At 60.8% G+C, this 83,809-nt stretch carries 97 protein-coding genes, 4 tRNA genes and 1 pseudogene; 68 read left to right on the top strand and 34 right to left on the bottom strand.

Features of this window, described 5'->3' with window-relative positions:
- Window positions 1-271 precede the first annotated feature (271 nt).
- Window positions 272-347, bottom strand: a tRNA-Val gene (locus NDI72_RS19505).
- A gap of 185 nt (window positions 348-532) precedes the next feature.
- Between NDI72_RS19505 and NDI72_RS19500 the strand changes: the two genes are divergently transcribed.
- The 4 genes from NDI72_RS19500 (at window position 533) to NDI72_RS19485 (ending at window position 4,016) form a co-directional block, all read left to right on the top strand.
- Window positions 533-609 (top strand) — tRNA-Asp (locus tag NDI72_RS19500).
- A gap of 20 nt (window positions 610-629) precedes the next feature.
- Window positions 630-1,046, top strand: coding sequence for a hypothetical protein (locus NDI72_RS19495; protein WP_283801506.1), 417 nt, complete (start codon window positions 630-632; stop codon window positions 1,044-1,046).
- A 231-nt stretch (window positions 1,047-1,277) separates the two neighbouring features.
- Window positions 1,278-2,660: a GGDEF domain-containing protein gene (locus NDI72_RS19490; protein WP_283801505.1), complete on the top strand. Its 1,383-nt coding sequence runs from the start codon at window positions 1,278-1,280 to the stop codon at window positions 2,658-2,660.
- 129 nt (window positions 2,661-2,789) lie between these two features.
- Window positions 2,790-4,016: a hypothetical protein gene (locus NDI72_RS19485; protein WP_283801503.1), complete on the top strand. Its 1,227-nt coding sequence runs from the start codon at window positions 2,790-2,792 to the stop codon at window positions 4,014-4,016.
- Window positions 4,017-4,342: 326 nt separating this feature from the next.
- Here NDI72_RS19485 and NDI72_RS19480 read toward each other — a convergent pair whose 3' ends face one another.
- Window positions 4,343-4,582 carry a PA2433 domain-containing protein gene (locus tag NDI72_RS19480; RefSeq protein WP_113154941.1) on the bottom strand — a complete coding sequence of 80 codons (240 nt, stop codon included), beginning with the start codon at window positions 4,580-4,582 and terminating at the stop codon, window positions 4,343-4,345.
- A 92-nt stretch (window positions 4,583-4,674) separates the two neighbouring features.
- Between NDI72_RS19480 and NDI72_RS19475 the strand changes: the two genes are divergently transcribed.
- A complete protein-coding gene (locus tag NDI72_RS19475) occupies window positions 4,675-4,878 on the top strand; it encodes a hypothetical protein (RefSeq protein WP_283801501.1) in 204 nt (67 codons plus the stop codon).
- Between the two features lie 20 nt (window positions 4,879-4,898).
- On the opposite strand, the gene NDI72_RS19470 is transcribed toward NDI72_RS19475, so the two are convergent.
- The 6 genes from NDI72_RS19470 to NDI72_RS19445 all read right to left on the bottom strand — a co-directional run bounded on the left by NDI72_RS19470 (window position 4,899) and on the right by NDI72_RS19445 (window position 11,347).
- Window positions 4,899-5,783: a DMT family transporter gene (locus tag NDI72_RS19470; RefSeq protein ID WP_206993517.1), complete on the bottom strand. Its 885-nt coding sequence runs from the start codon at window positions 5,781-5,783 to the stop codon at window positions 4,899-4,901.
- Window positions 5,780-7,336, bottom strand: coding sequence for a VOC family protein (locus tag NDI72_RS19465; protein ID WP_283801500.1), 1,557 nt, complete (start codon window positions 7,334-7,336; stop codon window positions 5,780-5,782). Before NDI72_RS19465 ends, NDI72_RS19470 begins: the two co-directional genes overlap by 4 nt.
- Before the next feature lie 168 nt (window positions 7,337-7,504).
- Window positions 7,505-9,265: a pilus assembly protein TadG-related protein gene (locus NDI72_RS19460; protein WP_283801499.1), complete on the bottom strand. Its 1,761-nt coding sequence runs from the start codon at window positions 9,263-9,265 to the stop codon at window positions 7,505-7,507.
- 1 nt (window position 9,266) lies between these two features.
- Window positions 9,267-9,695 (bottom strand): TadE/TadG family type IV pilus assembly protein, encoded by a 429-nt coding sequence (locus NDI72_RS19455; RefSeq protein ID WP_283801497.1) that lies wholly within the window; start codon window positions 9,693-9,695, stop codon window positions 9,267-9,269.
- A gap of 163 nt (window positions 9,696-9,858) precedes the next feature.
- The gene (locus NDI72_RS19450) at window positions 9,859-10,095 is read right to left on the bottom strand and encodes a hypothetical protein (RefSeq protein WP_283801496.1); all 237 of its coding nucleotides are present in this window, start codon (window positions 10,093-10,095) and stop codon (window positions 9,859-9,861) included.
- Window positions 10,096-10,138: 43 nt separating this feature from the next.
- Entirely contained in the window at window positions 10,139-11,347 is a 1,209-nt protein-coding gene (locus tag NDI72_RS19445; RefSeq protein WP_283801495.1) for a winged helix-turn-helix domain-containing protein, read from the bottom strand.
- 384 nt (window positions 11,348-11,731) lie between these two features.
- Between NDI72_RS19445 and NDI72_RS19440 the strand changes: the two genes are divergently transcribed.
- The 21 genes and pseudogenes from NDI72_RS19440 to NDI72_RS19340 all read left to right on the top strand — a co-directional run.
- A complete protein-coding gene (locus NDI72_RS19440) occupies window positions 11,732-12,097 on the top strand; it encodes an NADH-quinone oxidoreductase subunit A (protein ID WP_113154949.1) in 366 nt (121 codons plus the stop codon).
- The gene (locus tag NDI72_RS19435) at window positions 12,088-12,663 is read left to right on the top strand and encodes a NuoB/complex I 20 kDa subunit family protein (RefSeq protein ID WP_113154950.1); all 576 of its coding nucleotides are present in this window, start codon (window positions 12,088-12,090) and stop codon (window positions 12,661-12,663) included. Before NDI72_RS19440 ends, NDI72_RS19435 begins: the two co-directional genes overlap by 10 nt.
- 8 nt (window positions 12,664-12,671) lie before the next feature.
- A complete protein-coding gene (locus tag NDI72_RS19430; protein ID WP_113154951.1) occupies window positions 12,672-13,274 on the top strand; it encodes an NADH-quinone oxidoreductase subunit C in 603 nt (200 codons plus the stop codon).
- A gap of 17 nt (window positions 13,275-13,291) precedes the next feature.
- Window positions 13,292-14,482: an NADH-quinone oxidoreductase subunit D gene (locus NDI72_RS19425; protein ID WP_113154952.1), complete on the top strand. Its 1,191-nt coding sequence runs from the start codon at window positions 13,292-13,294 to the stop codon at window positions 14,480-14,482.
- Entirely contained in the window at window positions 14,483-15,580 is a 1,098-nt protein-coding gene (locus tag NDI72_RS19420; RefSeq protein WP_283801494.1) for an NADH-quinone oxidoreductase subunit E, read from the top strand. It abuts the gene before it with no gap.
- 11 nt (window positions 15,581-15,591) lie between these two features.
- Window positions 15,592-16,896 carry an NADH-quinone oxidoreductase subunit NuoF gene (gene nuoF / locus NDI72_RS19415; protein WP_113156261.1) on the top strand — a complete coding sequence of 435 codons (1,305 nt, stop codon included), beginning with the start codon at window positions 15,592-15,594 and terminating at the stop codon, window positions 16,894-16,896.
- Between the two features lie 49 nt (window positions 16,897-16,945).
- The gene (gene nuoG / locus NDI72_RS19410) at window positions 16,946-19,027 is read left to right on the top strand and encodes an NADH-quinone oxidoreductase subunit NuoG (RefSeq protein ID WP_283801493.1); all 2,082 of its coding nucleotides are present in this window, start codon (window positions 16,946-16,948) and stop codon (window positions 19,025-19,027) included.
- A 6-nt stretch (window positions 19,028-19,033) separates the two neighbouring features.
- Window positions 19,034-20,077, top strand: coding sequence for an NADH-quinone oxidoreductase subunit NuoH (gene nuoH / locus NDI72_RS19405; RefSeq protein ID WP_206549086.1), 1,044 nt, complete (start codon window positions 19,034-19,036; stop codon window positions 20,075-20,077).
- Window positions 20,078-20,120: 43 nt separating this feature from the next.
- Complete coding sequence (gene nuoI / locus NDI72_RS19400; protein ID WP_113154956.1) at window positions 20,121-20,612, top strand: NADH-quinone oxidoreductase subunit NuoI; 492 nt, start codon at window positions 20,121-20,123, stop codon at window positions 20,610-20,612.
- Window positions 20,613-20,835: 223 nt separating this feature from the next.
- A complete protein-coding gene (locus NDI72_RS19395) occupies window positions 20,836-21,456 on the top strand; it encodes an NADH-quinone oxidoreductase subunit J (RefSeq protein ID WP_113154957.1) in 621 nt (206 codons plus the stop codon).
- A gap of 5 nt (window positions 21,457-21,461) precedes the next feature.
- Entirely contained in the window at window positions 21,462-21,770 is a 309-nt protein-coding gene (nuoK, locus tag NDI72_RS19390; RefSeq protein WP_025030250.1) for an NADH-quinone oxidoreductase subunit NuoK, read from the top strand.
- A 10-nt stretch (window positions 21,771-21,780) separates the two neighbouring features.
- A complete protein-coding gene (gene nuoL / locus NDI72_RS19385; protein ID WP_206554529.1) occupies window positions 21,781-23,766 on the top strand; it encodes an NADH-quinone oxidoreductase subunit L in 1,986 nt (661 codons plus the stop codon).
- A gap of 3 nt (window positions 23,767-23,769) precedes the next feature.
- Complete coding sequence (locus tag NDI72_RS19380; protein ID WP_206545488.1) at window positions 23,770-25,284, top strand: NADH-quinone oxidoreductase subunit M; 1,515 nt, start codon at window positions 23,770-23,772, stop codon at window positions 25,282-25,284.
- Window positions 25,285-25,299: 15 nt separating this feature from the next.
- Window positions 25,300-26,736, top strand: coding sequence for an NADH-quinone oxidoreductase subunit NuoN (gene nuoN, locus NDI72_RS19375; RefSeq protein WP_113154960.1), 1,437 nt, complete (start codon window positions 25,300-25,302; stop codon window positions 26,734-26,736).
- Between the two features lie 3 nt (window positions 26,737-26,739).
- A complete protein-coding gene (locus tag NDI72_RS19370) occupies window positions 26,740-27,564 on the top strand; it encodes a biotin--[acetyl-CoA-carboxylase] ligase (protein ID WP_113154961.1) in 825 nt (274 codons plus the stop codon).
- Window positions 27,565-27,577: 13 nt separating this feature from the next.
- The gene (locus tag NDI72_RS19365) at window positions 27,578-29,281 is read left to right on the top strand and encodes a ribonuclease J (RefSeq protein WP_113154962.1); all 1,704 of its coding nucleotides are present in this window, start codon (window positions 27,578-27,580) and stop codon (window positions 29,279-29,281) included.
- 59 nt (window positions 29,282-29,340) lie between these two features.
- Complete coding sequence (mce, locus tag NDI72_RS19360) at window positions 29,341-29,745, top strand: methylmalonyl-CoA epimerase (protein ID WP_206545486.1); 405 nt, start codon at window positions 29,341-29,343, stop codon at window positions 29,743-29,745.
- Window positions 29,746-29,754: 9 nt separating this feature from the next.
- Entirely contained in the window at window positions 29,755-30,024 is a 270-nt protein-coding gene (locus NDI72_RS19355) for a DUF1467 family protein (protein WP_113154964.1), read from the top strand.
- A 571-nt stretch (window positions 30,025-30,595) separates the two neighbouring features.
- A complete protein-coding gene (gene proS, locus NDI72_RS19350; protein WP_206545484.1) occupies window positions 30,596-31,930 on the top strand; it encodes a proline--tRNA ligase in 1,335 nt (444 codons plus the stop codon).
- Between the two features lie 71 nt (window positions 31,931-32,001).
- Window positions 32,002-33,315, top strand: a complete 1,314-nt coding sequence (locus NDI72_RS19345; RefSeq protein ID WP_206549089.1) for a lipoprotein-releasing ABC transporter permease subunit — start codon at window positions 32,002-32,004, stop codon at window positions 33,313-33,315.
- Window positions 33,315-33,983 (top strand): annotated as a pseudogene (locus tag NDI72_RS19340) (ABC transporter ATP-binding protein); the annotation flags it as partial. The gene NDI72_RS19345 and the pseudogene NDI72_RS19340, both read left to right, overlap by 1 nt.
- A gap of 771 nt (window positions 33,984-34,754) precedes the next feature.
- On the opposite strand, the gene ggt reads toward NDI72_RS19340, so the two are convergent.
- Together ggt and lipB are read right to left on the bottom strand one after the other, a co-directional pair.
- Window positions 34,755-36,548 carry a gamma-glutamyltransferase gene (gene ggt / locus NDI72_RS19330; RefSeq protein WP_283801488.1) on the bottom strand — a complete coding sequence of 598 codons (1,794 nt, stop codon included), beginning with the start codon at window positions 36,546-36,548 and terminating at the stop codon, window positions 34,755-34,757.
- 227 nt (window positions 36,549-36,775) lie between these two features.
- On the bottom strand, window positions 36,776-37,498 hold the full coding sequence (lipB, locus tag NDI72_RS19325) for a lipoyl(octanoyl) transferase LipB (protein ID WP_113154969.1): 723 nt from the start codon (window positions 37,496-37,498) through the stop codon (window positions 36,776-36,778).
- A gap of 185 nt (window positions 37,499-37,683) precedes the next feature.
- Between lipB and NDI72_RS19320 the strand changes: the two genes are divergently transcribed.
- Window positions 37,684-37,768, top strand: a tRNA-Leu gene (locus NDI72_RS19320).
- A 55-nt stretch (window positions 37,769-37,823) separates the two neighbouring features.
- Here NDI72_RS19320 and NDI72_RS19315 read toward each other — a convergent pair.
- The 14 genes from NDI72_RS19315 to NDI72_RS19250 form a co-directional block, all read right to left on the bottom strand.
- Entirely contained in the window at window positions 37,824-38,891 is a 1,068-nt protein-coding gene (locus tag NDI72_RS19315; protein WP_283801486.1) for a tyrosine-type recombinase/integrase, read from the bottom strand.
- Window positions 38,892-38,899: 8 nt separating this feature from the next.
- Window positions 38,900-39,151 (bottom strand): hypothetical protein, encoded by a 252-nt coding sequence (locus NDI72_RS19310; RefSeq protein WP_283801484.1) that lies wholly within the window; start codon window positions 39,149-39,151, stop codon window positions 38,900-38,902.
- Window positions 39,148-39,702: a hypothetical protein gene (locus NDI72_RS19305; RefSeq protein WP_283801483.1), complete on the bottom strand. Its 555-nt coding sequence runs from the start codon at window positions 39,700-39,702 to the stop codon at window positions 39,148-39,150. Before NDI72_RS19305 ends, NDI72_RS19310 begins: the two co-directional genes overlap by 4 nt.
- 1 nt (window position 39,703) lies before the next feature.
- Window positions 39,704-40,069, bottom strand: a complete 366-nt coding sequence (locus NDI72_RS19300) for an HNH endonuclease (protein ID WP_283801481.1) — start codon at window positions 40,067-40,069, stop codon at window positions 39,704-39,706.
- Between the two features lie 11 nt (window positions 40,070-40,080).
- Entirely contained in the window at window positions 40,081-40,269 is a 189-nt protein-coding gene (locus tag NDI72_RS19295) for a hypothetical protein (protein ID WP_206549095.1), read from the bottom strand.
- A complete protein-coding gene (locus tag NDI72_RS19290) occupies window positions 40,266-40,991 on the bottom strand; it encodes a hypothetical protein (protein WP_283801479.1) in 726 nt (241 codons plus the stop codon). Before NDI72_RS19290 ends, NDI72_RS19295 begins: the two co-directional genes overlap by 4 nt.
- Complete coding sequence (locus NDI72_RS19285; RefSeq protein ID WP_283801477.1) at window positions 40,988-41,815, bottom strand: hypothetical protein; 828 nt, start codon at window positions 41,813-41,815, stop codon at window positions 40,988-40,990. The genes NDI72_RS19290 and NDI72_RS19285 overlap by 4 nt, the downstream gene beginning before the upstream one ends.
- Window positions 41,808-42,725, bottom strand: coding sequence for a recombinase RecT (locus NDI72_RS19280; RefSeq protein WP_283801476.1), 918 nt, complete (start codon window positions 42,723-42,725; stop codon window positions 41,808-41,810). Before NDI72_RS19280 ends, NDI72_RS19285 begins: the two co-directional genes overlap by 8 nt.
- A gap of 2 nt (window positions 42,726-42,727) precedes the next feature.
- Complete coding sequence (locus NDI72_RS19275) at window positions 42,728-43,735, bottom strand: hypothetical protein (RefSeq protein WP_283801475.1); 1,008 nt, start codon at window positions 43,733-43,735, stop codon at window positions 42,728-42,730.
- 113 nt (window positions 43,736-43,848) lie between these two features.
- A complete protein-coding gene (locus NDI72_RS19270; protein WP_283801473.1) occupies window positions 43,849-44,163 on the bottom strand; it encodes a hypothetical protein in 315 nt (104 codons plus the stop codon).
- The gene (locus NDI72_RS19265; RefSeq protein ID WP_283801471.1) at window positions 44,160-44,384 is read right to left on the bottom strand and encodes a hypothetical protein; all 225 of its coding nucleotides are present in this window, start codon (window positions 44,382-44,384) and stop codon (window positions 44,160-44,162) included. Before NDI72_RS19265 ends, NDI72_RS19270 begins: the two co-directional genes overlap by 4 nt.
- Window positions 44,381-44,563, bottom strand: a complete 183-nt coding sequence (locus NDI72_RS19260; protein WP_283801470.1) for a hypothetical protein — start codon at window positions 44,561-44,563, stop codon at window positions 44,381-44,383. The genes NDI72_RS19265 and NDI72_RS19260 overlap by 4 nt, the downstream gene beginning before the upstream one ends.
- Entirely contained in the window at window positions 44,563-44,913 is a 351-nt protein-coding gene (locus NDI72_RS19255; RefSeq protein WP_283801468.1) for a hypothetical protein, read from the bottom strand. Before NDI72_RS19255 ends, NDI72_RS19260 begins: the two co-directional genes overlap by 1 nt.
- Window positions 44,914-44,945: 32 nt before the next feature.
- Window positions 44,946-45,260, bottom strand: coding sequence for a hypothetical protein (locus tag NDI72_RS19250; protein WP_283801467.1), 315 nt, complete (start codon window positions 45,258-45,260; stop codon window positions 44,946-44,948).
- Window positions 45,261-45,465: 205 nt separating this feature from the next.
- On the opposite strand from NDI72_RS19250, the gene NDI72_RS19245 reads away from it, so the two are divergent.
- Complete coding sequence (locus tag NDI72_RS19245) at window positions 45,466-45,792, top strand: helix-turn-helix domain-containing protein (protein ID WP_206549001.1); 327 nt, start codon at window positions 45,466-45,468, stop codon at window positions 45,790-45,792.
- 163 nt (window positions 45,793-45,955) lie between these two features.
- On the opposite strand, the gene NDI72_RS19240 is transcribed toward NDI72_RS19245, so the two are convergent.
- The 5 genes from NDI72_RS19240 to NDI72_RS19220 form a co-directional block, all read right to left on the bottom strand.
- Window positions 45,956-46,483 (bottom strand): hypothetical protein, encoded by a 528-nt coding sequence (locus NDI72_RS19240; protein WP_283801466.1) that lies wholly within the window; start codon window positions 46,481-46,483, stop codon window positions 45,956-45,958.
- Window positions 46,484-46,640: 157 nt separating this feature from the next.
- Window positions 46,641-46,925, bottom strand: a complete 285-nt coding sequence (locus NDI72_RS19235) for a hypothetical protein (protein ID WP_283801465.1) — start codon at window positions 46,923-46,925, stop codon at window positions 46,641-46,643.
- Entirely contained in the window at window positions 46,918-47,112 is a 195-nt protein-coding gene (locus NDI72_RS19230; protein ID WP_283801464.1) for a hypothetical protein, read from the bottom strand. The genes NDI72_RS19235 and NDI72_RS19230 overlap by 8 nt, the downstream gene beginning before the upstream one ends.
- A 5-nt stretch (window positions 47,113-47,117) precedes the next feature.
- Window positions 47,118-47,606, bottom strand: coding sequence for a hypothetical protein (locus tag NDI72_RS19225; RefSeq protein ID WP_283801463.1), 489 nt, complete (start codon window positions 47,604-47,606; stop codon window positions 47,118-47,120).
- Between the two features lie 31 nt (window positions 47,607-47,637).
- Window positions 47,638-48,294 carry a helix-turn-helix domain-containing protein gene (locus NDI72_RS19220; protein ID WP_283801462.1) on the bottom strand — a complete coding sequence of 219 codons (657 nt, stop codon included), beginning with the start codon at window positions 48,292-48,294 and terminating at the stop codon, window positions 47,638-47,640.
- Window positions 48,295-48,377: 83 nt separating this feature from the next.
- Between NDI72_RS19220 and NDI72_RS19215 the strand changes: the two genes are divergently transcribed.
- The gene (locus NDI72_RS19215; RefSeq protein ID WP_206993646.1) at window positions 48,378-48,599 is read left to right on the top strand and encodes a hypothetical protein; all 222 of its coding nucleotides are present in this window, start codon (window positions 48,378-48,380) and stop codon (window positions 48,597-48,599) included.
- Window positions 48,600-48,687: 88 nt separating this feature from the next.
- Here NDI72_RS19215 and NDI72_RS19210 read toward each other — a convergent pair whose 3' ends face one another.
- Window positions 48,688-49,332, bottom strand: a complete 645-nt coding sequence (locus NDI72_RS19210; RefSeq protein ID WP_283801461.1) for a hypothetical protein — start codon at window positions 49,330-49,332, stop codon at window positions 48,688-48,690.
- 62 nt (window positions 49,333-49,394) lie between these two features.
- Between NDI72_RS19210 and NDI72_RS19205 the strand changes: the two genes are divergently transcribed.
- From NDI72_RS19205 to NDI72_RS19140, 14 genes are all read left to right on the top strand, one after another.
- Window positions 49,395-50,210: a GcrA family cell cycle regulator gene (locus tag NDI72_RS19205; RefSeq protein WP_283801460.1), complete on the top strand. Its 816-nt coding sequence runs from the start codon at window positions 49,395-49,397 to the stop codon at window positions 50,208-50,210.
- Window positions 50,207-50,398 carry a hypothetical protein gene (locus NDI72_RS19200; RefSeq protein ID WP_283801458.1) on the top strand — a complete coding sequence of 64 codons (192 nt, stop codon included), beginning with the start codon at window positions 50,207-50,209 and terminating at the stop codon, window positions 50,396-50,398. Before NDI72_RS19205 ends, NDI72_RS19200 begins: the two co-directional genes overlap by 4 nt.
- A gap of 357 nt (window positions 50,399-50,755) precedes the next feature.
- Window positions 50,756-51,175: a hypothetical protein gene (locus NDI72_RS19195; protein WP_283801456.1), complete on the top strand. Its 420-nt coding sequence runs from the start codon at window positions 50,756-50,758 to the stop codon at window positions 51,173-51,175.
- Window positions 51,172-51,717: a hypothetical protein gene (locus NDI72_RS19190; RefSeq protein WP_283801454.1), complete on the top strand. Its 546-nt coding sequence runs from the start codon at window positions 51,172-51,174 to the stop codon at window positions 51,715-51,717. The genes NDI72_RS19195 and NDI72_RS19190 overlap by 4 nt, the downstream gene beginning before the upstream one ends.
- Window positions 51,718-51,769: 52 nt before the next feature.
- Complete coding sequence (locus NDI72_RS19185) at window positions 51,770-52,894, top strand: DNA cytosine methyltransferase (protein ID WP_283801453.1); 1,125 nt, start codon at window positions 51,770-51,772, stop codon at window positions 52,892-52,894.
- 88 nt (window positions 52,895-52,982) lie between these two features.
- A complete protein-coding gene (locus NDI72_RS19180) occupies window positions 52,983-53,555 on the top strand; it encodes an MT-A70 family methyltransferase (RefSeq protein WP_283801507.1) in 573 nt (190 codons plus the stop codon).
- Complete coding sequence (locus NDI72_RS19175) at window positions 53,555-54,157, top strand: RuvC family protein (RefSeq protein WP_283801452.1); 603 nt, start codon at window positions 53,555-53,557, stop codon at window positions 54,155-54,157. The genes NDI72_RS19180 and NDI72_RS19175 overlap by 1 nt, the downstream gene beginning before the upstream one ends.
- Window positions 54,154-55,620, top strand: a complete 1,467-nt coding sequence (locus tag NDI72_RS19170) for a DnaB-like helicase C-terminal domain-containing protein (RefSeq protein WP_283801451.1) — start codon at window positions 54,154-54,156, stop codon at window positions 55,618-55,620. Before NDI72_RS19175 ends, NDI72_RS19170 begins: the two co-directional genes overlap by 4 nt.
- Window positions 55,617-55,928: a hypothetical protein gene (locus NDI72_RS19165; RefSeq protein ID WP_206993635.1), complete on the top strand. Its 312-nt coding sequence runs from the start codon at window positions 55,617-55,619 to the stop codon at window positions 55,926-55,928. The genes NDI72_RS19170 and NDI72_RS19165 overlap by 4 nt, the downstream gene beginning before the upstream one ends.
- Complete coding sequence (locus NDI72_RS19160; RefSeq protein ID WP_283801450.1) at window positions 55,925-56,386, top strand: hypothetical protein; 462 nt, start codon at window positions 55,925-55,927, stop codon at window positions 56,384-56,386. Before NDI72_RS19165 ends, NDI72_RS19160 begins: the two co-directional genes overlap by 4 nt.
- Window positions 56,383-57,099 carry a hypothetical protein gene (locus NDI72_RS19155; RefSeq protein WP_283801449.1) on the top strand — a complete coding sequence of 239 codons (717 nt, stop codon included), beginning with the start codon at window positions 56,383-56,385 and terminating at the stop codon, window positions 57,097-57,099. Before NDI72_RS19160 ends, NDI72_RS19155 begins: the two co-directional genes overlap by 4 nt.
- Before the next feature lie 68 nt (window positions 57,100-57,167).
- Window positions 57,168-57,683: a DUF305 domain-containing protein gene (locus tag NDI72_RS19150; protein ID WP_283801448.1), complete on the top strand. Its 516-nt coding sequence runs from the start codon at window positions 57,168-57,170 to the stop codon at window positions 57,681-57,683.
- Window positions 57,674-57,748: transfer RNA gene (locus NDI72_RS19145), tRNA-Met, on the top strand. Before NDI72_RS19150 ends, NDI72_RS19145 begins: the two co-directional genes overlap by 10 nt.
- Window positions 57,749-57,822: 74 nt before the next feature.
- The gene (locus tag NDI72_RS19140; RefSeq protein WP_283801447.1) at window positions 57,823-58,053 is read left to right on the top strand and encodes a hypothetical protein; all 231 of its coding nucleotides are present in this window, start codon (window positions 57,823-57,825) and stop codon (window positions 58,051-58,053) included.
- Between the two features lie 27 nt (window positions 58,054-58,080).
- Here the strand turns inward: NDI72_RS19140 and NDI72_RS19135 are convergent, their stop codons facing one another.
- Entirely contained in the window at window positions 58,081-58,296 is a 216-nt protein-coding gene (locus NDI72_RS19135; protein ID WP_206549359.1) for a hypothetical protein, read from the bottom strand.
- 171 nt (window positions 58,297-58,467) lie between these two features.
- Here NDI72_RS19135 and NDI72_RS19130 point away from each other — a divergent pair, with 171 nt between their 5' ends.
- Complete coding sequence (locus NDI72_RS19130) at window positions 58,468-58,680, top strand: hypothetical protein (protein WP_283801445.1); 213 nt, start codon at window positions 58,468-58,470, stop codon at window positions 58,678-58,680.
- 20 nt (window positions 58,681-58,700) lie between these two features.
- Here the strand turns inward: NDI72_RS19130 and NDI72_RS19125 are convergent, their stop codons facing one another.
- A complete protein-coding gene (locus NDI72_RS19125; protein WP_283801444.1) occupies window positions 58,701-59,108 on the bottom strand; it encodes a hypothetical protein in 408 nt (135 codons plus the stop codon).
- A gap of 9 nt (window positions 59,109-59,117) precedes the next feature.
- On the opposite strand from NDI72_RS19125, the gene NDI72_RS19120 reads away from it, so the two are divergent.
- The 23 genes from NDI72_RS19120 to NDI72_RS19010 all read left to right on the top strand — a co-directional run bounded on the left by NDI72_RS19120 (window position 59,118) and on the right by NDI72_RS19010 (window position 81,088).
- A complete protein-coding gene (locus NDI72_RS19120; protein WP_283801442.1) occupies window positions 59,118-59,675 on the top strand; it encodes a terminase small subunit in 558 nt (185 codons plus the stop codon).
- Entirely contained in the window at window positions 59,623-61,224 is a 1,602-nt protein-coding gene (terL, locus tag NDI72_RS19115; RefSeq protein ID WP_283801440.1) for a phage terminase large subunit, read from the top strand. Before NDI72_RS19120 ends, terL begins: the two co-directional genes overlap by 53 nt.
- A complete protein-coding gene (locus NDI72_RS19110; protein ID WP_283801439.1) occupies window positions 61,224-62,762 on the top strand; it encodes a DUF4055 domain-containing protein in 1,539 nt (512 codons plus the stop codon). The genes terL and NDI72_RS19110 overlap by 1 nt, the downstream gene beginning before the upstream one ends.
- A gap of 92 nt (window positions 62,763-62,854) precedes the next feature.
- A complete protein-coding gene (locus tag NDI72_RS19105) occupies window positions 62,855-63,604 on the top strand; it encodes a DUF6651 domain-containing protein (RefSeq protein ID WP_283801437.1) in 750 nt (249 codons plus the stop codon).
- Window positions 63,605-63,722: 118 nt separating this feature from the next.
- Window positions 63,723-64,691, top strand: coding sequence for a major capsid protein (locus tag NDI72_RS19100; RefSeq protein ID WP_283801436.1), 969 nt, complete (start codon window positions 63,723-63,725; stop codon window positions 64,689-64,691).
- A gap of 58 nt (window positions 64,692-64,749) precedes the next feature.
- Complete coding sequence (locus NDI72_RS19095; RefSeq protein WP_283801434.1) at window positions 64,750-65,181, top strand: hypothetical protein; 432 nt, start codon at window positions 64,750-64,752, stop codon at window positions 65,179-65,181.
- 20 nt (window positions 65,182-65,201) lie between these two features.
- Window positions 65,202-65,720: a DnaT-like ssDNA-binding protein gene (locus tag NDI72_RS19090; protein WP_283801432.1), complete on the top strand. Its 519-nt coding sequence runs from the start codon at window positions 65,202-65,204 to the stop codon at window positions 65,718-65,720.
- Between the two features lies 1 nt (window position 65,721).
- Window positions 65,722-66,114 (top strand): hypothetical protein, encoded by a 393-nt coding sequence (locus NDI72_RS19085; protein ID WP_283801430.1) that lies wholly within the window; start codon window positions 65,722-65,724, stop codon window positions 66,112-66,114.
- A 441-nt stretch (window positions 66,115-66,555) separates the two neighbouring features.
- Complete coding sequence (locus tag NDI72_RS19080; protein WP_283801429.1) at window positions 66,556-67,614, top strand: structural protein; 1,059 nt, start codon at window positions 66,556-66,558, stop codon at window positions 67,612-67,614.
- Entirely contained in the window at window positions 67,614-68,069 is a 456-nt protein-coding gene (locus tag NDI72_RS19075) for an HK97 gp10 family phage protein (RefSeq protein ID WP_283801428.1), read from the top strand. Before NDI72_RS19080 ends, NDI72_RS19075 begins: the two co-directional genes overlap by 1 nt.
- Window positions 68,070-68,259: 190 nt before the next feature.
- A complete protein-coding gene (locus NDI72_RS19070) occupies window positions 68,260-68,682 on the top strand; it encodes a DUF4128 domain-containing protein (RefSeq protein WP_283801427.1) in 423 nt (140 codons plus the stop codon).
- A gap of 49 nt (window positions 68,683-68,731) precedes the next feature.
- Window positions 68,732-69,229 carry a hypothetical protein gene (locus NDI72_RS19065; RefSeq protein WP_283801425.1) on the top strand — a complete coding sequence of 166 codons (498 nt, stop codon included), beginning with the start codon at window positions 68,732-68,734 and terminating at the stop codon, window positions 69,227-69,229.
- A gap of 10 nt (window positions 69,230-69,239) precedes the next feature.
- Window positions 69,240-69,656, top strand: coding sequence for a hypothetical protein (locus tag NDI72_RS19060; RefSeq protein WP_283801424.1), 417 nt, complete (start codon window positions 69,240-69,242; stop codon window positions 69,654-69,656).
- Between the two features lie 53 nt (window positions 69,657-69,709).
- Complete coding sequence (locus tag NDI72_RS19055; protein ID WP_283801423.1) at window positions 69,710-69,982, top strand: phage tail assembly chaperone; 273 nt, start codon at window positions 69,710-69,712, stop codon at window positions 69,980-69,982.
- 12 nt (window positions 69,983-69,994) lie between these two features.
- Complete coding sequence (locus NDI72_RS22005; RefSeq protein ID WP_349632278.1) at window positions 69,995-72,106, top strand: phage tail tape measure protein; 2,112 nt, start codon at window positions 69,995-69,997, stop codon at window positions 72,104-72,106.
- Window positions 72,106-72,813 (top strand): hypothetical protein, encoded by a 708-nt coding sequence (locus tag NDI72_RS19045; protein WP_283801422.1) that lies wholly within the window; start codon window positions 72,106-72,108, stop codon window positions 72,811-72,813. The genes NDI72_RS22005 and NDI72_RS19045 overlap by 1 nt, the downstream gene beginning before the upstream one ends.
- A gap of 3 nt (window positions 72,814-72,816) precedes the next feature.
- Window positions 72,817-73,395 carry a transcriptional regulator gene (locus NDI72_RS19040; RefSeq protein ID WP_283801421.1) on the top strand — a complete coding sequence of 193 codons (579 nt, stop codon included), beginning with the start codon at window positions 72,817-72,819 and terminating at the stop codon, window positions 73,393-73,395.
- The gene (locus tag NDI72_RS19035; protein WP_283801419.1) at window positions 73,392-73,811 is read left to right on the top strand and encodes a DUF6950 family protein; all 420 of its coding nucleotides are present in this window, start codon (window positions 73,392-73,394) and stop codon (window positions 73,809-73,811) included. Before NDI72_RS19040 ends, NDI72_RS19035 begins: the two co-directional genes overlap by 4 nt.
- A gap of 1 nt (window position 73,812) precedes the next feature.
- On the top strand, window positions 73,813-75,981 hold the full coding sequence (locus NDI72_RS19030) for a hypothetical protein (protein WP_283801418.1): 2,169 nt from the start codon (window positions 73,813-73,815) through the stop codon (window positions 75,979-75,981).
- Window positions 75,982-76,567: 586 nt separating this feature from the next.
- Window positions 76,568-78,382: a hypothetical protein gene (locus tag NDI72_RS19025; RefSeq protein WP_283801417.1), complete on the top strand. Its 1,815-nt coding sequence runs from the start codon at window positions 76,568-76,570 to the stop codon at window positions 78,380-78,382.
- A 1,164-nt stretch (window positions 78,383-79,546) separates the two neighbouring features.
- Window positions 79,547-80,341 carry a glycoside hydrolase family 108 protein gene (locus NDI72_RS19020; protein WP_283801415.1) on the top strand — a complete coding sequence of 265 codons (795 nt, stop codon included), beginning with the start codon at window positions 79,547-79,549 and terminating at the stop codon, window positions 80,339-80,341.
- Window positions 80,338-80,607: a hypothetical protein gene (locus NDI72_RS19015; protein ID WP_283801414.1), complete on the top strand. Its 270-nt coding sequence runs from the start codon at window positions 80,338-80,340 to the stop codon at window positions 80,605-80,607. Before NDI72_RS19020 ends, NDI72_RS19015 begins: the two co-directional genes overlap by 4 nt.
- Before the next feature lie 172 nt (window positions 80,608-80,779).
- Window positions 80,780-81,088 carry a hypothetical protein gene (locus NDI72_RS19010; protein WP_206549056.1) on the top strand — a complete coding sequence of 103 codons (309 nt, stop codon included), beginning with the start codon at window positions 80,780-80,782 and terminating at the stop codon, window positions 81,086-81,088.
- 137 nt (window positions 81,089-81,225) lie between these two features.
- Here NDI72_RS19010 and NDI72_RS19005 read toward each other — a convergent pair whose 3' ends face one another.
- Complete coding sequence (locus tag NDI72_RS19005; protein ID WP_283801413.1) at window positions 81,226-82,476, bottom strand: outer membrane protein; 1,251 nt, start codon at window positions 82,474-82,476, stop codon at window positions 81,226-81,228.
- 464 nt (window positions 82,477-82,940) lie between these two features.
- On the opposite strand from NDI72_RS19005, the gene NDI72_RS19000 reads away from it, so the two are divergent.
- A complete protein-coding gene (locus NDI72_RS19000) occupies window positions 82,941-83,120 on the top strand; it encodes a hypothetical protein (protein ID WP_283801412.1) in 180 nt (59 codons plus the stop codon).
- Window positions 83,121-83,158: 38 nt separating this feature from the next.
- Here NDI72_RS19000 and NDI72_RS18995 read toward each other — a convergent pair.
- On the bottom strand, window positions 83,159-83,809 hold a 651-nt coding region (locus NDI72_RS18995), incomplete at its 5' end, for an SOS response-associated peptidase (RefSeq protein WP_283801411.1).

The following is an 83,809-nucleotide window of genomic DNA, read 5'->3' as shown; positions in this document are numbered from 1 at the left end:
CTTAGCAAAGCTGCAGAACTGTCCGAAAAAGTGGGACCACTTCAGTGCGACGATCTGGGCCGAGAGGGGTGCGCAGCTCTGATTTGCCACCATTGAAGGGGCGAAGCTCTTTGGGGACGATCAGTCGAGCAAAATATCGCCCGTCACGATTCAGAAGATGCCTTACTTTACCCGCCATCCGTCGCACCCATTTTGTAACGAAGTTTGTAACATCGTTATGGACGGAAACCCTTTTGGGTCAAGGCTTTGTAGGGATTTCAAGGGGTTGGAATGGTGGGCGATGAGAGACTCGAACTCCCGACATCTTCGGTGTAAACGAAGCGCTCTACCAACTGAGCTAATCGCCCATTCCAAGCCGCTTCCTTTAGGTGCTTCGCGATCGGATCGCAAGTGGAAAAGAGCTTTTTCAGAGCGAATTCGAATAAGATCAAGAAAGTTTCACAAAGTGGGTTTGGGGCGCTTGACACTCCCGCAAGAACCCCCTAATTCAGCGCTCATCGACGCGTTGCTGCCACGGCAGAGCGCCTCAAGCGCGGGTGTAGCTCAGATGGTTAGAGTGCCGGCCTGTCACGCCGGAGGTCGCGGGTTCGAGCCCCGTCACTCGCGCCACTTCTCCTCTCCCTGGAGAAGTGGCGGCCGCGCTAAAGAGTGAAATACACTCTCTGCCAAATGGCTTCTTCTTCCTGATTTCAAAGCAGATTATCGCACCGCTCTCAATTGAGCCGGTTATCGGTTTTTGGTCCAATCGCTTGCTCTGCGTACGAATCGCCATGTGCGATTCGCAGCCACGCACGGGCGGGCCGCTTTTCTCTGATTTTTCTGATCTGACGCCGATTCACTCCCGGGTCGGCCACGCGAGCCGGCAATCCGTGATTCCATGTCGTCCTGTCAGGGCAGGGGCGTCAGCGGATCGTCGCCGTGTGGATTCTGTCAACACTCGGCGGAATGTCGCGCTGTTCGGCGGTCTGCACCAGATAAATGAAGGTAAGGACCGCGATCGTCGCCGGCGACAGAAGCAGGGCGGCGCGAAACAAAAAGGCTATTAGTTGGCTCGGTCTCATAATCCGCCAGCCTATGCCTCTAAATTTAATGGAATCTGCATAAGCCGATTAACCATAACCTCCACAGATCGCCACAGTCAGTTCGTTAGCCGACCTCTTAACCGGAGGGTGAGTTTTGGCCGATACTCTGATCTTCGATTGTAGATGGAGTTCGTATCTGTGCTGATTGGGCGGGAAGCCAGTGGGGCGCAAGCGGCAGTCCCGGGGTTCGGGCAAGTGCCGGCAGCGCTGTTGATCGGCGCGGTGGTCTTGTGCGCCTGTCTTGTCGGCATCTATACGCGCCCCGTCGATTTTCTGGCGACCGTCTGGCCCGCGAATGCGATCATGCTGGGAATGCTGTTGCGCTTTCCGGCGACCGCGAAGCCGTTTGGCTGGGGCATGGCGACGCTGGGCTTCCTCGCGGCAGACCTTCTGACCGGCTCGACCCTGTTCAAGACGCTGATTCTCACGGCCGCCAATCTTGTCGGTGTTGGCGGCGCTTATTTTCTGCTGCGGCGCTATTCGCGTGACACGATCCGCCTGAAAACGCCGGAATCGATTCCTCTGATGGTCGCGGCCATCGGATTCGGGGCTTTCCTTGCGGGCCTGGTGGGCGCGGTTGCCAATCCGGTTCTGTTCGGCGGCTCCTCGCTTGGCGGCTGGTCCTTCTGGTTCGTCACGGAATTCGCCAATTACGTGGCCATTCTCCCGGTCATGCTGACCGCCCGCCGGGTGTCGCTTCCCAAAAGCGCATCGCGCATGGATCTGCTGCGCCTGACGCTTCCGGCGCTGGCGCTCGTCGCATCCTGCGCGGTCAGCGTGCAGATCGGCGGGCCGGGCGCCATCGCGTTCCCGGTTCCGGCTCTGCTTTGGAGCGCCATTGTCTATCCGCGCTTCCTCACCGTGCTTCTGACTTCGATCTTCAGCTTCTGGAGCCTGTTGGCGCTGTCGGCCGGCTATTTCCCCAATGTGGTGGATGTGACGACCGAGAGCGGACTGATTTCCATGCGGCTCGGCGTCAGCCTGATTGCGCTTGCGCCGATGATGCTGGCGAGCGCCATGGCGAAGCAGAAGCGGCTTATCGGCGAGCTCTCGCATCTTGCGACCCACGACACGCTGTCCGGCGTTTTCAACCGCGGGGCGTTTCAGGAAGAAGCGGCGACAGCCATCCGCTCGCTCAACCGCTTCTCCCAGCCCTTTGCGGCCCTGATGATCGACATCGACCACTTCAAGGCGATCAATGACAGATACGGGCACGCGGCCGGGGATCAGGTGATCGCCATCGCGGCTGCCCGCATCAATGCCTGCCTGCGCCGCAATGACATTGTCGGCCGGGTGGGCGGCGAGGAATTCGCGGTTCTTCTTTCCAAATGCCGTCGCAGCGAGGCGCTGGAGGTGGCCGAGCGAATTCGCAGCGTCTTCGCCCAGACCATGACCCTCAACGACGACACGATCTCCCTGACCGTCACTCTGAGCGTCGGGCTTGCCGCGAGCGAAGGCGCATCCGTGGATCTGGATACCCTTCTGGAGAAGGCCGACGGCGCGCTCTACCGGGCGAAGGATCTGGGGCGCAACCGCATCGAGGTTCATCAGCTGCATCGCGACGAGGATGCTGCCTGAGAAATGCGCAGGCTCGGCTGTCTGGCGACCGGATGTTCGAGTTTGTTTTGATTCCCACATAAATCGTTATTTCTGCGGTTACTGAACGCCGGCTAACCTCCGGGCGAAGATTCTGTCGAGGAGATTGCCATGCTGTCCCGTTTAGCCATCACTCTGGCCTGCGCTTCCGCGCTCATGGCCGCGCCTGTCATGCTGTCCGGCTCCAACCTGTCGCCATCGGCCTTCTCGGTCGATGCGCTCGCCAAGGGCGGCGGTAATGGCGGTGGCAACGGTGGCGGAAACGGCGGCGGCAATGGTGGTGGAAACGGCGGCGGGCATGGCGGCGGGCATGGCGGCGGCAGCGGCAAGAGCCAGGCCGGCAAATCCCATGGCGGCGGCAATGGCGCGGCGCGCTCCGGCGTCCGGCGCGGATCGGAACGCGCAAACCAGAACGCGCGCGGTCAGGGCAACAAAGGCATTGGCGGCTTCATCGACAATGTCGTCGGTGCTGCGCGCAACGCTCTTGGCGGCAAACGAGAAGCGCCAGGCAAGGCGCAGCGCGCGGCGCGGCCTGCTTCCAAGCAGAAAACCCGCACGGCGCGCGCCTACCGCCCCGCTCAGGTTCTGCCGGCAAGCGCACCGGTGCCGCAGGCGCGGCCGGAACGTCCGCGCAACTTCAACGCCAAGCTCGCGGGGCTGAATTCGCTGAACCGCAACTATCATGCCTATCTGAACGCCAGTGACCCGCGCATGACGGCGATCCGGGCCTATGTTCTTGCATCGGCGGAGGCCGAGATGCTCGGGGCCGATATCGAGGAACTGGAAGCCAGGGCTGCCGCAGCCGCTGAGGCCGTTCAGGCGATGACCGCCGGGATCGAAGCCCATGACGGGTTCGATTATCAGGGTCTCGGCACCGAAGACCTCGAGGCGCGTCTTGATGCACTCGATGCCGTCGATGCAGAAGCGCTTTCCGAGGAGGACGCCGCACTGCTCGAGGCCGAGCGCGCAGCACTTGAGGATGCGCTTGCCAGCGACGCCTATGCTTCGCTCGTGGAGGTGGAAGGCGATCTCGATGAAGCGCAGGCCAGGGCCGACGCCTATGAAGGCGAGACCGACGATCAGGCGCTCACCGAAGCGCTTCTGGCGGCGGCCAATCCCAACCGTGTCGAAGAGTATGGCGCTGACGCCTATGTCGACGACGAAATGCTGAGCTGGGCGAAAGACCTGCTCGGCGTTGGCGAGGCGGAAGGCAAGATCGACGAGGTGCGCGAAAGCCTTGAGGCTGAAGGGCAGGAACAGCCGGACGGTGAACAGGCTGAAGGCGAGCAGGCGGATGCTGAAGGAGAGGGCGAGGAAGAGGTGATTGCAGCCCAATAGCTGACGCCATTCTCTTTCCGGGCTTGAAAGGCTCAGGCTGCCTCCCCATATCAGCGTGGTCGGCAGCCGGGCCGGCGCGGGACGTCCTGCAAGATATGTGGTGAGGTTCCCCGACCGGTTGCTGTATTCGACCCGGAAGACCGTGTGGTGACCATGAAGGTACCGGCACCCTCGAAAGTCACGGGAACGAAGGAAGCGGGCTCAGGCCCGCTTTTTTGTTGTCTGGAAGCAGGCCCGCGCCCTGTGTTGCATCGTTCGGTGCGCCGGGCCGGCTTTTCAGCCGGCGCACAATCACGTTGTCACTTACATTAGAGGCGTCACATGCATCAGAGGCCGAGAATGCGTTTCGCTTCTCCGAGGCTCTGCATGGAAGCCGCGTGGTCACCGGCCTCGTGCTGGACCTGACCCTGTGCGCGCAGTTCTTCCACACGCGCCCTGTCGCCGTCCGACAGCGATGCGACCTGCATCGCCTCATCGATTTCCGACATCAGGATCGGGCATGAGTTTGCGAGCGCGCTGGCCGGCATGAAAAGGGCGAGCGCGGCAATGAGTGCAAGGCGTTTCATGATCTCCTCCACTTGGGCCACACGGTGTTTGTGTTGATAGCCTGCCGTGTGGCGGGAAGCCGGTATCATACACGCTTGAGCGCTTCGCTCCAATGCTGGCCCTATCGATTGCGCCAGGCGGATGGAGAAAGTCCCGTGGCTTTTTTGAAGGCGCGGCTGAAGGCGGTCTGCTCGATGACCAGCAGTTCGAACGGCTTCTTGAAGAGAGCGAGGCAGCGCTCGCACCCTTCAGGCAGGCGGATGGTTCTGTGGTGTTCGACATGCCGGCGCTCATCCTGCGCGCCACGGCGATCTGACAGAAGCCCCGCCGGCGCGCCTATTTGCGCGCCATACGGGTTTCGCGAAGAACGATATAGACGCCGCTGGCAATGATGATGGCCGCGCCCACATAGGTCCAGCCGTCGGGCAGTTCGCCCCAGACCAGCCAGCCCAGCAGGCTTGCCCAAAGAAGCGCGGTGTAATCGAAGGGCGCGACGATGGCGGCAGGGGCGAGGCGGAACGCATGGCCGATCAGCGTTATGCCAATGGAGCCGAACACCGCCATGCCGAGGAAAAGCGGCAGGTGATCAAGCGCAAGCGGCTGCCACTCCATCGCCACAACGGGCGTGGCGTAGATGAGCGGAAACAGCGCCACATAGAACATCATCGTCCAGACATTCTCCTCGCGTCCGACCCAGCGCGCGCTGATCATGAACAGCGCGTAGCAGAAGGCCGTCCCGACGATGAACAGCGAGGCTGGCTGGAAGGCTTCCGCCCCCGGTCGCACAATCACCAGAACACCGGCAAAGCCGACGCACACGGCCAGCCAGCGCCGCCAGCCCACATGCTCACGCAGAAGCGGCACCGAGAGCGCGGTGATGAAGATCGGCGCGGCAAAGACCAGCGATGTGGCTTCGGCCAGCGGCAGCGTGGCGAGACCGCGAAAGAAAGCGTAGCTTCCAAGCACCATCACGAAGCCACGGGCCGCGTGGACGGCCAGATGCCGCGTGCGGATCGCCGGCAGGCCCTGCGTGGCGATGATGAAGGCGGCGATCATTGGCACGGCCAGAATGTTGCGCCAGAACACGATGTGCAGCGGGCCGTAATGGGCGGTAAGCCATTTCGCCATGGCGTCGTTGAACACAAGGCAAAGCACGCCAAGGCAAATGGTGGCAATGGCCGGTCCGGGGCTGTTTCGGGCGTCTGCGGTCTCAACGGTCATGGGGTATGGGTCTCCAGCCAGGACTGCACGACCGGGTCGTCTGCCTCGGTCAGGAAGTGGCCTGCCGCCACCGTTTCCACGGTCACCGTCGCGCCGGCGGTGCTGAGCGTGTCGCACAGGGCCTGCGGCTGCCGGGTCAGGCGGTCTTCCGCACCGACGACCATCAACACCTCAACGCCCGTAAGATCGGCCTCTGGTGATTCCTCCAGCACATCCATCGGACGGATAAGCACCGCTTTGCGCACCCAGCCCGGGTGAAGCCGCATGAAGGCGGCCAGAAAATTCGCTCCGTTGGAATAGCCCATATGCACCGTGTTGGAGGCTTTGACCCCATAGGCGGCGGCAGCGCCTTCGCAGAAGGCTTCAAAGGCTTCCGCCTCGGAGCGAATGTCGGCCTGATCGAAGCGCATCTGCGGCAGGCGGCGGAACCAGCGCGCTGCACCTTCCTCGGTGGCCCTACCGCGCACCCCCAGAAGCGTGGCGTGCGGGGCCGTGCGTGCGGCAAGCGGCATCAGGCTGGTCTCCGTGCCGCCGGACCCATGCAGAAGCACGATGTGCCCGCCATCGGGCGTTTCTGGCGTGTGGAAACGGTGCACGAATGGAAGCTCACGATAGATCACGCGCGGTTCGCCGGGCATCGCGAATTGCGGCAGCACCACGCGGAAGGCATCTTCATCCCCGGCCGGGGCCTGCGGAATGAAAAGCGTGCTTCCCAGCGTCTCCTGCGGCTCATCCACGCCCATTCCCGGCGCATCGGTTGCCATCTCGACGAGAACGCCGCCTGGCTCGCGGGCATAAAGCGAGGTGAAATATTTGCGATCATGGATCGTGGTGGGTGTCGCATTGCTGCGCCTGAGGCTCGCCTCGGTCGCTTCCAGCGCCTGTTCGGAAGTTGCGCGAAGGGCGATGTGGTCGACCGTGCCAGCGCCCGGCGCGCTTGACCAGAAACCCTGCACATTGCGCAGATCAAGCGCGTCGCCCGTGTCGGAGACAAGGCGTTCGATGGCACCGTCGCTCATTCCTGGGCGATAGCCGAAATGCGTGGTGAAGAAGGCGCGCGTCAGATCCTGCTCCTCGGTGAAGAGCGTCGCGCTGCGCAGATTGCCGACTGCATGTTCCGGCGGAATGCCGTCAGCCGCCCAGGGGGCTGCATGGCGCAGTCCGGCAACGCCCACGAGTTTGATGATGATCCCGTCTGGATCCTTCAGCCGCAGCACGGGTTCGCCCAGCTCGTTGCGCGGTCCCTCCGGCCTGAGGCCGGCGGCGAGCGCGCGCGTCAGCCAGAAGCCGATGCTCTCCGGTTGAATGGCGAGTGCGAACTCACCGATCTGGCCATAGCCTGCGCGGCCCGGCGCACCGTCTTCCCAGACAAGAAAGGTAACGAGCGAGCCCGGCGTGCCGGCCGCGTCGCCATAGAACAGGTGCAACTGCTCGGCATCCTCGAAACCCGCCGTCTGCTTGACCAGCCGCAGCCACAGAAAACCGGCATAGAAATCCACATTGGCCTGCACCTTGCGGGTTATCAGCGTGATGTGATGGATGCCGCTGCTCATGGTCTGTTCTTTCTGCGAAACTGCACTCGATTGTCTGGAAGGTGGCACCGGCGCCCGTCGGCGTCCAGATGGCATTGGTGCGGCACTTCCGCAAGCCAGCGTGAAGCTCAATAAAAAAAGCCCCGCAACGCTGGTTGCGGGGCAGTTTTGGACGGTCTGCTTGGGTAATTACTGAACTAGGACCGGCCGTTCGCAGCTGACACCGGTGACCCGAACATCGGCTTCGCCGATCTTCACGCCGGCAAGCGCCAGCACATTGTAGAGAAGTTCGTCGATGGGGGCTGTCAGGCCCGCCAGAAGCGTTTTCACGGTTCCCTGCACCAGAGGGCCGTTCAGGAGCGTGCCGCCCAGCAGCGAGCCGCCCAGAACCTTTGCCTCCAACTGAAGGTTTTCGAGCAGCGAGCCGGTCACCGAGCCCAGAAGGTTGCGCGTGGACACACTCTTCACACGCGCCTGATGAATGTCGGAATCGGAAAACCGAAGCCGCGACGGGCGCAGGTTCTGTCCCTCGATATGGGCCATGCCTTCGAGCGAGATGGAGAGCAGCCCGTCGACATCGATCATCTTGGCCGGGGTCACGCGCGCTTCCTCCGAGAATGTCGACAGAACGCTGTCGTCCACCTCGCCGAGCGCCACTTCCAGAACGCCGGGCATGGCGTCGATGGTGACGCTGCCGCTGTTGGGCGAGGAGGGGCTGCACTGAATGTCGGCAAGCCGCGCCTCGGCATGGGCGACTTCCACATAGAGCGGCACGCGAAGCTTGGTGCGCAGGACGATCAGGTTGATGTCGAGTTCAAACGAGACCTTCAGCCGGGTCTGCGCCGTTCTTACGGCGGTTCCGATCGGGCCGAGCGCGTGGCTTGGCGTACCCACCGGCGGTTCGCCGATCGCCAGGCTGACGGAAAGATTCGTCAGTGGCGGCAGGCTGAGCCCCGTGTCGACGGCAATCTGGTTTTCGCCATTGGCGAGTGCCGCTGCCGCCGTGATGATCTCCAGAACGCCGATCTTCATGTCCCATGGCGCGTCTGTCGCCAGTGTCAGGGCATTCTTGGCGTCGAGATTGAGGATGCGGTCCAGCCGGATCGTTTCGGCGTTTTTGGACGTGGCTGTCTCAAGCGTCTTGAGCACGGTCTGCACCGTGGGCGGAACGCCGCTTGTCAGCCGGATCGTGGACAGAAGTTGCGGCAGCGTCAGATCCGTTGCCAGGATCTCGTCATAGGTGAGGGCGGTCAGGTCCAGCCTTGTCGCCAGTGTCTGTATGAAGGCGAGCACATCGACATCCGCGTCGAGCAGCGCCTCATAGTCCATCGCCTTGAGTGAGATCGTTGTGCCCAGAAGGCCGCCAAGAAGGCTGTTGAGAATGCCTCCGTTCAGGCTGGCGAGGCGGGAGCCGACCGAAAAGCCGGCCAGTTTCTCCGACGAGGCCGTTCCAACGGCGAAGAGCTCGGGCGCATCGGTGAAGAGAGACCCGAAATAGATGTTGCCTTCCTTCCGGATCGTCACCTTGGCGGCGTCCGGCGAGGTCTCCATCTCCACAAAGCGCAGATTTGCGGCGATTGACGGGTCGGGATAGTAGCGACCACGTACAAGCCTGGCGACGCCGCGCTTTTGCTGGTCGATATACTCTTTTTCCGTCAGATATCGCTCATCAAGCAGGAGGCCGTCTTCGGTCTCGACTGCAATGTTGTGGTTGTTGAGCGCGAAGAACTTCGCCACCGCTTCTTCCGCGTTGACGATGTCTGCCGCCGCCACGATGGAGGCAAGGTCCGCCGCCTTTTGCAGCTTGCGGTCCTGAAGCGTGAGATTGCCATAATCGACTGCAAGCGCCAGGCAGCCGATCATGATCGGCAGGAAGAGCGCGAACAGCGTCGCGACATTGGCCCTGGTGTCTCTCACAAAGCGGCGGGCGAGGGGAAGCAGCGCCCGCATCTCAGAGGCCTCCGAGCCGGATGGTCGAGAAACCGACAATCTCCTTGTCCGGCATCGCATATGAATAGAGCGACCAGATCGGCAGATCGCTGGCGTCGTATTTGACGGTTACCGTAAACTGGTTTGGATTACCGGCATCGTCAGCGACATCGATGTTGAACTTCTCGGCATTGATGAACGGGTGGTCCATCATCGACTGCTCAATGAAGTCGCGTGCGATTGTCTGCCGCTCGGTCTGGGAAAGACCGGCAACCGCCGCTCGCGCCGCGTCGGCGCTCACCTGTTGCACGGAGTGCGATGCGCTCAGATAGATCCCATAGGCGATCATCGAGAAGACCGTCAGGAAAAACACAGGTGCGATGATCGCGAATTCGAGAGCTGCCTTGCCGTCCGATCGGTCCAGAAATTTTCTGATAATTCTTTTTGTCATTCCAATACTCCCAAGCCCGGCATCAGGATTCAGGAGCAAAATTAAACAAAGAATAAAGCGAGCTATAAACTTGTAGTATAGGTCTATGCAATCTGGGGTTTAATTTTAAATTGAAAGCAACCCTAGATAAATATATTTCAACAATCTACAGGACAACTCAAGGTTATGCAAGTAATGATTGCGGGAGAATGCTCTGCGCCTCGATGCCCGGTTTTGCGCGGGTTTGTGCAGGGCGCATGTATCTGTCGGCTTCATCCAAAGATTGAAAAAAGACACCAATTTCCGGATTTGAACAAATGTCGCGTAAAGAGCGGCTTTTTGCTTCTCTCGCGTATAAAGCGTTGTGAAAAGGGCCAAAAAAAGAGCGTGGATTTGACAGTAAGATAGCCGGAGGTTGCATTTTCTGTTTCCTGAAACCGTTCCGGCTAAGCAAATTCCGTGGCTCAGGCCGCCTTTTTGTACGCGATGAGAGCAGAGGCAAGATCACCTCGCTCCATGATGGAAACGCTCTCCAGTTCCAGCCAGTTGGCGAACCGCTGTAGTTCACAAGACAAGGCCTCCGCCGTTTCTGCCGGCGCATGCGGTTCGGCATGGGCCGCCTGGACCAGAAGCGTGCGTCTGGCGCGGTCGGCCTTCAGGTCGACGCGGGCGACGATACGGTCGCCCATGAGAAACGGCAGCACGTAATATCCATGCACGCGCTTGTGGGCCGGCGTGTAGATCTCGATGCGGTAGCGGAAGCCGAAGATGCGTTCGGCGCGGTCGCGCTCCCAGACCACGGGATCGAAGGGCGAGAGCAGGGCGGGCCTGTCGACGCGACGCGGAAGCTTTGCGTCCCGGTGCAGATAGGCCGTGTTGCGCCAGCCCGTAATCTCGACCGGCAGCAGCGCGCCGGCCTCCACCAGTTCTGCAACGCGGGCCTGCGAGTCGGCCGGTTTCAGGCGAAAATAGTCGCGCAGGTCCGGTTCGGTGGCGACACCCAGTGCACGTGCGGCAATCTCCACCAGCGCGCGCTGCGCATCGTCTTCGCGTGGTGTGGGCGTGTCGAGCACGCTCTGCGGCAGCACGCGCCCGGGCAGATCGTAGAGCCTCTCGAAGCTCGGGCGGCGTGAATGCGTGGTGATGCGGCCGCACCAGAACAGCCATTCCAGCGCCTTCTTGGTCTTGCTCCAGCCCCACCAGCCGCCATCGCCCCGGTCGCCGCCGAAAGCCGAGGCGGCAATCGGGCCTTCGTCTGCGACGCGCTCATATACATGCTCAATGAAGGCGTTTTCTTCACGGGCGAACCGCACGAGCCCCTTGTAGACACCCTGGCCGCGCGCCGCCCGCTCCATGCGCCAGCGCATCAGGGGCTGTGTCTCCACAGGGAGGAGCGAAGCTTCATGCGCCCAGTATTCAAAGAGCATGCGCGGCTTTCTGGACTGGGCGCGCTCCAGAAGTTCGACGGGGTAGGGGCCGAGTCGCGCATAAAGCGGCATCAGATGGGCGCGCGCGACGACATTCACCGAGTCGATCTGCAGAAGGCCGGTTCGTGCAAGCGTGCGCCTTAGATGCTGCCTCTCCACACCGTTTGCCGGCGCAGCAGTGGAAAACCCCTGGGCTCCGAGGGCAATTCGCCGCACCTCGGCGGGCGTGAGTCGCTGCTTTCTCATGGGCTTTGCCGAATTCGCGTGTCCAATATACACAAGACGTAGCGTTTCGTTTCCGGCCGCGCCACCCGACAGGCTTCGCAGCCGCAACCTCTCCTGACAGGACGATGACAGGGCGGAGGTAACTCTTTACACACCGATTTTATGCGTTAAGTCCGCTCATGAAACGCGGCGAAACCGTGTGGGGCAGGCGAAAAACGGCGGAAATGCTTTAGACAATGCCGCATTCTCGCCAATGTTTGACTTGCTTCGCCAAGCGCCCTGCGCTAACCCTCGCCGCGTTGCAACATGAGCCTAGCCTTGCTGCCTCGGCTAGCGGCGCACAAACCCCGGTTACGGGCCTTTGATACGCAGCCTCGCCCGCGGCGGGCAACGGAAAGTCGGACCATGAATGAGCTTCTGAGTTCATACCTACCTATCGTTATTTTCATCGGCGTCGCCCTCGTCGTCGCAATTGCGCTTGTGGTTGCCCCGTTCCTGGTGGCCTACCGCAACCCGGATCCGGAGAAGCTGTCGGCCTATGAGTGCGGCTTCAACGCATTCGACGACGCGCGCATGAAATTCGACGTGCGCTTCTATCTGGTGGCGATTCTGTTCATCATCTTCGATCTGGAAGTCGCGTTCCTCTTCCCGTGGGCGGTGGCGTTCGGCGAAATCGGCTGGCTTGGCTTCTGGTCTATGATGGTGTTCCTCGGTGTTCTGACCATCGGCTTCATCTACGAATGGAAGAAGGGAGCGCTGGAATGGGATTGAACAACGGCACGCTCGTGGCGCCCCAGCCCAAGGGGCTGATCGACCCCCGCACCGGTAATCCGGTCGGCGCGGACGATCCGTTTTACACGGGCCTCAACAACGAGCTTTCCGACAAGGGCTTCATCGTCACGTCGTCGGAAGCGCTGATCACCTGGGCGCGCACCGGCTCGCTCATGTGGATGACCTTCGGTCTGGCCTGCTGCGCCGTCGAGATGATGCACATCTCCATGCCGCGCTACGATGCAGAGCGTTTCGGCATCGCGCCGCGCGCTTCACCGCGCCAGTCCGACGTGATGATCGTCGCCGGCACGCTGACCAACAAGATGGCGCCTGCGCTCCGCAAGGTCTACGACCAGATGCCGGAGCCGCGTTACGTCATCTCCATGGGCTCGTGCGCCAATGGCGGCGGCTACTATCACTATTCCTATTCGGTGGTGCGCGGCTGCGATCGCGTCGTGCCTGTCGATATCTATGTGCCCGGCTGCCCGCCCACGGCGGAAGCGCTGCTTTACGGCATTCTTCTTCTCCAGAAGAAGATCCGTCGCACCGGCACGATCGAACGTTAGAGGCGAGCATGAGCGAAGCGCTGAAGGACCTGGCGGCATACGTCACGGAAAAGCTCGACGCCCAGATTCAGGATGCGGTCGTCGCCTATGGCGAGCTGACCTTCCTGGTCGAGCCGGGTGACATCGTCGATGTGCTCAACTTTCTGAAGAACGACGTGCAGTGCCAGTTCTTCGCCTTTGTCGACATTGCAGGCGCGGATTATCCGGCGCGCGAGAAGCGGTTCGAGGTGGTCTACCATCTCCTGTCGCCGCGCCAGAACCAGCGCGTTCGCGTCAAGGTGTCGACGGATGAGGACACGCCGGTGCCGTCGGTCGTGGAAGTGTTTCCCGCCGCCGACTGGTATGAGCGTGAAACCTACGACATGTACGGCGTTCTGTTTACCGGCCATCCGGACCTGCGCCGCCTTCTGACCGATTACGGTTTCGAAGGGCATCCGCTCCGCAAGGACTTCCCGCTGACCGGCTTTGTCGAGGTCCGCTATGATGACGAGCTGAAGCGCGTCGTCTACGAGCCCGTCAATCTGAGGCAGGAATTCCGCAATTTCGATTTCCTCTCGCCGTGGGAAGGGACGGATTACGTCCTGCCCGGTGATGAGAAGGCGAAAGACTAGAGGTTGGGCAGCGCCAGATGACTGAGCACTCCGTCCGCAATTTCAACATCAACTTCGGCCCGCAGCATCCGGCGGCCCACGGCGTTCTGCGTCTGGTGCTGGAACTCGACGGCGAGGTGGTGGAACGAGTCGATCCGCATATCGGTCTGCTGCACCGCGGCACCGAAAAGCTGATGGAGCACAAGACCTATCTGCAGGCCGTGCCCTATCTGGACCGTCTCGATTACGTCGCGCCGATGAACCAGGAGCATGCCTATGCCCTGGCGATCGAGCGTCTGCTCGACATTCAGGTGCCGATCCGCGGACAGCTTATCCGCGTTCTCTATTCCGAGATCGGCCGTATTCTGAACCATCTCCTGAACGTCACCACACAGGCGATGGACGTGGGCGCGCTCACCCCGCCGCTGTGGGGCTTCGAGGAACGCGAAAAGCTGATGGTGTTCTATGAGCGGGCCTGTGGCGCGCGCATGCACGCAGCCTATTTCCGTCCCGGCGGCGTTCATCAGGACATTCCCGACCAGCTGGTCGAGGACATCGGCAAGTGGATCGATCCGTTCCACAAGACGCTGGACGATCTCGACAGCCTTCTGACCGGCAACCGCATCTTCAAGCAGCGTAACGTCGACATCGGCGTCGTGACGCTGGAAGAAGCATGGGCCTGGGGCTTCTCGGGCGTTATGGTGCGTGGTTCGGGCGCTGCATGGGATCTGCGCAAGAGCCAGCCCTATGAGTGCTATCCGGAGATGGAATTCGACATTCCGATCGGCAAGAACGGCGACTGCTACGACCGCTATCTCATCCGTATGGAAGAGATGCGCCAGTCGGCGAAGATCATGCGCCAGTGCGTTGATCGTCTTCTTGGCAAGGAGCGTGTCGGCCCGGTTTCCAACACCGACGGCAAGGTCGTCCCGCCCAAGCGTGGCGAGATGAAGCGGTCGATGGAAGCGCTGATCCATCACTTCAAGCTCTACACCGAAGGCTACCACGTCCCCGCGGGCGAGGTTTACGCGGCTGTGGAAGCGCCCAAGGGCGAGTTCGGCGTCTATCTGGTCTCCGACGGCTCCAACAAGCCCTATCGCTGCAAGCTGCGCGCACCGGGCTTTGCTCATCTCCAGGCCATGGATTTCCTGTGCCGCGGCCATCTTCTGGCCGACGTCGCCGCCGTTCTTGGCTCCCTCGACATCGTGTTTGGTGAGGTAGACAGATAAATGTCAGTCCGCCGTCTCGCAGACGAAGCCGTCCAGCCCGAAAGCTTCGCATTCTCCTCCGCCATGAGCGGGGAGGTGAAGCGCTGGCTGGGCAAATACCCGCAGGACCGCAAGCAGTCGGCGGTGATCCCGCTGCTCATGCTGGCGCAGGAGCAGGAAGGCTGGGTCACGCGCGCAGCCATCGAGCATGTCGCAGAAATGCTGGACATGCCGCTGATCCGTGTTCTGGAAGTGGCGACCTTCTACACCCAGTTCCAGCTCGCGCCCGTTGGCACGCGCGCCCACATTCAGGTCTGCGGCACCACGCCGTGCATGCTGCGTGGTTCGGGCGAGCTCATCGAGCTGTGCAAGAAGAAGATCAATCCCGAGCCGTTCCACCTCAATGAGGAAGGCACGCTGTCGTGGGAAGAAGTCGAGTGCCAGGGCGCATGCGTCAACGCACCGATGGTCATGATCTTCAAGGACACCTATGAGGATCTGACGCCGCAGCGTCTCGAAGAGATCATCGATGCATTCGAGGCAGGCAAGGGCGACACGATCGAACCCGGTCCGCAGATCGACCGCATCTTCTCCGGTGCGGCTGGCGGTCTGACCGCGCTGACCGACGAGAAGGCCGTCACCGGCAAGGCGAAGGCTTCCTCTTCCAGGGCAGCCGCCACCGGGACGAAGGTTCCGCCGTCTCAGGCAGCCAAGCCCGACACGTATGCAACCGTGACCGATCCGGCCATCAAATCGCCGTCGCCGGTCAAGGCCGACAATGGTGCGACCTCTGCAACCGCCAAGAGCGCGCCGCAGAAGGCCGCGAAGCCGAGCCTTGAAGACAAGAACCGCCCCGAAGGCATTGAGCGTCCGGCTGAAACGGACGATCTGAAGCTGATTTCCGGCGTCGGTCCGAAGATCGAAGGCATTCTGCACGAGATCGGCATTTTCACCTTTGCGCAGGTCGCCAAGTGGAAGAAGGCCGAGCGCGAGTGGGTTGACGGATATCTGAGTTTCCATGGCCGCATTGAGCGCGACGACTGGGTCAAGCAGGCCAAGGCGCTCGCCAAGGGCGGCGAAGCCGAATACATCAAGGTCTTCGGCAAGAAGCCGAGGTGAGGGACGAAGCCATGCTCGCTGACAAGGACCGCATCTTTACCAATATCTACGGCCAGTTCGACCGTTCGCTGAAGGGCGCGCAGTCGCGCGGCCTCTGGGACAACACGAAGGGACTGGTCGACAAGGGCCGCGACTGGATCATCAACGAGATGAAGGCTTCGGGCCTGCGCGGGCGCGGTGGCGCCGGCTTCCCGACCGGTCTCAAATGGTCGTTCATGCCGAAAGAGCCGGGCGACCGTCCGCATTACCTCGTCGTCAATGCCGACGAGTCGGAGCCGGGCACCTGTAAAGACCGCGACATCATGCGCCACGATCCGCACACGCTGATCGAGGGCTGCCTGATCGCTGGCTTCGCCATGGGCGCGCACACCGCATACATCTATGTGCGTGGCGAATTCGTGCGTGAGCGCGAGGCGCTCGAGCGCGCCATCGCCGAGTGCTACGACGCGGGCCTTCTGGGCAAGAACAACAAGTGCGGCTGGGACATGGACGTCTTCGTTCATCACGGCGCCGGCGCTTATATCTGCGGTGAGGAAACCGCGCTGCTCGAAAGCCTTGAAGGCAAGAAGGGCCAGCCGCGTCTCAAGCCGCCATTCCCGGCCAATGTCGGTCTCTATGGCTGCCCGACCACCGTGAACAACGTCGAATCCATCGCCGTTGCGCCGACCATTCTGCGCCGCGGCGCGTCCTGGTTCTCCTCCTTCGGGCGTGAGAACAACAAGGGCACGAAGCTCTTCTGCATCTCCGGTCACGTGAACACGCCGTGCACGGTGGAAGAAGAGATGTCGATCCCGTTCCGCGAGCTGATCGAACGCCATTGCGGCGGCATTCGCGGCGGCTGGGACAATCTCCTCGCAGTCATTCCGGGCGGTTCTTCGGTGCCGCTGGTGCCGGCGCACGAGATCATTGACACGCCGATGGACTTCGACAGCCTGCGCGAGCTGAAGTCGGGTCTGGGCACCGCCGCCGTGATCGTCATGGACAAGTCCACTGACATCGTGAAGGCGATTGCGCGGCTCTCCTACTTCTACAAGCACGAGAGCTGCGGCCAGTGCACGCCGTGCCGTGAAGGCACCGGCTGGATGTGGCGTGTGATGGAGCGTCTGGTCGTCGGCCAGGCCCAGAAACACGAAATCGACATGCTGCTCGACGTGACGAAGCAGGTGGAAGGACACACGATCTGCGCCCTTGGCGATGCGGCTGCATGGCCGATCCAGGGTCTCGTGCGTCATTTCCGCCCGGAAATCGAGCGGCGTATCGACGAATTCACCCGCAATGGTCATCAGGTGCAGCCGGCACTGGTGGCAGCGGAATAAGAGTGAAGATTTTGCTCCGGAAGGGGCGAGAGGCAAGCGGACAGCGACCATGGCAAAATTGAAAGTCGACGGCACGGAGATCGAGGTTCCCGATCACTACACGCTGCTGCAGGCCGCCGAAGAGGCGGGCGCGGAGGTGCCGCGTTTCTGTTTTCATGAGCGTCTGTCGATCGCCGGCAACTGCCGTATGTGTCTGGTGGAAGTGAAGGGCGGACCGCCCAAGCCGGCCGCATCCTGCGCCATGGGCGTGCGCGATCTGCGTCCCGGCCCGAATGGCGAGCCGCCGGAAGTGTTCACCAACACGCCGATGGTCAAGAAGGCCCGCGAAGGCGTGATGGAGTTCCTGCTCATCAACCATCCGCTCGATTGCCCGATCTGTGACCAGGGCGGCGAGTGCGATCTGCAGGACCAGGCGATGGCCTTCGGCGTGGATTCTTCGCGCTACAAGGAAAACAAGCGCGCCGTCGAAGACAAATATATCGGACCGCTCGTGAAGACGATCATGACGCGCTGCATTCACTGCACGCGCTGCGTCCGCTTCACCACCGAAGTGGCCGGCATTTCCGAGCTTGGCCTGATCGGCCGCGGCGAGGATGCCGAGATCACCACCTATCTCGAGCACGCGATGACGTCCGAGCTGCAGGGCAACGTGATCGACCTTTGCCCGGTCGGCGCGCTGACCTCCAAGCCCTACGCCTTCCAGGCGCGTCCGTGGGAGCTGAACAAGACCCAGTCCATCGACGTGATGGATGCGGTCGGCTCGGCCATCCGCGTCGACACGCGTGGCCGTGAAGTCATGCGCGTCATGCCGCGCATCAATGAGGCGGTGAACGAGGAGTGGATCTCCGACAAGTCGCGCTTCATCTGGGACGGCCTGCGCACGCAGCGCCTCGACCGCCCCTATGTGCGCAAGGACAACCGTCTGCAGCCGGCCTCCTGGGGCGAGGCGTTCGACGCCATCGCCAGGGCCGTTTCCGCAACGACGTCCGACAGGATCGGCGCGATTGCCGGCGATCTGGCAGCCGTAGAGGAAATGTACGCGCTCAAGGCGCTGATGCAGTCGCTCGGTTCCCCGAACTACGATTGCCGTCAGGATGGCGCAGCACTCGATCCGGCGCTTGGCCGTGCAGGCTATGTGTTCAACCCGACCATCGAAGGCATCGAGGATGCTGACGCGCTTCTGATCATTGGCGCAAATCCGCGCTTCGAGGCTTCGGTTCTCAATGCCCGTATCCGCAAGCGCTGGCGCATGGGCGATTTCCCGGTCGGCGTGATCGGCGAGATGGGCGACCTGCGTTACGATTACGACATGCTCGGCACTGGAGCGGACACGCTGCAGGAGCTGGTGGACGGCAAGGGCAAGTTCGCTTCCGTTCTGAAGAAGGCAAAGCGGCCGATGATCGTGGTCGGGCAGGGGGCTCTGGCCCGCACCGACGGCACAGCCATTCTCGGTCTCGCAGCCAAGCTCGCCGGTTCCGTCAATGCCGTGTCCGACGAGTGGAACGGTTTTGCCGTTCTGCACACGGCGGCAGCCCGCGTCGGCGGTCTCGACCTCGGCTTCGTGCCGGGGCAGGGCGGCAAGGACGCGAATGGCATGATGGGCGCGCTGGACGTGCTCTTCCTGCTTGGCGCAGACGAAATCGACATGAACGCTATCGGCGACGCCTTCACCGTTTACATCGGCACCCATGGTGACGCCGGCGCACACCGCGCCGATGTCATCCTGCCGGCAGCCACCTATACGGAGAAGTCCGGCACCTATGTGAACACCGAGGGCCGGGTGCAGATGGGCAACCGCGCCGGTTTCGCACCGGGCGAGGCAAAGGAAGACTGGGCCATTCTTCGGGCGCTGTCCGATGTGCTTGGCCACAGGCTTCCGTTCGACTCGCTGGCTGCCCTGCGCGCCGCGCTTTATGCCGAATTCCCGCATTTCGCAGCCATCGACACGGTCGCTCCGGCCGATCCGGCTGCTATCGAGAAGCTCGCCAGGCTTGGCGGGCGTCTCACCAAGGCTCCCTTCACCTCGCCGGTGAAGGACTTCTATCTGACCAATCCGATTGCCCGCGCGTCGGCCGTCATGGCCGAATGTTCGGCGCTGGCGCGTGGCGAACTGAAACAGGCGGCCGAGTAGAGACGAATGGATACCTTCTTTTCAACCTACGTCCTTCCGGGGCTTCTGATCCTTCTGCAGTCGGTGGCGATGATCGTCATCCTGCTGGTTTTCGTCGCCTATATCCTCTACGCCGACCGTAAGATCTGGGCGGCCGTTCAGCGTCGTCGCGGTCCGAACGTGGTCGGTCCGTGGGGCCTGTTCCAGGCGTTCGCCGACCTCTTCAAGTTCGTCTTCAAGGAGCCGGTCATTCCGTCCGGCGCCAACAAGGGCGTCTTCCTGCTCGCGCCGATGGTGGCTTCCGTGCTCGCCATCTCGGCCTGGGCGGTGATCCCGGTCGCGGAAGGCTGGGCCATTGCCGACGTCAACATCGGCATTCTCTATGTCTTCGCCATCGCCTCGCTCGAGGTTTACGGCGTGATCATGGGCGGCTGGGCCTCGAACTCGAAATATCCGTTCCTCGGCGCGCTGCGCTCGGCGGCGCAGATGGTCTCCTACGAAGTCTCCATCGGCTTCGTGATGGTCACGGTTCTGCTCACGGTCGGCTCGCTCAACCTGACGGACATCGTCCTGTCGCAGGGCACCGGTCTTGGCACCATGGTCGGCCTGCCGAACTCGTTCCTCGACTGGAACTGGCTCGTGCTGTTCCCGATGTTCATCGTGTTCTTCATCTCCGCTCTTGCCGAGACGAACCGTCCGCCCTTCGATCTGGTCGAAGCGGAATCGGAGCTCGTGGCCGGTCACATGATCGAGTATTCCTCGACGCCGTTCCTGCTCTTCTTCCTCGGCGAGTATGTGGCCATCGTCCTGATGTGCGCGCTCACCACCATCCTGTTCCTGGGTGGCTGGCTGCCGCCGTTCGACTTCGCTCCCTTCACCTGGGTGCCGGGCGTCATCTGGTTCGTCCTCAAGGTCTGCCTCGTGTTCTTCATGTTCTCGCTGGTGAAGGCCTTTGTCCCGCGCTACCGCTACGACCAGCTCATGCGTCTTGGCTGGAAAGTGTTCCTGCCGCTGTCGCTGTTCATGGTTGTCGCAACTGCGGCCTTCCTGAAATTCACGGGGATGGCATGATCATGGCCATCACCCATTCTGAAACGCGTTTCGGAGAAAAACGATGACTGCGCTTGCTCAGGCCGCGAAATCGCTGCTTCTCAAAGAGTTCGTCGGGGCTGTCATCCTGTCCATGCGCCAGTTCTTCGCGCCCAAATACACGTTGAACTACCCGCATGAAAAAGGTCCGGTGAGCCCGCGCTTCCGCGGCGAACATGCGCTGCGCCGCTATCCCAATGGCGAAGAGCGCTGCATCGCGTGCAAGCTGTGCGAGGCCATCTGCCCGGCTCAGGCCATCACCATCGAGGCCGGTCCGCGCCGCAATGACGGCACCCGCCGCACGGTGCGCTACGACATCGACATGGTGAAGTGCATCTATTGCGGCTTCTGTCAGGAGGCCTGCCCGGTCGACGCCATCGTCGAGGGGCCGAACTTCGAATTCGCGACGGAAACGCGCGAAGAGCTTTACTACGACAAGGACAAGCTGCTCGCCAATGGCGACCGGTGGGAGCGAGAGCTGGCGCGCAACATCGCGCTGGACGCACCATACCGGTGACGGTTTGACCCGTGGACGGGGGCAGGGCGCCCGTCTACAGCTGCCCCGCTCGAGGCGATCCGCATTCGGATCGGGGCATCGAGACTAATTCGCAGGCGGCAGCCGGCTTCACGCAAGCCGGCTTGCAGTCTAGGAACACGCTAATTTGACGCTCGGCCTGGCCGGGCGGATCGCAGAAGCCGGGCGTTATGCTTCGGCAGGCTAGCTAGGTACCGAGGGAACCATGCTGACAGGACTTGAGGCGATTTTCTTTTATCTGTTCGCCTTCCTAACCGTGGCGGCGGCCTTTATGGTCATTTCCGCGCGCAATCCCGTGCATTCGGTGCTCTATCTGATCGTCGCGTTCTTCAACTCGGCCGGTCTCTTCCTTCTTACGGGCGCTGAGTTTCTGGCCTTCATCATGCTGGTCGTCTATGTCGGCGCGGTTGCCGTGCTGTTCCTGTTCGTCGTCATGATGCTGGATGTGGACTTCGCGGAGCTGAAGCGCGGTGCGCTGCAATATGCTCCGGTCGGCGCGCTGGTGGGCATCATCCTGGCTGCGGAGCTGATCGTCGTTCTCGGCGGTTATGCATTCGCGCCGGAGATCGCAGGCGAGGTCGCCCAGCCGACGCCGCCGATCGATGTGCGCCACAACACGGCAGCGCTCGGCGATATCCTCTACACGGATTACATCCACTACTTCCAGATCGCCGGCATGGTGCTGCTGGTCGCCATGATCGGCGCCATCGTGCTCACGCTGCGCCACAAGGAAAACGTCAAGCGGCAGGACATCACTGCCCAGGTGGCGCGCACCCCTGAGACGGCGATCGAGATCAAGAAAGTCGAAACGGGCGAGGGAATCTGATCATGCTGGAAATCGGCATTGCACACTATCTGACCGTCTCGGCGATCCTGTTCACGCTCGGCGTGTTCGGCATCTTCCTCAACCGGAAGAACGTCATCATCATCCTGATGTCGGTCGAGCTCATCCTGCTTGCGGTCAACCTGAACTTCGTCGCCTTCTCCTCGGTTCTTGGAGATCTGGTCGGCCAGGTTTTCGCGCTTTTCGTTCTCACCGTCGCGGCGGCGGAAGCCGCGATCGGCCTTGCCATTCTCGTCGTCTTCTTCCGCAACCGCGGCACCATTGCCGTCGAAGACATCAACATGATGAAGGGCTGAGCATACGGCCATGTATCAAGCGATCGTATTTCTCCCGCTTATCGGCTTTCTGATCGCCGGGCTGTTCGGCCGCTCCATCGGCGCGAAGGCTTCCGAGCTGATCACAAGCGGCCTGATGGTAATCACCGCGCTTCTGTCCTGGGTGGCCTTCTTCTCGGTGGCTCTGGGCAGCGGCGAGGCGTTCACCGTCCCGCTTCTCTCCTTCATCACCTCGGGCAATCTGGATGTGTCCTGGGCGATCCGCGTGGACACGCTCACCGCCGTCATGCTCATCGTGGTCAACACGGTGTCGGCGCTGGTGCACATCTACTCGATCGGCTACATGCATCACGACCCGCATCGGCCGCGCTTCTTCGCCTATCTGTCGCTGTTCACCTTCGCCATGCTCATGCTGGTGACCTCCGACAATCTGGTGCAGATGTTCTTCGGCTGGGAAGGCGTTGGTCTTGCCTCGTATCTGCTGATCGGTTTCTGGTTCAAGAAGCCCTCGGCCAATGCCGCCGCCATGAAGGCCTTCGTCGTCAACCGCGTTGGTGACTTCGGCTTCCTGCTCGGCATCTTCGGCATCTACATGCTGTTCGGCTCGGTCAATTTCAGCACCATCTTCGCCAACGCCGCGACCTATCTGCCGGCTGAAGGCGCAGAAGCGGGCGAACCTGTCCTGACCTTCCTCGGCTACGCGCTCGACAAGGGCGGGGCGCTGACGGCCGTGTGTCTTCTTCTGTTCATGGGCGCCATGGGCAAGTCGGCGCAGGTGCCGCTGCACACCTGGCTGCCGGACGCCATGGAAGGCCCGACCCCGGTTTCCGCACTCATTCACGCCGCCACCATGGTCACCGCCGGTGTCTTCATGGTTGCGCGCCTGTCGCCGGTCTTCGAACTGTCGCACACCGCGCTCACGGTGGTCACCTTCGTCGGCGCGTTCACGGCCTTCTTCGCCGCGACCGTCGGTCTGGTGCAGAACGACATCAAGCGCGTGATCGCCTATTCGACCTGTTCGCAGCTCGGCTACATGTTCGTGGCGCTCGGCACGGGCTTCTATAGCGCGGCCATCTTCCACCTGTTCACGCACGCCTTCTTCAAGGCTCTGCTGTTCCTTGGTTCCGGTTCGGTCATCCACGCCGTTTCCGACGAGCAGGACATGCGCAAGATGGGCGGCCTTCGCAAGCTGATCCCGCAGACCTACTGGATGATGATCATCGGCACGATCGCGCTGACCGGCGTAGGCATCCCGATGACGGTCATCGGCACGGCAGGCTTCTTCTCCAAGGACGCCATCATCGAAGGTGCGTTCGCGGGCCAGAACTACTTCGCCATGTTCGCCTTCGTCATGCTCACCATCGCAGCCGTGTTCACCAGCTTCTATTCCTGGCGTCTGATCTTCATGACCTTCCATGGCAAGCCGCGGGCTTCCGCCGATGTCATGAGCCATGTTCATGAATCGCCGCTGGTCATGCTGGTGCCGCTGTTCATCCTCGCCGTTGGCGCACTGTTCGCAGGCGTTGCCTTCAAGGGCTTCTTCATCGGCGATGCCTATGACCAGTTCTGGAAGGGCGCCCTGTTCACGCTGCCGGGCAACCACATGCTGGAAGAGTTCCACCATGTTCCGGTCTGGGTGAAGCTTGCTCCGTTCGTCGCCATGCTTCTCGGCCTCTACGTCGCCTGGGTCTACTACATCCGTTCGCCCGAGCGTCCGAAGCGGCTCGCCAAGCAGTTCAGCGGTCTCTACGCATTCCTGCTGAACAAGTGGTACTTCGACGAGCTCTATGACTTCCTGTTCGTTCGCCCGGCGATGCGCCTTGGCCGCTTCCTCTGGAAGAAGGGCGACGGCGCCGTCATCGACGGCCTCGGCCCGGACGGAATTTCGGCCCGGGTGGTCGATGTGACCAACCGGATCGTCAAGCTGCAGAGCGGCTATCTCTATCACTACGCCTTCGCCATGCTCATCGGCGTTGCGGCCCTCGTTACCTGGATGATGCTCGGAGGCACGTTCTAAGCCATGACCGACTGGCCAATTCTTTCCACGGTCACCTTCCTGCCGCTGGTGGGTGCGCTTTTGATCCTCCTTATCCGGGAGGATGGCGCAGGTGCGCGCCGGAACATTCGCAATGTTGCGCTTTTGACGACGGTCTTCACCTTCGTCCTGTCGCTCTTCATCTGGGCTGGCTTCGATCCGTCGACGCCCAGCTTCCAGATGGTCGAGAAGCGCGAGTGGATCGGTTCCGGCATTGCCTATCACATGGGTGTCGACGGCATCTCGATGCTGTTCGTCATCCTCACGACCTTCCTCATGCCGCTGTGTATCCTGGCGAGCTGGAATTCGGTCGAGCACCGCGTCAAGGAATACATGATCGCGTTCCTGATCCTGGAAACGCTCATGATCGGCGTGTTTTGCGCCCTCGACATCGTGCTCTTCTACGTCTTCTTCGAGGCGGGCCTCATTCCGATGTTCATCATCATCGGCGTGTGGGGCGGCAAGCGTCGCGTCTATGCCAGCTTCAAGTTCTTCCTCTACACGCTTCTGGGATCGGTTCTGATGCTGATCGCCATGATGGCGATGTACTGGGAAGCCGGCACGACCGACATTCCGACGCTGCTCACGCACGTCTTCCCGTCGGGGATGCAGTATTGGCTATGGTTCGCCTTCTTCGCATCCTTCGCGGTGAAGATGCCGATGTGGCCGGTCCACACCTGGTTGCCCGACGCGCACGTTGAAGCGCCGACGGCGGGCTCGGTCATTCTGGCGGGTATTCTCCTGAAAATGGGCGGCTACGGCTTCCTGCGTTTCTCGCTGCCCATGTTCCCGGTCGCCTCCATCGATCTTGCGCCTCTGGTGTTCGCGCTGTCCGTCATCGCCATCGTCTACACGTCGCTGGTGGCGCTGATGCAGGAGGACATCAAGAAGCTGATCGCCTACTCGTCAGTCGCCCATATGGGCTTCGTCACCATGGGTATCTTCGCCATGAACGAGCAGGGCGTGCAGGGCGCGATCTTCCAGATGCTCTCGCATGGTCTGGTCTCGGGCGCGCTCTTCCTGTGTGTCGGCGTCATTTATGACCGCATGCACACCCGCGAGATCGCGGCCTATGGCGGCCTCGTGAACAACATGCCCAAATACGCCACGGTGTTCATGATCTTCACCATGGCCAATGTGGGCCTGCCGGGCACCAGCGGGTTTGTCGGCGAGTTCCTGACGCTTCTGTCGGTGTTCAAGGTCAACACCTGGGTGGCTTTCTTCGCCACGACCGGCGTGATCCTGTCGGCAGCCTATGCACTTTGGCTCTATCGCCGCGTGGTCTTCGGCTCGCTCACCAAGGAAAGCCTGAAGGGCATGCTCGACCTCTCCGCGCGTGAGAAGCTCATCCTCTACCCGCTTGTGGTTCTGGTGATCTTCTTCGGTGTCTACCCGGCACCGCTCCTCGATGCGACGGCGGTTTCGGTCGAAGCGCTTGTGAATAATGTCTCCCTGTCGGCCGACATGGCACGGGAAGCGGCAGCAGCTGCCGCGCAGTAAACGGAACGAAAGCGAATGACGCCTGATCTGACGATAAGCCTGATCCTTGCAACGCCGGAGCTGATTCTGGCGGTGGGCGCTATGGCGCTCCTGATGGTCGGTGTCTTTTCCGGCCCCCGTGCCAACTCCACCGTGACCGGTCTTGCGGTCGCGCTTCTGGTCGCCGTGATCGCGCTGATGGTCGTGTTCCCGGCCGATGGTCGCGCCTTTGGCGGGGCCTTCGTGAGCGATGGCTTTGCCCGCTTCATGAAGATCCTGACGCTGGTCGGCTCGGTCGTGACGCTGGTCATGTCGGTCGGTTTCGCCAAGGCCGAGAAGTTCGACAAGTTCGAGTTCCCGGTTCTCATCATGCTGGCCACGCTCGGCATGATGCTGATGATCTCGGCCAATGACATGATCGCGCTCTACATGGGCCTCGAGCTTCAGTCGCTCGCGCTCTATGTGGTCGCCGCCATCAACCGCGACAGCGCCCGTTCCACCGAGGCCGGCCTCAAGTACTTCGTGCTTGGCGCGCTTTCCTCGGGCATGATGCTGTACGGTATCTCGCTGGTCTACGGCTTCACCGGCAACACCGGCTTTGACGTCATCGCGGCAACGCTGACGGGTGCGGAGCGCGAGCTTGGCCTCGTCTTCGGTCTGGTGTTCGTGCTTGCCGGTCTCGCCTTCAAAATTTCGGCCGTGCCGTTCCACATGTGGACGCCGGACGTCTATGAAGGGGCGCCGACGCCGGTCACCGCCTTCTTCGCGGCTGCGCCCAAGATGGCCGCCATGGCGCTTCTGGTGCGCGTCACCATGAGCGCGTTCGAGCCGATTGCCAGCGACTGGCAGCAGATCATCATCTTCGTGTCGATCGCTTCCATGGTTCTGGGCGCGTTCGCCGCCATCGGTCAGCGCAACATCAAGCGTCTGATGGCCTATTCGTCCATCGGTCACGTCGGTTACGCGCTGGTCGGCCTCGCCGCCAATTCGGAAGCAGGCGTTGCCGGTGTTGCGATCTACATGCTGATCTATCTGGCCATGACGCTCGGCACCTTTGCCGTCATCCTGGCGATGCGCCGCAACGACGCCAATGTCGAGCAGATCGATGATCTGGCAGGTCTGTCGACCACCAATCCGATGATGGCGACGGTCATGACCATCCTCATGTTCTCGCTGGCCGGCATTCCGCCGCTCGCGGGCTTCTGGGGCAAGTGGTTCGTGTTCCTTCCCGCCATTCAGGCCGGGCTCTATCCGCTCGCCGTGATCGGTCTCGTCGCTTCCGTGGTCAGCGCGTTCTACTATCTGCGCGTCATCAAGATCATGTGGTTCGACGAGAGCTCGGGTGCGTTCCAGCCGATGGCAGGCGAGCTGCGCTTCGTCATGCTCCTGTCGGGCGCATTCGTCCTGCTCTATGCCGTGATCGCTGGCCCCGTCGGCCGCATTGCCGAGGCTGCCGCAAAGACCTTCTTCTAGGTCATGGCCTTTCGTCTGGCGCCTTCGGCTGCAGCAGCCGGCTATCGGCTGGAGGCCCATGAGAGCGTCAGCTCCACCAATGCGCTGGCGCTCGAACATGCGCGCGCCGGCGATGGAGGCGACCTCTGGGTCGTCTCATCCCGTCAGGAGAGCGGGCGAGGGCGTCGCGGCCGCGAATGGTCCACACCGCCCGGCAATCTTGCAGCAACGCTCCTGACGGTCGGCCATTTCGAGCCGGCCACCGCCGCCACGCTTGGTTTCGTGGCAGGCCTTGCACTTTCAGACGCACTTTTCGCTGTCGTTCCCGAACAGCGCATTGCGGTCGCTGCCGATGGCGGCGATCTTCCGGGCGGGCGCTTTGCGCTCAAATGGCCAAACGATGTTCTGGCCGAAGGGGCGAAGCTCTCGGGCATCCTGCTCGAATCGTCCATCCTCCCGGATGGACGCTTCGCCATCGCCGTGGGCATTGGCGTCAACGTCGTCGCCCACCCGGAAAACACACCCTATCCGGCGACCTCGCTCAAAGCGCTTGGTTTCAAAGGGGATGCGGGCGATCTCTTCCTTGCGCTTTCCGACGCCTGGGTCGATAACGTTCGTCTTTGGAATGCCGGGCGCGGGCTTGAAGCCATTCGCAAGCGCTGGCTCACCCGGGCCGCCGGGCTTGGCGCGCAGGTGTCCATCCGTGTCGATGGACGTGTGGCGCGCGGTACATTCGAAACCATCGACGAAGCCTGTCGCTTCGTCATCCGCGAGGCGGACGGTTCATTATTGAGAATTGCAGCGGGCGACGTGCATTTCGGCGCGGTCGCCTCGGCACAGGCAGATTAAGAGAAAGGGACCCATGGCGCGTTCCAGCAAGAAAGAGACGACCGTGAGCGAAGATCTGAAGAAGGCCGAACTGGTCTTCTGTCCGCTCGGCGGCGTCGGCGAGATCGGCATGAATTTCGGCCTTTACGGCTTTGGCCCGGCCGCCAAGCGCGAATGGATCATTGTCGATTGCGGCGTGACCTTCCCGGGACCGGAGCTTCCGGGCGTCGATCTCGTTCTCCCCGATATCAGCTTCATCGAAGGCGAAATCGACCGTCTGCGCGGCATGATCATCACCCATGCCCATGAAGACCATTACGGCGCGATCCTTGATCTGTGGCCGCGCCTGAAGACCGATGTGTGGATGACGCCGTTCGCCGCGGGCCTTCTGGAGGCCAAGCGCCAGTCGGAATCCTGGGCGCCCGACGTGCCGGTGAAGATTTTCAAGGCCGGTGAAAAGTTCGAGGTCGGACCGTTCGCCATCGAGGCGATTGCGGTCGCGCACTCCATTCCCGAGCCGGTTTCGCTGGTGATCACCACGCCGCTTGGCACGCTCGTTCACACGGGCGACTGGAAGATCGATCCCGCACCCGCCATCGGCCCCAAGACGGACGAGGCGCGCTTCCGGGCGGTCGGCGACGAAGGCGTTCTGGCGCTGATGTGCGATTCCACCAACGCCATGCGTGAGGGCGAATCCCCCACCGAGCAGGCGGTGGGCGAGGGGCTGAAGGAAGTCATCGAAGCGGCTGCCGGCCGTGTCGTCGTCACCACCTTCTCCTCGAATGTGGGGCGCATCCGCTCCATCGCCGAGGCCGCGCGCGACGCCGGTCGCCAGCTTCTGGTGCTTGGCCGCTCCATGAAGCGCGTCATCGATGTGGCAACCGATCTGGGCTATCTCGACGGCCTGCCGGAATATCTGGACGAGGATGAGTTCCAGCACGTGCCGCGCGACAAGGTCGTGGTCCTGTGCACCGGCAGCCAGGGCGAAAACCGCGCAGCACTCGCCAAGCTCGCCCGGGACGAGATGCGCAATGTCGCGCTCGCAGCCGGCGATACGGTCGTTTATTCCTCGCGCCTCATTCCCGGCAACGAAAAGGCGGTTCTGGAAACCAAGAACCGTCTCATCGAGATGGGCATCAAGATCATCGAGGATGATGACGCGCTGGTGCATGTTTCCGGCCATCCGCGCCGCAGCGAACTGAAGCGCATGTATTCGTGGGTCCGCCCGCAGATCCTCGTGCCCGTTCACGGCGAAGCCGCGCATCTCGTGGCGCAGGGCTCGCTCGGCTCCATGGAGGGCATCCCCGAGGTCGCTCAGGTGCGCAATGGCGACATCGTGCGGCTTGCGCCCGGACCCGCCGAGATCATCGGCGAAGCCCGGCATGGCCGCTTCTTCAAGGATGGCCGCCTTCTCGGTGACGAGGAGGAGATGGGCATTCGTGATCGCCGCAAGCTCTCCTATGCGGGCCATGTGGCCATCAACATCGTGCTCGATGACCGGCTCAATCTGGATGGCGATCCGGACATTGTCGCCATCGGCGTGGCCGAGCGTGACGCAAAAGGCGAAACGCTTGAGGACATCATGCTGGACGCCGCCATTGGCGCCGTGCGCAGCATTCCGCGCAACCGCCGCAAGGATCTCGACATGGTGTCGGAATCCGCGCGCCGCGCGGTACGCAACGCCGCAAACGCCGCATGGGGCAAAAAGCCCATGGTGACGGTGTTCGTCACGCAGTAACTTAAGGGACAAGGGGCAGGGCGACTGCCCCTTTTGCCCGGATGGAAAGAACGAAGCCGATGCTCGGAAAGCTCAATCACGTCGCAATCGCCGTGCCCGATCTTGCCAGGGCAACCGCGCTTTACCGTGATACGCTTGGGGCGCGGGTCTCTGCCCCGCAGGCGTTGCCCGGGCACGGCGTCACCGTGGTTTTTGTCGAGCTGGACAACACCAAGGTCGAGCTTCTGGAGCCGCTGGGCGCAGATTCCCCGATTGCCGCTTTCCTGGCCAGAAACCCGGATGGCGGCATGCATCACCTCTGCTACGAGGTGGAAGATATCATCGTCGCGCGCGACCGCCTGAAGGCGGATGGTGCGCGCATTCTCGGCGACGGCGAACCGAAGACCGGCGCCCATGGCAAGCCGGTGCTCTTCCTGCACCCGAAGGATTTCGCCGGCACGCTCGTCGAGCTCGAACAGGTTTGAGGTTTTCAGATGGGCTGGGTTTCTCTTCTCGCCGTATTCTTCATCGTCTGGTGGACGGTCCTCTTCATCGCGCTGCCGTTCGGCCTGCGCACGCAGGATGAGGATGGCGAGGTTACGCTCGGCACCACGGCCAGCGCGCCGCGCGGGCCGCACATGCTGCGCGCCCTGATCCGCACCACCATCATCGCGATTGTCATCTGCGGCGTGCTGGTCTTCGTCACGCGCGGGCTTGGCTATTCGTTCGACGACATTCCGCGCCTCGTCCCCACCTTCGACTGATCGCGTACAGGTCCGGTCGTTTCTCTGCCAGACCAGCAGGCTCTTCCGGTTTGCCCGGAGGAGGGGTTCCGCACGGCCTGATGCGCCATCATTGCCGCGCCTGAAACGCTGCCGAGAACGGTAGGGCACGCGTATCGATTTTTCGGGAACATGTCGGGAAACGGGCCTTTACGCAGAGAGACCCCCCAAAAAAAAAGCAAGGCCAAAGGCCTTGCAAACTCAACGCGTCCGATCCTTTTGCCGTATCATCGTCGGCGGCTGCGTGTAACCGCGCCTGGACCGCATCCTCCCAAGACTTTGACCGCGTAATGAGGTTGAATTTGCGCTTCAACCTCTTGTTATGGGAGCGCACCATAGAGCAAGTTGAGACGAAATGTCACGAGGAAAATTGCGTTTGAAATGCATTGTTATCATTTCGCTGTCTTGAACATGTGAGCCTGCGACCCCAACGCGTGAGCGGTTGTGTCGGCGGCTTTTCAATTCATTATGAAATCGTTAAGACAGCGGCCTTGAGCCACTTCTCTCTTTGATTCCGAACAGGCTCCCCAGAGCCGCCTGAATGGATGCGTTTATGCGACTGTCGCGCTACTTCCTGCCTATCTTGAAAGAAACCCCTCGCGAGGCCGAGATCGTCTCGCACCGTCTGATGCTGCGTGCCGGCATGATCCGCCAGCAGGGTGCTGGCAGTTTTTCCTGGTTGCCGCTGGGCAAGCGCGTCCTCGACAAGGTGAACCAGATCATCCGTGAGGAGCAGAACCGCGCCGGTGCGCAGGAAATCCTCATGCCGACCATCCAGTCGGCCGATCTGTGGATGGAAAGCGGTCGCTACGACGATTACGGCAAGGAGATGCTGCGCATCACCGACCGGCATGAGCGCAAGATGCTCTATGGCCCCACCAATGAAGAGATGGTGACGGACATTTTCCGGTCCTATGTGAAGTCCTACAAGGATCTGCCCCTCAACCTCTACCACATCCAGTGGAAGTTCCGCGACGAGGTGCGTCCGCGCTTCGGCGTCATGCGCTCGCGCGAGTTCCTGATGAAGGACGCCTATTCCTTCGATCTGGATTACGAGGGGGCGAGGGCCGCCTATAACCGCATGTTCGTTGCCTATCTGCGCACATTCGGGCGCATGGGCCTGCAGGCGATCCCGATGCGCGCCGACACCGGCCCCATCGGCGGTGATCTGAGCCACGAATTCATCATTCTCGCCTCCACCGGCGAGAGCGAGGTGTTCTGCCGCAAGGAGTTCCTTGAGCTTCAGGTGCCCGGCGCGGATGTCGACTTCGCAAACGATGCCGAAATCGCCGACATCGTCACCACCTGGACGACGCCTTATGCAGCCACCGACGAGATGCATGACGAGGCCGCCTGGGACGCGATTGCCGAGGACGAGAAAGTTTCTGCCCGTGGTATCGAGGTTGGCCATATTTTCCACTTCGGGACCAAGTATTCCGAGCCCATGAACGCGACCGTCACCGGTCCGGATGGCAAGGAGCACTGCGTTTCCATGGGGTCCTACGGCATTGGCCCGAGCCGCCTTCTTGCGGCGATCATCGAGGCGAGCCACGACGAGAACGGCATCATCTGGCCGGAGAGCGTCGCGCCGTTCGATGTCGGCCTGATCAACATGAAGGCGGGCGACGAGGCCTGCGACCGCGTCTGCGAGGAGCTCTATGAAAAGCTCCAGGCGGCCGGCAAGGACGTGCTCTACGACGATACGGACCAGCGCGCCGGCGGCAAGTTCGCCACCGCCGATCTGATCGGTCTGCCCTGGCAGGTGATCGTCGGACCGCGCGGCGTCGCCAGTGGCGAGGTGGAAATCAAGAACCGCGCCACCGGTGAGCGTGAATCGCTCACGCTCGAGGCCGTGGTGAACCGCCTGAGCCAGCAGGGCGCTGCATGACGCAGCAGCGCAATTCCGGTCCGGGCGCGCAGCCGCGCGCCCGCCAGCGTAAATGCCTTTGAGGTCAAGACATGAGTGAAGCCGCCACCAGCGAGGCAGCCGCACAGAGCGCGCCGGCGAAGCCGAAGGGGGCAGGACCGTTCTCCCGCTTCGAGCGCATGATTGCCTGGCGCTATCTGCGTTCGCGCCGCAAGGAGACCGTGATCTCGGTGATCGCGTCCATCTCCTTTGTCGGCATCATGCTGGGGGTGGCCACGCTGATCGTGGTCATGGCCGTCATGAACGGCTTCCGCGCCGAACTCCTGACCCGCATTCTGGGTGTCAACGGTCATCTGATCGTGCAGCCCGTCGACATGCCCATGACGGATTATGAGGCTGTCGCAAAGCGCATCGAGGGCGTGGAGGGCGTTCAGATCGCCCTGCCCATGGTGCAGGGGCAGGTGCTCGTTTCAGGCCGCAGCGGCGCTGGAACCGGCGCCGTGGTGCGCGGTGTGCGCGCAGACGACCTGTCGCGGCTCGATCTGGTGTCGAGCAATATCAAGGACGGCTCTCTGGTGGGCTTCGCCACGGGCGAAGGGCTCGCCATGGGCTCGCGCATGGCGGAAAATCTGGGCCTGACGGTGGGTGATTCCGTCACCCTTGTCGCGCCCGAGGGCGATGTCACACCCTTTGGCACGACCCCGCGCGTCAAGACCTATCCGATTGCCGCCACCTTCGAGGTGGGCATGTCGGAATATGACGCCTCGATCATCTATATGCCGCTGCAGGAAGCGCAGCTCTATTTCAACGCCGAGGGGCTGGTGCAGTCCATCGAACTGTTCGTCGACGATCCCGACGCGGTTGCGACCATGCGCCCGCAGGTGGAGGAGGCCGCCCAGCGGCCCGTACTCCTGTCCGACTGGCGGCAGCGCAACAGCACCTTCTTCTCCGCGCTCGAAGTGGAGCGGAACGTCATGTTCATGATCCTGACCATGATCGTTCTCGTGGCGGCGCTGAACATCATTTCCGGCCTCGTCATGCTGGTGAAGGACAAGGGGCACGACATTGCCATCCTGCGCACCATGGGCGCGACCAGCGGTTCGGTCATGCGCATCTTCCTGATGACAGGTGCGGCCATCGGCGTGGCCGGCACTGCTGCGGGTGTGGTTCTGGGCGTCGTCATCTGCTGGAACGTGGAATCGATCCGCCAGTTCTTCTCCTGGCTCTCCGGCACCACGATCTTCGATCCGGAACTCTATTTCCTGAGCCAGTTGCCGGCAAAGATGGAAGCCGGCGAGACGGTTTCCGTCATCGTCATGGCGCTCGCCCTGTCTTTCGTGGCAACGCTCTTCCCGGCCTGGCGCGCCTCGCGGCTCGATCCGGTCGAAGCACTGAGGTATGACTGATGGCCGCGCCTATTCTCGAACTCAAGGGCATTGAGCGCAGTTATAGCGAGGGTGAGGGCCGTCTCACCATTCTCAAGGATGCGGGCTTCACCCTGCGGCCGGGCGAGATGGTGGCGCTTGTCGCTCCCTCCGGTGCCGGCAAGTCCACGCTCCTTCATCTGGCGGGCCTTCTGGAAGCGCCGGATGCGGGCGAGGTGATCGTCGCCGGCCAGGCCTGCGGCCGTCTTTCCGACGATGCGCGCACCGCCATCCGCCGCAACGAGATCGGCTTTGTCTACCAGTTTCATCATCTCCTGCCGGAATTCACCGCCGAGGAGAATGTGATGATCCCGCAGATGGTGGCGGGCATGGACCCGGCCGAGGCCAAAACGCGCGCCAGCCAGTTGCTCGACTATCTGCGCGTCGGCCATCGCGGCAGCCACCGTCCGGCCGAGCTTTCGGGCGGTGAGCAGCAGCGCGTCGCCATTGCGCGCGCCGTCGCCAATGCGCCGCGCGTGCTTCTGGCGGATGAGCCGACCGGCAATCTGGATCCCAAGACGGCTGGCTATGTGTTCGATGCGCTTGAGGCGCTTGTGCGCCAGTCGGGACTGGCCGCGCTGATTGCCACCCACAATCACGAACTCGCCGCCCGCATGGACCGCGTGGTCACGCTGGAGGGCGGCAAGGTCACCGCCTGGAAGCGNGGGACTGGCCGCGCTGATTGCCACCCACAATCACGAACTCGCCGCCCGCATGGACCGCGTGGTCACGCTGGAGGGCGGCAAGGTCACCGCCTGGAAGCGCTAGAGCAATTCCAGGAAAAGTGGGAACCGGTTTTCCGTCCGGAATTGCGTAACACAATGAGTTGGGGGATTTTCGCGATTCAACGAAAAGCGGAAATGCTCCAGACGATCGATCTGAAAATGGATGCGCCGCGATCTCACGGCGTTTCCCGAAATGACGAACAGGCTACAAACCGCGCTGCCCGTGCAGTGCGGTTTTCTTTTGCCCTTGAAGCGCCCAGGACCGCCCCTAAACGCCGCGCCTTCTCGCGGGCGCACCAGGTGCTACCCGGCTAAGCGATTAACGCCACGTCAACCTTAACATCCGGGCGCTCCGTGTGAGCTGTTCTGCACGCTTGACGATGGAACATAAATAGAACATAAAGGGATTATAAAGTGATCAGGAGAGATAAATGACCGATCTTTTTCAGGATGTCGTCTCGCTCGTTGCAGTCAGCTCCTTCATCATGATGGCCGCCGTCTTCATCGGCGCGATCTGATATCCCTTTGCGGATGCGCGCTGAGCGCACCGCCGTGTTCGCCGATTCCTGCCATCGTGGCAGTTGCGTTCGGCCCAAATGAAAAGAGGCGGGAAGGCCCGCCTCTCTGATACGCTTCCCGTCAGAAAATGCCTCATGGCTTCCCGGCGGTGACGCGCCTTTCCCGGAACCTCCGGGCTCAATCGCCCATCGCAACGCCTTCGCGGCGCGGGTCGGCTCCGCCTTCCAGCCCCTGTGGCGTGATGGTGATGCCGTGCAGGCCCGAGTTCAGGTCGCCGATGGATGTCTTGAAGCCAAGCGCATCGAGGTCAGCCTTGAATTCCTCGGCTGGCGTTCCCGCTTCGAGCGTATAGGTGCCGAACCGGTTCGTCAGGTGCGGCAGGTCGATTGCCTGTTGCATGTTCATCTTCCAGTCCACCAGCGCGATGATCGTGTTGGTCACATAGGGAATGATGTTGCTGCCGCCGGGCGAGCCCAGCGCATAAAGCGGCTTGCCGTCCTGAAGCACGATGGTCGGCGACATGGACGAGCGCGGCCGCTTGCCGGGCTGCACACGGTTGGCCACGGCCTCGCCATCGGCTTCCGGCCTGAACGAGAAATCGGTGAGCTGGTTGTTGAGAATGAAGCCGGCCGCCATCTGGCGCGAGCCGAAGGCGCTCTCCACCGAGGTCGTCATGGAAGCGATATTGCCATCCTTGTCCACGATCACGAAATGCGAGGTCGAGGGCTGTTCGAAGCTCATCCCGTCAATGCGCAGCTCCGCCTTGTCCCATGGCGGGTCGCCGGCCTTCACGTCATCTGCGCCTAGCGCCGTCGGGCGGCGCAGCAGGGCGGCGCGGTCTTTTAGATAATTTGGATCGAGCAGGCCCTTCGGCATCTTCACGAAGTCGCTGTCCGCCATGTAGCGGCCGCGGTCGGCGAAGGCGAGGCGCGTTGCATCGCCGATGATGCGCCAGGTCTCCGGATCGTCCGGGCCGAGCGTTTCCAGATCGAACTCCGAAACCATGCCGAGTATCTGCCCGACGGTCAGCGCGCCGGAGGAGGGCGGTCCCATGCCGCAGACGTCGAGCCCGCGATAGGGGGCGCACACGGCCTCGCGCTCCTTCACCGCATAGGCGGCCAGATCCTCGAGCGAGAGCAGGCCGGGATTGCCGTCATGCGCCTTCACCGCAGCGATGATCTTTTCGGCGATTTTGCCCTTGTAGAAGCCGTCCGCGCCCTCCTTGCCGATGGTCTTCAGCGTCTCCGCATAGTCCGGGTTCTTGAGAACCGAGCCGACAGCCAGCGCATTGCCGTCCTTGTCATAGAAATAAGCGCGGGCAGTCGCCTGCGTGTCGAGCCGGCCCTTGTCACCCTCGATCAGCGTGTGAAGCCTTGGCGAGACGGTGAAACCCTCTGAAGCAAGCCGGATTGCCGGCTGGAGCAGCGCATCCCATTCGAGCTTGCCCGCGCGGGTGTGGATGGTTTCCATCAGGCGCACCACGCCCGGCGCTCCAACCGAGCGTCCACCCACCACGGCGTCAAAGAAGGGAAGCGGCTCGCCCTTGTCGTCCAGAAAGAGCTCCGGGGTTGCGGCCGCAGGCGCGGTTTCGCGCCCGTCAAAGGTCGTCACCTTTCCGCTGGCCGCATCGTACCAGACCAGAAACGCACCGCCGCCAATGCCGGAGGATTGCGGTTCCACGAGGCCGAGCACGGTCTGCACCGCCACCAGCGCGTCAGCGGCAGTGCCGCCTTTGCGCAGCGCGTCGAGACCCGCCTGCGCGGCCAGTGGATTGGCCGCCGCGACCATCTGTTCCTTCGCGTGAACGGTTTTCTTTTCGCTAAGCCCGCTGGCTATCTCAGGGGCCTGGGCGTCGGCCGCCTGTTTGGTTGTCTGCTGGGCCATCGCGCTGCCGGCGGCAAGTCCGGCGGTGAGCCCGGCGGTGAGCGATGACAAAAGGGCAACGGCCCCGAAGGTATGTGATAATCGCATCTTGGCGCTCCTCCATGAGAGCGCCATGGGCCCGGCCAACCGGAGCCCCGAGTAGAAAACGCTCTCGATCCCTCAACGGCCGTTTGCGCGGGCGCACAAGCCCGGCAGACGAACCAGTTGCTTTGACCGGTGAACGCTAGAGCATTTTCCCGCGCGGTGGAAATGGCCCAGATTGCAAAACACGCAGACCAAACGCATCCCGACCAAGGCGCGCGCGCTGCAAGTGCTCAGTCGGTGGATTTCTCGGCCGGACCGAACACGTCCTCGAAAGCGGCTTTCAGCGCCAGGTCCACATCGTCCATGGTCACCGGCAGGCCGAGGTCGACCAGGCTGGTGACGCCATAGCCGCTGATGCCGCAGGGCACGATGCCGCCGAAATGCGCCAGTTCCGGCTCAACGTTGATCGAGATGCCGTGAAAGCTCACCCAGCGCCTCAGGCGGATGCCTATGGCGGCGATCTTGTCTTCTGCGGGCAGGCCGCCGGGCAGGGGCGGCTTGTCGGGGCGCGCGACCCACACGCCAACCCGGTCCTCGCGCCGCTCGCCGGTCACGTTGAAGCGCGTCAGCGCGCCGATGATCCAGGCTTCCAGCGCGGCGATGAAGGCGCGGATGTCTTCGCGGCGCGTCTTCAGATCAAGCATCACATAGACCACACGCTGGCCGGGGCCATGATAGGTGTATTCGCCGCCGCGCCCGGTCTTGTAGACGGGGAAGCGATGGGCCTCGAGCAGGTCTTCGCTGTTGGCACTGGTGCCGGCGGTGTAGAGCGGCGGGTGCTCGACCAGCCAGACAAGCTCTCTGGCCTTGCCGTCACGAATCAGCCCGGCGCGCTCTTCCATGAAGGAAACGGCGGTTTCGTAGTCGGTGAGACCCGGTTCGATTCGCCATTCCACCGGCGGGGCATCCTCGCGCGGCAGGAATACGGTGTCGATCTGGCCGCGTTCGCTCATTTTCTCATCCCATCAGGTACTGAAATCACCTGTTTCATATGGCGATAATGGGCGCTCGGGTCCAGTCTCGGCTTGAAGATGTGCATGAGCATCTTTTTTTGCGTCTTTTTCGAGAAGTCGCTTGTCTCCCGAAAACCGATTTGCTACATGCCCGTTGCCGGTGACGAACCGGCCTCCAGCTACGTGCGGTCGTGGCGGAATTGGTAGACGCGCAGCGTTGAGGTCGCTGTGGGGCAACCCGTGGAAGTTCGAGTCTTCTCGACCGCACCAAGCTCTCTCCCAAAGAGTATGGTTTTCAATGACTTGGATGCGAAAGTGTCCCACGTCAGACCCATGCGTGGGACACGTTAATCCTCTCGATCGCTGATTTGGCCAGCTTCCAACGCTCCACGCGCCGGGTGTAAACCTCACTCGTTTTCGCTTCCGAATGGCCCAAGATGGCCATGATCTCATACTGGCTGCAGCCCAGCTCAGCGAGGAGTTCTGCAAGACCCTTGCGGACGCCGTGAGCGGAGAGATGAGCCAGTCCAGCATCCTTGCACCAGCGCTTGAACATCGCCGACATGCTGTCCCCGCTGGCAAAGGGCTTTCCACCCCGACCAAGCACGTACGTTGTGCCCTGCACCTTCATTGTGCGCGTGGCATCTTTCAATGGCGCAAGCAGGGGAATCGACACCTCGGTCGAGCCTTTCTTGAGAGGCGTCCAGCGTAGCGCTTCAATGCCTTCGATCCGGCACTCATGCTCGCGGCCCAGCACTGTCAGGTCTTCAATACGGCAACCGGTCCAGAGCAGGACGGACAGCGCCACATGTGCCTTGGAGCCGGGGAGGTGCACTTTCAGGAAGTTTCGAACGTCAGCCGCCTTCCAAGGTTTCGCACCATCACCCTTACGGTAGATCGGCTTAATGCCGCGCGCTGGGTTCTGTTGCAGGTATCTGCGTTCAATCGCCCAATCGAACATCACCGCCACTGCTTCGATGAATGCATCTGCCTGGGCCGGTGTTGCGCCCATGCCGTCCTGCATCTCGATAAGCTTCTCGTGGGGAATGAGCATCTTCCGGTCAGGATGCTTGAGGAGGCGGGATAGAAGATTGCGTTTCTTCTTCAAGGTCTTCGGGCTGGTTGTTCCAGCTTTGACGCGCTGCTCGAGGTATTCGAAGTACGAGTTGACGAGCCATGCGATTGACCTGGGCTTGGCATAGTCCGACGCGGCCTTGAGCGGTTCGGGCTTCTCGCCACGGCGCGCCGCAAGGTACTGACGCTGAAAGTCAGGGTCATCCGGGCCGCAATAGATGCGAATGCGCCGGGATTTCTCTCCCTCCGGTCTGACGCGATAGCGCGAATTTCCGGAGGGCAGAGGCTCGATCAGCAAACCTGGGTAATGCACCTTCATGGGCGACTTCACCAATCCTCAAGGCCGCCGTCTTTGTCTGATTGCCCGGCGGCCATTGCGTTTTCAACGCTGCCATCGTTCTTGGTCGACTGGTGTTCATCAACGCCACCGCAGTGGATTTCGACCTTTCCACCTGTAACGCACACCCTGTCCACGCTCAGGCCGCTCTCCTGCATGGCGCTGAGTGCGGCCTTGATCGCGTTGGCGCTGGCTCTGATGCGGGTCGTGCGCTTCTGGGGCTCGGGGTGATGGGCGTTCACTGCTCGCCTCCAAATTCCCTGATCGCGGTTCGACCAGCTTCGGTGATGCAGTAGCCCGCGCCGGCAAAAACGTTCCTGTCGTTTGGAAGGGCGTGGAACTCAGCCAGACCAAGCGAGACGAGGCAGTCCATGGCGCGACGAGCGGCAGTAACGTCCGCCATATCGGCGCGGTCTGCCAGATATGCAGAAGAGGCGCACAGCTTCCCATCTGGTGCGGTGTACTCGCGCATAGCCCAAAGTGCGACGGCTTGCTCCGGCGACAAGTTCATGATCCGCTCCCCCTCCATCGCGAGGACTTGGAACATCTCCAAAAAGAGGTCCCTCAATCTCGCGCCTCGCCACCCCCTCGTGGTGCGTCGGTCGTAAAGGGCGCTGCCGTTAGGGTCGATGGTGCGATGGACTACGATCTCCACCGGAAGGGTGAGCCTTTTGAACCATACGCCGCAAAGCCGGCGAAGCTCATCCGTTTGGCTGGCACCTTCAATTGGCGCGCCAAACTCGTTCAATTCACCGATCGCCCATTCAAGAGCGGCAATCTGTTCGCAGCTCATCTCATCCTCGCGTCTTCTGGAACCCGCGCCCGGCGATCTTCGTTTTCGACCTTGGCCACGTTCCGTTGTGCTTTCTGCGGATGCGGTCAGCCTTGGCGCGGTCGCCGGCCTCCTCGGCCGTTTTTGCCTTGTGCTCTTGGACAAGGGCAGGCATCAGATTGCTTTCCCGATGCTCGCCACCCATGGAAAGCGGTTTGACGTGCTCGACCTCCCACGGCTCACCCGGGGCGATCTTCCGGCCTGAGATATGGCAACGGCCCTTGGCGCGGATGAAAACGCGATCCTTGACGTACTGGGGCACCCTTGCGTCAGGGCTGGAGCCGATCCACTCGGGCAGGCTTCTGCCGCCGAGCGGGTTGTCGATCATGGGGACTGCCATCACCGCGCCCTCCGTTGATGCTCCGCGATCTCCGCTTCAACCAGACGCGCCAGTTCAAGGCACATCACGTCGAGGCGAAGCTCATCGGTGCGCAGGTCGAGCGTCTTTCTTGCAATTGCCCGAGCGCCACGGCTGCCCTTCGGAAATGAGCGCGCAACCTCGGCAAGGGTGTCGGCTGAGATGGTCATTCCGCTTCTCCCATTGCATCAATGTTCTGACGGATGACGTTGAAGGTGAGGGCTGCCACCCAGGGATTGGCATGAATGTGATGCGGCTTCCCTCGGTAGGTTTCCGTCACGCTTTCTCCGCCCCATGGGAAGCTCTCGTAGTGGGTGACCTTGCCGTCATCGCCGTAACGGGGGCGTGGCTTGGCATTGAGGCTGTCCCAGAGCACTTGAAAGCCGTTCGTGTGGAACGGATGTAGGCAGCCGATGCATCGCCCATCGGGGTTCTTTTCGCCGCAGCCGCCGCACGGATGCGAGCCAGCCCCTTCTTCCTTTGCATCCGCCTCGCTGATCTCCTGCAGCCGCTGTACGCGAACGTCTGTGACGATCAGGGTTAGGCGGGATAAACCACGAGGCATGTGGATCGAGGGGAGGTACCCTCGTTTCCAAGCCCAGACAGCGCTAGGGTCAACTGTTCCATCAGCAACGTAACCGACGCCGTTTCCCGTATCGGCTAGGCTCTCACGCACCCAAAGGCGGACTCCCGGCATATACCGAAGCGGTACTTTGAAATCGGCATCCGGGGTCACGTATCCAAAGACCGCAGTCAACGCCGGCGCATAGACCCCGACAAGGCCCATGTCTGCCGGAGGCTGTGGCTTCAAGATCCGCCGGGTCTGCGTCTTCCTGCCCTCAAGCAGTGCGCGGATCATTGGGCCGCTGAAAAGGATGGGACGATCAGTCATGCCGCCAGATCCTTCTCCTCGCACCCGACGACGCCGGCAATCGTCGCCCGGCAGTCATCAAGCTCGATCTCATTCCGGCAGCAGGCGCGGGCGTAATTGGTGATCGACTTCGCTTTGGCCCGCACATCGTCGCTCAGGCCTTCGACAAAGAGTCCCTTGGACTGATTGACGACGACAACCTCATCCTCACCGATGGCGCCGATGATCGCTTTGGCGAACGCCTTGAGCCAATCCGGATCGACGGAAGCCGGCTCGCCTTCGCTCTCTCCCATGTCATGCGAGCCGGCCTCGTCCGCCGTGGCGGGGGAGTTCTCGGCAGCGGAGCGATCTGATTTTGTGGCGACGAGCGCCCCGCTGCCGTCACCGGTGGGGCTTTCTGCCGGTGAACTGTGTTCTGGAATGTGGTCGTAGCGCTTTCGCAGCGCGTCGGGATCGATGCCCGTCACCTCGGACAAGGCTGCCATGGCCTTCTCGAAGAACGGGCGAAATTCGCCTTCATCCATCGATGCGAATGAGATCGAGCCGGGACGTATGAACCATTGCCCTTTGATGGTCTTGGAAATGTCCGTCACGCCGAGCGCCAGTTTGACCGCGTCTGACGCTTCGTTGGCGCTTTCCCAAGGCGTTCTGGCGTTCTCCACCACGTCGCGCAGCACCACCCAATATTTCTTGAGAAGGGGCAGGCTCCGTTTTTGGTTGAGCGTCACAGTGAGCTTGTCGCCGTTGCGATAGGTGTCCAGCACCTCGGCAACATACGGATCCGCTGGCGACAGCCTTCCGCGCTCAACCACGAATTCAAGGGTGGGGTGGTCCTGCTTAGCCATTGTTGCCCCCGATCTGGGAGAGGTGGCGTTCCTTGATCTTCACTGCGATCTGCAGGTTGACGTCGTCGCCGTCGAATTGCGCTTCGGCGTCCATCTCGGACCAGACTTCTTCGACGGTCGCCTCATCCATCGCGCCGGCCAGGTTTGTCTCGAGCTCATCGAAGAAGGCGGCAGCGTCAAATTCACCGTCGGCCATGACCGCGTCGATATCCTCGCCGGTTTCGCGTACGATCTGGCGGTCATCAACGACTTCGCCGGTCTCGGCGTCGATGGCTTCCTGACGCTCGATCTTCTGCGTCGGCGGGGCCGGAGGCGCTGGAGGCTTCGGAGCCTGCGGGCGCTCCTGTGGCGTGTCCTGCACTTCCTCGGCGATGCCAAGGCCGCGCAGCACGTCAGCAAAGGCGTCGCGCAGCGCAAAGGTACGGGCGCGCATTGCGAGCATCCGCTTCGGGTATTGCTGCCACGGCCCTTGCTTGCCCCAGAGGTTGGCCTTCTTGGCATCGGCGACCGAGAATGTGGCCTTGGTCGGATCGGCCTCGCCCTTTCGTTTGACTTCGCAGGACGCGGCCATGTTCTCGCCGTCGCCGGTTAGCTTCTCTTTGATCCATTCGAGTTTGCCAGAACCGCGAACGAGACCGATTGCACCGTCACCCCATATCGTCGGGCGGCCGTTGACCACGGCGATTGACTGCAGAGAGGCCATCGGCGTCATGCCGACTTCCATGCCATGCATGATTGCGACCATGGCCTTTTCTGGTGTCTCGAGCCCCTTCGGAGCCATGCCGGCCTTGCAGACGGCGAGCGCAATCCGCCAAGCACCATCAAAGTCCTGCGGGACGATGGCTTTTACAGCGCCTCCTGATTGCAGTGAGGGCAGGCGCTCGGGGTCGTGCTGAACGATTGCGTTCATGGTCAAACAGCCTTCTCGATTTCAACGATCTTCATGCCTGGCAAGTCAAAGCCAGACTTGGCGGCGCGGTTCGCCAGCGACTGCAGCAAGTCGGTGATCTCCGACCGGTCCCGAACCGCTTGATAGAACGCGTCCTGATCAACGATCTCGCCACGCTTCTCGACGCGGATGGACACACGCGCACCTGTTCGACCTGCACTGGCCTTGGGTGCTTCCGCAGCCTTCTCGGCGTCCTGTGCGGCTTTGAGCGCGATTGCTTTCGCTTCCTCGTTCTGGGCCTTCATTGCCTCTTGGCGCTTCCTCTCGGCCTCTTCGCGGGCCTTTCGGGCTTCTTCGTCGCGCTTGCGCTTCTCAGCGATCAGGAATGGCTCGACATGGCGCTTCGCCTTGGTGGCCCATTCCTTTGCCTCTGCCTCAACCGGCTTGAACTCGCCGTCGATCTCACGGCATTTGGCGAGGTGCGGGGCCTTGACGGTTTCGCGCAGCGAGTTGATGCGTTTGGCAAGGTCTGAGCATCGCTTCGCCCAGATGCCGCACCGGTCTGCGTCAGCCTGTGTCTCGACTGGCTTGCGCATGAAGTCGGTCAACTGCTCGACTTCACCAGCGAGCTCGAGCTTCAGGGCTTCGAATGGATCAGACGCGCCGCTGTTGTCACCGATAGCCGGTGCCGGCGGCTCATCATCGAAGCCTTCGCCTGCGTCCGCTTTGACGTAGGCCTCGTAGCTGATGGGGTTGCGGCAGGACCAAAGGAACAGATCGACCAGGTCCTCGACCTGCCGACCGTTGCGGAACCCAACAACAACGCCATTCTCGTCCGGATAAATCCCGACAGGCTCCCAAGGGCCATTCTTGCGGCGGGTGCGGTAGTATCCGAGCTGATACTCGCCGGGGTGGATCGGCAGTTCTTCCGTTCCAATTTTGGACGGATCGGCGAGGGCGCTTTGCCACCAGCCCCAGCGTTCGATGATTGCGACCTGGGCGATTTCGCCCGCGTTCATGACGGTATCCATGGGGATTTCCTATGCTGGCGTTTCAATGAACCCGACGAGCAGGGCGCTGATGACGATCAGAGCCAGAGCGCGGGCCGTGGGGTGTTCGGGGAATGGGAGGAGGGCGAGAAAGGTCACGGGGCGGCCTCGTCTGACTGGGGACCGGCGCCGGCCAGAAATATGAGGTCGAGGACCAACTCCCCCGCTGGTATCAGGCGATAGATCCAAGAGCGACTTTCGCCTTTGACCGGTCTGTTGAATTCAACCAGCCCACGGCGCTGCAAAGCTCGCGCTGACGCGTAGAACATGTGGTAGTCGTTGCCTTGCCAGGTATCATTCTTGATGGCGTCCAAGGCGCGAACCTGCGCGTGGCTAAGCTGCATCGCAAAGGCTGTGCTGGTGGTGAAGCTCTGAAAGGCTTGCTGCCAATTTGTCGACAATTCGCTCATGCTACGTTCCTCCGGTTCCGCGCGTGTCTCCGGTTCAGCATGTTGAGGTGTCTGGTGAAGCGCAGGTCCGCCACCTCGTCAGAGACGATCTCGTCAAGCTGTCCATCGGTCAGGAAGTTCTCGGCCCCAACCTTGCGGACGCGGCGCGCGATGGCCTTTTCGAGGCGCGCGTATCCAAGATCCTGCATGAACTCGATCTTTCTTTCGCGGGTGGCTTTCATGCTGCGCTCCCCTTCGGTTCGGTCAGATCCAGATACTCACGCACCAGCTCGCGGCGATGATCGTGGTCCGGGTCAAATTTAAGGGCCTGTTCGATCTCGCGGAGCCGCTGGTCGACATTGACGAGCTCATCGCCAAGGGACGCGGCTGCGCGGGTGATGTGGAGGGCTTCGGCGTCCATCAGAGCTTGCACCCGTCCTGAACGCCGTAGCCGTCGTGGCTAAGCTGCTTGTCAGCCGGTTCGGGATCGGCATGGAACTCGGACACCGCGAACTCGGGGCGCAGGTAGTCGACCAGACCGGCGAGAACGGCGAATTCCGTCTCTGTGATCGATGACCAGAACCGGCCACCACCATGCACTGCGGTGTTGATGGCCTCGGCCGCATTGCCAAGCGCATGACGCTTGCCGCTGCTGTCCCTGGCAAAGCCTTCCATGGCCCGGTTCATGTCCACTCGGCGGACTGGCGCGCCATTGGTGAAGTTCGACAGCGCGCGTCCTAAGTCTGCGCCTGTAAGCTCTCGGGTGCTCATGATCTCGTGCTCCATGTTCCCGGGGGAGTGGGTTAGTCCGCGAAAGGGAAGGTCACGCGATAGAAGAACTTGCCGTTGCCGCGATCCTCGAACTGGTAGTGAGAGCGGAAGTGGTTGCTCATCGAGGGGTTGGCGCGGTTTTCGTCACGCCACTGGCTGGCCGGCAGATCGCACTTGTAGGCATTTTCCCGGCAGACACGCTCGACGTGATCGGCAGGCATGTCGCTCGTCACGTCATACTCGTAGTAGCTATCGCCATAGGCCCGCTTCTGGCCGGAGTGCGTGTTGGTGAAGGTCACGCCGTCAATGGTCTTGGTCTGGCGATCTATGTGTGCGGTCACGTCCATCGTTCTCTTCCTCTCCATCGTGTCCGGCAGATCGGCGCGGGGTGCGCTTCTTCGTGCTGCAGTATCGTTAAGGTACATATCGTACCCAATAGCGTCAAGCTAAAAAGATACAAATCGTACCCGATTTTTTGACAGGGGAGGAATCGCGCCGTACAAATGGGCGTGTCTCGCGATGGCGCGAGCGACAGAATTTCAGGAAAAATCAATGAACGACGAGACGGAACTCACACCGGCGGGGCGATGGTATCGAAACCGGGATGAATGGATCAGGCACGTTCTGGGGCGGGATTACCTGACCGCCGATTGCCAGCGGGTCGGCATCTTCATCGCCATGCACATGAACCGGCGGGACAACCACACGAAGCACCAGCAGACGACAATCGCGAAGGATTTGGGGCTGGGCGTTGCGACGGTGAAGCGGTCAATCAAGAAGCTTCGAGAGGAAGGGCTGATTGACCTCGAAAAGGTGACGCGGGGTCGAAGGAATAGGGCGGTGAACCACTATTTTCTGATCTTCCCGTGGGCGTCCTAAGTATCACCAGTGATCCCTAGACTGGGTGTCACCAGTGATACCCCTAATAACGGTAGATCATAATAACGGTAGTTTATGATTAGGGTTATAGGGCTCTGGAGAGGGAGTATTATATCTCTAGGGCCCTACTCTCAAACGTAGAAGGGAAGGGCGCTATGAGCGATCAATTCTGGCTCGCCGTGACTGCATTTTTTCTGATGGTTTCTTCTGGGACGATCTTATGGGCTGTGCGTGAAGTGTGTCGATACATCCGCCTTCTGCAGTCGATGATTGCGGACGCGCGCAAACTGGGATTGCGAACGCCGCCGTCGAACTGTGATTGAAGGGACGCCCAGTCTGGTGACACCTCAAAGGAGACTGTGTGCTCGCCGCCTGATGCGATCTCATGGTCAACCGTCAGATAGGTAACACCGTCCGGGCGGGCATAGGTGAACGGGATTCCTGCCGCCTCGATCCTATCCAACGCGATAGTATGGCTTGAACGGTTGTTAACCGTGCATTTGATCTCGATCACCTGGGGAAGGTCATCTCGACTAATGGGCGACCATGGCTTGCTGCCGCCGTCCACTGGGGACTTGTAAGCGAAGAAGAGGTTGACCGAAATCTGGTCGCGGCGGGTCATATACGCGAGTGCTAGGCCTGCGCCTGTGATGAATGCGGCTACCGCGCTGATTGCAGTCGACCACTCCATCTCCCCTCCCTATTCGCCGGCTGGTGTTAGCGCCAGGTGGAAAACTTCATAGACCACCCAGACGAAGGCTGCGGCGATCACGACGGACATGAAGAGCAGGAGCCAGTTCATCTCCTTCTGCTCTCGGTTTGGCTTCTTGCGACCCACGACGCTTCCCCTATTCGTCTTCCTCGTCCAGATCGTCAATCTCGATCAGGCCGGCCTCGATTCCCCAATCCAGTATGATCGCGTTGACGGCTTCATCCCGGCTCATCTCGTTGGCCTTCGCGAACTCGTCCGCCAAGTCGGCCACTTCTGAAATCAGGGTGAGGTCACCGGCTTTGACGAGCTTGCCTTGAAGTCGAAATGCAGCCCGCCGCAGCAGTGCCTGGATCTCCATGGGTGTGAAATCATGCAGTGTCTTCGCGGCCTTGAGGAGTTCTTCGGCGAGCTTGTCAGTCATGGCTCCCATCTTCCTCTCGAATGCGCATCCACTCTTTTGGTGTCAGCGCCGCCTTGAGAACGATGTCGACCTCCGGCAGGAGGCTTTCCCACATTGGCCGGCCTTCGAACTTCGTGTTCTCTGGCAGGCCACGGGACGTGCATAAGGCGCGGGCGGCGCGTTCGCGGGAAGGCTTGGGCTTTCTCATGACGCCTATTCTCCGCAGAGTGAGCGCATTATCTCGAAGGTCTGTTTCGAGCCAACCGACGTAAAGACGCCCTGTTTCTTCTCGGTCCGGAATGGTACGTCGGCACCGTCCGCTGCTTCAAATATCTCGACAATTGAGGCGGAATCTTCGGTGCTGGCGATAAGCCTCTTCCCAAAGTGAGGAACCTCGCCGACCGTGAATGTGAAATCCAGGGTCTGGTCCCCATGACGGAATGTCGCCTTCGCGGTTTGAACGAACATCATGAAGCGCTCGGGCTGGAAAAACGACACCAAGTTGCCCGACGAGGCGCATGCGAAAGCGATCAGTGCTTTGTCAAACCCGTCACCGGATTCAGACATCATCGCAAGCGGCAAAACGCTTTTGTCGAACGTGTCTTGGCGGAACTGAAGGCCCCAGCCTTCCTTCATCTCTTCGCTGATGGCTGTTGTTGTGCATGCCGCGAATAGCGCGCCGGCTAAGATAAGCCGCTTCATTGCAATCCCCCGCATGAATTATCTCTCCCATTCACATCGATAAGATCGTTTTGCGCACACGTCCGATGATGTCCGGCTCAACGCCGACCGGCAACTCGAACGGCTTATGTTCCTCATTGGTCGAAACAGGCTCCCACCTATTTGGCGGGCGAAAGCGCTTGTAGGTCGCGCCGCCGTTCCCGTCTCCGATGACGTAACAGGCGTTCGGGACAAGGCGCTTGTCGTTCCGGTTCACGAAAATGATGCTGTCGTGAGGCGATATTCGGTTCATGGAATCGCCATCGACACGAAGCGCAACCCAATCGCCGCTTGGATCTAGGTCGGGGGCGTAGACCATCGGTTCGTCATCGAAGTGGGTGACGGTATCCGACTGCAACAGCGCGCCCGCGCTAACCCACGAAATCAGCGGCGCGTGAACGAATGCTGTCTCGGCAGGGATGTCGTCATCATCCGGGTTCCCTGTTCCGTAATTCAGCCACTGCAGAGACACGTTGAACAGCGTGGCGAATTTACGGGCGTCATCCAGTCCGAACCCGTTTCGCCCCTGCTCATAAGCCTTGTAGCTGTTGACGTTGATCCCGAGCTTGTTCGCTACAGCGGTCGGCCCTGAATACTCCGCGCGCTTCCGTGCCCAGACCAAGCGCTGCGCGCGTTCTTCCCTCAGTCGTTTTTCTTCGCTACTCGCCATGGTGCAAAAAATACCCGCCCAATCGGGTACAAGTAATGCCTTTCCTGCTTGACAGTGCAGGTATGTTATGTACCCTGTGCGGCATGACACACGCGGACATCATCAATCTCTGGCCATCGCTTTCCGAGTTTGCGGACGATCTTTCGGTTGCATACGGGACAGCAAAAGCCATGCGCAGGCGGGCATCGATCCCGCCGATGTATTGGACCTGCATCGTTCGGAAAGCGGGCGAGCGCGGTTTTGAGGGCGTGACGCTTGAGGCTTTGGCCGAGGCCGTGTCCGCAGACGCGGAGACAGCGGCATGAGCGAGCGCCAGCACTATCTCTCCTCCGTTTTGGATCAGCGCGACCTGCTCATGTCTTGGACATTCGGGGCGGTGTTTGGGATCAGCGCCTATGTGCTTCTTGATCTGCTCGGCGCTTCGGACTGGGCTTTGTATCTCATCGTGATGGGGATGTTCTTCGTAATCTTCCTCCTGTTCTCGTCCCTCAGTTCGATGCGCAGGATCGCCTTGGAGGCATGGGACGATGAACTCGACAGGAGTGAGCGTTTCAGAGCGGACATCAACGAGCTTGTTTTCAGCGACCAGTACCAGGTCGGCGGGAACAGAAGCGGGAAGGACACGTGATGCTCTTCTCCGCTGCCCATGGGTCCGTTGATCGACTTGTTTCCCTCCGGGCGCACACGGAGGTCGAGGCAAAGGCGTCGTTTCGGGTTGTATCGATATCGCCTCGTATTTCCTTCGATGGAAACGACGTCCAATTCCATCGGGTCCGCGATGCGGGCGATGGGAGGCCGCAGAACGGCGATTCCCGAAAGCGTGTAGCCCATATTGGACCGGCTTCTGATTGTCAGGCGGGCATGGGACGCGGTTTGGCTGTCCTGATCGATCTTGATGATCGGTGCTTTCTCCCGGCGCATTTCGGCCCGGGTGAGCCTGCTGTCGGCAAGCGCCCACACTCCGGTGACACCACCGAGAACACCACCGACCGCGCCGATGGCTGCCGCCGCGAGCTTTGCGATTTCGATCCAATCCATGCGCCCCTCCAAATTCGGCGCGATCAAAGCACGACATCTTTGCACCTCCAAGAGGTAGCCGCATGACCACCCACCAGACACAAGAACGCCGCGCTTCTCTCCTCCCCAGCGCGGCTACAGCCGAGGGGGCTACCCGGTCCCCCCATGACGCCCCCTCGGCACCCATTCGCGAAGAGACGAATTTCCCCGGCCCGCACTCTCCCACGGTATCCGGCGGCATACCGGGCACACCAAGCAGCGATGCTCTGCGGGCGCAAAAATCTGGCGGGACCGGAATTCCCGTCAGAGGCCGGGACGCCGAAGGCGTTACCCATCACCGCAAATCGCTGCGCGCCGCCAACGAATTCAATGACTCTCCGGCACCCATCCGCAAAGGCTGGACCGCGGAAGATGATCGCCTGATGCGCGAGATGGCGCTGGACGGTCGGTCTGCAACGGATGTGGGGGATGCCCTTGGCCGGTCTCGCAATGCCGTTCTTGGTCGCGCCACCCGTATCGGCGTCAAGTTCTCCGCCACTGGTGGTCCGCGCAAGAGAATGCGCCCGGTGAAGATGCAGCCTGTGCGTCCGGCCAAACCGAAGAGCACTGCAAAGCCGGCCCCGCGCGTCTTCTCTCATGACATTGAGCTCCTGAAAGACAACTGGATCAAAACGCACGGCGCGCCGCGCAGGTTCGAGAAGGGCGAGACGACCGATTACGAAGCGATCAGGGATTACCTGGCTGAGTTCGGCTATCGCGTGACCTATCACCTGATGCGGTACAGCGTCAGCAATGGGCGCGGTCGCCCGAAGCTTCTCACCCGTACCCAGCTGATCGAGCTCTATGACGAGTTCCGCACCGCCGAGGGACGCCCAGCAATTCTTGCGGAGGCGTCATGACCATGCATCTGAACCTAAAATTCACAGTGGCCGATACCGACCTGATGCTCGCGGCTGCGCGGCGCGGTCAGACGCCTGCGCATATTGCGAGAACTGTCCGTTGCGTGACGGGCAAGCCCTGCGCTCCCCATGAGGTTGAGCGCGTTCTGAGAAACGCTGATGTCCCGTTCGCGGAGCAGTCCGCATGACGATCCTCGCCATCTCCCTCTATCTCCTAGGCGTGATTGGCGCGGTGGCCTCTGTAGGCCGGGACGCCTATGGGCGGAATATGCCCACGGGCCTCCGTGAATGGGCAGTTTGCGTTGTCTGGCCTCTGGCGGTTGCCGCCGCCATTGCCATGAGCCCGTTTCAGCGGAGGCGCAAATGACCTCCGCTCACCTTCGAAAAGATCAAGCTGACGCGCATCCGTCTGAGTTTCGCGATTCCGTCGAGTGCGCATCCTTCACCTCTTTCATTCCTGCTTTCGATTTCAAGGGGCCGTTCGCCCCATGGAGGCAGGATGAAACCGCCTTCCACGCAAAGAAACGTACGCGTGAAGGTGTTCCATGTCCGACAAAAGATGTGTCGAGAACGACACAAAACGTGGCGGAGGCGTCATGAGTACCGCTGTTCAACAGAGTGCGAGTTTCCTGAATGCACTCGCCCAGCTTCATCACAGAGGCCGGGGAGATACCTGGGGCGCGGCCCGCGACAGGGCGGCGCATTCGGCAGGGATCGAGCGTTCATATGCCAAGCGAATTTGGGACCGCTGGCAGACCATGAACGATGTGTCGGGCGAGGCGTACATGCGCCTCCGTGCGGCCTACGAGCGCGCTTGCGAGCGCAACGAGGAAGCCGCCCGCTCCATGAGGGCCGAGCGGCTGGGACTTACGGGACAAACCAATGCGGTGGATCAAGAGCGCTCTCTGGAGAGCGTCGGAATGGCTTTGCCTGAAATGGCACCGCCGGAAAGGGAAAAGAGATGACTGAAAAGACCACGCACAACGGCCCTGCAGTCGATGCAGCCGTAGCGCTCAATCTCAGCAAGTTGAAGCGCGAGAAGGAAGCAGTGGAGAGCGCCACGGGCTCTTACCGGGCCACACGCAAGCACGTCGAAGGGAAGGGCATCCACCTCAAGGCTGCCGACCGCGCGCTCCAGATCATCAAGTCCGGCAAGAAGGACGAATACCTCGCCGAAACGGAGAAGGTGATCGAATACCTCTACGCCTTCGGCGACGGTATCGAGGAAGCGCAGATGTCGTTTGACTACCTGCTGAACGGTGCCATGCCGAGCAGCGAGAAAGCCCGCATGCTTGGCCGCAATGCTGGCCTGCGCGGCGATGGTCATGGCGAAAACCCATACGCCCCAGGTTCCGAGCAGTATCAGGAATGGCTTGCCGGTCATGGTGACGGTGCCCGTGAGCGCGCACTGGCTGAGGCCGAAGACAGCGAGACCGAGCTGGTCAAGGGCGATGATGTCGACCCCGAGTTTCCCGACGAAGAGCCCGCGGCAGTCGCCGCCGAGTAGCCGTTGCGTGCCCTGCGCCGCGGCTTAGACGGCGCGCCCCGACAGAGGGTGAATGATGAGAGCCTATTACAACGAGATCGATCCTGCGGCGGCGCACATTCTTCGCGCGCTCATCGAGGAAGGCGTGATTGCGAACGGCGAAGTCGACACGCGTTCAATCAAGGAAGTCGAACCCCATGACCTTGAAGGCTACACGCAATGCCACTTCTTCGCCGGCGGAGGATTGTGGTCAGTCGCAGCTCGACTTGCTGGATGGCCTGACGACGCACCGCTCTGGACCGGTTCTTGCCCCTGTCAGCCGTTCTCGGCGGCCGGCAAAGGGCTCGGAACCGATGATCCAAGGCATTTGTGGCCGGACTTTCATCGCCTCATCAGTGCCTGCCGGCCCGCTGTCGTCATGGGAGAGCAGGTTGCGGGAAAGGCTGGCTATGGTTGGTTCGACGGAGTCCGCGCTGATCTGGCGCGAGAAGACTTCACCGCTCGGGCAATCGATTTCCCGGCTTGCAGTGTCGACGCGCCACACCAACGGAACCGGCTCTACTGGATCGCAGTGGCCGACGATGAAATCGGCGAACGCCGGACCAGACTTCGCGAAGCTAGATCGAAGCAAGACAGGGATATCGTTGCAGACGGCGATGGCGATGGCCGCACAGGTGTCACCCAGGGTGACACCTTCGGCTCGCGACTGGAAGGACAGCGCGGGCATGGCGACGGAAGCAGGCGAAAGGAACCGGATCGACCAGTTGCCGAGGCAGATGGTGCAGCCACCACAAGCGTTCCATCCGACGCCGCTTTCGCTGTCATTCAAGGACAGTCACCAGCCAGGAACGAACCGGACGATCGAAAAGATGCGAGCGTACATGCCGACGCCTACGGTTATCGACGCGACCGGACGGGGCTATCAACGCGACCGGGGTGGGAACGTCTACCCCACGGTGCCCGGCATCCTCAAAGGAACGGCACCTACTGGTCAGACGCAGAATGGATCGCCTGCCACGATGGCAAAGCGCGGCGCGCCCAATCCGGTATTCGCTTTTTGGTTGATGGGCTTCCCGGCCGAGTGGATCTCTGGCGCGTTGGCGGCAATGCAATCGTACCGGAAGCCGCGGCGGAGGTGATCGCGGCATTCATGGATGTCTACGGCGTTCCTGTTTCCACGATGAGGGCCGCAGCATGACCGAGCGCACCCGTTTCATGATCGTGAACTGGACCATCGCCATTGCGGGCATTCTCATCCTTGGCGCGGCTATGTGGGGAGGGGAATGATGCGACTGTTCGACTGGCCATTTGGCGACATCAACCCGCATTCCTTCGATCTGATCATGTGTGATCCTGCTTGGACATTCGAACTGCGCTCGGGGAAGGGCGAAGGCAAGTCTGCGCAGGCGCAATACCGCTGCCAGAGCCTCGATGAGATTAAAGCGTTGCCGGTTCTCGACTTGGCTGCACCGAACGCGCTCCTTTGGCTCTGGGCTACCAATCCAATGCTGCCGCAAGCGCTCGAGGTTCTGAATGCCTGGGGCTTCACCTTCAAGACAGCCGGAGCGTGGGGCAAGACGACGGTCAACGGCAAGCTCGCCTTCCGCACCGGCTACATCTTCCGCAGTGCGCACGAACCCATCCTGATCGGAACGCGGGGTGAGCCGAAAACCACCAAGTCCGTCCGGTCGCTGATCATGGGGCAGGCCAGAGAGCACTCCCGCAAACCGGAAGAAGCTTACCGGGCTGCCGAGCAGTTGATGCCCTGCGCGCGCCGGATCGAGCTTTTCAGCCGCACCAACCGGCCGGGCTGGACGGTTTGGGGCGATGAGGCGGGCAAATTCGGGGAGGCAGTGTGATGGCACTCATTCTCGGACTGGATATCGCGACTTCATGCGGCAGAGCGCTGATCGATCGCAGCGAGCGACCCGCGACATGGAACTGCGATGTGTGGAAATCGGCTGGTGATAATGGTGAGGAGAAGGCCGGGCACCTCGCCATGCAGATGATCCCATATCTAAAGGCGAACAAGCCCGATTTTGTTGCGATTGAGATGCCGCAGCGCAACGTCCAGACGTTTGGTCGCAAGCGTAAGGATATGGCTGGCGAGGCGACAGAAACCACGATCAACCCAAATGCGCTGCAGCTTTCGTCTCTGGCGGGCGCTGCGATTGCCATTCTCGACGCCTATCGCATCCCTTGGGGGCTCATAGCCCCGGTCACATGGCGGAGCGCCTATTTCGGCAAAGGCGTGAAGCCGCAAGGGAAAGATGATTGGAAGGATCTCGCAATCCAGCATGCCCGAATGCAGGGCATTGGTCTTCCCGCAACCAAGGCAGCCCAAAGGGACGCCGCAGAAGCACTTGGCATCGCGGTTTCGTGGGAGCGCTGCACCTTCATTCCAAAGCGTCACCAGCAGGCATTCATGGCCCTGCGCACCGGACAGGCGAGGGCAGCATGAACGCGCACGCTCAGCATTTCCAGAACGCGCTTCCGGATGCCCTTGAGGCCGAACAGGCATTGTTGGGCGCCATCCTGATCAACAATGACGCTTATTGGCGTGTCGCAGGCTTTCTGCAGCCGATGCACTTCCAAGAGAAGCTGCATCAGTTGATCTACGAGACAGCAGGCACGCTAATTGCCGAGGGCCGGGCGGCGAACCCAATCACGATGAAGCCTTATCTGCCGGCTGAACAAGTCGTCGGTGATCTGACGGTTGCTCAGTACCTCGCTCGACTGGCCGTTGAGGCGGTGAACGTCATCAACGCCTATGACTATGGCCGCGCCATCATTGAAATGTGGTCGCGCCATCGGATGATTGGCATCGCTCAAGAGCTGGACGAGATGTCTCGCCACATGCCGGCGAACATCAACCCGGAAAAGATCATCGCGACGATAGTCGACCAGCTTTCTCACGTCGCTCGAGAAGGCAATGAGCGCGCCTCGTCTCTCAAATATGGCGTGGTGCTTCCCCGCGCTGTAGACCGGGCAGCCAAAGACAGCGGTGATCATGCTTCTCGCATCCCGTGGTTCTTGCCTGAGATCACCGAGGCGCTTGGGGATATGAGGCGTGGGAACCTGATCGGTCTTATGTCGGACAGCGGCGGCGGCAAGACATCGTTCTCGCTGCAACAGCTTCGTTTCGCGGCGGAGCGCGGATACCGATCCGCTTTGTTCTCCATCGAAATCAGTGAAGAAGAGGCGGCGCTCCAAGCTGCTGCGCAAAAGGCCCGCATTCCTCTTGGGCGTCTGGACGCTTTCAATCTCAACAGCCGAGAGAAAGAGGAAATCGAGCGGGAAATGGCTGACTCGACAGACCTCCCTTTCCATATCGTTGGCTTCGGCGATTGCACGCTTTCCGATATCCGGGTGAAACTGGAAGGGCTGGTGAAAAGCCAGGGGCTGGATCTGGTGTTCATCGACCACGCGAAGATGATCGGTTTGCCGAACCCCAGAGACATCTTCGCCGAACGGATCAACGCACTGTATCGCGGTCTCAAGGCTATGGCGAAGTCGCTGAACGTCGCCATCGTAATCCTGATCCAGCGAAACGATGAGTGGAAGAAGAGGTTCCAGTCCGGCGGCAGCCTGCGGCCTGTCATGGGAGATGCCTATGGCGGCAGTTCGATCAAGCAACACCTCGACGTGTGGTTTTCGATCTATCGTCCTGAACCGCTCTATCGCGAATTGATACCGTCGATGCCGACTGAGCGCGTTCGGGAAGGGGAACTCACCAAAAAGCAGATCATGATCCAGAAATTGGAAGCATCGAAAGGCAAGGCCGCGATCATCAACCACAAGCGCCGGCGCGGCGAACCCGGACGCTGCCCTGAGATCAAATTCGAGGGCGAATACACGATGTTCTCTTCCTTGGTGGAGGACACGGCTCCCGGTTTTGATTTCGATGAAGGAGCGGCGCTTTGAACCAGTCGACCGCATTTGCCAAAGAGACCATGCGCGGGTTCGTGGGCTATTTCCAGCTTGCGTGGCGGTCAGAGGCGTTTGCCGTCCGCACCAAGCGCGATGGCGAGATCCGCTACTTCGACACCGCCGGCGAGGCCGAGCTTGCCGCATGGAGGATCAAGCACAAGATCGAGGACCTGAAGCTTGTGCGCGGCGGGGAGACGATCTCCAGCCATCAGGCGGCCGCCGACGCGCTGTTCCCGACGCTCGTCAGGCAGAAGGGATCGAGCCGCTACACGAAGGTTGAAACGGTCAGGAGGCGCGCGTGATTGACTATCGCATGATCGATCCGCGCGTCATCGACCTATGCCGGGAGTTCAACGTCGAGATCATCCCCGGCACCCGATACCCGGAGGTCGGCCAGACCCGCGCGCCGGACACCCTTCGGCGGATCATCGACCGCTACGGCATCGAGCATGCCCGCATGGTGATGACCACGATCATCGAGGCCGGCAACAACAAGCTCCTCTTGGACAAGGAGGGCTTCTGGATGGTCTCGGACATGGTGAGGGCCTGTCAGGGCATCATCGAACGTGACGCAAGCGCATGGCTTGAGACCTGGGACATGATCCCCGGCGGTGAACTGCAGTTTGTGGCGCAGGAACTCAGGAGCGTTGTCCCGACACGATTTGCCCTTGGCGGGATGGTCTATGAGCGCTTGTTCCGCCGTTTCGGTCCGAACTCGGATCAACTCGACATGCTGGATGATCGTCGGAGGATCACATGAACATCGAAGAGATCGCAGAGCGCCTTATCAGGGCGGCGGAGATCGAGAACGTGGGCAACCGCGTCGGGCCGGCCCCGCTGCGCGCCCAGCAGCTCCCCTACGTCCATTCCGACGACGACATGAGGAATTGGGGCCACAGGCGAGGGGAGCGCCGCAGCCGCGATCCTCTGGCCAACGCCTGCCGTCTTCTCCGTGAGGATGAGGACGCCCATGCGCTCTATCGGCGGGAGTTCTTCGAGAAAGCTGAATACACGGCGCGTGACATCTCGGAGGCCGAGGAGGCGCAGGGCTGGTATGCGCTGGTCGACAACGAGGCCAATAGAGCCGCGCTCGCTGCCTGGGTGCGCTGCATGGTCGACCACAAGCGGCTATTCTTTAAGGACTGGTGCGCCGGTCAGGACATCACACCGAAGACAGGAAGGGCGCGGAAAAATCGCGCTCTTTCGTCAATTCTTGCACATCTGGCTCGCAGGGGTGTGCAGAATTGCAATAGCGCCCAATTCGAGGGGTTCCCTGTTCCCCCGGAAAACGGGCATATTGAGCCCAACATCGAAGACGAGCGCGCTGAGAAAAGAGGCGTCACGTCATGGGCCTCAGACGAGGCGTTCACCAGCTACTTCTCAAACGATCCAGCGGACTTCTCCTGGTCTGATCGGCGCAACGAGCGCCGGCGGCAGCGTGAAGCCAAGAAGCGGAAGCAGGAAGCGGCTTAGACCAAACTTGGAACAATCGAACGGCTCACGACTTGCCCCCACATTCATGGAGAGATGTGGAGGAGAGAATGAGCTATGTCCGCTTCGGCGCAATGATCGCCACTTCGACGCTCGTCATGTTCGGGCTCATGTACCTCAACACGTACGCTTTCGATCATATCTGGTTCAGCCAAACACGTGCTTGGATGGCCCTCCTGATGGGCGCAACCATGGCCGTGGTGATGCTCTCGTTCATGTGGGCCATGTACAGCAGCCGAACTGCAAACATCGGTATTCTGGCAGCCGGTGCTGTCGCGTTTGCCCTGTCGCTCTGGCTGGTGCGCAGTCAGGAGACGGTCGATGACGTCTCCTACATGAAGGCGATGATCCCGCATCACTCGATCGCCATTCTGACGAGTGAAAGGGCGCACATCAAAGACCCGCGCGTTCGCGAATTGGCCGATGAGATCATCGAGGCGCAGGTGCGCGAAATTGGTGAGATGAAGGCGTTGATCGCGGATCTTGAGAAAAACCCTGTACCGGATGGCGCGCCCGATTTGCCGGCGCGGTCCACAGACGAGGGATTGGCTTCAACAGCACCGTAGAGCAGTGGTAGCTCGCTAGGCTCATAACCTGGAGGTCGCGCGTTCGATCCGCGCCGGTGCAACCACCGATCACAACTTGGAACCTGGCACTCCGCGATACGTTTTCAGTGCAGCACACCAACCACCACAGGAGGTGATGATGCGCACTCGAACGTACATGACAGGGATGCTGGCGCTTCCGATCAACGCCATGCTCTTCGGAGCGGGAGCCGTGCTGGTTCTCTCAATCCCGGCGCTGTTCTCGATGGCTGAATATCTGCTGCCGGCTGTGATCGTGACTAGTATCGCGTTGACCGTCCCGCTGGCGTGGTGGCTCGCCCCTATGCTGAGGTCTCGCAATCACTATCCCGAGTTCAATCGGAAAGGGTAGCTGGTGCGAGGGCAGGGACGGCAGGCTTCAGAGGGTGTCCCGTTCCGGCTCTTGTGAGCTTTTCTGGGACAGGACGTAGAAGAGCACAGGAGCGATGATGACGGTGATCAGGATGGATCGCACAATGGTCGCGGCCATCGAATGGTGATCATCGAAGAACATCACGGTTATGGCGGCCGCTACGTGCACCAGACCGGCAATAAGGAAGCCAAGGAGAATTGCCCTCCATGCTAGTACCAGCATAGGTTTAAGTTCCTGTGTTTATTAGGTGTGTCGCAACATAGCCTAATAAACGGCGAACAAATGCTCACCCACTGCGACATAAGCTCACGGTGGTGGTGATGATGCTTCAGATGAGAATGGATCAGAACGCCCCGGCCTTGCGCTGGGGCTTCTCGTATGTGGAGACCTGGCATGCCGCAGCTTGTCGAACAGAAGGTGGATATCGGCCGGGACGCATACGGCCGACGCGTAACCGCCACCCGGAAGCGCACTTACGACGGCAAGACGGTGTGGGACATTTGCAGCGAGCCGATGGACCAACGCGACGAGGGTGAGCGCATGTCCGGTCTGTCTGATGAGAATGTCCGCGGAATGGTGCAGGCGCTTGATCTTATCAAGGGGTGATTAGATGGAGTGGCAGCCGATCAGAAGTTCGCCGAAATCTTGAAAAGGCCTACGCCAAAAAGGAAGTATGAGAGGGTGATTGTGGCGACCGCGATCCAGTTGATTATCAGCGCCCACAATACCTTTCTTTTGGAACTTGGCGTTGAACGAATGTGAGGATGCTCGAAGTGTCTACTCATATCGGCGGCCGCACCGGCATAGAGGCTATTGCATAGGTACGCCAACCCTGAAGTGAGAGCGGCTAAAAGTGCGCCAACAGCGAACCAACGCAGGCCGATCTTCGCAGCGACCGTCATTGGGTGAGACACGTTACTGCTGTCTCCGCCGATCACAGAAGCAAGGAAACCAAGTATCGCAATGCATGCCGCGCCGTTTAGAATTAGAGCGGCACGTATTGCCTCTTTAGAATCTGCAATGGACGCCTTCATGATCTCGGTTTGCAATTCATCCTGGCGATCAAAAGCGCGTTCAGCCCATTTGTGTTCGTCGCTCACCGTGCACCCATGTCTGTTCTGAAGAACTCTCGCCACGAAACCTTTGCGCAAGCACTTGCAAAGGGCAAGAGCGCTGCTGAGGCCTATGTGGATGCTGGGTACAAGCCGAGCCGATCTGCTGCATCGCGCTTGTCAACAAATGTGAACGTGCAGCGTCGGGTGTCTGAGCTGCAAGGAAAAGCAGCCGAGAAAGCCGAATGGAGCGCCGCTGAGAGGCTTTCGAGCCTAAAGTCGATCCATGACCGCACCAACGAGGCCGACCCGCGTGTGGCGATCTCAGCCATTGGCGAGGCAAACAAGATGCAGGGCAGTCACGCTGCCGCCAAGCATCAGCTTTCCGGCACGGTTCAGGTTGTCACGATCACTGCAAAGCATCTGGATGGGTTGAACGACGATGAACTTGCCGCTCTCGAAGCAGCATATCCCGTTCTCCAGAAGCTCGGGCTAATTGGAAGCGATCAGGGCGCAGCGGCAGACGCGGGAAGCGAACCGGACGATTGATGCAGAGGCAGAAGCGGCCGGTGTGTCGCTGTCGGCCTATATTCGCGGTGCATGGCATGTTCTGGAGCCGGGCAGGGCGTATCGCCATGGGTGGCATATCGATGCGATCTCGGATCATCTCGGCGCCGTCACCAATGACCAGATCAACCGACTGATCATCAACGTGCCGCCGGGCACCATGAAGTCGCTGGCGGTCGGCGTGTTCTGGCCGACCTGGGAATGGGGACCGCTCAACAAGCCCCACCTGCGGACACTGGCGACCTCCTACAAGGAGAGCCTTGCCAAGCGCGACAACATCAAGGCGCGCCGACTGGTGCAATCAGACTGGTTCCGAGACCGGTGGGGCCAGAATTTCGATCTGATGCCAGATCAGAACTCGACGCTGAAGTTCGAGAATGACAAGTCCGGCTTCCGGGCCGCGATGGCCTTCAAATCGCTGACGGGCGAGCGCGGCGACCGGGTGATCATCGATGACCCGCTGTCAGTCGATCAGGCCAAGTCGGACGCTGAGCGCCTTAATGCGCAGGAGACGTTTCTGGAGGCAGTGCCGAACCGTCTCAGCGATCCTGAGATGTCGGCCATTGTTCTGGTCATGCAGCGCCTGCACGAAGGCGACACGACCGGTATCGCGCTGGCAAAGAACCTTGGCTACGAGCATTTGATGCTCCCGATGGAGTTTGAGCCCGACCGGTGCTGTTACACCGCGGTGAAGCCGAGCCACATGGAGGCCGAGCCCGTCGAGGGGCGCTACGATGCGCTCAAGCAGGTCTGGTATCTGGAAGGCTCCGAGGTTCCCGAAGGGCGGAAAGAATACGTCGACAAGGCCGAGACCAAGACTGTCTATCGGCAGGACCGGCGAACGACTGAAGGGGAATTGCTGTTCGAGGAGCGCTTTCCTCGCACCGTGGTCGAGCGCGACAAGGTTTCTCTCGGGTCCGTGGGGCATGCGGGGCAGAACCAGCAGCGCCCGGCACCGCGTGGTGGCGGCTTGTTCAAACGGAGCTATTTCAAGCCCATCAAGGCCATTCCTGCGGGAACGCGGTTCGTCCGGGGCTGGGACTTGGCGGCAACCGATGACAATCCGGATGCGGCGCGAACGGCGGGCGTGAAGATCGGGCAAATGCCTGACGGGCGTTTCGTCATCGCGCATTGCGTGGCTGAACATGCTTCGCCTGCACGTGTTCGCACCCTGATTGGCAATACGGCTGATCTGGACGATGCGAACGGCGAGCGCTGCCGCGTCTCGCTCCCGAAAGATCCGGGGCAGGCCGGCAAGGATCAGGCGCAGCAGCTTGTGGCAATGCTCGCCGGCCATGTGGTCAGCGCCACGCCTGAAAGCGGGGACAAGGTGACGAGAGCCGAGCCGTTGGCCGCTCAATGCGAGGCGGGGAACGTCGATATCCTCGAAGGCGCATGGAACGACATGTTCCTTGACGAAGTGGAGGTGTTCCCGGCGGGCAAGCTGAAAGACATCGTGGATGCAGCTTCGCGCGCGTTCAATGACCTGGTGGGCAGGGCCGCACCGAAACTGCAGATAGGTAGCTACTGATGGCAGACACGACCAGCACGCCGCCGAACAATACCAGTTCGGACTACGACGCCATGCTGCCTTACTGGACCATGATTGACGATATCATGGGCGGTGCAAAGACCATGCGGGCGGCCAAGGAGCGCTATCTCCCGCGCTTCGAGAAGGAAGACAGGGAGGAATACGAGGAGCGCGTTAAAACAGCGCCGTGGACGCCGCTCTATTCCGATGCGTTCCGCAACCTGGCATCCAAGCCCTTCAACAAGGAGCTTGCGCTGGATGAGAAAGCGCACGACGACCTGAAGACGCTTTCTGAGAACATCGATGCGGCCGGCAACCATATTCACGTCTTCGCCCGCAAGGTGTTCGAAGCGGGCATCAACAACGCGATTGACTGGATCTGGATCGGCCACACAGACGTGCCCGAAGGCGCATCCGTCGCGACCAGAAAGGCGCTCAAAGCCCGACCCTACTGGACCCGCATTCCGGCAAAGCGAATGCTGGCGGTCTACGAAGACGTGGTAGAGGGCGAGGTGCTTATCGTCCATGCCCGCTTTGATGAGAGCATCAAGCGCCGCGTTGGCTTTGGCGAAGAGACGATAGAGCGCGTTCGGGTTCTCGACCGGGAGCGCATCGAGACGGTTGAAAACGGCGTCACAAAGGTCAGGTACGGCCAGCCGACATATCAGCTCTGGGAGCGCAAGGAAGTCAAAGGGCGCCGGTCTGCAAGCTGGGCAGTGATCGAGGAAGGCCGCATCTCCATCGATGTGATCCCACTCGTTCCTTTCGTGGTTGGTGATCGGGAAGACGGTTCTTTCGAAATCCGTCCGCCTCTGCGCGATCTGGCTTACATGCAGATCACCGAGTTCCAGATGGAGAGTGATCGCAAGCGGGTTCAGACCATGACCGCTTTTCCGGTCTCGGTTTTCAGGGGTGTGGAAGCGCCGGACGATGGCGAAAAGGTCACGCTTGGCCCGCGCGCCGCGTTCTTCTTTCCCCCGGCCGGTGAGGGCGGCCAGCTTGGCGATTTCAAGTTCGCGGAGCCTTCAGGCGCGGCCGGGACCATGCTTCGGGAAGACCTGACCGAGTTCCGGCGCGAAATGCGCGAGGCGGGAATGCAGCCGCTCACCAAGTTCTCCGGCAGCCTGACCGCGACCGAAGTCATGGTGAACGACGCCAAGGCGCACTCCGCAGTGGAGATGTGGGCGCTGGCGCTCAAGGATGCGCTGGAACAGGCGTTCGTCATCACCTGCAAATGGTTAGGGCTCTCCGAAAAGGACCACCCGAACGTCAAGGTCAACACTGACTTTGCAATCGGCGCGCAGACCGCCGAGGAAATGGGTCTCATCATCCAGATGTACGAAAAGGGGCTGATCTCCGCCGACCAGGTGATTGATGAGGCCCTGCGCCGCAACATCATCGGGCCGGACTACGACCGCGACGAAGATCTCAAGCGGATCATCGAGCAGATCACGGAGGCGGTGGAGGATCAGCAAGCCGCCATGCCGCCCGGCGATCAGAGCGATGATGAAGAGGAAGACCAGACAGACGCCGCCTGAGAGCGGCTTTTTTATTGCCCGCCGTTCGGATGAGCGCGGGCGCAATGGGGCAGGATTGCCCGTTCAATGGCCGGATGGCCGGAAGGTGAAGCATGAAACTGAAGCTGGACGAAAACGGCAATGCGGTTCTGGAAGACGGCAAGCCCGTCTATGTGAAGGATGACGGCAAGGAAGTCGCGGTCGATGTGCCGGGCACCGTTGCCACGATCTCGCGTCTGAATGCCGAAGCGAAATCCCACCGGGAGGCCAAGGAAGCCGCCGAGGGCAAGCTGAAGGGCTTCGAGGGCATCGAAGACGCTGCGGCCGCTCGCAAGGCGCTGGAGACCGTGAAGAACCTTGATCAGAAGAAGCTGGTGGATGCCGGCGAGATCGAAACCGTCAAGGCCGAGATCAGCAAGGCGTATGAAACCCAGCTGGCCGAGGCGAACACGGCGCGCGAGAAGGCCGAAAGCGCTCTCTATCAGGAGAAGATTGGCGGCTCCTTCGCCCGGTCCAAGTTCATCGGCGAGAAGCTGACGGTTCCGGTCCCGATGGTGGAGAAGACGTTCGGCGACAACTTCGCAATCGAAGAAGGCAAGATCGTCGCCACCGACAAGAACGGCAACCGCATCTATTCCACGTCGCGCCCCGGCGAACTGGCTGACTTCGATGAAGCGCTGGAAGTGCTGGTCGATCAGTTCGAATACAAGGACACCATCCTCAAGGCTAAGTCTGCCAGCGGCGGCGATATCGAGCGCGGCGGCGGCAAGGGGCAGGGCGTCTCCAAGGGAAACATGGGCGGCAACCGCCAAGAGCGCACGGCGGCCATTGCCGCGAAATACCCGGATCTGGCGCAGGGCTGAGGCCCGCGTCACGACTTGCTGCCCGCTCGGATGAGTGGCGGCGCATAGGGGCGGATGCCTCACGCAACGGGCTGCGATGTGCCAGCCAACTCAACCGAAATCAGCATAGGACAAAACCATGTCTCTCTCTCAGATGCAGGTGTTCAACAAATACTTCGCCCCCGCGATCATCGAGACGCTGGCTCAGATGGTGGATCAGTTCAACGCCGCTTCCAACGGCTCGATCCGTCTCACCACCGAGGGCTTCGACGGCGATTTCCTTCAGGAGTCGTTCTTCGCCTCGATCCATGCCGCTCAGCGCCGTGTTGATCGCTACTCGGCCAACAGCGCGCAGGCGGCAACCGATCTGACCCAGGTCAAGCATTCCTCGGTGAAGATCGCGGGTGGCTTCGGCCCAATCGTCTACGAGCCTTCGCAGATGACTTGGCTCGAAAAGCCGACTGCCGAGGGCATCGAGGTGGCATCCCGAAACTTCGCCGAAGCCATGATGGCTGATCAGCTCAACACGGCGATTGCCGCGCTTGTGGCCGCGATCTCCAATCAGGCAGATGCTACCAGCGACGTTTCGGCAACGGATGGCGTCTCCTATGTGGCGATGAACTCGGCGCATGCGAAGTTCGGTGATCACTCCGGTAATCTGATCGCCCAGGTGATGAACGGCACTGCCTATCACAAGCTGATCGGCAACAACCTCACCAACACGCAGCAGCTCTTTCAGGCCCAGAACGTCCGCGTCGTGGATATTCTCGGCAAGGCTGTGGTGGTGACGGATGCTCCGGCGCTCTACGAGGCCGGCACGCCGAACAAGCTCAAGGTGCTGTCTCTCGCCGAGGGCGCTGCAACGGTCATGGATGGTGGCGATGTCATCACCAATATCGAGACGGGCAACGGCAAGAAGCGCATCGAGACCTCCCTCCAGATGGACTACAGCTTTGGTCTCGGCCTGCGCGGGTATACCTGGGATGAGGCCAGCGGCGGCAAGTCTCCGTCTGATGCGGCGCTCGCGACCGGTGCCAACTGGGACCGCACGGCTTCCAGCGTGAAGCACACGGCAGGGACGATCACGATTGCCGATGCCGACAAGTAAGTGATTGGGGCGGGCTCAGTGCTCGCCCCTTTCCTTTCCCATATCAGGAGAAAGAACCATGACGACAGAGCGTCAGATCGCATACGTCAAACACCCGGTGTCGGCGAAAAAGAAGGCCGAACTGGTCGCCAAGGGCTTCAGGATCATCGATGCGCGCTTCAAGCCGAAGGGTGCCGACGAGATTGAAGGCGGTGGGCAGAAGATCGAACTGGGCACGGACAGCGGTGCCGGCTTCAGCGACGACCAGCTCCGGGCCGCGATCAAGGAAGCGACAGGCAAGGCACCACACCACAAGCTGGGCCGTGAAAAGCTGATCGAGGCATTCAACGCGCTAAACATGCCGGCCGATCAGGAAGAAGAGGCTTCCAATGGCCTGACCCGCCGCGAGATCGAAGCCGATCTGGTCGCCATGAACGTTGAGTTCAATGCAGAAGACGCGCTGGAAGATCTCGCCGCTCTGCGCGATCTGGAGCGGGAACAGCGCGCTTAACCAGCACAAAGGCACCAGCGATGGCTCTTAACACCACCCCCGGCGATCCGGCGGCAGATAGCTACCCCACCCTGGTCGAAGCAAAGGCCTATTGGGACAGCATCGGGCGGGATTACAGCGGCATTGCTGATGCTGAGCTCGAGCAGGCCTTGCGTCGTGGCACGGCTTGGCTCGATGGCACCTATGGCGCGCGCTTCATCGGCAAGACATCGACCTTTGACCAAAGCTTGGAGTGGCCTCGTCAGGACGCCGTGTATCGCGGTGAGGCGCTCCCGAGTGATGAGATACCCCGGAATGTCAAGAACGCCGCCAGTGAAGCCGCATGGCGGGAAGCGACGGAGCCAAACAGCCTTTCTCCCGACTATGTGCCGGCGGAAGGCGTGAAGCAGGAGCAGGTTGGCCCGCTTTCTGTGACCTACAAGGACGGCGCCGGGGGCGTTACTGACGTGTTGCCGGTTGTGACCGCCGTCGATGGCCTATTGCGCGGTCTGGTGGCATCCAAGGCCAGCCTGAATTTCGCAACTGCGGCGCGGGGCTGACATGGCCGGGTTCAACTATGCCAAGTCTCGGGCCACTGCTGCCCGTCTGATCAAGAAGTTCGGTCAGTCCGGCGCCATCCGCCGCACGACGATGACCGGCGGCGATCCATGGAACCCGACGCCTGAGACCAACGACTATCCCTGCACGCTGGTCGTCACGGAATACACGCTCAAGGAGCGCGAAAGCTCACTCATTGGGACATCCGACAAGAAGGTTCTGATATCGACCGAGGGCGTCTCGATCCCGGCCTACGCAAATGCGCCAGACAGCGCAAACGCCCCGACAGAACGCGATCAGATCGTGATCAAGGGCAGGCCGCACGAGTTGGTGCGGGTCGATCCGCTGGAGCCTGGCGATACTGTCGTGATGTGGACGCTGCAGGTGGCGTTCTGACGGCTCTACCTGACATTCCGTGATGTGTATCCACAAAGCCAGGTCGCAATTGCTACGGCAACGACAGACGTGATGATGAGATCGACTGAACTCACCAGTGTGAGGAATGTCGCAAAGATCACCGCCGCAAAATTGAACACGATGTACCGCGCGAGTGAGTGAGGCGCGAGGAGTGGGCTGCCGGTGTCTGGTTCCTTGAAGACCATGGCTACACCCCGAGCAAGACTTTGAAGATCACTGCGAGAACGCCGGCCAGAGCGCCACTTGCGAACCCCTTTTGCATGCAGGGCCAAGGATTGTCGCCAGAAGCGAAGTTCTCAGCTGTCGCGACGACTGTGCTGGTCAACAAGATCGACACAAACACCGCAGTGAGTACCGGATCGAAAATCGGCACGAAGCAACCCTCCCTTCAGTTCAAGAATTCTAGCAAAGCGGTGGAGCATGGTGACCACATCAATTCGACGTAGCATTGAGGCATTGATTGCTCGTCACGAACCATTGCTGCGTGAAGCCTTTCTCTTGGCCGTTGACGATATCCGCAACTCGATCACGCTACGCATCGTCGTAGAGCGGCTGGAGCGCGGCGATGTGCTGGGCGCTACCGAGGCCATGCAGATTGAGCGTGAGGCATTCTCTCGCTTCGAGCAGGCGCTCTTCGATGCCTATGCGGATGGAGGGCAGGCGGAGGTGGGGAACCTGCCGCTGGTCAGAGATCCAGACGGTAACCGCGTGGTGTTCCGCTTCGGTTTGCGCTATCCAGAGGCCGAGGCATGGCTGCGTGATCACTCGACAAGGCTCGTCACCCGGATTGTTGATGATCAGCGCGAGGCAATCCGCCAGCATCTAACAGCAGGGTTGGCCGAGGGGCAGAACCCGCGCCAGACGGCCTTGGGTGTCGTGGGGCGAGTGGATCGATCCAGTAACCGCCGTACTGGTGGCGTCATTGGCCTGACGGTTCCGCAGGAAGAGTTCGTCAGGCGAGCGCGTCAGGAGCTTCTGTCGGGCGATGTTCGGGCCATGCGCCATTACTTGACGCGGGGCCGGCGTGACCGGCGCTTTGATCGTGCCGTGATGAAGGCAATCCGCGAGGAACAGCCGCTCGACGCGGACACGGTCAACCGGATCACTGGGCGCTATGCTGACCGGCTGCTGGCTCTCAGGGGCGAGATGTTGGCGCAGAACGAGACGCAGGAGGCCATCTCACAGGCCCGCACTGAAGCCATTCGCCAGCAGATCGCGGCGGGGAAGATTGATGCCGATGCGGTCACGAAGGTCTGGCACCACACGCCGCAGGAGAACCCGAGGCTTCATCACCGCGCCATGAACGGCAAGAGCGTGGCTTATGGCGAGGATTTCGTTCTTCCGAATGGGGTGAAGATGGCGCATCCGCATGCGTCTGATGCACCGATCAGCGAGAAGGCTTTCTGCAAGTGCCATTTCTCGTTCAGGATCGACTACTTCGCATCGGTGGAGCGCCGATTTAGGGCGCGGGCTGCCTGATGGCCCAGGGGGATAGCTTCGCTGCATCGGTGGCCGACTGGTGCCATGCGGTGGAGGGGGCGACAGAGGCGATCTTCAAGGAGAGCGTTCAAGAACTGGTAGCGGAGGCTGACCGGCTCCTGACACAGATGATCTACGAGGCCCCATCCAGTCCGAATTATCGGCGCACGGGCTTTCTCCGGTCATCTGTGAGGGTGTCAAAAACATCGATACCGCTGGCAGACCGGCCGCAGGGAGTGCCGGACGCCGATTACCTGTCCGAAATCACGGTTGTGATCGCTGGGGCGAAACTCGGCGAAACGCTCTATGTGGGCTACACGGCGAACTATGCCGGCTTCGTCCATTTCGGGACATCAAGGATGGCCGGTCGGCCGTGGGTGCAGATGGTCGCGCAGCGCTGGCCGGCTATCGTCGCGGCCAAGGAGGCTGAACTCAAGGGGCGTCTTGGTCTGTAGACCCGGACTTCCGGCGCTCCATGCGCATCAAGGCTCCATAGGGACCGACGAGAGCGGTGCGCAGGGCTTCCTGCCCGATCTCCGTCTCTGCGCGCAACGAAACGATCTGCCGCATCATCTCGTGCAGCACTGTCTCGATCTCATCGTCTGACAGGGGCTTTTTCTCGGACATCGCTGGGAAGGTATAGGAATGGCCGCAACAACGGAAGGTCGGATCTTTGCAGCGCTGATGGCGCGGGCGTCCGGCCTGTCGGCGCTGGGGCTGCCAATCGCGTGGCCCAATGTCGATTTCACGCCGCCGGGGAACCAGAAATATCTGCGCGTCCAGTTCGTGCCGAATGTCACGCAGAGGCAGTGGATCGCCTCTGATGGAGTGCATCGTTACCTCGGACTGCTCCAAGTCAGCGTGTTCTGGCCCAAGGGGCAATACGAGGGTGAGCTTCGACCGCGCGAGATCGCGGGGCAGGTTGCGGCTCACTTCCCGTGCGATCACCAGATGACGGAGGACGATGTGACGGTGCGCGTTATGGAGCGCCCGACCGTCGCTGACATGCTTCCGGAAGATAGCCGGGTGCATATCCCGGTGACTATTCAGTGGGAGTGTTTCCACTAGCCGTTTCAAGCCCTTCGGCAAGGCAATTCAATCAGAATAGGAGCCTGTCATGGCGAAGATGTATCCCGTAGCGGGCTGCAAGTTCTTCATCGGTAGCGCTGCAATCGAAGATCAGGACGATGATTTCATCGCAACTGACTTCGATGCAGTGACTTGGGTTGAGGTCAAAGGCTGGGTGACGATGGGGGCAAGTGGTGACGCCGCAACGCTCGTGACCTCTGACCAGATCGGCAACAAGCGCACGAAGAAGGCCAAAGGTACGCGCAATGCGGGCTCGATGGAGAACGTCTTCGATGTCGTTGCCGACGATCCCGGTCAGCTTGCTCTGGTCGCGGCCGAACAGACCGACGACAACTATCCGTTCCGCGTCGTCTACAACGACACGCCGCCCACCGGTGTCGCTCCTACGCCCTCCGAAAGCCTGTTCATTGGCATGGTCATGTCCAGATCGCGGGCAGGCGGTGGCGCTAACGATCCGCGGCGCATGAACTCCACCGTCGAAATCAACAGCAACGTGGTCGCCGTTCCGGCCAGCACGGGCGCGTAAGGAGCAAAGCATGACCGCAAAAACCGAAAAGAAGGCCGTCGATCTGTCGTCGTTCGATGATGCGAAGGCTAAGCACGAAGCCGGTATCGAGATCGCGATTGTCGGGCCCGACGGCAAGACTCCGATGGGGTTCTCCATTCGCGCTGCCGGTCCCGACAGTGAACGCGCCCAGATCGCACAGGAAGAGCTTGCCGACGAACTGATCGAGCAGGAGAACCTGACGCGGCTCAAGGCGCGAGAGGCTGCACAGCGCGGCATCCGGTATCTCGCCAAGCTGACGATGGGCTGGGTGCCCAACATCATTCTCGACGGGCAGGAACTGGAGTTCAGCGAGGAGAACGCGGAGAAGCTCTATCGCCGGCACCGCTTTATTCGTGAGCAGGTCGACAAGGCCGCCGGCAACCGGGCGCGTTTTACGAAGGGCTGATCGCCGCGCTCTGCCAAGCGCTGGAGGCAGTCCACGACAAGCGTAGGCCATTCGTGCCTACGGTGGCCGAACGGCTCTGGTGGGCTTTCTGGCGACTTGATGCGCGGCGCAGTAGCAATGGCTACTCGGCCAATGCGATCAGCCCGACCGAGATTGATGCGTGGTGCCGGGTGTCCGGCACGCGCCTGAAGCCCTGGGAAATCCGCGCGCTCGATGAGATGGAAATCATCCGTCTCCGCTGGCTCGGCCGAGACCCGGAAGAAGAGCCGGAAGTCGTTGAAGGCCAGCCGGTAACGCCCGCACTCGTCAAAGCCCTGTTTGGATAGAGGTGACCTGCCATGTCGACTGCTCGTCTTGGGTTCGCGGTTGACTCCTCTCAGGTCAAAAGTGCTGCCGTCGATCTCGACCGCCTGACTACCAGCGCGGGCCACGTTGAACAGAAGACAGCGCGGCTTAGGGACGAATTTGGACGGTTCGTTTCTGCTGGTCATGCCGCAGGGCGTGCGACTGAGCAAGTTGAACAGGCGAATGACAACGCCGCAAATGCAGTAACTCGGCACGCAATGGCTATTGCCAAGCTCACTGCAGCAGAAGCACGCATGGGAGCTACGCACTATGCCTCGCGCGCTGAAGACATCGCAGCATTTGGTGCCGAGTTGGATCGCCTCCGCGCAAAGTACAATCCGGTGTTTGCCGCATCGAAGGCGTATGACGGAGAGCTCAACGACCTAAATCGAGCACACGCTATCGGCGCTATCAATGCCCAGGAAAAGGCAGCGGCACTCGACATGCTGAATGCACGATATCAGTTGGCCGCAGCAGGGGCGAACGTCGCGGCAACGGCAACATTGCAGATGGCGAAGGCCTCCCGTATCGCGATGCACAACAATCGCCAGCTTTCTTTCCAGTTGATCGACATTGGTCAGGCCTTAGCCACTGCGCCGACGATGGGCATTTACGCATTGCAGAACCTGGGTTTTCAGGTCGCGCAGATCGGTCAGCTCTACATGGGTCGAGGCGGCTTCAATCAGGCCATCAAGGACAGTGCGGTCCAGGTCGCGAGCTTTGTCCGGTGGATGGGGCCCCTTGCTGCCGTTGCCGGTATGGCTGGCGCTGCACTTGCTGGCATGACGCATGAGATCAATCAGGTGTCGGATGTCACAGTCGGCATGGGTGATGTGGCGCTGGCCACTTTCCAGGTCATTCGAGATGGCATCTTCGAGACGATCCGGCCGGCAGTTGAAGCCATGGCTCCGTGGTTCGGTGCTGCATGGGATTGGGTCGCGGATAAAACGATCTGGCTTGGCAATCTGATCATCAATTCGTTTCACGCCGCATTCGTTGACGTCAATGCGGTGGTGGATTCCATAGCTGCGGTGTTCGCCGGCGGCTATGAGGCTGTCGTCGCGGTTTGGTCGGGGCTTCCCGCCGCGCTCGGAGATTTTGTTTACTCGACTGCCAATCGTGTGGTTCAGGGCGTCGAGGATATGATCAATGGCGCGATCACTCGCCTCAACAAACTCATCGCGATGCTGCCGGACTGGGTGGATATCAGCGGGTTCGACCAGATCGAATTCGGCGGGATCGAAAACCCCTACGCAGGCGCAGCCTCGGCGTTGGGCGGTCAGCTGGCCGAAATCGGTGGGCGCACCAGTTCAGCTCTTGGCGATATATGGGCCAATCGGAATGCCGCCGTGTCCGATATCATGGGAAGCGATCCGCTTGGTGGGTTCTTTGATGCGGTGAGCGTCCGAGCTGTCCAGAACGCGCTTGAGGGCGTGAAGGATGAGGCAGGAGCCGCCGGTAAGGCTTTGAAGGGCGCAGCCGACGACGCTAAAGACCCATGGAACGGGCTTACGGAAGAGATGGAGCGCATGCAGAACGCGCTTCAGGACGCAGGCCGAGAGACTGGCGGCATCCTCAAAGGGCTCATCGATGGCACATTGAGCTGGAAGGATGCGCTGTCACAGGCTCTGTCCGTCGCCATGAAGCTCATGATGCAGTTCAATCCGGGCCTGTTCGGTGGTGGTTTCGTTCAGGGGCTTCTCGGCTTCTCGCATGGCGGTGTGATCACGCAGGGCAATGTCGTGCCGTTTGCCAATGGTGGCGTGGTCAATCGGCCAACGGTATTCCCGATGGCAAATGGTGCTGGCCTGATGGGCGAGGCGGGGCCGGAGGCGATCATGCCGCTGCGCCGTGGTCCTGATGGGCGTCTTGGTGTCTCAGCGCCCCGTCAGGCAGCAAACGATCAGCCTATGCGTCTCGAGCTCGTTTCACGCTTCGATGCCGATGGCGGTTTTGACACAGCGGTTGAGCGAGCTTCCCGCCCGGTTGCCCGTGAAGAGAGTGCGGCGTCCAGTGCGCGGGTATCCCGTAGCTTTGATGCGCGGATTGACGGTCGGGACGAAGAGCGCCGTGTCCGCAGGATCAGACCAAGGAGCCCGTTCTGATGTATCGGCTTGTCGACTTCCCCGAACCGATCCGGCTTACCAAGGTCACGTGGACCAGCGGGCCAAATGCCCGCAACTCCGGTACGACGACTGCCTCGGACGGGGCTGAGCAAACACGGAGCGGCATAGGTGATGTGGTCTCCTTTCGCCTGGACTTCACGCTCAAGATGGGGCGCGAGGCCCGGCGCGAACGCGGCTTCCTGACCTCGCTGATGGAGGGCGTGAACGCTGCTCGCTTTAAGTTCATCGATGGCGATATGTTAACGCCACAAGAGGCTGGAATTGTTGGGCCTTTCGTTTCGCAGCCTTGGTCGAATGGCGAGCCTTGGAGCAATGGAAAGGGCTGGAAGCCTTCCTACCCGATTGTGCCGATGGCTGCGGCATCCGCCTATGATGCCAGCGTCGTAACCCTCTCGGATGCGTTCTGGGGTCACCAGCTTGGGATTGGCGATTATCTCGGGTTCATGCCGTTCCATTTCGGCCTGTACATGATCACGCAGGTGATTGCGCCGGGTCAGTATCGGATCTGGCCTCGTCTGCGCAAAGCACTCACCACCGATGACTTCGCGACCCTGCATCCAACCCTCGTCATGAAGACTGTGCCCGGCGGCACATCAATGGCGCGCGGTGTCGTACACACCGATGGGCAGGGCGTGCAGCTGTCCGAGATCATTGACCCCTACGTTCGGCAGTATTTCACGGATTGATCCATGACCTTCTACACCGCTGAAGACCTCGACAAGCTGTCTGGGCCGCATATCCAGCGTGCATGGTTCGCCCATGTCGTTTTGCCGTCTGGTGAACGCCGTCTGCACACGGGGTTGGGGCCGGTCGAGATCGGCGGGCATGTGTGGGAGGGCGTCAGTGATCCATTCGGCGGGCAGCTCGTTTCAGTTGGTTCGATTGAGGAACCGCGCTTCGGGCAGGCACCGGCCGTTGACGTTGTGATCTCTGGCGCGAACCGGGAATTCCTCAAGACTGTGTGGGATGACCGTCATACGGTTGAGGGCGCGCAGTGCGACCTCTACTTCGCGACGTTCGATGCCGAAACCGGAGAGGCGGTTATTGGGCTCAGGAAGCTCTATCCCGGCAAGATCACCGCCCCGAAATTCGCATTCGTTGGAGCCGCTGTCAGGGCAATCCAGTTGCGCATTGTGTCGATCTGGGAAGGACTGAACTTCCCAGCCGCCGGGGCGCAGTGGTCGCCGGCCGGTCAACGGCAGCGCTATCCCGGCGACAAGGGGCTCGACTTCATCAACGCGCCGATCATCGAGGATTACAAGAAGTGACGCCAACGGCCGAACATCGAGGGCGCGGCGAGCGCCTGCGCGCAATCGTTGATGCTCTCAAGGGCAGGCCGGTCGAGTGGGGTGTCGATGATTGCTCGACGCTGCCTGCCCAATGGGTGGCCGAGGTCACCGGCCGGGAGTTCGATTGGCCGTTCTACGACACTGAGGAAAAAGCGGCGCGCATCATCGCTGACGCCGGTGGTTTGGTCGAGGTCTGGAGGCCCATCACGCGCAAGCTCGGACTGGTTGAGAGACACGACACGCCCGAAATCGGCGACATCGGCATCATCGACACCAGCCTCGGTCATGTCGGAGGTATCTGGCTGCACGGCCAGACCTTCATCTGGCGGGCAGAGGAGGGCGTTCGCGTCCTCGGCGTCCGCTCGCACCGCATCGTGAAAAGCTGGCAAGTCTGACATGAAATTCAGAGCTGTTGTTCTGGCCGCTGGCATCATGCTGGCGACCCTTTCGCCTGCCTATGCCTTCGTTGCAATTGGATCGGCGGTAATCTCGGCATTTCTGGCAGTTGGTGCGGGGGCTCTGCTGCCAACCGTGGGGGCTGCTGCAATCGGTCTTGCAACGGTTGGTATCGCTGTCACGGCCGCCCAGGTTGCGCTACAGGCAGCGCTCTTCGGACGGCAGCCGTCAGTTGACCCGAACGAGATCAAGAACACCACACAGGGCAAAGAGGGGCCGGGGCGCTATGCATTTGGCCGCGTGCGTCTCGCCGGCACGGTGGCGTTCGGCAATACGGCTGGCTACGACATCTATCGCCTGCTGCTGCACTGCTTTGGACCGCTCTCTGCAATCGAAGAGTATTTCTATGACAAGCTCTCGGTCACGGTCGACCCTGACGGTGCAGTCACGTCGCCGCCGTGGGCGCGCAGTGGTGGCTCCAATCTCTATCTGAAGACAAAGCTCGGGGATGGTTCGGAAACGGCCTGGCCGGAGCTTGTGGGCGATTTCCCGTCGCTCTGGACGGCCGATCATCGTATTCGTGGGATCGCGCAGACGCTGATCAGGGCGATCAATCCGGGAACAGGCAGTGATCGCTTTCTCCGTCTGTTTCAGGGTGGCATCAAGTCCGTCGAGATCACGGCCCGAGTTGGCGAGTTCTACGATCCGCGCGACAGCTCAACGGAATGGTCGATCAACGGCGTTCTGCATGTCCTGCATTGGTGGCGCCGGCTTCCGGGTATGCGGGACACGCACATCGACTTCGATGCCATTGAACCCGTCGTGACGCAGGGCGAAGCGCTGGTGCCCACTCTGATGGGAACTGCGCCGCGCTGTCAGCTCTCGGGCGGATGGGAAGGGCCGCTCACTTACGACATCGTTGAGGATATGCTGGAGAGCGCTGGCCTTGAGGTGCGGGAGACCGGCGATGGCAAAGAGGCTCTTGCTTTTGTCGAGGACTGGCCGGAACCCGAGATCACGTTTCTGAACGGGCACATCATCGACCGGTTTCCGCAGGCCGGGCCGGAAGGGGCGAAGCGTCCGAATGTCTGCAAGTTGCGCTACTTCTCGCCCGAGCGTGGCTTCGAGATGGCCGAGATTGATCTTACCGGCGCGCCCTGGGCGAGGGTGCAGCATGAGATCGATGTCTATGGCGAGCAGGAATTCCCGGTCGATCTGATCTTCTGCTGTGATGCCAGTCAGGCGCAGAGGATCGCGCGTCGATTGTTCCTCATGTCCCGGACTGACTTTGGCGTCATCAAGACCACCATGGCCGGCGTTGCGGCATGGGGGAAGCGCACGGCACTTATCGAGATCCCGGATGTCGGGGAGGATGGGGCCAGCATCATGGTCCGGGCGCGCACGCAGCCCGTTCGAGTGGACGATAGCGCCGGTGAATGCGAGATCGCGTTCCACATCATCCCGGATGCGCTTTCAATCCCGTGGGATCCGGAGACGATGGAGGTTCCTGCACCGCCGGTTCTGCCAGAGTTCCAGATTGAGAGCGATCTGGACACGCCCAACATACTCGCGGCGGCAATCGTTCAGTACCCCAGTGGGGCTTATGAGCTTCGCGTCCAGTATGACAAGCCCGCTGGTGCTTCGACAGCTGAGGCGAATTTCCGCGCCTATGCGGCCGGGCTGCCAGATCCCTGGCAAGGCATGACCACATGGGACGATTACGGCCCGAAGGGGGAAGACGATCTTTCCTCAAGGCCAGCCACGGTTTGGTTTGCGCGGGCCGCCGCGAACGTCCTTGGCCAGAACGTTGATCTTCGGGTTCGTTGGTTCAACTCAGACGATGAGGCTTCGTATTTCTCTGATCTGGCGGAGCTGCGCCCCGCGGCCACAGTCAATACAAAGCCGCTGCCGCCGGCGGTGTTTGGTATCGCGCTTGTTGAGCCAACCTACTTCGGCACGAAAGACATCAACGTAGTGGCAATAGTGGTGCGAAGCCGAACTCGCTTTAGCGTGGGGTCGCCTTGGGAGCCGTGGCAGGAAACGATCTACGAGGCACGGCCGGGTGAGGGTGTCCCTGCAGTTCTCGGGGCACCCTCTGATACATACGAGGTTGAGGCTTATGCGCAGACCTCTGATGGGACGCGCAGCGATCCTTACATTCCTTCCTAGCCCTGACGTTTGATCCGCCCGCCATAGGCCGGCGCTGAACTCGTCAATCTGAACCCTTCCAGCCGCCGCAGCCAGCGCGCCTCGGCCGGCGAAGCATGCGAGGAAGACATGACCGAAGAAGAGTTTCTTGATCTTGCTCACGCGGCCCCAGATAACTGGACCTATGTGGCGAACGGATACGCCTTCAAGGATGATGATGGCGAAATCCGAATGGCAGTGCAGGAAGAGGCCATTCACGACGCGGATGGTCGACTGATCGCTTCGCTTCCGCAACAGCCTCCGCTAATCGCGGACATTGGATGCCCTTGGCGTTCGGGTCTCCTCGGTGAACGCAGCCAGCGACGCCTCCAAGACCCGAGACCACCTGTAGGGTGCCCGCAAGCGTCCAATTCCCGATCCGAACACGGCAGTCCGGGCACACCACTTGGTTCTGTCTGAGCCAATCCATTTCCCCCCTCCCTGTCTAGCGCCTCCAAGTGAAGCAGAGGCTCTACCGGGAGTCGAGACCACACCCATCGTGAACTGATCCGCCCCGCGCAGTGCATCTGCCCGGCTGGCGAAGCCTATCCAAAATTGGAGAAATACTATGGACGTCTGGACCAAGCGGGGTGCCGATATTGTCGCGCCAACCGATGCTGCCGGAAACCCCCGCAAAATCATCAATGGCGAGATGCAGACATGGATGACCGAGGTCGAGCGTTTGTTCGACATGGGGGCGTTCAATTCGGTCGATGCCAAAGTAAGTGATATCGCAGGCCGCGCCGCATATGATGATGAGCCGACCGACTTTATGGTGCTCGTGTTGGACACTGGAGATGGTCGAGCTGCTGTTTATGCGAAACTGTCCTCTCTAAGTGCAGATTGGAGCGACCCAGCATATGTAACGGGGCCTGAAGGGCCGCCCGGCGTTCAAGTCGACGATGCTCTAACGGTGAACCGTGGCAAGCCCTTTCCCAACAGAATAATGACCCGAAATGGGTACACCAGCGAGGGGAGCGCGTTCCTAAATAGCGGAATTCTGGCTGTGAGGGTGGTGGGCGCCGAATATGGCAAGTACTACAGCATCCACTACCAGAAAAATGGCGCTGTGATACCCGGATCTTCTTATGATTATGCCTGGGTGATCCGCAGGTACGACATAGCAGGATTCGAGACCAGTTCGGCGAATGATCGTGTTGTCACTTTCACTGATCCTGCACCGGATATTGATCTCGCCGGTGGAATTCAGACGGTCCGGGTTGTTTCTCCTAGGGTTGATGGGTTGGAGTTCTTCATCACGGTTGATCCAGCCCACCTGCCGGCTTTTGGTACGGTTGCATTGAACGGTCTTATCGATGATCGTCCGGGTGCGTCGTGGATCATCGACCCGTCGAACTACTTCTACTCCAACCAGGCGTCTGTGGCCGATGGCACCGGTGCGCTTAGCTACAGCATATCAGCGGGCGGCATGGTGTCTGCCTACTGGAGAAGTGGTGATTATCTCTACCGCATCCGTTTCGGCCCGAATGGTTTTAATGATCTGCCCAACATCATCGGCGTTGATAGAGCGTCGTATAGCACTGAGCCTGTTTGGACGGAGATCAATACAGGCTCAACTGATTGGCTGACGCCGATGACAGTTGAGGCGGTAAATAACGGCAATCCAAGTCTTCCGATGGCCTATTCGGGCGGGAACCACGGGTCAAACGGCGGGGGTGGAGGCAGTCAAACTGCGCGGAATACGTTCTATCGGCTCCTGATCGATGGCCAGCCGCAGCCCTTCTCGGCGGTTGTTGGATCATGCTCGAAGATCACGCTTATCATCATCAACGAACTGATGGCCTACAACACGTTTGACACAGAGCGATACGTGCTGTCGCAGACCTTCTCTCTCGATATTTTTCCGGGCGGGATCGAATTGCATTCGGACGTGAAAGCGTATGAGGATATCCGTCTGAAGCGCGAGAATGGCCCGCAAATGGTGACAACTGGTTTTCAGGGCACCCAATTGATCTATGGCGGGCAGGAGGATGCTCGAGTGGCGTTTGACGCCACAGCGGACTCAGGACCAAAATCAGCGAACCCAGACGCTTGGGCTCTTGTCTTGCAAAGTGCGAACGGTCAACAGGTGTCGTGGATGGATCGTGCGTACGAAGCGGGGGACGGGCGTTATGTGGGGGCTGCCGAGGCGTTCATTCGAGGCGGCGGCGCGTCGAACACAAAGTGGTATCATGCAGTGGTCTCTGGCATGGGCGCAGGTGTCGAGTTCCTGGCAGGCGAGGGCTACAAGTGGCGCGGCGGCTATGCGTGGCAGGCACCAGATCAGCAGCCAACAGGATACGACAGCATGGTGGTCTTGCGGAAGGGTGGGCGCGATATGGTCGCACTTGCGAAGTCGGCGAGCGAAGTATCGCTTTTCTAGTTCGGCGCTGGCCGTGAGAGCCGGCGGGCAAGTGCGTTTTAATCTACGTCTTGAGGCTTGGGGACCCAGGGCAAAGATCCTTGCCCGCCGGTTGCACCAAAATAACCGCATGGCGTCAACGCACCATTGGTGTGATCACGTAATGCCTAGGCTGAGTTCGCAGAAAAATCCCCGCCGAATGCTTGTTGAGTTGGGGCTCTATTCGGCGGGGCAGAGTAGGCTGTAACGTACTGGATGCTGGCCGCCTATCCGTCTGCGGGGAGCAGTTCAGGAGCAGGCCAGCTGCCGCAACGTAGGCACTGCGCTTGCTCGGTTGAATGGTGCTTTAGCACACCTGCGGAAAGGCGTAAAAGGTGCTGGCAGGTGGATAGGGTATAAGCCCCCGCCTATCTCTCAGAAGAGCCCCAGATTCTTCAACCTGCCAGCTGAACAAATCTACCGGCGAAATCTGAACGAGTGGTTGCCATTACAGTGGGCGGCAAGATCGCTTCGGGAAAAACATGCCAGCGCGCGGGGCTTGTTAGGGTTAAGCAGGTGGGCTTTATGCCCGAACATTACGCGCGCTGGCCAATCCATTCTTGGCGCAAACTGTTGATGATTGGTAAAGCGGAGCGACAATTGGTGCTGGCGGGGCCATGCGTCGAACTATGGCCAATGCTGCTCGAGAGTTCCCTGAAACCCAAACAGTCCGCCAGCCCTCAAAGGCTACATGTTCGTCCACCAGAAGCCAAATCAAGGGGCTCTGCAATATCGGCAAGGGAGCGGCCGGTGCCACTCTATCGGGCGGATGGGGGCACCGGCCTAGCGGGCCTCGCCAGGTCCGCCGCGATGGGAGTTGATTAGATTCGACACCGCGGTGCCAATAACGATCCTTTACATCTTGTAAGAGGAGCTGGCGGGTAAACCTCGGATTGGGGAAGGCTTTTCGCTCCGAACGTGGGGCGTTCTAAGCGCCCGCCAACACGGATAGCGTAATTCAATCACCCAAATGTGGAAATCCCCCTGCAGGCTGACGTTGGGAAGCGCTTGCCTGCAGGGAGCGGCGGTGCCCCTTGGAGCCCAAGAGGGGTAGCAGTCAACACAGCTTGAGAGAAGCGCATCGAAAGCATCGCGCCTTTATGACGCGGCTCTCTCATCTGAATTCGTCACCAGAAAGGAAACGACATGGACCGCAACTTCGCGCGGGCGCTTCCGCTCGTCCTTAAGCATGAGGGTGGCTGGGCTGACCATCCCGACGATCCGGGCGGGGCGACCATGAAGGGCGTCACGCTGGCCACCTTTCGTCGCTACGTGAAGGCCGATGGCACCAAGGCTGATCTAAGGGCCATCACTGAGCAGCAGGTCGCGACCGTCTACTATCGCCACTACTGGGCGGCCGTGAACGCCCAAGCGCTGCCTTCGGGCGTCGATTATGCCGTGTTCGATTTCGCGGTGAACTCTGGCCCGAACCGGGCGGCGAAGTATCTGCAATCGGTTGTCGGCGCGAAGGTTGATGGCCGGGTCGGTCCGGACACCATCGCCGCAGTTTCGCGCATGGAGCCGGCGGTGATCATCAATCGCCTTTGCGATGCCCGCATGGCCTTCCTGCGCAGCCTGAAGCACTGGCCGACCTTCGGCAATGGCTGGTCGCGTCGCGTCTCCGATGTGCGCAAGGACGCGATGAACATGGTGGGGCGGTCCGCTGACATCGAGCGGGTGCCCGTTCCGGTCCCGCGTCCGACCGTTCCGGCAGAGGTTGAGCAGAAGGTTAAAGAGAAATCCGGCTTCTGGCAGTGGCTGACCGGGCTGCTTGGCTCCGGCGCGCTTGGTCTGGGCTGGCTGACCGGCATGGACTGGAAGGCCATTGCAGCCGGTGGTGGCGTGCTGGTTGTGGTCATCCTCGTTCTGGTGATCCTGCGGTCGCAGATCGTGGCGGCCGTGCGTGAGATCAAGGGAGCGGTCGAGGGGCAGGGCGCGTGATCGGGCTCGGCTTCGCCTCCCGTGTGCTGCTCTCGCCGCTGGGGAAGGCGCTGGCTGCAGTTCTGGCTGTCTCTGTCATGGTTGGCGGGATTTATCTCTACGGCCACCAGCGGGGCGCTGCGTCGGTTCTGCAGCGCCTTCAATCCGACCGCATCACAATCCTGAAAGATGGAAGGAAGATCGATGAGGAAGCGCTTGGCGCTGACGACACTGTCCTGTGTGCCCTTCTTGGCGGCTGCGAGCTGCCAGACGGCGGCGATCACTGAGCCCTGCGACCTGCTGGTGCCGATCAACCCGGCGCCGGCCACAAACTCTTACCTGGTGGCGAATGACCGCGTGACCGCCGTCGCCATCGCGCAGCATCGTGGCCGGTATCAGAAATACCGCTGCGGGAAGTGAACCCACCCCACAGGCAACGCATTGGAACAGGAGCGGGGCGTGACCGAAAAGGCACCAGACATGGATCACGACATCAGAGCTCGCGTTGTCACGCTCGAGCATTCAACAGCGGACAAGGAACGGCGATTGTCTGAGCTTGAAGCGTGGAAAGCTCAGCGGGAGATCGAGAGCGCGCGGCACGATGAAAAGTGGAACGCGATGGAAGCTCGGATCGATACCCGATTTTCCGGTCTTGAGACCTCGGTCGGAGACATCAAGAAAACCCTGTCGCACATCAACTGGCTGATCATTGGGGGCATCATCACTGGTGTGGTGGCGTTCCTGATCAAAGGTGGTTTCGCGCCCTGATCTTTCCGCATCCTCCCCAACTGCCCCGCTGGCTTCGGCTGGCGGGGGCTTTCTGCATTCTATGCCCGCAAAAGAGAAAGAGCCCGAACATCAAGTCCGGGCTCTCTCGTCGGTGATATTCGGACGTATCCGCAGACCTACATCAGCTTGAACTTGAGGCCTGCACGCACGGTGTGCGAGGACGGATCGACTTTGAACAACCCGGCCGAACCAAAGTCCTCGGAACCAAAGTCAGAGTAGCGATACTCGAGGTTGAGTGTTGTGCGGTCCGTAACGGCCGTTTCAATGCCACCGCCAACTGAGAAGCCGTTCGCGTTCCAGTCGTACAGATTGCCAAGGCCGCTGACATTGATCTCGAAATGCTGGTGGCTATAGCCGGCGAGACCGTAGACGAGCGTACCTGCTCCAACCTTGTAGCCGAGGCGGGCGAGAACGTCGAAGCCATAGTCGGCATCAATCGAGGCGTTGCCGCCAGGTGCGGAGAGTTCGCTGGAGATCGTGGAATAGCGCGCGTTTGCCATCACGCCTGCGACCCAGTTACCGCTGAACTCCATGTCGTAGCCGATCGAGGCTTCCGCGAAGATGCCCTCAGCGCCGATCCCGTTGAAGCCGAGGCCGAGGCCAGGCACTTTGAGATCATGAACCAGGCCACCGGCACCCACTGCCGCACCGATTGTCAGGCCATTCCAGCTGTACGAAGGCGCATCGAAGCCCGCACCGCCGGAGTTCATCCCAAAGCGATAGTTCAGCCCTGCGTGGAATGTGTGCATCGACGGCGTAACCTCGATCACGCCTGCAGAACCGAAATCTTCCGAGCCGAAGTGCGAATACCGATATTCCGACTTGAGGGTCCAGTTGCTCGCGATTGCCGTTTCAATGCCGGCACCAACCACGAAGCCACTGCTGTCCCAGCTGTAATCAAGGCCGGCCGGGTTTGAGGAAACGTCGAAATGCTGCCAGCTGTAGCCGCCGAGAACATAGGCCAGCGTCGACGGCGTAAGCAAATAGCCGGCGCGCACGCCCACGTCGAACCCGTAGTCGGCCTTGGCGTCAATGGAGCCGGGGCCCATCGACAGCTTCGCGCCGATATTGCCGATCCGAGCGTCAGCAAACGCACCGATGAGGAAACGCGGCGACATCATGTAGTCGTAGCCGATGGTAAGTTCGCCGAACACACCTTCGCCGCCGATGCCGTTTGCCGAGGCGGCAAGCGGGTTGATATCCACTTCGCCGACGAACGCGCCTGCGCCGCCGCCAAAGCCAACATAGACGCCGGACCAGTTGTAGCCTGACGTTGCGTTTTCCGTGAGATCAGCCGCCGTCGCAAACTGCGTGGCAAGCGCCAGTCCGCAGCCCGCGGCAACTAATGCGATAAGACTCGTTTTCATGATTTCCCCGGCTCCCTGAAGTGTATGTACTCAGTTGGCTTAATACAGCTGCCACGGAGAGAGTCCATATGGTCGTGTTGTCAAATTGTGAAAACGGATAGGTTGTGTTTTCTATGCAACATTTGAGTTGAGCCGCTTTCGTGATTGGCTCTTTTGATCCTCATAAACCGTGGCCTCACAATGCCTTGAGGGCTCCACTTGAACACTTGGGAAGAGTGGAGCTGGAAATGAAGCTTCACGCAATTATCGAGGATTTTGTCACATGAGATTGATCCAGGTTAATTGTGTTTCGGCTAAATTACGCTAGGGAACCCTGGCTGTTTGGGTGGGGACCCGCATCAAAGAACTCCAAGGTTTCGTTTTTAAGAACTTTCTTTCTACTGCTTTTGGTGTCAGTTTGAGATGCTTCTGGCTGGTGGCTGGGCCTCTGTCCCTCCTTTAACCGTGTCTGCTTGGGGGGAGACATGATTGACTTTCTTCAGAATTTGAGAGGGCTCGCTGTTCCGATTGCTCTCGTTTTATGTCTGTTGGTGCTTTTAGCGCTGTTGTTTTTTCGTCCGCTCGATTTGCCGGGGCGAACCAAGACAGATGTTGGAGTAGATGGCGCTGGCTCGGAAGGAACCGATCCGGACGCTGAGATTTGACGTAATTGGTAAGACGTTTCTTCGAGCCGAGAAGCGTTTCAGTCGGGAACCTCCGGCGCTTCCACGATCATGAGCTTGTCGTCGGGCAGGGGGCGTTGGAGATTCTTCGCTTCCTCCCATGGCTCTGTCAGCCATGCAGTCATTTCGTCTTCCGTGGTGAGGATGACCGGCATCGCCTTCTTGTGGACTGGGGCAACGACGCGGTTCGGCTCCGTGGTCAGGAAGCCGTAGACCTCGTGATCGTCCGGTTCCTCGCGCGCCATGCGCTTGCCGTGCCATGGTGTCCAGAGGCCGGCGAAGACGAACAGCGGCCTATCTTCATTCAATGCGAACCACGCGTTCGGCGTTCTCTTGTCGCCTTCCTTCTTGCTCGCTGGATCGGGCTCAGCGAAGCTCGTGACCGGCACAAGGCAGCGGCTTTCCGGTGAAAGCCATTTGCGCCAGTGGGCGGATGAGGTGTTGCGGATGTTCGTGACCCCGCTGTCGTGCTTTCCCTTGATGAACATGGGGGGCGTCGGCATGCCCCAGCGGGCGCGCACCATCTCTCGCTCTCCATCCTCTCCCACGCGAATGATCGGCGCATAGCGGTTCGGGTAGACCTGCAGGGACGGCTCGTTGAAAGCATATTCCCGCGTCGTTTTGACGAAGTCGCGGATCGCCTGGCGCGTCGTCGTCATATTGTAGAGGTT

Origin of the sequence: Nitratireductor sp. GZWM139 (genome assembly GCF_030068685.1) — a bacterium.
Taxonomy (GTDB): Bacteria; Pseudomonadota; Alphaproteobacteria; order Rhizobiales; family Rhizobiaceae; genus Nitratireductor; species Nitratireductor aquimarinus.
The sequence above is the reverse complement of the archived record's forward strand: the minus strand, read 5'-3'. Positions and strand labels throughout refer to the sequence as shown.

Coding starts and splice junctions, on each gene's coding strand:
- NDI72_RS19475 (WP_283801501.1), top strand. CDS start 4,675: ATGCTGGCCCTATCGATTGCGCCAGGCGGATGGAGAAAGTCCCGTGGC.
- NDI72_RS19020 (WP_283801415.1), top strand. CDS start 79,547: ATGGACCGCAACTTCGCGCGGGCGCTTCCGCTCGTCCTTAAGCATGAG.
- NDI72_RS19255 (WP_283801468.1), bottom strand. CDS start 44,913: ATGAGCACCCGAGAGCTTACAGGCGCAGACTTAGGACGCGCGCTGTCG.
- NDI72_RS19080 (WP_283801429.1), top strand. CDS start 66,556: ATGGTGACCACATCAATTCGACGTAGCATTGAGGCATTGATTGCTCGT.
- NDI72_RS19450 (WP_283801496.1), bottom strand. CDS start 10,095: ATGCAACCTCCGGCTATCTTACTGTCAAATCCACGCTCTTTTTTTGGC.
- NDI72_RS19300 (WP_283801481.1), bottom strand. CDS start 40,069: ATGATCGACAACCCGCTCGGCGGCAGAAGCCTGCCCGAGTGGATCGGC.
- NDI72_RS19370 (WP_113154961.1), top strand. CDS start 26,740: ATGGCCTTTCGTCTGGCGCCTTCGGCTGCAGCAGCCGGCTATCGGCTG.
- NDI72_RS19440 (WP_113154949.1), top strand. CDS start 11,732: ATGAATGAGCTTCTGAGTTCATACCTACCTATCGTTATTTTCATCGGC.
- NDI72_RS19260 (WP_283801470.1), bottom strand. CDS start 44,563: ATGGACGCCGAAGCCCTCCACATCACCCGCGCAGCCGCGTCCCTTGGC.
- NDI72_RS19095 (WP_283801434.1), top strand. CDS start 64,750: ATGACGACAGAGCGTCAGATCGCATACGTCAAACACCCGGTGTCGGCG.
- proS (WP_206545484.1), top strand. CDS start 30,596: ATGCGACTGTCGCGCTACTTCCTGCCTATCTTGAAAGAAACCCCTCGC.
- NDI72_RS19070 (WP_283801427.1), top strand. CDS start 68,260: ATGGCCGCAACAACGGAAGGTCGGATCTTTGCAGCGCTGATGGCGCGG.
- NDI72_RS19215 (WP_206993646.1), top strand. CDS start 48,378: ATGACACACGCGGACATCATCAATCTCTGGCCATCGCTTTCCGAGTTT.
- nuoL (WP_206554529.1), top strand. CDS start 21,781: ATGTATCAAGCGATCGTATTTCTCCCGCTTATCGGCTTTCTGATCGCC.
- NDI72_RS19230 (WP_283801464.1), bottom strand. CDS start 47,112: ATGAGAAAGCCCAAGCCTTCCCGCGAACGCGCCGCCCGCGCCTTATGC.
- NDI72_RS19285 (WP_283801477.1), bottom strand. CDS start 41,815: ATGGCTAAGCAGGACCACCCCACCCTTGAATTCGTGGTTGAGCGCGGA.
- NDI72_RS19065 (WP_283801425.1), top strand. CDS start 68,732: ATGGCGAAGATGTATCCCGTAGCGGGCTGCAAGTTCTTCATCGGTAGC.
- NDI72_RS19210 (WP_283801461.1), bottom strand. CDS start 49,332: ATGGATTGGATCGAAATCGCAAAGCTCGCGGCGGCAGCCATCGGCGCG.
- NDI72_RS19090 (WP_283801432.1), top strand. CDS start 65,202: ATGGCTCTTAACACCACCCCCGGCGATCCGGCGGCAGATAGCTACCCC.
- NDI72_RS19345 (WP_206549089.1), top strand. CDS start 32,002: ATGAGTGAAGCCGCCACCAGCGAGGCAGCCGCACAGAGCGCGCCGGCG.
- NDI72_RS19025 (WP_283801417.1), top strand. CDS start 76,568: ATGGACGTCTGGACCAAGCGGGGTGCCGATATTGTCGCGCCAACCGAT.
- NDI72_RS19265 (WP_283801471.1), bottom strand. CDS start 44,384: ATGAAAGCCACCCGCGAAAGAAAGATCGAGTTCATGCAGGATCTTGGA.
- NDI72_RS19470 (WP_206993517.1), bottom strand. CDS start 5,783: ATGACCGTTGAGACCGCAGACGCCCGAAACAGCCCCGGACCGGCCATT.
- NDI72_RS19395 (WP_113154957.1), top strand. CDS start 20,836: ATGCTGACAGGACTTGAGGCGATTTTCTTTTATCTGTTCGCCTTCCTA.
- NDI72_RS19045 (WP_283801422.1), top strand. CDS start 72,106: ATGTATCGGCTTGTCGACTTCCCCGAACCGATCCGGCTTACCAAGGTC.
- ggt (WP_283801488.1), bottom strand. CDS start 36,548: ATGCGATTATCACATACCTTCGGGGCCGTTGCCCTTTTGTCATCGCTC.
- NDI72_RS19100 (WP_283801436.1), top strand. CDS start 63,723: ATGTCTCTCTCTCAGATGCAGGTGTTCAACAAATACTTCGCCCCCGCG.
- nuoN (WP_113154960.1), top strand. CDS start 25,300: ATGACGCCTGATCTGACGATAAGCCTGATCCTTGCAACGCCGGAGCTG.
- NDI72_RS19060 (WP_283801424.1), top strand. CDS start 69,240: ATGACCGCAAAAACCGAAAAGAAGGCCGTCGATCTGTCGTCGTTCGAT.
- nuoG (WP_283801493.1), top strand. CDS start 16,946: ATGGCAAAATTGAAAGTCGACGGCACGGAGATCGAGGTTCCCGATCAC.
- NDI72_RS19040 (WP_283801421.1), top strand. CDS start 72,817: ATGACCTTCTACACCGCTGAAGACCTCGACAAGCTGTCTGGGCCGCAT.
- NDI72_RS19365 (WP_113154962.1), top strand. CDS start 27,578: ATGGCGCGTTCCAGCAAGAAAGAGACGACCGTGAGCGAAGATCTGAAG.
- NDI72_RS19175 (WP_283801452.1), top strand. CDS start 53,555: ATGGCACTCATTCTCGGACTGGATATCGCGACTTCATGCGGCAGAGCG.
- NDI72_RS19180 (WP_283801507.1), top strand. CDS start 52,983: ATGCGACTGTTCGACTGGCCATTTGGCGACATCAACCCGCATTCCTTC.
- NDI72_RS19030 (WP_283801418.1), top strand. CDS start 73,813: ATGAAATTCAGAGCTGTTGTTCTGGCCGCTGGCATCATGCTGGCGACC.
- NDI72_RS19135 (WP_206549359.1), bottom strand. CDS start 58,296: ATGCTGGTACTAGCATGGAGGGCAATTCTCCTTGGCTTCCTTATTGCC.
- NDI72_RS19380 (WP_206545488.1), top strand. CDS start 23,770: ATGACCGACTGGCCAATTCTTTCCACGGTCACCTTCCTGCCGCTGGTG.
- nuoF (WP_113156261.1), top strand. CDS start 15,592: ATGCTCGCTGACAAGGACCGCATCTTTACCAATATCTACGGCCAGTTC.
- NDI72_RS19460 (WP_283801499.1), bottom strand. CDS start 9,265: ATGCGGGCGCTGCTTCCCCTCGCCCGCCGCTTTGTGAGAGACACCAGG.
- NDI72_RS19150 (WP_283801448.1), top strand. CDS start 57,168: ATGAGCTATGTCCGCTTCGGCGCAATGATCGCCACTTCGACGCTCGTC.
- NDI72_RS19195 (WP_283801456.1), top strand. CDS start 50,756: ATGTCCGACAAAAGATGTGTCGAGAACGACACAAAACGTGGCGGAGGC.
- NDI72_RS19275 (WP_283801475.1), bottom strand. CDS start 43,735: ATGGATACCGTCATGAACGCGGGCGAAATCGCCCAGGTCGCAATCATC.
- NDI72_RS19425 (WP_113154952.1), top strand. CDS start 13,292: ATGACTGAGCACTCCGTCCGCAATTTCAACATCAACTTCGGCCCGCAG.
- NDI72_RS19290 (WP_283801479.1), bottom strand. CDS start 40,991: ATGACTGATCGTCCCATCCTTTTCAGCGGCCCAATGATCCGCGCACTG.
- NDI72_RS19110 (WP_283801439.1), top strand. CDS start 61,224: ATGGCAGACACGACCAGCACGCCGCCGAACAATACCAGTTCGGACTAC.
- NDI72_RS19420 (WP_283801494.1), top strand. CDS start 14,483: ATGTCAGTCCGCCGTCTCGCAGACGAAGCCGTCCAGCCCGAAAGCTTC.
- NDI72_RS19185 (WP_283801453.1), top strand. CDS start 51,770: ATGATGAGAGCCTATTACAACGAGATCGATCCTGCGGCGGCGCACATT.
- NDI72_RS19220 (WP_283801462.1), bottom strand. CDS start 48,294: ATGGCGAGTAGCGAAGAAAAACGACTGAGGGAAGAACGCGCGCAGCGC.
- NDI72_RS19305 (WP_283801483.1), bottom strand. CDS start 39,702: ATGAGCTGCGAACAGATTGCCGCTCTTGAATGGGCGATCGGTGAATTG.
- NDI72_RS19430 (WP_113154951.1), top strand. CDS start 12,672: ATGAGCGAAGCGCTGAAGGACCTGGCGGCATACGTCACGGAAAAGCTC.
- NDI72_RS19250 (WP_283801467.1), bottom strand. CDS start 45,260: ATGGACGTGACCGCACACATAGATCGCCAGACCAAGACCATTGACGGC.
- NDI72_RS19155 (WP_283801449.1), top strand. CDS start 56,383: ATGAACATCGAAGAGATCGCAGAGCGCCTTATCAGGGCGGCGGAGATC.
- NDI72_RS19280 (WP_283801476.1), bottom strand. CDS start 42,725: ATGAACGCAATCGTTCAGCACGACCCCGAGCGCCTGCCCTCACTGCAA.
- NDI72_RS19445 (WP_283801495.1), bottom strand. CDS start 11,347: ATGAGAAAGCAGCGACTCACGCCCGCCGAGGTGCGGCGAATTGCCCTC.
- NDI72_RS19125 (WP_283801444.1), bottom strand. CDS start 59,108: ATGAAGGCGTCCATTGCAGATTCTAAAGAGGCAATACGTGCCGCTCTA.
- NDI72_RS19190 (WP_283801454.1), top strand. CDS start 51,172: ATGACTGAAAAGACCACGCACAACGGCCCTGCAGTCGATGCAGCCGTA.
- NDI72_RS19005 (WP_283801413.1), bottom strand. CDS start 82,476: ATGAAAACGAGTCTTATCGCATTAGTTGCCGCGGGCTGCGGACTGGCG.
- NDI72_RS19480 (WP_113154941.1), bottom strand. CDS start 4,582: ATGAAACGCCTTGCACTCATTGCCGCGCTCGCCCTTTTCATGCCGGCC.
- NDI72_RS19435 (WP_113154950.1), top strand. CDS start 12,088: ATGGGATTGAACAACGGCACGCTCGTGGCGCCCCAGCCCAAGGGGCTG.
- mce (WP_206545486.1), top strand. CDS start 29,341: ATGCTCGGAAAGCTCAATCACGTCGCAATCGCCGTGCCCGATCTTGCC.
- NDI72_RS19085 (WP_283801430.1), top strand. CDS start 65,722: ATGGCCGGGTTCAACTATGCCAAGTCTCGGGCCACTGCTGCCCGTCTG.
- NDI72_RS22005 (WP_349632278.1), top strand. CDS start 69,995: ATGTCGACTGCTCGTCTTGGGTTCGCGGTTGACTCCTCTCAGGTCAAA.
- NDI72_RS19315 (WP_283801486.1), bottom strand. CDS start 38,891: ATGAAGGTGCATTACCCAGGTTTGCTGATCGAGCCTCTGCCCTCCGGA.
- NDI72_RS19130 (WP_283801445.1), top strand. CDS start 58,468: ATGCCGCAGCTTGTCGAACAGAAGGTGGATATCGGCCGGGACGCATAC.
- nuoI (WP_113154956.1), top strand. CDS start 20,121: ATGACTGCGCTTGCTCAGGCCGCGAAATCGCTGCTTCTCAAAGAGTTC.
- NDI72_RS19270 (WP_283801473.1), bottom strand. CDS start 44,163: ATGAGCGAATTGTCGACAAATTGGCAGCAAGCCTTTCAGAGCTTCACC.
- NDI72_RS19295 (WP_206549095.1), bottom strand. CDS start 40,269: ATGACCATCTCAGCCGACACCCTTGCCGAGGTTGCGCGCTCATTTCCG.
- NDI72_RS19245 (WP_206549001.1), top strand. CDS start 45,466: ATGAACGACGAGACGGAACTCACACCGGCGGGGCGATGGTATCGAAAC.
- NDI72_RS19240 (WP_283801466.1), bottom strand. CDS start 46,483: ATGGAGTGGTCGACTGCAATCAGCGCGGTAGCCGCATTCATCACAGGC.
- NDI72_RS19205 (WP_283801460.1), top strand. CDS start 49,395: ATGACCACCCACCAGACACAAGAACGCCGCGCTTCTCTCCTCCCCAGC.
- NDI72_RS19455 (WP_283801497.1), bottom strand. CDS start 9,695: ATGACAAAAAGAATTATCAGAAAATTTCTGGACCGATCGGACGGCAAG.
- NDI72_RS19000 (WP_283801412.1), top strand. CDS start 82,941: ATGATTGACTTTCTTCAGAATTTGAGAGGGCTCGCTGTTCCGATTGCT.
- NDI72_RS19465 (WP_283801500.1), bottom strand. CDS start 7,336: ATGAGCAGCGGCATCCATCACATCACGCTGATAACCCGCAAGGTGCAG.
- NDI72_RS19170 (WP_283801451.1), top strand. CDS start 54,154: ATGAACGCGCACGCTCAGCATTTCCAGAACGCGCTTCCGGATGCCCTT.
- NDI72_RS19105 (WP_283801437.1), top strand. CDS start 62,855: ATGAAACTGAAGCTGGACGAAAACGGCAATGCGGTTCTGGAAGACGGC.
- lipB (WP_113154969.1), bottom strand. CDS start 37,498: ATGAGCGAACGCGGCCAGATCGACACCGTATTCCTGCCGCGCGAGGAT.
- NDI72_RS19485 (WP_283801503.1), top strand. CDS start 2,790: ATGCTGTCCCGTTTAGCCATCACTCTGGCCTGCGCTTCCGCGCTCATG.
- nuoH (WP_206549086.1), top strand. CDS start 19,034: ATGGATACCTTCTTTTCAACCTACGTCCTTCCGGGGCTTCTGATCCTT.
- NDI72_RS19225 (WP_283801463.1), bottom strand. CDS start 47,606: ATGAAGCGGCTTATCTTAGCCGGCGCGCTATTCGCGGCATGCACAACA.
- NDI72_RS19235 (WP_283801465.1), bottom strand. CDS start 46,925: ATGACTGACAAGCTCGCCGAAGAACTCCTCAAGGCCGCGAAGACACTG.
- NDI72_RS19075 (WP_283801428.1), top strand. CDS start 67,614: ATGGCCCAGGGGGATAGCTTCGCTGCATCGGTGGCCGACTGGTGCCAT.
- NDI72_RS19140 (WP_283801447.1), top strand. CDS start 57,823: ATGCGCACTCGAACGTACATGACAGGGATGCTGGCGCTTCCGATCAAC.
- NDI72_RS19355 (WP_113154964.1), top strand. CDS start 29,755: ATGGGCTGGGTTTCTCTTCTCGCCGTATTCTTCATCGTCTGGTGGACG.
- NDI72_RS19200 (WP_283801458.1), top strand. CDS start 50,207: ATGACCATGCATCTGAACCTAAAATTCACAGTGGCCGATACCGACCTG.